We start from the raw sequence: 97,428 nt of genomic DNA, 5'->3' as shown, positions 1-97,428 counted from the left end.
GCTTACATTCAGTTACGAATGCGGCACGAATATGGTTTATGCTAGCTTGAAAGGGCTCGCCTTGAGGGCCCGTCCGACCTCTCCCATGCTGCGCTCGGGAGAGGTGGCTGGTGGAGGTGGTGACCGGTGGTGGACGCAGCGTTTCCTGTCGCCCCTTTCGGGGGCTTTGATTCTTGATTTGTTCCGTAACCCACGGCTCACGCTGTGGGCTACAGTATGCCGTCCCTGTTGGGACTTGGTGATGACTGGATAAGGCCAGCATTGCGTGCTGCGATTGCGGCGACGATGTTGTGAATGGAAGGATTGAAAAAGTTAAATTGACAATTGTAAATTTTAAAATGAATGACGGGGCGGGCGATAAGGCGGCTGAAAGGGGGCCGGTGTGCAGATGATAGACTGGAAGTCTATTCTGTGCTTGGCTTGGGGGCGTCGGCGAGTTCGAAGGCTTCGATGACGGCGCAGCCGCAGGAGTCGCTCCAGACGTTGACCGAGGTGCGGCACATGTCCAATACGCGGTCGACCGCCAAGATGATGCCTTGCATCTCTAGCGGTAATCCGACCGCGTTCAATATGATCGCCATCATTACTAACCCGGCGTGCGGGATGCCTGCCGCGCCGACACTGGCCAATAACGCCGTCAGCGCGACGACGATCTGCTCGCTCATTTCTAAATTGCGCTCAAAGTGTAACTGAGCAATGAATAACACCGCGACGGCTTCATAGAGCGCTGTGCCATCCATGTTGATCGTCGCTCCGAGCGGCAGCACAAACGATCCAGTGCGGTTGCTGATCCCGGCACGCTCTTCCACGCTCGACATCGTCAACGGCAATGTCCCATTGCTGCTGGCACTGCTAAACGCGGTCAACAACGCTGGCGACATCGCTTTGAAAAATTCAACCGGACTTCGTTTGGCAATGAATTTCAAAATCAACGGCAACGTGATCAGCGAGTGGATCGCTAACGCAACTGCCACTGCGACGACGTACCACGCCAACGCCATAAACACACTGGTTCCCTGCGTCGCGGTAACCGCGGCGATCAAAAAGAAAACGCCGAGCGGCGCGAGTTTGATGATCGCCATCGTCATCGCCATCATCACGTCAAATCCGGCCTTGGCGGCGTCGCCAATCCGCTCAGCCGTCTTGCCACCGACCGAAATGGTGAACAACGCGAACGCGATCGTGAACGCGATCACGGACAAGAAATTCGAGTCGACGACGGCGGCAAACGGGTTCTTGGGGATCATCGCCTCGAGTTGTGCGAACAACACATTGATCAGCGATTCCGCTTCGTGCGCATCAGGATGGGCGCGAGCGACGACATTATCCTTCAGGCCGGGGCGAACAACGTTGACAACCAACAGCCCGGTGGTGATCGCCAACATGCTGGTGCAGATGTAATACGTCAGCGTGCGACGAAACATTCGCCCGAGTCCTTGCGAGGACCCCAGCCCCAAGACTCCGGTCAACAGCGAGGTGATAATCAGCGGGACGGCAACCATTTGCAACATTCGCAAAAACAGTCCCCCCAGCCGCTGCAGCCATCCGCCGACCTGTTTTGCGACGCTCATGCCATACGTTTCGTAGATCGCAACGGCAGCCGGGTCGACGGCAGCGAGCGTTTCGATCGAGCGAAACACGCCTGCTTGCGGGTCTACCGGATCGACGACCCGTTTGACCTGCTCGCCCTGGTCATTGACATATTGGATCACCGTCGAGCCCGAGGTGTCGTGGATCGCGGCGGAATCGATCCCGCGAGGCAGTTCGCTGGGCGTGCCCGGTTGGCGAACGACCGTAGTCGTGCGATTCGAGGCGGTGATGTTCAACGTCACGCCCAGGATGGTGCCAAAAATCATCCCGATCAGGAGTTGCCAATGCAGAGCGAGCCGAAACATTCCAGGTTAATCCAATTCGTCAGTGGCGATGACATACGCGGTGGCATGGGTGCGGCAGGCACCTAGCGAAACATGAACTCTCTCGATCCCTCGTTGTTCGGCCCATTGGGACGCGGCACCGGAGAGCAACATGGTTGGTCCTTCGCCTACATGCACCACGATTTCGATGTCGGTCCAACGCACTCCTTGGTACCGACATCGCATCGCTTTCATCGCCGCCTCTTTCGCCGCCCAACGAGTGGCAAACAACTGAGTCGTATTTGCCGTTTGAATACAATACTCGATTTCGTTGGCACTGTAGACACGTTCAAGAAATTGTTCGCCATGCGCTTCGATCATTTTGGCGATGCGAACACATTCAACAATTTCCGTTCCGAGTCCAAGGATTGCCATGAAGGGCCGTGGGGTAAAAAGAAAAGAGGGGGGGAGAGAGGAGGAACCGCGGCTGCGAAACTATTTCGTCGTAAAGTCTAACACGCGAGCTTTATCGAGGACGGGCATCAGTATTTCGACAAACGCTTTGTGATCAGGATGCGGCAAGTACTCTTCGCGTCCCGCTTCGTCTGCGAACGTGACCATGAAGCAGTGAGTGAAGCCATCGTCGTGCTTTTCGGGACTGTTGTTGGTGCCCCATTCAAAATCGGTGATCGAATCGATCTTGTTCGGCAGCTCAGCAAACGCTTGCTCGATTTTTGCGACGTCCTCTTTGGATGCATCGTCCTTGAATTTAAAGAACACGGCGTGTTTCAGTTCGGTTTCATCGCCATCCTTGCGGTCGGCGTCCGCATCTTCGTCAGCGACGCCCCAGTAATCGATCACAAAAACGTCTTTCATGTGCGGACGCAGCGTGTCGCCAAATTCTTTGTGAGCCGGGTGTGGCAGGTATTCCGCTCGACCTGCTTCGTCGGCAAACGACAATAGGAAGCAATGAGTGAATCCATCGTCGAGTCCTTCGGGGCTGTTGTTCACACCCCAATCGAAATCGACGATCGAATCAATCTTGGACGGCAATTGCTCGAACGCTTTCGCGACCGCATCGATCTGTTCGGGCGAAGAGGATTCTTTGAACGAGAAAAAGACGGCATGTCGCAGCACGCGTGATTCCTTGGTTGATTCGGATGCATCGTTTGATTCGGATGTATCCGCAGAGGACGAAGTGGTTGGGGCGGTGGTCGTCGTGGCGGCTTCGTCAGCGGTGCAGCCCGCTACGACCGCGAGACAAGAAACGGTTAGCACGGCCAGCGATAGAAAACGGTTCGATTTTGACATGGGGGCTTAAAGTGGGAGTGAAGCACTGCGGCTCCGAAACGCAGGACTGGCGAGGTGGGGCGACCAAGACGTTCTGCGTTTCGGAGTTGCAGCACGTCTAATGACAATCGTAACGCTTCGCAGTGGCCGCTTCCATCCTTGACGAATCGGAGCTTAGGAATCAGAAAATGGGCTCACCCTCAACCTCGTTCCCTTTTCTGTACCTCCATTTGATCGAGACGCGTTCCGATGAGTCAAAGCACCAGCCAAAACAAACCCACTGCGTTTGCGGATCGTCTTGCACAGGCGGTGCGGCGAACTGGATCGGTCACCTGTGTCGGACTGGATCCTCGCTTGGAGCAATTGCCGACCTCGATCCGGCAAATCGCCGAAAGTGGGGCTGCGGATGCAAAAGCCGCGGCGTACACGCAGTTTTGCTGTGACATCATCGACGTCGTCAAAGACAAAGTCGCCTGCGTCAAACCGCAAGCCGCCTTCTTTGAACAGCTCGGACCGGCCGGCATGGTCTCGCTCGGCCAAGTCATCCGGTATGCGTCGGATGCCGGATTATTGGTGATCACCGATGGCAAGCGGAACGACATCGGCAGCACCGCGACCGCCTACGCTCAGGCCTATTTAGGGGCGGGAGACGCCAGCCCGTGGGGCAGCGATTCGTTGACCGTCAGTCCTTATTTGGGCCGCGATTCGCTCGAACCGTTCGTCGAGGTCTGTGACGAGCGGGCTGCGGGCGTGTTTGTACTGGTAAAAACATCTAACCCAGGCGGGGGGCTACTGCAGGACCGCGTGACGGACGGGCAAACCATCTACGCTCGCGTGGCCGAATTGGTCCAGGAATTGAATCAGGGGCGGACGGGCGAGAGCGGCTATGGCCCGATCGGAGCGGTGGTGGGGGCGACTTATCCCGAGCAATTGGCCGAAATGCGGGCGGCGATGCCGACTAGTTGGATCTTGATTCCGGGCTTTGGTGCCCAGGGCGGGACGGCAAAAGACGTGATTGCGGGATTCGACGACGCCGGAATGGGGGCAATCGTCAACAACTCGCGAAACTTGATTTTTGCCCATCGTCGCGACGAATATTCGCAAAAATACGGTGAATCTCGTTGGCAGGATGCCGTTTCTGCGGCCACCGACGAAATGAATGCCGTCCTGGCCACGCGAATTTCCTAGCAGGACTTTCGGAAATAAACGCGATTCGGTAAGCTTCGCGGTTCGATCAGGACCCTAAAGGAAGTGTTCGATCGAACTGTTGTTTACCAAACCACCCTACCTATCACTTGCGGATCACAAATGGGTACCAAGATTAAGACCCACAAGGGCACCAAAAAGCGATTTCGCTTGTCAGCAACTGGCAAGGCAATGCATCGCTCCTCCGGCACAAGCCACTTGGCAAAAGGCCTGACCAAAAAGCGTCGTCGTAACCTGCGTGGCACCACCTCGCTGGATAGCGTGATGGAACCGACCATTCACGCAGCTCTAAACGGCTACAGCAACTAAGCACGAAAGCACTGCCTGCTTTCACGTTCAAAAACCTCACTCCATTTTTTTAAAACCCCAAAGTCGAACCGTATCCATCTGGCTAGGCGAAACACCCGCAGCAACGAACTGACGGGGGCCTGAAGTCAGAAAGGCGACGAAAAGCTCGAACAACCTCTATCGCAACGACGATATCCTCGAGCATTCGATCCAACCATTAGGAAGTAAAAGCAATGCGTACCACCAAAGGTTCAGCACGTCGGCAATCTAAAAAGCGTCTGTTTAAACGAGCCAAAGGTTTCCGCGGCGGACGCGGTAAACTGACACGAAGCGTCAAGGAGACATTGCTTCGGGCTGGTGTGTATGCGTTCCGCGATCGTCGCGTCCGCAAGCGTGACTTTCGCCGCCTATGGATCGTTCGTATCAACGCTGCGGTTCGTCAGCACGGGATTCGCTACAGCCAATTCATCTACGGTTTGAACAAGGCCGGTATCCAATTGGATCGTAAGATGCTTTCGGAAATGGCGATCCACGACAAGGCTGGCTTCAAAGAGGTCTGCGACAAGGTCAAAGAAGTTCTCGCGGCCTAAGCCTCGGGTGTCTTTCCCTGTTTAGGGGTAAACCAATACGACCCAGAGTCGCGTTTAACGCACTCTGGGTTTATTTTTTGCTGGGTTTATTTTTTGGTAGTTCGCTGCTAACCAATGGGCCTCGTTTTCTCGCTCCTTTCCCACCCCTTTTGACTTAGTGTCCTGGCATCATGTCTCTCGATAAATTCATCAGCACGCTCGACCAACTCGAAAAAGACGCTCTCGATTCGTTCGAGAATGCTGCCGATGCTGACGCCGTAGAAGAAACCCGGGTGCGGTTTTTAGGTGCAAAAAAAGGAGCACTTAAAGACGTCCAAAAGATGATGGGCGGCATCGAACCGAGCGATCGCAAGGCTGCGGGGATGCGGCTAAACGCATTCAAGTCAAAGGTCCAGGAATCGTTCGAAGCGTCGCAATCGCGTTTGGGAGGCGGCGAAGCGTCGGGTATCGATCCGACATTCGATGCGACGCTGCCAGGAATCCGGCCCAACGTCGGGCACATCCACCCGATCACGCAAACCATCAACCACTTGATGGAGATCATGGGGCGAATGGGATTCGAGGCCGCCGAAGGGCCTGAAGTGGAAGATCCGTGGCACAATTTTGTTGCCTTGAACATTCCCGAAGATCATCCGGCACGCGACCCGCTAGACAATTTTTATCTGGCGACCGCGTCGGCCACGCAAGCCGGCAGCGAAGGATCGCAGTTGTTGCGAAGCCAAACCAGCACGGTGCAAATCCGTGTCATGGAGCAACATGAACCGCCGATCCGCGTGATCTCGCTGGGCCGTGTGTATCGACCTGATGCGCCCGACGCGACGCATTATCCGATGTTCCATCAAATGGAAGGCTTGTACGTTGACAAGCACGTCACGATGGCGAATTTGAAAACGGTGCTTCGGGTGTTTGCGACGAACTATTTAGGCGGCGACGTCCAGATTCGTTTCCGGCCTTCGTTCTTTCCGTTCACCGAGCCGAGTGTCGAAGTCGATTTCCTGTGGAATGATACCTGGATCGAATTTGGCGGTGCTGGGATGGTCGATCCCGCGGTCTTTGAAGCGGTCGGTTACGACCCAGAAAAGGTCAGCGGATTCGCATTCGGGTTGGGCGTCGAGCGGCTGTGCATGCGTCGTAACGGGATCACCGACATCCGCGACCTGTACAGTGGCGACCTGCGATTTTTACGGCAGTTTTAAGCAGGCAACTGGATTTGAGCTGCTAACGATACGACCAACGTATCGGATCTTGCCAAAGGTCCTTTCCACGATCGTCGTAGTGGATCTTGCTAAAGATCCCTTCCCGGCTAGGCCAAGCAGTCTCGCGAGTCGTTGCAAGATACGTTGGAGTCTGCAGCGTTTGCTTGAATAACCAATCGTTCGATTTCGACCGGGCGGATTGCGCTGGACCGCTATAAAGAACACCCGATCAGTGCGAAAGTAGGCGGCCTCCGGCATTACGGCGACAAGTCGCCACCGACGAAGGAGACTGCTGGTTAAGTAGCAAGCGAATAGGCCGGAGGCCGAAACATGACCTGCCGTTGGCGTGAGCCAACGGTTTAGGGGCGACCTGTCGCCGTAAGGCCGGAGGCCGACACACTGGCAGCAGGTGTGTCGCCCTCCGGCCTAGAATCCATGCTACTAACTCAGCCGCTCTGCGACCGAAGGGGCCGAAACTCTTCGCGACTTGTTGATTTAATCGAAATGCAAATCGCAACAGTGAGCCGTGGGCCGTAAGGCACCGGGTAGCGCGCGGGACCCGGCCGCTCACGCGTCGCGGCTCAGTAAATCAACAAGCCGTTCGCGAGTTTCGCTACGTGGTGTGTTTCGCTACGTGATGTCTCGCGATCGCCACGGCGGGCGCTAGACTTGCACTCGCTCGCGGTCGCGGACGCCTAGCAGGTACAACACGGCGTCGAGTCCGAGATTGGAAACCGCGTGGCCGGCTTCTTGCCGTACGATCGGTTTGGCATGAAACGCGATGCCCAACCCGGCTCGGTTCAGCATCGGCAAATCGTTCGCTCCGTCACCGACCGCGATGATTTGGCGACGGTTGATTCCTTCGCTCGAGGCGATCTGTTCGAGTAACTCGGCTTTGCGTTGTCCATTGACGATCGGATCGAGCACCTTGCCAGTCAATTTGCCGTCGATGATCTCGAGTTCGTTAGCGTGCACGTAGTTGAAACCGAGTCGATCGCGAAGCATGTTGCCAAAGTAGCTAAATCCGCCTGACAGTATCGCGGTGCGGTAGCCGAGTTCGTGTAGATTTAGCAGCAAGGCTTCGGCGCCTTCGGTCAATTTCAGTCGCTCGGCCACACGTTGGAGCGATGATTCGGGAAGCCCTTTCAGCGTCGCGACACGGCGACGCAGCGACGTGTCAAAGTCCAGTTCGCCTCGCATCGCACTTTCGGTGATCGCAGCGACCTCGTCGCCACAGCCCGCTTCTTTGGCCAATTCGTCAATCACTTCGGCTTGGATCAGCGTTGAATCCATGTCGAACGCGACCAGCCGTCGTGATCTGCGGTAGGCATCATCTTTTTGCCAAGCAATGTCGATGGCCAATTCGCGGCTGAGGTCCATGTAGAGTGCCTGCATCCGCGGTTTGTCGTGAGGCTCGCCTCGAAGCCAAAATTCGACACAGGCGCGGCGAAGGGTCTCGGGGTTTTCCAGTCGCTGAGGTCGGCCGGACAGCCGGTGAATCACATCGATATTGAGCCCTTCGTCGGTGATGATCTTGGTCACCGCCGCGATATGTGACGCTTCGATCGAGCGGGCCAGCAACGTCAGGATGTATCGTGGTTTTCCCTGGCGATCGACCCAGTTGTCGTATTCGGTGTCGTTGATGCCACGAATCTTGACGCGAAGGTCAAGCGATTCGGCCATCGCATTGATGGGCCGCTCGATTTCAATTCCGCTGGCGACGCGGATCATCATCCCCAGCAACAGCGATTGGTGGATCACCGCCTGGTTGATATCCAGCACCTCGGCACCGAGCTCGGCCAGCGTGCGGGTCAGCTCGGACGTCAATCCGACGCGGTCTTCGCCGGTGAATCGCAGTAAAAAGATGTTGCCCATTGTTGGCTCTCCAATCGGCCATTTTTCGTTTGAGCGGTTCGCCGGGCTCTGCCCGAAAAGAAAGGGGGCCCGAAAAGAAAGACGAAAGCATAGACCGATCCGGCACCTCGATGAAGGGTAGGCAAGGCGAGCGAAGTATGATCGCAAGGCACGGTATGGCTGCGAATGCGGAATGCTGTATTCGCGAATTCAGCAACGATTTTCGCACACAGCAGGGTTTCGCACACAGCAGGGTTTCGCAGAATCTGACCGATGCTTTCTCGAACCCTCCAGGCTTTCTCTCTAATACCACGCCTCTAACACCACGAGCCTCACCCAGAGCTGGCAACCGCCATCTCTGACCTCCCCCAAAGGGGAGGTGAAGCTCGCTCCAGCGCGATCTTAGCTCAGCGTGGAAGCGGCACAGCTTTGTTGCATTGGGGGGATTATCCTCACGCAGGGTCCCGCTAATGAGGATCGTCGCGGAGGCTGCGGCAAAATAACGGCGGGAATCCCGAGAAAGTCGGTAGCCAATTCGGCGTTTCTTGGGTTTAATTCAGCTGTCGCTGCGAAAAATCGTGCTTGCTTAGCTTCCCCCCCGCCCATTTGTTTGTGCACTCCATGCAACTTCCTGTCGTTTCAGATACTCCTTCTCCTTTGCAAAACCGTCCGACGGGCGACGATTCGAGCAAGCGCGGCCGCTATGCGGTCATCAGCCTCGGCTGTCCCAAGAACCTTGTTGATACCGAGCAAATGCTAGGCCGGCTGGACGAGGATGGTTACGCAATGGTCGATTCGGTCGACAATGCGGACTTTGTCGTCGTCAATACGTGCGGCTTTATCGATTCGGCTCGCGATGAGTCGCTGGGGGCGATCGACGAGATGTTGGCGCTGAAGCGACAGGGGAAAATTCGCAACGTCGTCGTCACCGGATGTTTGGCCGAGCGTCAGCAAGGAAAATTGCTCGAGGCACGACCTGAGATCGATGCGATGATCGGCGTCTTCGGCCGCAACGAGATCGTCTCGGTGATCGATCGTTTGCAGTCGGGAATCGAAGAGCAACAGAAAGTTTTCCGCCCTGCTCCGATCAACCCACTTAGCGATGCGGTGCGAAGTGCGGTCACGCCACGGCACTTTGCCTATCTGAAAATCAGCGAAGGCTGCGACCGGCTGTGTACGTTTTGTGCGATCCCGAAGATGCGGGGCAAACACTACAGCAAGCCGATGGAACAAGTCATCGACGAGGCCAAACGGCTCGGCGACAGCGGTGTCAAGGAAATCGTCGTCGTTGCTCAAGACACAACCTATTACGGCAAAGATCTTTACGGTACTCCTCGTTTGACGGAATTGTTGACCGAGTTGGACAAGATCGATTCGGTCGAGTGGATCCGGCTGATGTATTTCTATCCGATGTACATCGACGACGCGCTGATCGACACCTTGGCAGGCGCCAAGCGAGTGCTGCCGTACATCGACATGCCGCTGCAACACGCCAGCGATACGATGCTGAAACGCATGGCACGCAAGACGACTCGTTCGTTGCAAGAAGAGATTCTTGGCAAGTTGCGTTCGCGAATCGACAATTTGGTGATGCGAACGACGATGATCGCGGGATTCCCTGGCGAAACCGATGAGGATTTTGCCGAGCTGATTGATTTCGCCGAGCAACAACGATTCGAACACCTTGGCGTGTTTACCTATTCAGTCGAAGAGGACACACCAGCAGCCAAGTTGCCTAACCGTGTGCCCAAAGAAGTGGCGGAGCGTCGGCAAGGCGAGTTGATGGCGGTCCAGCAACAGATCGCATTCGAATGGGTGCAAAGTCGAATTGGCACGATCGACGATGTCATTATCGATTCACCGCTGCCGGAACAGGAAGGCGTTTGGATCGGCCGCACGCGTAGCGAAGCACCGGATATCGACGGGATCGTCTACGTATCTCCGTCGGACGACAGCGAATCGATCCAAGTTGGTGATATTAAGAAATGCGAGATCGTCGCATCGGACGGTTACGATTTGATCGCCGCATCACTCGGCGAGTAGTCCTGGGATGTTTTTCGGATCGCCGCGCAGCGATTTCATGGCTGTAGGCTCTGAGTCAATAGACCGCCACTAAGTGGATTTCACCGCGCAAGGCATTGGGCTTATGCGGGGTTCGAAAAGAGGGCCACTTCGCATTTGGGCGTGATCTGTTAGTCTTGGGACTTATTGCGGCACGATCAATGAGCACGAATTTGGCAATGACTCCAGCGACATCCACGTCGATTTACAATGTACCGAACGCGTTGACTTCTGCGCGGTTCTTGTTGGCGATTGCCGTCGTGGTGCTGATTCCGATGGGCTATTTCGCCTCCGCCATGGTGGTCTTTCTGATCGCCGCTTCGACCGATTGGATGGATGGCTACTGGGCTCGGAAATACGGGCAAGTCACGAAGTTGGGGCGTATCTTCGATCCGTTCGTGGACAAGATCATCATCTGTGGATCCTTCATCGCGTTGGTCGAACAAACGGGCTCGGGAATCGCATCGTGGATGGCGACGGTGGTGGTCGGCCGCGAATTGCTGGTGACCAGTTTGCGAGGGATCATCGAAGGGGGCGGCGGCGATTTTTCCGCGAGTTGGCTGGGTAAATGGAAGATGGTTTTGCAGTGTGCGGCGATCGTCGCGTCCCTGTTGTGCTTGATGAGCACTCCGGTGGCAGCTTGGCTTTTGACCACGGCAACGATTCTGATTTGGGCTTCGATCGCATTGACCGTCTATTCAGGTTACGACTACACGATGGCTGCCGCTCGAGTCATGCGTGGTGAGCAGGACGCCTCGTAACGGAACCACGACATGCAATTTGTTGACGCGGTGTTTGCCAGTACGATCTTGATGATCGTCGCAGGGTGCTTCTTTTTTTGGGGCAAGGCGCTGCAGCGTGTATGGCGGACCGGGCGACCGTGGACCGACGCTATTCTGCCGACTGAGGTTCGTGATCGACCCTTCTGGACCGTCGCCGATGCGATGTTGATGTTTGGTTTGAGCTTGGTATTGACGTTGTTGACGGCCAAGCTTTTTGTCGCGATGGGCCAAATTCGTCCAACCACCGAAGGGGCGCCTCCCAGTGCCGATCTGCTGTTAGCCGGATTGTCGGCCCAATCGGTGGGCGGTTTGATCGCATTCACCGGCACGCTCGGGTTTTTGCGGCTGATTCGAACCGATGCAGCAGAGCGATTGGGGCTGGTCTGGAAAGCAAGCGATGTCGTTGTCGGGTTGAAGGCGTCGCTGATGCTGATTCCTCCGACGCTACTGATTGCGCATTTTGCGTCGCTGCTTGTGGAGTACAAGCACCCCGTGTTAGACGTGATGAAACAGCAGCCGACGCCGGTCTTTTTCATCGTGTTGTTTGTGGGGACCGCGCTGGTCGCACCGTGGATCGAAGAATTCTTGTTCCGCGTGCTGTTGCAAGGTGGTTTGCAGGCGTTTGCGGATCGGCCGGTCGAGACCGATACTCAAGAGGATCCGCTCGAAGAAGATGCAGTAGAGCTGTGGCGGCCCAAGAGTTTGTGGCCGATGTTTGCCACCAGTTTGATCTTTGCACTGATGCACGGCAATCAAGGTGCTGCGGCGATACCCTTGTTCTTCTTCTCGGTCGGCCTCGGTTTCCTGTATCGCCAAACCGGACGCATTACGCCTTCGTTGATCGTGCACATCGTGTTAAATGGTTTTACGATGAGCGTCGAGATCCTGCGTTTGTGGTTCACGCAAACGCCGACGTAGTATTGTGTTTCAGCGGTTCGTTCCTTGGTCCTGACTGCACTAGTTGTGGGCCGATCTTGGGTTCCTAAGCGGCCATTCTGGAGTGCTAAGTTATAGAACCGGGTGGCGTTCCACGGTTGCTTAATTTTTCCGTTAGTTCTTCACCAACTTCGGAGACTGCTAATTTAGTGGCAAGTTAATAGGCCGGAGGCCGGGACACTGGCCGAGAGTGTGTCTCCCGCTGGGCTAAGTTTCCCCAGTTCCACTAGCCGGTGGCTCACGCCACCGGTAGAGGGTGTGTCGGCCTCCGGCCTGTAATCAATACCGAATCGATCGAACGTCGGCATTCCATGTTTGGCGGTGTGCATCGAACAACATGTTGATTTTGTGCATCGTGACGCGTGAGCGTACGGGGCCTTCCGCATTATTGTGTCACTCGCATCGTCGGCTTCTGGTCGTCTCGCATCGACGCTACCACTCGGATGCGATCACTTCGTGACCGTTGCGAGTCGACAAATCGAGATAGGTGTTGTAGTTCATGCTGTAGGTGGCGAAACGGACGCTGCCGTCGGCAAATGTCAGATAACACCCTCCGTCATGCTGGCTCCAGTAGTGTTGTAGGTGCAGGTAATATTCGTTGCGGTTGTGGTTGCCCCGCAGCAAACCCATTTTCGCTGAGATGTAATGTTCGCATTCGTTGCCGCCGCAGATCGGCCAGCCCCATCCCAGATCGTCGGGCATCGTTCGCTCGCCGAACAGGATCGTCGTGCTCGAACCATCCAGGATATCGCGAAAACGCTTTTGACTTTCGTTATAGAACATGCCATTGCCGTCACTGAATCCGGCGCCGCTGGGAATGCCGCCGCATGCCTGGTAGGTATTATTGATGTCGTCATCAAAGCTGCCGGCGTTACCGAGGTAATTGATCGGGTTCAAGACGCCACAGTCGCCCGAAAGCGGCAGCGGGCCGAGCGGACCGCTCAGCAGCGATGTGCCTGAACTTGGGTCGCTCGGGCACATCAGCATCGCGATTGGTTTGGAGGATGGGTCGTTGCCGCCGCGAGCTTGCAGGTCCTTGATATGGTCGCCGCAATGAGCTTGGGTGAAATCGATCGATTCGTAACCCGCCGATTGCTCCATGAACGGCAAGACTTGCGAGACCATTCCCCACGAGTAACCGTTGGGTCCCGAGACGATGCTGCCGGATGGGAATGTGTTGAACGCGGAATGGTAATTGTGAAGCGAAAGTGCGAACTGTTTCGAGTTATTGGAACAACTCATCCGTCGCGCTGCGGCGCGTGCCGCTTGCACCGCCGGCAACAGCAATCCGACCAAGATCCCAATGATCGCGATCACGACCAGCAGTTCGACGAGTGTAAACGCGTTTTGACGAGATCGGAAAACGGTCATGACAGTTTCGTAAAGTTGAGTTCTGTGCCGACTAGTCTTGTGTTGATAAGGCAAAGTTCTTGACGCTCTGGTCGGTTTGCGGCACCACAAATTCCAGCTCCCACGTGCGTTTGCCGCCCGTGGCGGAAGCCGATTCTCTTTTTTGACGAGCCGATGGTGATTTCGCACTCGTTCGACGTTTTGGATCAACGGTCACGGTGTCCGCAGTCGCTTCTGGGGCCTCCGCACGAGTCGGTCTGCTCTGAGTGCTAGCAACCGCGGCCGGCGAATCCAGGCTGATCACGACCTTGTGTGCTCCAGTATACGGCCCGTTGGATTGGGTAAAGCGGTATTCCGCGTCGACAATCAAAGACGTTGCGGCGGGCCCAGAAGTTCCTCGGGCAGGCAGAAAGCTGATCGATCCCGCGGGTGCGGGAGCGCCGTCGATCGTGATTCGCCCCTGTACCGCCTTTCGCGATGGTGATTCGCTGGAGCCACAGCCCGTAATCAAAATGACGGCAATGGCGAGACGGCAGAGATGCGTCCTGTGCGTAAACGGAAGATTCAACAAGGCGAGTCTCGCAGCTTTGCGGGAGGGGAAGCGGCCTGTGCCTAGCGATCGGCCGTGCCCCTGAGGGAACGATGCTGCATTGTGCGGCTGCCGCATTTCGCAGTTGCTGCATTGTACACCGCTGTGGAGCGTCGTTCATGGATCGAACCGGTCAATCCGGTGCAAAGCAGCCCGAAGCCGAGGGGGATCGACGCTACAAGTCCTTTAATCGGCGCACTGCTTCGCGGGCGCGTCTTAGGAACTCGGTTTTCGGCTCACCGGCTTCGAGAAAGATCGGCGGGCCGATCGTGATGCAGCTCAACAGCGGGACTGGCAGAAATTCCCCGCGAGGCAGGATTCGGTTGACGTTATCGATGTAGACGGGCACGAGTTCGAGATCGGGCCGCTTTTTGCCCATGTAGTACAGACCACTTTTGAAGGTGCCCATTTCATCGTCGCTCGAGGAGCGTCCGCCTTCGGGGAACACGATCAGCGAATAGACGTCGCCCATTTGGCGAAGCATCGAATCGATTGGGCTCTGATGGACCTTGATCTCTTTGCGGTCGATCAGCATCGCGTTGAACGCTTTGGCCATGTGCGGTTTGACCCAGCCGCCGGACCAATAATCCTTGGCTGCCACCGGCCGCGTGACCGCTCGCACTTCGCGCGGCAGAGCGGACCATAACACGACCGCGTCGAGATGGCTGGTGTGGTTAGCGAAATAGATGCGTTGGCAGGTGTCCGGTTGGCAGTCGACCCACCGTACCGTGAAACCACTGAACATCTTCGCTAACAGAACGATTACATGACTGGTGATTGCCATGGCAAGAAGTTTACTTGCCCAACCCGCAAACGCCCAGCGGTCAAGCAGTATTAACCTTGTCTGCCGCAGGTGTTGCGGGAACAATCGCACAGGCGTCACACGCTCGTTGGGGGCTAAGCGGCACGGTACAGGTGGTCGCGTGTCGGCGGCATACCCGAAAGCCCCTTGCTGGCTCGTTTGGTCCCGACCACTTGGTACAGTTTGATTGATCCATTGGTGAAACCACCCGAGGCGCCAGCCAGGTAGGCAACCCACAACCGATAGCGTTCAGCCCCAACCAGTTCGATCGCTTTTTCCTTGTTCGCCGATAGATTTTTACACCAGAATTTGGTGGTCAACGCGTAGTGTTCACGCCACGATTCGACATCATGAACTTCGAAGCCACTGTTTTCCATAAAGTCCGTTGTCATGCCAACGGGAGTTAGCTCGGACCCCGGGAAAATGTATTTGAGCAAAAATTTCCGCTCGGGTCGGATTTTGCGTGCTGAACGTGCCGTCGGCTTCGCTCGCCGAGCGATTGCATGGTTCAGCATGATGCCACGGTCGTGAAGCATCGAGTTAATTTTGGCAAAGTACCGCGGATAATTTGCGATGCCGATATGTTCGGACATGCCAATGCTGCTGATCTTGTCGTAGGTGCCGGTGTGATCGGCATAGTCACAGATCTCGACGCTGACTTGGTCGGTCAGTCCGAGTTGTTCGATTTTCGCTTTGGTATACGCGTATTGTTCATTGGACAACGTGATGCCATGCGACTTGGCCCCATAGTGTTTTGCCGCGTGGCAGATCAGACCACCCCAACCGCATCCGATGTCCAACATTTTGTCGCCGGGTTGCAGTCGCAGTTTTCGGCAGATCATATCCAGTTTGTCATGCTGAGCTTGATCCAGCGAGTTGTTCCAATCGCGGAAATAGCCGCAGGTGTATTGCATTTCCTTGCCAAGAAACAGCTTGTAAAACTCGTTTCCGACATCGTAGTGAAATTGAATGTAGTCGCTATTTTTGCGTTTGGCTTCGTTGCGACCGATGCTATCTTCGCTGAAACCTTGCTGCAGATCACCAATCTTGGTTTTGGCAAAGATGAAGGGCAGCGTTCGCTTCACCACCATTGTTTTGCTGATCTTTTTCAGGTGCTGGCGATTCGCACGTGTGGTCTTCAGGGCTTCTGAAAATTCGATCAGATCGCCCCCTTCAAATTCAATATGTCCGGTGGCATACAAGCGGACGAGTGTTTCCAGGGTGGGCCATCGCAGCAGCGTGCCAATTACCCCGGGCCCTGAGATCGCGATACAAAGGTCGCTGTCGACATGTTGCCCTAGCGGCACAACGTCGCCATTCCATAGCCGGACTGAGACATTCATGTCCAACGGTTCGGCCACCTCGTGGAGAATTTGTTTGATCGATTGGATTTGTGTTTCCGCCGAAAAGGGAAGTCCCATCCTTAAATTCTCCGATTGAGGTCGTGGGGTGCAAACGCGTTGTTGACAGTACCGTCTTGGCGACTTTTAGCATGCTTGGCGGAAACGAGTTAGAGCAATCGAGAATGCGCGCGGTCCAGATATCATCCCCGCGTCGCTGGCGAGTCTCCTGGTTTCCCTAATTCGCCCAAACACACTAGTGTTGAGCAGTCCGTTTTGAGCAGCCAGTTTTGAGTAAAGGGGACGTTCACTGACGTGACGACATGCGTAAACGGTGTCTAAATCCTCCTTTATTTACGGTTTCTTTACCGTGAAAGGTGATCACGCACGGCTAGCGGCGGATTGACCACCTTTGGGGGGTGGGCTATCTTGGGGTTGGCGGGGCGGCAAGCCGTTTTACATGTACTTGTGTTCCTGACGGCGGCAGCCGCAAAGTTCGGTGACATCGGTGACAAAGCGAATACGACTAGCGGCGGTGCCATCTACTTTTGGGCGTCAGTAGCGGTCTTTTCTGGCGAAGCAGCAAAAGCCGCGAGGTCCAATTTAAAGCGATTGACTCACTGCAATCCGACGGCCCTCGACTCACCGCTACAAAAGTATAGAACGATTTTTAACGCCAACGCGTTCGGCACACGATCGCGTTTGGATCTCATCATCATGATTCGATGGAGTGCGAAGGCTCCTTGTTGCAAATGACTAAGAGCGATTCGGTATCCTTAGACGTTTGCATCCTGCTGCTCGGCGTTGGATTTTCGACGATTGAGTTATTGGGCGTTTATCCCTTTGGATTTTATGCGCCGATTGTGCTGACGGTGGCCATCGCGGCGCGACGATCGACGCTTATTTTTGGGATCGCGATTTCGATCGCATTGGTGGCGATCGGATCGGCGCTAGTGATGCGGGGATTCGAGCCACGGCTCTCGGGGCCCTCGTATCTAGCGCTCGCATGCGTCGTGGTGCTGTTTCTGTTTCGCAGTTGGGATCTTGCTCGACCTGCGGAGATGCGGGACAACAAAGATGGATCACGCGATGTGAAAGATCGGGGGGCAAACGACCTCGAGCGTCCTTACCGAAATGTGGCTGTCAAAATCGGGTCGTCCAAGGCGGATCACGAGCGGATAGCGGCCGATCCGTCGACGAATGGCGAAGTAGCAAAAAATACAGTTCCCAAGCACCGCGTCGTTGACGACCCATCGCTAACCAAAGTGATTTCTAAGTCATTGTTAGAGCGAATCGTGATCGAGCGACTGAGGTGCAGCGAGCGTTTTTCGCGATCCCAGTTGACCTTGATCGAAGAAGAAATAGCCGCTGCGATGGCGCAAGATTCGCAAATGGATTGGTCGATCAACGGTCTGCCTCGCGGATCCGAGGTCGGCGAATACATCATCGACGGCTTGTTAAGCGAAGGAGGAGCGGGGCAGGTCTACCGAGCCACTCCTCTTAGCGGAGGCGACTTTGTGGCGGTCAAAGTGCTTCGCGATATCCATCTCAGCGAGCGGTTTCGTCGTGAGATGGAATTGGTCGGCAAGCTTGCCCATCCCAATATCGTGGTCGCATACGAAGTCGGCGAGCACGATGGGATGCTGTATATTGTGATGGAGCAGCTGGCCGGTCCCGATCTCAGCGTTTACGTTCGCTTAAACGGACCTTTAACATGGCAAGAATCGGTCGAGGTGATCCTGCAAGCAGCTCGGGCGCTTGAACATGCTCATCAGCGAGGCCTTGTTCATCGCGACGTGAAACCGGGGAATCTGGTACGCGACGGCGAGCAGCGGATCAAGGTGACCGACCTTGGGTTGGCGGTGTTGACTGCGGATCGCGATGTGAAAAAAGTCCAAGATTTCAAGACCGGAATCGAGATGGTCGCAGGTACGCTGGACTTCATGGCGCCCGAACAGGCGCGTTCGCTGTCGGCTGCCACCGCGTTATCGGATATCTATAGTCTCGGAGCGACGTGGTTTTATCTGTTGACCGGACGATCGCGAGTCCAGGGGGAATCGATGAACGAGAAGTTGACGAGCTTGTTGGTCGACAAAACGTTCGAGAGGCTGCCGACCGACGAATTGCCCGACGGGTTACTCGCCATTTTTGATCGAACGGTGGCATATCGACCTGAGGACCGGTACCAATCGATGTCCGAAGTGATTGCGGCACTCGAGTCGATGCGTCCGTCCGACGCCAATGCGGCTGCGAAACATGCGGTCAAAGTCTTGGTGGTCGAGGACAATCAAGACGATTTGTTTCTGACCGTGGAAATGCTGCGGCGGATGAACAAGTCGATTATCGTTTACAAGGCATTTACGCTTGAACATGCGATTCGAGAAAGTCGGTTGCACGAATCGCTCGACCTCGTGCTGTTGGATCTGCAGTTGCCCGATAGCAGTGGGGTGGAAACCGTCCGGGAATTCCGAGCGGCTGCTCCTGACATTCCGATTGTTGTTTTGACGGGGCAAGAGGATATTCAAGTGGGACGCGAATGCATCGAAGCGGGGGCGGATAACTTTGCTTCGAAAAATGACCTGAACGCGGCGTTCCTCGAGCGGTTGATCTTTATTACCCTCAGTCGCTGTGATCGTCACGAATTGCCGTAGTGAAAAGACGTGATTTAAATCGACGTGCTGCATCTGAATTGTCGAAATCGGCTCGATCCGCTATCGTTGCGATTAGCACCGCAACCGGACCGTCGTAGGAAACGCAGTGGGATTCGCAGAAGCGGCAACGTGCCGAGAGTAACCAAATTGTTGGGGCGTCAGCTCTCTGCCACCGATTCTAGTAGCGGTGCGGCGCGATAAAAAACGCCTGCGCGTCGCGGCCGCTAACTGCAATCTCTGCCGACTGCAGTGCCCGCGTTGATCGAGTGTCTCGCTAGTTGATCGATAGGAAATTGCAATGTTTGGAAAATGGGTTGAGATTGAGTTTGATTGTTTGCCACTTCGCACCGTAACGCGGATCGATGCGCCGCTGGACGCATCGCCGGTCTACGAACAATTTGTACTGCGAGTTAAAGACGCGTTGCAGCGGCACGGGGCCCACAACACTTACTACTTGCATCGTGGTATCTGCCGTTACCATTTGACCAACGATCCGCTGATTGGGATGCTCGAATTTTCCTTCGAGGGTACGGTGATGACCGGCGAGAAGGATGTGAAGACGAAAGCACTGGAGATCAGCACCGAACTGAAACGCGAAACCTGTGAATGGTTAACCGAGCCGATGGTCACCAGTTTCGCGGAAAGTGTCCAGCAGGCGTTGATGGTCGAGTTTGACCGCTATATCGCTGCGGGCGACCTGCAGAAAACCGAAGATCGGATCAAAGCGATTCAAGAACAAAATGAATCCGATGGCGGATTCATTGGGATGTACTTGTAGATTACGGGGACGTCAAATCAATTAATGTCGCCCCACCCCCCGGAGTGGATTTTGATGATCGGTTGATCCGCCACGCATAACCGAACATTCACATCGAAAAAATCACAACCCGACGCATCAGTTTTGAAGTTGCGCGGTTAGACGTTCTTCGGGCCAAAGGCCCGGCCATTTGCCAGCCGCTCTATATAAATCCGAGTAAACGGCCGGACCGTTGGCCCTACAATTCATTGGTTTTCTTGGTCCCAGCCCGTTGGGCTGGGCTAGGTAAACGTCCGGGGCTTTGCCCCTAAATACAATAGCGCAACTCCAAAACTGACGCGTCGGGTTAGGATTTGCCAGGAAAAACGACGATAGCGCAGTCTTTAAAAATCACGCGTCAGATTGGGATGGTACACGCGATTTGGCCACGTAAATCACGACGCAGCGACGTGCGAGACGGCGGCATAGCCGATCACATCGTTGTGTTTTCGGCAGTACTCGAGAATCGGCGAGTAAACGGACTTGTCGTCACTGCGGCCCGCAATCTCCAGTAACAGCGGCACGATGCGTTGTGACGGGACCGCGTCGGGAACCAGAGTGACGGCCGCCTCGATCGCTTCGGCTTGACGCCCCAATCGATCCAACAGTTCGACGTAGGTTTCGATTGCGGCGGTACCATGTACAGTTGGATCGACGCTCTTGGCTTTTCGCTCAAACACCTTTAATCCCGCTTCGACATTCTCACCAAGCAAGACTTGGTAATAGGCCGAGTAAGCGGGATAGAAATTAACAAACGGCTCTTCGCCGGGGTACTGGAATTGGTGGTCCAAACGGCGGCCATACTGTGCCAATTCCCAAGCCTTTCGCAATTGACTTGGCTCGGTCAGCACGGCTGCGATGCGAACGGTCGACGCAAGATGAGTTGTGTCTAGATGATAGCCGCCTTCGTTGAGGATCCACTTTCGTTTTTCGATCATCTCGAAAAGCGTCTCGGACTCATCCGCCGGAGCCTCGCGTCGGGCGATGTCGCCGCGTACCAACACCACCAATTCGTGATACAGATGGTCCAACAAGCATGCCGCGGCGGCACGTCGGTCGGACTTGCTTCGCTGCTGCAGTGCTTGTTCGAACAGCGTGATGCTGTTGCATGTTCCTTGATGATCAATGACCGCTTGATAGCCACGTGCGATGTCCACGCCCTCGTGCAGCAGGACTTGGATCATCGCATCGTAGTTTTCGTCCGTGACCGGAATATCAGACATCAATTTGCGAGCCAAATCCAGGTCGCCGGTGGGACGCAAATACATCCATCCCTCGGCCACCTTGCCGTCTTCGATCAACATCACGCCCGCTTCACGGCAGGCATCGAGTAGACCGGTTTCCAGCTGTCGCTCGACTTCTTCGGGGTTCGATTTTTCCGATTCACTGCTCAGCACAGGCAGGCCCAAACGGTGGCGAACCCGCATTTTGAGCGCTTCGAACAACTCCATCGGTTGTCGCTTTTCGCGAAAGTGGGCCACCATTTGCTCAATCATTTCGCCCGGGTTGGCGCGTTGTTCGTCGAGACGGCTAAAGATTTCAGAGGAGGTCATAAGGCTTGATAGGGCGGTGCGGAAGTCATGCGGCCGGAGGAGGGATAACAGGCGTTGGTCCCCGGATTCGTGCCGCATCTTAACGGATTCCTCGCCATTACGGCAGCCATTAAGGCTCGTTCACGAACACCGACGCAGCGAAAGCCGCCGCTGTAGGAAAATTCGCTGACCCGAGACCGCATTTGAGTGCCTTGGTTGTGACTCAAGTCCTGTTTTGACAACGGTTTACGATCATGCACTAGCCGCCGGCAAGAGGATGCTTCATATTGAACCTGCATTCATTTTGAATTTTGCGGGATCACCCCTTTAAGGCGAATTTGATGATACGAACCCACGACGACTCTGACCTTCCGTTGCCGGCCGATGTGATTGCCGAGCTCCGTGAAGCCAAGGAAACGCTCGAGCATCATGGGCTTGCAGACCGCTTGACCGAATTGGTGGGGACCCCGATCACCGCTTCGATCAAAATGCTGCCCAGCGTTGCGGAGGATGCGATTCACGGCGCGATCGACAAATCGCTCGCTGCGGCGATGGATGTGGCACTTCGCACGCTCGGCCATGACACCAAAGAAGGCAAACCGAAGCTGCTAACGCACAAGTTGTTAGCGGGAATTTCGGGGGCCGCAGGCGGGGCATTTGGGATGACCACCGTCGCGATCGAGTTGCCGGTTTCGACCGTCTTGATCTTGCGGAGCATCGCGGACATCGCTCGCAGCCAAGGCGAAGACTTGACCGACGTGCGCACTCGCTTGGCCTGTTTGGAAGTGTTTGCCATCGATGGCGGCGCGTCGGACGTCGATGATAAAACCGAAGTCGGCTACTTTGCGGTGCGCGCGGCGATGTCGAAACAAGTGGCCGATGCATCCAAATACGTGTTGAAGTTCGGCGTTTCGGATACCGCAGCTCCACCGTTGGTGAAATTGATGGGGATGATCGCCAAGCGTTTTGGCGTCGTCGTCAGCGAAAAGATCGCGGCACAAGCGATCCCTGTCATCGGAGCAGTTGGCGGCGCGCTGATCAACAGCTATTTCATCGACCACTATCAAGACCTCGCCCGTGCCCACTTTACCATTCGTCGACTCGAACGGGACTATGGCGAGTCCGTGATCCAGGCGGCTTATCTAAGCTTGTAAGATCTCCGATCTCGGTTGCATCTGCGACTTCGCGTCAGCGCTATTCGTCTTCGGGATCGCCGACGTCGACCTTGGACCAATCGACATGCCCCTGGTCTTCTTCGATTTCCGCGAGTGCTTTCCGAGCCTGCGGAAGGTCTTCGTGGCGAACAAGGACATCGATATGCCCCGGAGTCTCGGTGCGAAAGCCTGCGGTAAAGCCGCCGGTCGCGGTGGCTTTGATGTCGCGTGCTTGCAGCGCGGCAATGATCACAGCCGCTTCCACGTCATCCGCCACACTAACCAGCACTTCAGGATTTTGATGATCAGTCATCGAAGCAACTCCAAGGAGAGGGGGGGATCCGAAGGTTCGCAAAGTGGCCCCTTCGCCCGGAACACGACTCTGCCAAGCCACCCTTAAATTGTATCAGAGCGCAAGTGGCGCTGCCAAAGAACCGCAAGTGTGATGTCTTCGCAACCTGAAAATAGCGGTAACGCCGTGAAGCATTTCGTTGGGAAATTCGGCAAGAGCTTTGGGGTGACTCGTCAATCGAACGAAAGTCTTGACGACTTCCGCTACGGCTACACAATAAAAAAAAACTGTAGGAAAAAGTGCTTCACCACGTCGCGAATAACCGGGGGACTGGAACTCGGACAGTGCCACGTTAGAATGCCGGCATGGAAGTCATCACATTGCAATCGGGAAGCAACGGAAATTGCGTCTACGTCGAAGCGGACGGGGTCCAATTGCTATTTGATGCGGGAATTAGCGGGACGCAGGCTGAAAAACGACTCGCTGCACATGGCAAAGACATCCGCGACATCGACGCGTTGATCATCTCGCACGAACACAGCGATCACGTGCGTTGCATGGGGGTGTTTCAGCGAAAATTTGGTCTGCCGATTCATGTCTCGAAACCGACGATGCAGGCGACGCAAAAGAAAGCAAAGATCGGCCGCGTCGACGATTTGCATCATTTTGACTCGGGCAGCACGCTTGCCTTCGGCAGCGTTCGCGTCGAAACGCTGTGCACGCCGCATGACGCTTGCGACAGTGTTGCCTTTGTCGTCGATGATGGCTCGAGCCGCTTGGGAATCTTGACCGATATCGGTCATGTCGATTGTGATTTGGATGACGTCGTGGGGACGTTGGACGCGGTGATCCTGGAAAGCAATTATGATCCCGCCATGCTGCACAATGGCCCCTACCCCGAGCAACTAAAGAATCGCATTCGCGGTTCCCGTGGCCATTTGTCCAACGAAGAATGTGCCGACCTGTTGAACCGCAAAGCAAGTTCGCGTTTGCAATGGGCATGTCTCGGTCACTTGTCCGAGCATAACAACCGTCCTGATTTGGTGTTGCAAACGCATCGCAAAATGATCACGCGTGACTTGCGATTGCATGTCGCGGATCGGTATGACGCGGGTGCCGTCATGAGTATCGCAGTGACTCGGACTCAACAGACGTTTTGGGAAACCTCTACAAATCCGCTGAAGCCGCGATAACGATTTTTTTTCGCGATCTCACCGTAGTGGATCTTGCTAAAGATCCCAGTGTGGCGGGGTCTTTGGCAAGATCCGCTGCGGTTGTCCTTGGTCGCTCGTTTCGGGCGGTTGACGGCCGGCTTATTGCAACAGATTGCCGCAGCGATAGCAGTACTTGGCTTCTTTTAAATGGCTGGTGACTTCGCATACCGAACAGGGGTGTTGTTCGCGATTCTGGCTTTCGTCCGTCCTCAGTCCCACCAATTCCGCGCTGACGAAACCACTCGGTACAATAATCAAACTGTAGCCAAGCAAAATCAGTACCGCAGAAATGATTTTGCCAATCGATGTTTTGGGAACGATGTCTCCGTAACCCACCGTGGTCATCGTCACAATTGCCCAGTACATCGATTGAGGAATCGAGGTGAAGTGGCTGTCGGGATTCACGTGCGTCACTTCGTCCACGTTGAACAGCAGTGTTTCCACATGATACATCAGTGCACCGCTGATCGTGACCGCGACCAACACGACGGCGAGAAAGACAATGATCTTGTTGCGAGCACTCCAGATTGCATACGAGAGCTCGTCAGCTTCGTTCATCATCCGCCACAGTTTCAGAACGCGAAAGACGCGAAGCAGCCGGATGCTGCGGAGCGTGAGCAGCGATCGTGACGAGCTGCCGACAAAGAAAGTCAAGTAGCTGGGCACCACACTCAAGAGGTCGATGATGCCCCAGAAACTAAAGGCATAGCGAAGCGGATGTCTTGAACAAAGGAGTCGCAGGATGTATTCGATCGTAAACAGAATGGTCAGAAACCATTCCGCTGTGGTGAATGCATCCAGCAAACGTGCATAACCCGGTTCACGAAAATCGGGAACCGTTTCGAGTGCGACAAAAAGAATGCTGGCGAGAATCGCAACTAATAACCCGATGTCGAACCATCGTCCGGCTGGCGTGTCGGCTTCAAAAATGATGTCGTACATCGTTTGCCGCCACGGCGGCGAATCGGGCCGCTGGGTTTGACGGCGGCGTAGCGTTTTCAGCTGTGCGCGTTTCGCAGGTTTGGTGGTCATGGGGTCGGAGGGAGAGGTCGCCATGACTTCGTTTGATGGGGTTAAGAGAAGGAGATCGAATCTGTGCCCGTCCAGATGGGAGCTCAATCGTAGCCTAGGAATCCGCCGAACGCACGACGCGGATTACCTAGGCTACGAATACAATCTCAAAAAATTAAACTAACTCTTGTTTTCCCGGAACCGCAAATCCACGAGCAGCACCAGGACCCTTGATATCCAGATCACGAGGAACGAGATCGAGTTTCGATTCGTTGGCGACAAAGTCCCACGTTACCGCTTGCCCGGTATAAGCCGCCATGCGGCCGAGCACGGCAGTCAACGAGCTGGCGGCAGTCTCGGCAAACTCGACGATCGGTTTGCCCTGGCGAATCGAATCGATCAGATCTTTGTGTTCCTGCTTGTACGCGGCACCGATGTCGCCGGACATTTCCCAAGTTGTCTTGCCATCGCGGGTTTGGATCGAAGCCCCGCTGTTGCCACCGAGGATGGTGCAAGTTCCCTTGGTGCCGTAGATCACGTTGCTGTTGTCCGATTTGGTGTCTGGGATTTGCCGACACATGAACGACACGACGCGGTTGCCTGGGTAAACGTAGTCGACCGCGACGTTGTCCCACATTTCGCTATCGTCTGGCCGCGTAAAGCGTCCGCCACCGCCATACGCGGATTCCGGCGGCCCGCCCATGATCCAATTGATCGTGTCGATGTTGTGGACCGCTTGCTCGGCGATTTGATCGCCCGAGAGCCAAACGAAATGCATCCAGTTGTAGAGTTGGTACTCAGCGTCGCTCATCCCTTTTTTGCGTTGGCGATACCAAATGCCGTTGGAACAATAGCGTGCGGTACCGCTGATGATGTCACCAATCTCGCCTTCGTGGATCCGCTTGATCGCTTCGACGTAATTGGTTTGCCGGCGGTACTGGGTTCCCGTCACGATGGCGGTCTGATTGGCTCGCGCCTTTTTATCGGCCTCCAGACATTGACGGTAACCTGCTGGATCCACGCACGTCGGCTTTTCAGCAAAGACATGTTTACCCGCATCGACCGCGTCAAGCACATACGGAGCACGGAAGCCTGGCGGGGTCGCGAACAACACGACATCGACATCTTTGTTGTCGAGGACTCGTTTGTAGGCGTCCAAGCCGTGGTGCATCTCGCTCGGTTTTACGTCAAACTTGTCGGCATAACGTGACGCAAGTGACTTGCAGATGTTTTCGCACTTCTGTGGGACCAAATCGGCAACGGCAACCAATTTGACGTTGTCGTTGATCGACAACGAGTCGTTGATGGCTCCGCTGCCACGTCCACCCGCACCGACAAGTCCCAAACGAATCGGCTCGGGTTTGCTTTCCGCAGGCTCGCTGCCGCGAAGCACGCGTGGGGATGCAAAGGTCGTCGCCACGCCGGCTGAGATCACGCTGCCGTGCTGGATAAATTTGCGTCGCGAGGGGGGCGGGGTTTCAGCGGACGCATTGGGGGTGGGGGTGATCGGTTGGGTCATGCGAGTTTCTGGCCTCGGTGATTGAGAAAGGTGGGAAAGTCAAATCGATGAAAGGTGGGCTTAGGCGGCCGATGCGGTCCAACGCTCACAGCGAAGCTTGTCGGCCGGGCTTGTCGGCCGGGGATCGCAACGACGCATTGCCGCAGCAGACCATGAATTCCGCCTGTCCCCTAGAATTCTGTTTCCTAGGATACAGCAAACGTTATCGCGGTGGGGGATCCAGCGATGTATTCGGTATCATTGTCATCGTGGTTATAATCGTTTCGATGCGTCAACTTCCCGCGGACCTACCGAGCGGTTTGTCCGATCACCGCGCGATCCATGAGGTAAACCTCTGTAGAGGGACCGTTGTTTCTCGGCCGACCACAGGGAACCCATCCAGATGAACGTTTTTAAATCCGCAGCGTTGTTGGCGCGAACCGAATTGGCCAAGCCGGTGCGAGCAATCCGCAATCGCTTGCTTTCCCGTGAAGGCATCTCTCCGCTGTCGGTCTCGTTCTATCATCGTGTCGCCGACACGCACCCCAACGATTGGACCATCTCGCGACGAGAATTTTTGCGGCACGTTGATTACTGCCAAGGATCGTTCGATTTGATCGGCCTGGACGAACTGCAAAATCGCGTGGATGACTACTACTGTTCACGCCCCACGTTGACGTTCACGTTTGACGATGGTTACGCAGAAAACTGTGATTTCGCCCTGCCGCTATTAGCCGAACGCAATATTCCGTGTGTCTATTTTGTGGCCATTGGTCACGTTCAACAGCAACGTCCGTTTCCGCACGATGTCCAGGCTGGGGTGCCATTGCCGCCGAACACGCTGCAACAGCTTCGCGATATCTCGGACTCGGGAATCGAAATTGGATTGCACACCCGCAACCACGTTGATTTTTCGAAGGTCAGTGATCCTCGTGTCGTGCATCACGAAATCACGACCGCAAAAGACGAGCTCGAACAGTGGATCGGTCGTCCGGTTCGCTATTTTGCCGTGCCTTATGGGATGCCATCCCAGTTGACGTCGATGATGATCAACGCGGTTTATCGATGCGGCATGCGGGGGTTCTGTAGCGCCTTTGGCGCCTACAACACCGTCGGTCGTGACTCGTTCCACATTCGCCGTTTTCATGGCGATCCCTGTTTCTCGCGAATGAAGAATTGGCTCAGTTTCGATCCGCGGAAATTACGTCTCGAACCCAAAGTCGACTACAAGTTGCCGACTCGCAAACCGTCGGATCGCAAATCCGCCTCGATCGAATCATGTTCGACTCCACTCGGATCAGGCATGCCACAAATCACTATGCCCATGCCCGGCATGCACGCCGCGAGCTAAGTGTCGCGGTCGACGTCTTCGTTTTCTGCCAGTGAATTTCAAAAGAGATTCCGTGGCTGTGAAAAGTGAGTGATTGCGAATCGCAATTCGCTGCCTGTCTCACGTCGTGCTTCCAACAATCCAACCGCACTTCCCGCGAACCACCGCACCCCCGCGAAACTATGCTCAATCGGATTCAACAGATTTATCGACCCGTGCCACCCCGTCACAAAGAGGGACCGCTTCGCTGTCTGTTTGTGATCACCAGCATGCCGGTGGGAGGAGCCGAGACATTGTTGGTCAATTTGATGCGACGGATGGATCCACAAGTCATGATTCCCGAAGTCGTCTGTTTGAAAGAGGCCGGACCGCTTGGCGAACAAATCGCCAGCGAATTCAAGGTGCACACCCATCTGTTGTCAAGCAAATACGACCTGCGTGTTCTGCCGCGATTGGTCCATTTGATGTACCGCCGCTGGATCGACGTTGTCGTCACCGTAGGAGCAGGCGACAAGATGTTCTGGGGGCGCGTCGCCGCAAAAATAGCGGGCGTGCCCGTGATCGCGTCGGCACTTCATTCGACCGGATGGCCCGATGGTGTCGGTCGTCTCAATCGCAGACTGACCTGCATCACGGATGCCTTTATCGCGGTTGCCGATTCGCATGGCGAATTTTTGACGTCGTTTGAAAGGTTTCCCGCGTCCAAAGTGAACGTGATCCGCAACGGAGTGGATTGCGATCGATTCCGAGGGTCGGCCACCGCACGGCAATCGCTCCGCAATCAACTCGGCATCCCAAGCGATGCACCCGTCGTCGGCTTGGTGGCGGCGCTTCGCAGTGAAAAAAATCACGCCATGTTCTTGAAAACCGCCGCGATGATCCGCGACCAAAATCGCGATTCACGGCTCGGCGATACGCATTGGGTACTCGTCGGGGATGGCCCCGAACGGGCGGCGATTGAAATGCTGCGGGACAAATTGAACCTTGGTTCGCAAGTTCACTTGCTGGGAACCCGCCACGATACGCCCGAATTGGTGGCTGGGATGGACGTTTTTGCCTTGACCTCGCTAAACGAAGCGTCACCGGTGTCGATTCTGGAATCGCTGGCGTGCGGGGTTCCCGTCGTCGCCACCGACGTGGGGTCCATTTCCGAATCGGTGATCGAGGGAGTCACGGGGCATTTGGTGCCTTCCGAAGATGTGTCAGCGATGGCCGCCGCGGTGTCACGCCTGCTGAACGATCCTGCGGCCGCTCGTCAAATGGGCGAAAATGGACGCGATCGCGTCGTCGCAACCGGTTCGCTCGATTCGATGGTGCGGGGCTACGAGTCACTCGCAACCCGGTTGTATGACTCGAAAGTCTTACCCCACTCAAAATCGTCCTCGAGGGGGGCTGGCGTTTTGACAAAAAATCAAACATCGAAAAGCATTTCGTGCTAAAAATTAGCGCCGGGGTATGTCCGTCCCCTTTTAGAGATGTGCATCCTCTTTTTTAACGCCGCGTCGCCTTTTTAAGCTACGTTTGGGTAGATCATCCAGGACAAGCATTCAGCGTCAGTGACGCGAGGTAATTTGAGAGGCATTTTTGACGATACGGCTGCGACGGAGGTCCGCTGTAAGAGTCGCCTCAAATTGACTTAAAGTGCCGATGTTATCCATTCAGCCTAGGTTGCCGCCGCGTGCATAACTGTTACGTCTTATTCCCATCAAATGCGTGTGGAATATGGAGAGTTTCCCTTGTCTGAATGAAAAACACCGTTAATCTGACAAAGATTGGCCCTATCGTCCAACAACAAAGAATCTTGCTGCTACCCCCTCTGAGAAGTGTGTCGCGTGCGATTCTTACCCTTCCCGCGGTTGCTTTCACAGGTAGAAGTAAATGTTCCTACACCTTCAACGAATTTCTCACAGGACGATCGTTTTGGCGGCGATCAGCAGCTGTGTTTTTGCGGTATCCGCGTTCCCATGTCGCACCGCGCAATCGCAAGATTGGTCGGAAAAAGTCTTTCCCGTCAAAGCTCATGACTTCGGTGCGGTCGCCGTCGCGGCGAAGACCGAATTTCGCTTCCCGGTACACAACCCTTATTCTCAACCGCTGCACATTCAATCGGTGCGAGCGAGTTGCGGATGTACCACGCCGATCATTGAAAACCAATACGTACAACCAGGGGAAACCGGAGCGATTTTGGCGCGTTTCAATACCGGAACGTTCCGCGGCAAGAAAGGGGCAACTTTGACGGTCGTGGTCGATCAACCGTTTTATGCTGAAACCCGTTTGGTTGTGGATGGATACATCCGCAGTGATATGGTGTTTCACCCCGGTGAAATCAGTTTTGGGCGGACAACGCAGGGCGAATCGTCTGCCAAAACAACAAAAATTCTGTATGCAGGGCGTAGCGATTGGCAGGTGACCGACGTGGTCAGCAACAAACCATGGTTGTTGCCGACGTTCAAGCAGATCAGCCGCGGCAGCGGCCGAGCGGACTATGAAATCACGGTGGTCATCCAAGAAGACGCTCCGCAAGGTTTCTTTCAAGACGAATTGACGGTCGTTACCAACGATCGCTCGATGCCGCGTGTTCCGCTGCGTGTCAGTGGTCAAGTCGAGAGTTTGCTCAGTATTTCACCGCAATCGATCGCACTGGGCAGTGTAAAACCCGGCCAGGCGATTTCAAAACGATTGGTGATTCGCAGCCAAGAACCGGTGTTGATTGATTCGATCGAGTGCGAGGGGTGGGACGTCAAATTTGATCGGCCAACCGCCGAGAGCACGACGTTCTTGTTGGACGTCACGTTCACCCCGACCGAGGCGGTTGGAAACGATCGAAAGCCGGTCGTGATTTCGACTTCGGGTGCCAAATCGGTGCAAGCAAAAGCATTGCTGACAGCGGATGTTCGCTCCGAATAACGAAACCACTGATCGCACTTTGCCCACCCATCCAACGCTTCTCGAGCTTTCGAGAAGCGTTTTTTTTAGCATGTTTCGCGGGGGCATTCGGCAATCGAACGAAAGTCTTGACGACTTCCGCTACGCCCAAAATGCACAATCCCTTTAGAGAAAATGCCGCCCAGCTTTCGCTCGATCCCGTCTGCTTTGCCACTGAGCATCGGTTATCTCTGCATCTGTATCTTTAAAAGCGGGCGTTAGCAAAGTCGCTGGCAAACTTTGCCGACTGGGCAGGCTTGTCTGCGTGAGGGGGATGGATGCGTCAGGGGGGTGGCAACCAATTTGCGTGTCCTGATGTCGTCACGACCGGTATTGGTGGTCGTAATCCGTTTTAGATGCATAGAGCGACCCACCCAAATGACGATCACTTTCAACACGGAAAAGTCGTCGATTCGAAGATTCACGGCAATACAGCTCGACACGGATCGTTGCAGCTGAATTGATGTTTCTTGGTCAACAGCCTGGTTTCGCAACGCGTGGCGTTCGAGCGAGGACTTTTGAATTCATTGTTTTGGGGTAACGGACCACACGCCGATCTTCGGTTCGCACAACGGATCACGAAGGCGATGCTGGTTAGCGAAATAGTCTGACAAATTGAGGTCAACGTTTTTCGTTGTACCAGCAAGTTGATTCGGTGAAAGATATAAAAAGGAGTTTATAGATGAGAACCAATTTTATGCGGTGCGTTGCGATTGCCCTGGGCATCAGCGTTTGTAGCGTCGCGACGGCACAAAATGCTACCACGGTGGGGCAATACAGTTCGCCTTCGAAGTGGAACAATTTCAATATCGTTCCACCTCAACAACCGGCCGTGCCACAACAAGCTGCGATGCCGCAGCAAGCTGCCCCTTCACAAGCTGCCCCGTCTCAAGCGATGGTCACGCCGCGACAGGCAGTGATGCCACAACAAAGCATGCAGCCGCAAGGTTACCTGCATACCGTTTCCACGGGCGGACCCGTGAACGCACCTCAGCAAAATAATGCCGAGATTCTGCCTGCACCCAAGGGTGTCCCCACCACCGCGGCGGCTAAGAAGCCAACGCCACCGCCGGTGCAACCGCAACCGCAGCCGCAACTAAATTCACCGGGCTACCAACCGCCGCAATCCTACCCAGCGCAGCCAAACGGTTCGGTACCATACTCGACGACCGGCGCTCAACCCGGATTCGGCTGCCCACCCGGGGCGCCTCAAGGGTACTCGCATGCAGGCGTACAGCAGCCGCCGACTCAGTGGACCGCTCCCCAACCGGCTGCGGAGACGCCGCTGGTAGATGGATCGTCACCCTACACAGGACCTCAGTCGTTTTTCAACAACGGTTTCACGACCCAAGGATTTGCAGGGCAGGGATTCGCAGGGCAAAACTGTGATACCGGCGCATGTGCCACCCCAGGTACTCGACCTAATCTGGCACCTTGGTACGGTGGTTTCAATCTGCTGTTCTGGCAAATGGAAACCAATCATTCTCGTCGTCTGATCGCTTTCGACACAGGTTATGCAACGCATACCACCACCGGTGCTGTCGATCCTGAATCGACATTGGGTTATGACTTGACGTTTGGTCGATATTTGGATTGCGGCCGGTATGGACTGAGTGCCACGTACATGAACTTCGATCCGAGTCAATCGGAAACGATCGTGACCGCGGGTTCCTATTACGCTCCAATGGCCTCTTGGAACAACATCTCGATCAACCCCAATGGTGCAGGCGTCGATACGGTTTACGACTTGTATGCTAACGCTGCGGCTTATCGAGTGCGACGTGACGTGCAGATGCAAGGCATCGAAGTCAATTTGACGAGCTTTGGTTTGATGGGAGCACAACGCGCCGCAGCGATGTGCAGCCAGGGTGCTTGTGGTGGCATCGGAGCCAACTTGGGACTTGGTCTTACTAACCCATGCAACGGTTACGGTGGAGCTACCGGGCCCTTGGTCCGTGCTTGCAGCGGTCGTGTTCGGGTTCAGACCAGTCACGGTTTCCGCTGGTTCCAATTCAAAGATGAGTTCGAGTTTGCTGCGAACATCGATGGATCGGGCGGCTACCAAGCAACGGACTTGTACTACAACGTCGATGTTGAAAATAACTTGTTCGGTTACCAATACGGTTCGATGTTGACCTATTGTCTAAACGATCGATGCAACCTTGGCATCGGTGGTAAATTCGGTATCTACGGCAACCGAGCGGAAATGTCGCAGCGTATCGGAACCGCTTCGGGTTACGCTTATGAAACAACGATGCCATCGGATTTCGTCAACACCACCTCGAGTGATACAGTCTTGGCAGGTCTTGGTGAAATCGACCTCGGACTCGGTTACCGCTTGAACAATGCTTGGACCGTTCGCGGTGGCTATCGCATGCTTGGTGCCGCTGGCGTGGCAACCTCGACCGATTCGCTCGACCAAGATTACAGCTCGGTCGCGACCACCGGTGGCGTTTACGCCAACGACTCGCTGCTGCTGCACGGTGCCTACGTCGGAATGAACTTCAACTGGTAGTTTTGACGCAGCCCAATCGAATGATGTCTATCCAAGACAGCTGACCGTGACGCTTGCTCGTCCGGTCGGAACGACTCACCCTGGCGGGGAAACCGGCCAGGGTGTTTTTTTTGTTTTAGAAGTCGTTGGTTTCATGTTCGATTTCGCCCCGGATAGATGATGATTGCGATAAAGATTAGGCTGATAGGCGTTGCGTACTCGTGGAAATCTTCTCCATCAAAGTGATACCGTTTTGAGTGATTTGCCCCCCCCGACGAAACCGGAGCCTTTGATCGACCCCTCGTTTCTGTTTCGATTCGAGATTCGATTGCTGCAGGACGAGATGAAGTGGTCCAGTAAGGGGCTGACGCTTCCTGAAACGTGCCGGTTGCCATCGTTTGGCGCGTTAGGCGAGCGGCCGGTGTTTGCCGATGTGCGGATGGCGTGGAACGCGAGTGGGATTGGCTTGACCGTCAATGTCACCGGAAAACGGCAATTGCCTTGGTGTCGTGACTCGCGACTGGACGACAGCGACGGATTTCATTTTTGGATCGATACGCGGTGTAGCCCGGGGATCCACCGGGCGACCCAGTATTGCCATCGATTTCTGTGGATGCCGGCCGGTGGCGGCCCCAAGCGTGAACACCCTGTCGCTGCCTGGATTCCGATCAACCGTGCTCGCGCTAATCCCAAACCGGTCTCGCCGTCCGAGTTAAAGATCGCCGCCTATCCCCGCCACGATGGCTATCAGATGTCCGGCTTTGTGCCCGCCAGCGGATTGACGGGATTTGATCCAGCGAGCCAACCGCGAGTCAGCTTGTATTACGCGGTGGTCGACCGCGAACTTGGCTGGCAAACACTTACACTCGGCCCCGAGTACCCTGTGCTGGAAGACCCCAGCCTGTGGGGCGAAGCCGTCCTGGCATAAAAGCCACCCACCACTTCGCCACTGAACTTGTGGTCTTTTTGGCGGAGCGGCGTAAGGCCCAGCCCGGTCAAATTCGAATGTTTTCCCCGCTGCATCCGGGCGAACCCCGCGCCGCCCCGCTACCAAAGTAGACTGCACTCCACTCCGTCCCACCCTCCCTCCTTCCTTCCCGCAGGCGTCTCACCATGGCCAATTCATCGATCGAAGCCCTCCCAACTCCGCTGCTGAGTGTGGATTTACCGACGGTGCGAAAAAACTTGCAGTCAATGGCGGACTATACCGCCGATCACAACCTGAATTTGCGGCCGCACATCAAGACGCACAAATGCCGTTTGTTCTCGCAGATGCAGCTTGAATGCGGAGCGATCGGATTGACGTCCGCCAAGCCATCCGAGGCGATCGCCGCAGCAATTGATGCCGAAGATATATTGCTCGCGTATCCGTGCTTTACTCACTCGCGGATGCAGTTACTTGATTCACTGTGCCAGAACCACCGAGTGCGAATGGGGATCGACAGCCTTGAGGCAGCGGAGCGAGTTTCAAGCTATCTGCACGACCAATCCGACAGCAGCATCGGGCTGCTCGTGGATCTCGATATTGGTCATCATCGCACCGGAGTCTCGGCGGCTGAGTCGGTGGTCAGTTTGGCACGCCAGATCGAATCGCTGCCGAACGTGCGGTTTGACGGGGTGATGTTCTTTCCTGGTCACGTGGTCCCCAATCATGCAGGTGTTGAGGAAGGGATGGCGAACGTTCGTGCGAACTTGGTTTCCATTCTTGACGCGCTGCAAAATGCAGGGCTCAAGCCTGGAATTGTCTCGGGTGGTTCGACCCCGACAGCAAAACACACGCATTTGATCCCCGAAATCAGCGAGATTCGGCCCGGCACCTATATCTTTAACGATCTGAATAGTGTGCGTTGGCAGTGTGCGTCGCTCGATGATTGTGCCGCGATCGTCCATGCCACCGTGATCAGCACCGCAGTCAAAGGCAAGGCGGTCGTCGATGCAGGCAGCAAAATGTTGTCGAGCGATCTGTGTGGTGCCGATCCTCAATCCGGATTTGGATTCCTGATCGATCATCCTGGTGCCAAGGTCGCCCGGCTAAGCGAAGAACATGGTGAAATCGAATTGGGCCAGAGCGATTGGAGTCCACGGATTGGGGACCGTGTTCGTATCCTGCCAAACCACATTTGCCCCTGCGTCAATCTGCAAAATGAATTGATTCTCGTCGACGGGGAACAGCCGCCTCGGCGTTTAACAATTGACGCTCGCGGCATGGTTCACTGATTGCACCGTTGATTCGCAACCGTTCCCGCGATTCACCAATCGCTGTAGTCGATTCGGCTGCGTCGGTGTCGCTTTACAGGGGCAATCGAGTTGGCGACGAAGCTTTGTTAGCAACATTGTCGCGGAACGATTCGTTATAGTTTTTCGTGACGGATCGTTTCGCTTCACTCCACTTGTTGCCCAAGAGAATGCACTGTGTCTGACAATCGTTATTCGCTTCAAGCTTTTTTAGAAAAGACAAAAGATCGCGACTTGAACCAAGGGCTTTTTGAGCTTGAGTCCGAGCGGATGCTCGACATCAATCTGAATGGCGAAGTGTGGATCAAGATGGGGGCGATGGTTGCCTATACGGGACAAGTGAAATTCGAACGCGAAGGCGTTTTGTCTCGCGGTGTCGGCAATCTGCTGAAAAAGGCGATGTCGGGCGAGGGGACGTCGCTGACGAAGGTCTCGGGACAAGGTTCGGTATTTTGTGCCGATGCGGGTAAGAAGATCACCATCCTGCAGCTGGACAATGAAGCGGTGTCGGTCAATGGAAACGATTTGTTAGCGTTCGAAATGTCGCTGAAGTACAACATCCGGATGATGAAAAAGATGACCGCGATGTTGGCGGGCGGCTTGTTCAATATTCGGCTCGAAGGCACCGGGATGGTGGCGGTCACGACTCATTACGATCCGTTGACGTTGCCGGTGACCCCCTCGCATCCTGTGATCACCGATCCCAACGCGACCGTGTTGTGGTCAGGCAACATCGAGCCTGAATTGAAGACCGATGTCCAGTGGAAAACGTTTCTCGGTCGCGGGTCGGGCGAATCGTTGCAGCTGCGTTTCCAAGGCAACGGATTTGTGGTCGTCCAGCCGTATGAAGAAGTCTATTTTCAAAGCGGCAGCTAGAGGTTGTCGTCGATAGCGGAGGCGCCGGGCTGATTTTCCTTTTGCGTGTTCACCCGTTACCTCTCCACCGATCAAGAAGACTGCTAATTTAGCGTAGCGGAAGCCGTCAAGACTTTCGTTCCATAACGTATGCCCCCGAAACTCTTGACGAGTTTCGTTACGGGATGCTTCGCAGTGCCCAAGCGGCATCGGAATGGTGATGTCGTACTAAATCAGCCGTTTTCAAAGTGGATGGAGAGGTCGCAATAATATCAAGCAGCCGAATCTTCATCAAAAGACTAGCGGTTGTGCAGTCCCGGGCCGCTTAGACGTTTTCCACTGAAGGGACTTCAAATCCGCTGCGGTACTCGCGAGTCAACATTGCATTGGCTTCGTCATTGCCGATGAAACGCTCGGCTTCGGGATCAAACTTCAAATGAGCTCCCAGCGACATCGGAGTTTTCTCTAGATCGACACCGTTGGCCGTTAGATGCTCGACGGTTCGCTGAAGCGTTACTTGGTTGTTGTCCAAGCTCTTGATCTTAGCGAGCGCCTTGCTGATCTCGTCGGCGGAGGCATGATTTTGTTCGCCAACGTAGTACGAAATATTGCCAAGATGGCTGACGGCGGCTGACAGGTGTCCGGTCTTTGCATCGGCGTTCAACTTGGACGCGTCACGTGATTGGCAGGCGTCAATGAAGTTGGCAAAGTGAGCGTCGCCCACGTTACGCGTCTTGAATTCTTTGATCAGCTTTTTGTTCTTGTCGAACGCGGCGCAGTGATCGTAGGACGTTTGCGCGACATAGCCTTCGCTGCCGTAGAAAATCACGCCGATCTTGTTGCCTTTTCCTTTGCCAAAGAAACTTTCGATTTCATCGCCCGAGGTGGTCGAGCAATCGAGTCCGCGAGTTTCAAAGACGAGGCATTTGTCGCCGTAATCGTAGATCGAAATCTCGGTGTTTCCGGTGTCGCCGGCGTCGACATAATTAGGGTCGTTGCGTTCGGCTTGATACCCCAATCGCCCGCCATAGGTGAGCACCGAATTGGGGTGGCGATCGACACCCAATCCCCAACGTGCGATGTCGGTTTGGTGCGGGCCTTGATTCCCCAAGTCGCCGTTGCCGTAGTGACGTTGCCAATGCCAATCGTAGTGGAATTGTTTTCGCGTGACCTTCGGATCGGTGTAGCTAGCCGGTCCGCTCCACAAATCAAAGTTCACTTTTTCAGGGATTGGGTAATCGCCCAAAGCACCAATCGATTTACGCCGTTTGTAGCACAATCCACGAGCGAAGTTGACTTCTCCGATGCCACCGTCGGCAATGAACTGCACGGCGTCTTGGCAGGCACTGCTGCTGCGCGATTGAGTTCCGGTTTGGAACATCCGGCCGTATTTCTTGGCGGCGGCCACCAACGCGCGGCCTTCGTGGATATTGTGGCTGATCGGTTTCTCGATATAGACATCTTTGCCTGCTTGCATCGCCCACACGCCCATCAAGGCGTGCCAGTGATTGGGGGTGGCACAGGTCAGAATATCTAGGCCATTCATTTCCAGTGCATCACGCACGTCGGTAAAGAACTCGGGCTTGCTGCCCTGCATCTCGCTGACCCTTGCAACACGTTGCTTTCCAACACTTTCGTCAATGTCGACGATCGCGCGAATTTCGGTACGTGGGTCGTGATTGAAGCCGCGGATATGCTCGTTGCCGCGACTGTTTACTCCGACGATACAAACACCAAGTTTGTCGTTGGGGCCCGCGGCATGGGCAAACCGCTGAGTACGGGGGAGCGATGCGGCAGCGATCGTGGCTGCTGCGGCCGAACTGAACTGACGTCGAGATAGTTTTGGCATACTGAATCTTTTCCAGGTAGGAAGCAAAAAAGGTGGGACAGAGGCCTCCATTTTACCTGGAAAAAAAAGCGGGGTGGTGCGTTAAGCCACGAAAAATTGTGCTAACGAGCGGATCGTCCCCCATCGCGATTCCGTGCCGGTTGGCGTAGCGGAAGTCGTCAAGACTTTCGTCCGTCTGAAAGATTGTGCGGGGCGGGAGGACGAAGCGATCGGAGGACGAAACTTCAGTCAAGTTCCTCATGCGTGACGGATGCCCTCGCACGAAACTCTTGGCGAGTTTCGCTACGAGATGCATCACTGTGTTCGCTTGCAAGGCTTAGCGACTGGTCGCCAAGCGGTTGATCATTGAGGGATCGGTCAAACTGGGCTGCATCGGATCGGCGCCAGTCGTGCCTACCAATTCGTCCAGATAGCTACTCGATTCCGCATGGGCACGCATTTCAGACGCGTAGCCGAGTCGATCGGACAATTCCAAATCAATCATCGAATTGTTCTGTTTGGAATGCTCAATCATCGCTTCGAGTCGCTCTTCGAAAGCCTTCCAATGATCGATGTCACGAATCTGTTTCTTCTTCAAACGAGCGGCGTACCAGTCGCTTTTCAGCAACGATTCTCGTGTAAACAATTCACGGATTTCTGGATCGGCCGCGGTTTTTCCCTCGTGCTCGCCGTAGGCCATGATATTCAAAATCGCTTGCAGCGGAGGACATGCCAACTCGTAGCCGCCGTCTTCCATGTAGGCCAACGCGACACGTTTCTGAGCCTCGGTGATGTGCATGATACCGTCGACATACGATTCGAGGTCTTGCAGTTCCGGTTGCAGGATCTCGGGGGTAAAGACCTTTGACGGGTTGTCAAACACGCGAGCCAAATAGGTGCGAACGAACCGCGTCGTGATGCGGTAGCCCAACCGGCTGGCAGGAACACGCAAATCGCCATGGTCGAAATCTTCGACCTTCTCGAGCATCTTGTTGCGAATCATCTCGGCTGGATCACGTTCTTCGGGACCGAGTCGACACCACACTTCGGGAATCAACAGCGAAATGTCGTGGCCGACTTCGAAACGAGGTCCGACGTGCCCTGCCGCCGTGCTGAACCCGCCCAGTCCGGTCAAAATCAGTGACACAACCGTCGAGTTTAAATCGACCGAAGGCATCAGCGCGTTAAACGGCCCTTTGGTCAAAGCCCCTTCGCTACCCGCCCCCGTGGTGCTGGGGCTTTTGCCGGTCAACGAACAAACGTAGTCCATCAACAACTCAGGCAACTCTTGGTAGTGCAGCGGCGAGTAGACGGCGAGCGACCGGAATCCAGCCTTCAAGTCTGGCGGATTGTTGCGACGTCCCGAAAGCACGGCCCCAACAGGAGCATGGATCGGAGCATCTTCGGCCAGCCCGCGATGCAATTGCATGCCCCGCATCGCGACGTAGGTGTCACGCGAATTGACCATGTCAGGACGGTCTTGCAGGTAACGCGGGTTCTTGGTCGGTGCTCCGTTGACGATTCGTGGGTTCGCCGTGCTGACGACGTAACCCTCCTTGGCTTTGGCGGCTTTCGCCAGCATGGAAGCCATGGGACCGGTGAATTTGTCAAATTCGATTGCGTCTTCGACGATTTCGCGTGCTTGTGCGGTCGTTAACGGTTCGAAATTACTGATGAAACTGCCAGGACGTGACAAATCAAGCTCGGTTTGTTTATCCAAACCACGATGCACCGCGTCATCGGGACGCTGGAACAATCGGTATTCACAATTCTCGACGAACTTGTAACTGCCCGCTGGAGTTACCGCTTTGCCAACGTCACCCAATACGTCAGCCGGCACGACCACACTGGCGCTGATATCGTCTTCACGCTGCACCTTGTCGGCTGCGATGAAGTCTTGTCGCAATTTGAAGGTACGCCAACGGTTGTTGTCCCAGCCGACTCGCAAATAGGTGCCGACTAATGAACGGTCGCCGATCTTCAGTTCATGGCCTGCGGAGCCGTTGACGATATCCACACCAAAATGCTCGTGCCAATTCTCTTCCATTCCCGAGCGAATGAAACGTTTGATGATCAACGCCATCGAGTAGACGTGTTCAGGAATCTCACGCAGCCACTTGTTGTAATCGTCGTTGTAATCTGGTGAAGGCGTTAGCAACTGAATCACACTGCCGAGACTACGATTTGGATCGAGCACAGGGCGACTTGGTTTTTCGGTATAGTCCGTCCGCCCGGTGTATTCTTTGGACCAGCGGTCGTGATAGGTCCGCGAAAAAATCTCGTCGAGTTTCGCAAAGTCTTTTTCACGGTCGGTGACGAAGATCGGGCCGTACAACATATAGTCGCGAAGACTCTTGCTGATTTCGCTCTTTCCGCCGCCGCTAACCGTGCACGGTTTGTGACAGAAAATACCTTCGCCGACCGATCCGACCAAACGCCACGAGGGCGCGTTGGGGTGTTTTTCGAGTCGGATTTTGTAGCCACTTGGTGCGATATAGACATTGGCCGGTGAGAGCGGAATCCGCTCGACCTTGCCGTCGTTGGTCCATGTGACACAGCGTTCGATCAGCGTGACTTTGGCATTTTCGGGAATGTAGACGACGCTGGGATCGTATCGGTCGATGCCATATCCCTCGGGTTTGACGTCGATGAACGACGGGTATTCACTCGCCACATCCGAGAACCGGCGGCCGTTATAGCGGCGACTGTTGACTTGGAATTCGTCGCCGAGCGAATACGAGGCAAACGCCAACGCGCCACCCGAATGCTCTTCTTCGCATCCACCCATCAAGTTAGTGGCGTAGCTAAGTTGCGTTTTGACTTCCTTTTTACAGTAGCCGTAATAGTTATCGGCGATCAGCGTGACAATCACGCCCGACTCGTCACGGCACGTAAGTTTGAACGCGCCCCCGTCGTTGTATTTTTCTTCGGGGTCTTTCCAGCACATCGAATCGCGACGTTGGCGTTCGTTCGCATCGTCGTAATGCGGCAAACCAAGTTCTTTCTTGGTCATGCTGGTCAAATGCGTTGCCAGGATCACACATCCGGTATGGCCGCTCCAGTGCAATACGTCGAGTCCCGCGTCATTTCGGCTGCTGAGCGGGTCGCCAGCGTTTCCAAAAATCGTTTCCACAAAATCGAGGTTACTGATCAGTGAACCCGGAGCAAAGAAACGGGTCTCCATCGTTTTCTGGGCACCGAATCCAGGGACCTCGGGGCACACAATCGGACGAAGCAGCAGCGAAACCCAGGTCAACGAGGGATTCGACGAGGTGGATGTGTAAGGCAGCGACATCATGTCGTCTGGCGGCGTCATCGCGGCGCGGAACAATTTGACAAACACGCTTTTGGGGACGACCCGTTTGTCGCTCGGGATCGGTAATCCACCCTCGACGACATGGAACGTGCCTGCCGTCGTCCGCCGATCGGCGCGAGGATTGTTTAACACGCCGTTGAAGCAGCGATACGAGCTGACGAGCTCATTTTGGAATTCGTGTCCGCCCGCAGGCAGACTCAACTCGCGGGCCATGCCGTGACGATCGAGCGTCAAGGTGCGGCCAGGCAACCGCAACGGGTCGCCGTCGGTGACGTCAGCGAAATACTCATTGAGAAAGTTTTCGATTCGCGAATCGACCGGCGCACGATACTCCGACAACAATCGATTCTTTTCTCGCAGACTCTCTAGAATCCCAGCCGAGAAAGTCGTCATCGATTGGTCTTGCTCGCTGTCGGGCGGCATCAGACCCGCGGACGCAAGTTGCAGCGTGATGTAGTTGCGTAAGTTTTCTTTTGCCGCCGGGGTGTTCGAGAGGTCTCGGTCCCACCCCAAAGCTCGTTGAAGTTCTTCCTTTTCGGACTCGCCACACTGCAAGGTGGGGATTTGTGATGACAACATTGCCTAACTCCTGAGCTTAGGGGATTTGAATTCCGCCTTTTGAATTCATACGGTCATTGTGCGGCATCGTCAATGAAAACGTCGCAGAGGTTGTTATACACCACACAGCCATTTCACGAACAGCGTGCAGACAGCCGGTTAGGTTCAGACAAAAAAGAAACCCTGTTCGGTGCGGAGCACCGAACAGGGTTTCAGGTTCAATTCATTATCTAACCAATCAACGATCCGTCGATTCGGATTAGTACTCGTCTCGGCTTAGTACTCGTCGTTCTCTTCGGCTTCGCGAGCATAGGTGAAGTCGGTTCGCTCGTCGACCGATTCATAGAATCCCTGAATCACGTCGTTCGTCGATCCACCGCCCGCGAGCATCGCCATCATGCGATCGCGTGGGTTTTGGAAAAGAACTTTCAGTTCATCCAAGCTCGGTTGGAAATTGGTTGGTTTGACCACGTAGACGACGCTCTCGGGCATGTTCATTGCAACCGCGTACTCATTCACTTCGGAATTGAACACAGCTTTCATGAATTCTTCGCCCACCGAGTTCAATTCGGGGACGTTACCAATGGACGCACCTTGGAATCCAAACGAATCGAGCCAGCTGAAGGGGCCGAGACCCGATTTGACTTCGTCTTTGTTTTCCTCGGGGACGAGTTCGCTCAGTTCGGCTCCGCTCTTGTTCGCTTTAGCAGCAAGTTCGGCTGCGGCATCCATCGCCAATTTGCGAGCTTCGCTCAACCGAACCGCAGCGATCACTTCATCCCGAACCTCTTCGAGTTTCGGGGTGTACGCCTTTTGTTCGTCGATCTTCCACGAAATGTAGGTCTTGCCACCACGGTCATCGACGGTGCGAAGCGGCGAGTAGAGCACTTGTCGAGGCATGACTCCGATCTGCGTTTGTCCGCCGTACATGAACGTGGTAAATGCAGGACCGCGACGCATTTGCTCGGTGCCAACTTCGACCGTTTGTGCGATCGGTTCGGCCTGGATCGAAAACTCGGTGTACGGGCCGATCTTTTGATAGCGGAATCCGAATTTCTCGCCCATCTTCTTCAAATCAAATGGCTTGAGCTCTTCGACTTCGAGTCCGTTCTTCTTGTCGCTGCTGTAAATGGCATGCTGATTGAAGTAGCGTCGCATCTGCGAGAACATCTCCGCAGTCGCTTTGCCCATTCGCTGTTCGGCGATCGGTCGTGCCAACGAGTCGGCAATCTGTTCGCGAACCGCTTCGAACGACTCGGTTTCAGGTTTTTTCGGTTCAGGCTTCTTGGGTTCGGGTTTGGTTTCTTCGGCAGCCGGTTTTTCGTCTTTCGTTTCGTCCGACTTCTCTGCCGCTGCCTCTTCTTTCATTTCCGGCTTGTCATTGTCCGCAGCTTTGGCATCGTCCGCAGCTTTGTCATCGGCTTTGGGGGCGTCGGATTTTTCTTTCTCCGAATCCTTCGCAGCCTCTTCGCTTACTGCTTCCGCTGCCGCGTCGGTTTCACCTTCGTCGCTGGTGTCTTGGAAGGCGACCAAGCGGATGCCGTTGTCGGCGGTCATTGATTTGCCGTGACTCGATGTCTTTTCAGATTCTTCGCTTGCTTCGTCACTCGACTCTTTGACTTCGGCTTCGGGAGCTTCGGCTTCAGGTTGATCGCTGGTCGCATCGGTTTCCGCTTCGGGTTTAGCTTCTTCCTTGACCTCTGCTTCCTTTTCTTTTGCGTCTTCCTTCTTAACTTCTTCCTTCTTCGTGTCGTCGGCAGGTTTTGATTCTTCCTTTTCCGCCAATTCCTTTTCTTGTTTCTCTGCCGCTGGTTTTTCTTCCTTCGGCTCGTCCGCTTTCTTTTCGTCGCTAGGCGTTTCAGTGGCCGGTTCGGTTTCCATCACTTCGGTTTCGACGAGTTCGGTTTCGAGTCCGTCGGCCAGCTCGGATTCGTCGCTCGCAGCTTGTTCAGCCGCAGGGTCTTCGGGCAACTGGAAATCGCCGCCAGCGAGTCGACGCTCGTACTCGGCACGCAGTTCCTCTTCACTGAATTTGACCGCTTCTTCGTCGATGAACGACTGCAGATCGGCGACCAGGTATTCAAATTGGGCGGTGTATTGACGATGGAAGGCGGGGGCGGGCGATTGATCGTTCGGATCGGTGTCCTTGCCCTCTTCGTACATCGCTTTGATTGCCGATTCGCTGGGTTTAGGATCGGTTTTGCTGACGAAACTCTCGACGGGAATGCCATAGGCGGTGGCGGTCGCTTCGCGGTTGAGCTTCAGAAAGTTGGTCCACTCTTCGGCGGGCGTCATGATCGGCATTTGCCCGGCCGCAACGACGGCGAAGCCCGCTCGGTTGAACAAATCGGCCAACAAGTGGCTGCGGAGTTGTTCGTACAAATGGACTCGGCCCATTTGGTTGCGAGTGCTTTCCATCAGCATCGCGTCGATCTGTTTGTCGGTAAAACGATCGTCGACAAACAGATTCAACCAAGCTCCGATGGCCGCATCGTCGAGCTCGAAACCCGCTTTGTTGGCTTCCGAGGCGAATTGCATCGTTTTCAGCGACAGCTGTTCGCTGGGCACCTCGCTGATTCCGATCGACGCGACGCGGTTGTTCTGATCGTCGTAGCGGAAGCCTGGGGTTTTAGGCGATCCACCCGCTGCAACCGTTTTTTCCGCTAGCTCACGCAAAAACCGCACTGTCGATTGGTGATTTTGCGTCATGTACGAAATGCGATTCTGAGAAATTTCGATTCCGTCAAAACTGGCAAGCTTCGCGTCTCCCCCACCTCCCGTATTTTGACGCAAATAGGTGTCCAGTGCGGGGAGCACGACAAACGAGAACATCGCCAACATGATCAAAAAGACCATCATTGGTTTGAGGTTCTTGCGAAAGATTTCGAACGGACTGTTGTTCATAGCAGACTCTTTCTGGCTTCTTTTTCTGGCGAGGACGCAAAGCACGGAGTTTTTCAGTGCTTTGGGGGATTGTCCGATGGGGTTTTCCGTAAATTTTCTAAAAAAATCGCTCGGTCGATGACTACAAATTTATCGCAATCGCATCCGGAGTGATCTTGACAACAAGCCGCGATCGACCAACTCTCTGTCAGAAGCAATGGCTCATGACCAAGCGTGCCAACCGAGATGCAAAGCGTATCGCCCCTCAATTTAGAGGGTCAAGCCGAGTATCGCATTCGCATCCATGGCGTACTGTGTATTTGCGTACTGTGTTGTTGTACTGACTTTCGGTCCATTTCGTCTAACCCTAACCACGTCGTTTTTTTGTATGGCTAAAAGCACGGGCAAAAGTTTGGTGATCGTCGAATCACCAGCCAAAGCACGCACGATCTCGAAATACTTGGGCAAAGGCTATCAGGTCGAGGCAAGTATTGGGCATATCCGGGACCTTCCGGGTGGCGCCAAAGAGATGCCGGAAAAGTACAAAAAAGAACCTTGGGCCTACCTGGGGGTGAATACCGAGAACGATTTCGAGCCGATCTACATCGTTCCCGATGACAAAAAAAAGCAAGTCAGCAAGTTAAAAGCGGCTCTTAAAGATGCCGACAGCCTCTATCTCGCGACGGACGAAGACCGCGAAGGAGAAGCGATCAGTTGGCATCTTTACGAGATTCTGAAGCCGAAAGTTCCCGTCCATCGGCTGGTTTTTCACGAGATCACCAAGGATGCGATCCAAAAAGCGATCGAGAATCCGCGCGAGATCGATGGCGGATTGGTCGACGCCCAAGAAACCCGCCGCATCTTGGACCGTTTGTACGGTTACGACGTTTCGCAGCTGCTTTGGAAAAAAGTCGGCCGCGGGTTGAGTGCTGGTCGCGTGCAAAGTGTTGCCGTTCGCTTGATCGTGCAGCGCGAACGCGAGCGGATTGCCTTTGTCGATTCGACGTACTGGGATCTCGAAGCGACGTTTGACACCGCCTCGAAAGAGTCGTTTAACGCAACGTTGGCGACCGTTGATGGCCGAAAAATTCCCTCGGGCAAAGATTTTGACTCCGAAAACGGCAAGCTGAAAAATCCCGACTTGCTGCAGATGAACGAGGCCGAAGCAACGGCGCTGGCCGAGCGGCTTCGCAGTGCCGAATTCAAAGTCACCAAGGTCGAAGTCAAACCGTTCACCGAACGTCCCAAAGCACCGTTTACCACCAGTACGCTGCAGCAGGAAGCCAACCGCAAGATGGGCTTCACCGCTCGGCGGACCATGCAGGCGGCTCAGCGGTTGTACGAAAACGGTTACATCACTTACATGCGTACCGATAGCACAACGCTCAGCAAGGAAGCGATTGATGCGTCGCGTAACTTGGTGCGTAGTGAGTACGGCGATTCGTTCTTGCACCCCAGCGTCCGTGTTTACGCCAACAAAGTGAAAAACGCGCAGGAGGCTCACGAAGCGATCCGTCCTGCGGGTACCCCGTTCCGGCTGCCCGAAGCGGTTCGCGGCGAGCTCGATTCGGACCAATTCCGCATTTTTGAACTGATTTGGAAACGGACCATCGCGTGCCAGATGGCGGACGCCAAGAAACAACGCATCGGCGTAACGATCGAAGGGGGCGGAGCGACCTTTACCGCCAGCGGAACGAGCATCCTGTTCGAAGGTTTTTTGCGTGCCTACGTCGAAGGCAGCGATGATCCGGAAGCAGAATTGGCGAACAAAGAACGTTTGCTACCGGCGTTGTCCGAGCAAGACCGGTTGGACGCAGCGAATTTGGATCCAAAGAGTCACACGACGCAACCACCGGCTCGATTCAGCGAAGCTTCGTTGACGCGTACGCTCGAAGAGAAAGGGATTGGTCGTCCGAGTACGTTTGCGTCGATTATCGACACGATCCAGAAACGCGATTACGTCTACAAAAAGGGCAACGCGTTGGTCCCAAGCTGGACCGCGTTCAGCGTGATTCGTCTGCTGGAAACGCATTTCGGCGCGTTGGTGGATTATGAATTCACTGCCCAAATGGAAGATTTTCTTGATACGATCAGTCGCAAAGAGGCCGAGCGGCTCGAGTATTTGAAGAGTTTCTATTTTGGCGACACTGAAAATCCTGCGACGGAAGATCACAAAGCGATCGGGCTGAAAAAACGACTTGAAGAGAAGGTCGAAGAAATCGATCCTCGCGTCACGGCCATGTTTTCGATGGGCACGCCCACCGAGGGCGAGCATCGCGAAGAGGTCTTTGTCCGCGTCGGCAAGTACGGCCCGTTTTTGGAACAAGGCGAACGCCGTGGCTCGATTCCCGACGGTTTGGCACCCGATGAAATCGATTTGCCAAAAGCACTCGAACTGCTTGAACAAAGTCAGGTCGAAGACGAACCGATCGGAATTCACCCCGAAACTGGCAAGCCAATCTACGTCAAAGTCGGCCGCTTTGGTGCTTACATCCAACTCGGTGAAAACGACGACGAAGAGAAACGCAATCAATCGTTATTGAAGGGGATGGAGGTCGCCGACTTGACGCTCGAAATGGCGTGCAAGTTATTGACGTTGCCAAGAACGCTGGGCAATAACCCCGAAAATGACGCACCGATCCAAGCGTTTGATGGGCGGTACGGGCCGTATATCAAGTGTGAAAAAGACACGCGTTCGCTGCCCGCCGGTGTGTCGCCGCTAGAGGTCACGCTCGAGGAAGCGATCGCGCTGCTGAAACAACCCAAAACTCGCGGCCGCGCTGCCCCCAAAGAACCGATCAAAAAGTTCGAGAAACCGTCACCGATCACCGAAGGCGAAGTCAAGATTCTCGAAGGTCGCTTTGGGCCTTACGTGACCGATGGCGAAACCAATGCCTCGCTACGCAAGGGAATGGACGCGGCCGAAATGACTTTCGAAGCTGCTTTGGACTTGTTGGCCGAACGTGCCGCCAAGGGGCCGACGAAAAAGAAAAAGAAGGCCAGCAAGAAGAAGGGGGCTACGAAAAAGAAAGCCGCCAAGAAGAAGACGACCAAGAAAAAGGCCGCTAAAAAGACGGCGAAAAAGAAGGGCGTCGTCAAGAAGAAAGCGTAACTGCGCCAGAGCGTCACACCCGGTCGTGGCGAAACACGTCAAGAGTTTCGTCGGTCCTGCATTCACAACCAACCACCATGCCGCCGAGTCTCTTGGCGGCATTTTTTGTGGTTCCATCGAATGCAATCTCGAGCGCACCTCGGCACGTTACTTGCGAATCACAGGCCGCGCGGCCTGCCAATGCTGAAGCAGCATTTCGGGCCAATACAGCGCCGGCAAAACGAATGCGAAATGTGGCGTTCGAGGTGACACGACTAAGGGCATCAAGCCGTCGCTTAACATCCAGTTGGGAAGATGATGGCGAACAAAATAAACGGTAGATATCATGCACGGTTTTGCGGAAATCGCTGGTGGAACCGGCAGACCAAAAACGCGGATGTATTCGTCGGTCAAGTAGTTCGCAATCGGAGCGAGCGCTGGAGCTGCGGGGCGTGTGCCCTTGAGCGATCCGAGTCCCGCAGCGACTTGACCGAGTTCTTCCGGCGTGATGTTGGGCGGATTCAACGCGTAGACCATTTCGCCGGGAAGGTCTCTTTTGCCCGGTTGGAATAATTGATTGTTGGCCTGGATCAGGTGGCCCCAGACGATCACCCCGTCACGAAAAACCGATTCTTGAGCAGCCAGAGGTTGGCACAGCTTATCCGCGGAGCTGAGTAGCCGTGTCAAAAACGAAAATTTGACACGCAGATAAGCTTTCTCGTCGTCGCTGAACGTCCTCGGCGCATTTCCGAACCGCTGGCGGGTTTCATTCAACATGCCTGGCCATGTTGTTTGAGGTTGCACCGCAGCGGCGGGTGATGATGGTGGCTGTGGAGTGTTTGTCGCTCGCGGCCGCGGTTCAGTTGCGTCGCTGGCACCTGCGGCTTCGCTTGGCGACTGCTTAGCCAAGCGAAGCTTCTTGCTGCACTTGGGGCACTGCACGATCTCGGCCGAATCTATTTTGACCGACAAGATGGTTCCACAGGGACATTTGACACGGCGCATTAAGGTACACTCACAACGTAAAAGCGACGGGGATTTCAGTTGCAACGCGAAGGATAGAATCAGCATAACGTGCCGACTCTGTTCGCTGGGTTTGCAATGTCCGCGTCTGCGTTTTTTTTCTTCCGCTCAATCGCAAACGCCGCCGAGATCGAGTCCGCTTTTCATCGTGGGGACGACACACTCGATGACTCGGTTTCCGCCAACCTGTAACTCAAAGAAGCAAAACAAACGTGACGCCAAAGCCAGATCGCACTCATATTGTGACCGAGTATGCAAAGCTTGCATCGGAATACGATTCGCGATGGTCGTCCTATATCCGGATGACGACCGATGCGACCTTGGCTCGGATGCCGAGTGAGCTCGGCGATGTTTTGGATGTGGGCTGCGGTACCGGTGCGATTTTGTCTCGCTTGGTCGATCAGTTCCCTGCGTCAAAGTTGACGGGAGTCGATGCATCGTCGGAGATGCTTCAGATTGCGAAAAATCGGTTGCCCCCGCAGGTTGAACTGCGAACAGGCTGGGCTGAGGAGTTGGCGTTTGAGCATTCCAGCTTTGATACCGTCGTATGCTGCAACGTGTTTCATTTTATTCGGCATCCTGATCAAGCGTTGCAGGAAATGTTGCGGGTTTTGCGCCCAGGCGGCGTGATCATCATCACGGATTGGTGCGACGACTATCTGACCTGCAAACTTTGTGACATTTATCTTCGCTGGTCTGATCCGTCCCATTTTCGCATGTATGGCGTCTCGGAATTTCAGCAATTGATCGAGGAAGCTGGGGCGAGTCAGGTTCAGATCCAGCGCTACAAGGTCACGTGGTTATGGGGGCTGATGACAGCGTCCGCCACCAAACCGTCCGTTGCTGCGGGTGGGGAAGCTTCCTCAGCGTCCTGATTCGCTCGCCGGCGTCGAATCTGGCGGGATCTGCGGCCCCCTAGGACTGGACGTTTGCAGTAGAGTTATTACGCTCATGACTGCGGTGCCCCCCTTTCTATCTGCGGCCGCATCAAACTCACGCTTGGTTGTCAATGCGATCGTGTTACGCCCTTTTATCCATCAACGTTTGCGGCCCGCATTGCGAAACCCGGCAACGTTTGCATCGCTGAGCACGGTGGGATTGTTTGGGGCAAGCTTGGTACTGAAACTGGTCAGCAATTTGGTACTTTCGCGGTTGGTCTTGCCCGACGTGTTCGGGTTGATGGCGTTGGTGTCAATCGCCGTGATGGGTTTGACGCTGTTGTCGGATGTTGGACTCGCCCCGGCGGTGGTCCAACATCGCAAGGGAAGCGATCCTGATTTTTTGTGTACCGCGTGGACGGTGCAGGTCGTCCGCGGTTTGGGGATTTGGGTTGCCTGCTGGATCGCGGCACCTTTGGTGTCCAACTTCTACAGTGAACCGATCTTGTTCGTGCTGATTCCGATCGTCGGTTTCACGGCGGCGATCGAAGGCTTTGCGTCGACCGGGATCATGACGGTTCAGCGCCGATTGAAACCGACCGCGATGATTGCCTACAACGTACTGAGCCAATTGATCGGAACGATTGTGACCTGCATCATCGCTTTTTTTTACCCGACGATCTGGGCGTTGGTTGCCGGAGCATTGGCGGCGTCGACGACCCGCATGACCAGCAGTTTTTTATTGCCCAGTGAGATGCGTCATCGTTTCCGCTGGAACCCCGAGTTTGCTCGTGATTTGTTTCATTTTGGGAAATGGATTTTTGTCAGCACCGCAGCGACGTTCTTTGCTATGCAAGTGGACCGAATGGTGTTGGGGCGAATCGGCAGCCTCGAAACGCTCGGCCTGTACACGTTGGCGACCACGATTGCGATGTTACCAGTACTGTTGATTACGCACATCGGCGACTATGTCATGTTTCCGCTGTTGGCTCGGTCGGCGCGCGAGACACCCGAGAAACTTGCCGCCGAAGTTGCACCGGTTCGCGGCCGGATGCTCGGATTTGGTTTGATCATGAACGTTGGTGTTTTTGCCATCGCGCCGATCTTCTTTGGACGGTTGTATGGCGCCCAATACGCGGACGCCGGACGATTGTGTCAATGGATGGTTTTTGCCGGCTGGGGAAGCGTCGTCTCTGGATTGGCCGTGCAGACGCTCAAGGCGATCGGCGATGTCAAGTCGATGGCGACAGGGAAAATGATTCGCTTTTTTATGACGATTCCGTGTACGCTAATTGGCTTTACCCAATTCGGACTCGAAGGGTTTATCGTTGGTTACACGCTGGGGATTGTTCCCGAGCATTTATGGAATGGTTACAGGCTTTGGAGCACCAAGTTGTTCTTTCCGCTGCAAGATCTGGCATACACGTTGGCATTCACTGCCGCAATCATCGTGCTGCATCTGTTTGGAACCACGATCGTGTCGGCGGCGGCACTGGTTTGTCTGGTCAGCGGAATCACATTGGCCACTGTCTATTGGATGGAAAGCAAAGTACGCGGCGAGTTGGCGACGCAATCGACGTAACCACCACGCCAGCTCGGTTTGGGAACCGCTCACGAATTTTCTAAAACGAATTGACAAAATGTCTTCGCCGAAACCGATTCGAATCGCCAATGTATCGGGGAATCCCAACCTTGATTGGTGTTGGATCCGCGACCTGATCGATCGTGATTTTGTCATTGGGGATCGGCCGTTGCGATGGTCCAATTTTTCGCTCTCGGCGAAGCAGCAATTTGCGAATCCAAGAGCGGTCAAGCTGGCACGTCGATTTCCTGGACTCGCGCGCTGCGCGGGCGCGGCAGCGTTCGCGGCGGCGGCTGAACAAACGCCGTTTGATCTGATTGTTTCACATGGGCCTTGGGTCACTTCGTGGGTCGAGTACGCGATGCGTGTCCGCCGCACGAATCGGACCGCCAGACATTTTGGTTTTTCGTTTAACTTCACGGATCTACCGACCGGCCTGCGTTATCAACTAATGGCTCGCAGTTTCAGACAAGTTGATTTACTGACCGTTTTTACCGAAGCCGAATTGGACCTTTATCAAGAATATTTCAGACTCGATCGACAGACGTTCCTGCGCGCCCCATGGGGTGTCGCTGCCCCGCTGCGTTCGCCGCCGCCGCGTTTGATCGAAGGCGAATATTTCGCGGCGTTGGGGGGCGAGGCTCGTGATTACGAAACGTTGTGCGAGGCGGCGCGGCGTTGTCCCGATACAAAGTTTGTCGTGATTGCACGCCCCAAGAATTTCCAAAATGTCGATCCTCCGGCGAATTTATCGGTGCATTTCAATTTGCCGTACGCCGAGGCTTGGGGAATTCTCTGGCACGCCGTCGCTTCAATCATCTCGCTTCGCAGTCGTGATACCCCCTGTGGGCTGGTCACGTTGATTGGGACGATGCATCTAGGCAAAGCACAAATCGTGACCCATTCGGTGGGCGTGGCGGAATATGTGCGGGACGGAGAGTCGGGGATTCTGGTAGCGCCGCGCGATCCGCAAGCGATGGTCGAGGCGATTTGCCGGTTGCGTGATAACCCCGAATTGCGATGTCGGCTGGGGAGTCAGGCTCGCATCCAAGCCACCGCAAATTACAACGAAGCGGCGACCGTCGAGTTTTTCAAAGATCGGTTGCAGGAATGGTTCGGCAAGCCGGACTGAGCGGATCCCGTCCGCGTGACCGCAGAATGCCGCTGCCAGATGTGTTTTGCTGGTTTTGCGGTCGATCCTGCAACTCGGGGGGCAATTCAGGACGCGTCTGCCACTTTTGGGAGGCAAAAATGCAGCGCTCTCGCCTTGACGTGGATTGCACGCTAAAATCCCACACTTCGAACTTAAATCGACAAAACCTAACCATTAACTGATTGCTGGAGTACCCCCGAATGCCATCTGGTATTGAACGCGTCCGAGAGATCCGTCGACTTCGTAAACGTCGTAAAAAGACCCGTAACTTGCTCGACCGAGCCAAGAAGGGAACGATGGAAAAAGCGGAAGTGATTCGCAAGCTTCGTCTGCTCACGCCTGGCGCCGACGTGATCATCGAGCGTGAAGGCCTGAAGGGCTAAACCGTTCCCGTTTGGAACGAGATCGATTTTTTTTTCTTTCCCCTTTGCCACCGCCACGTCAGCTGGCAAAGGGCTCGGCACCTGCGGGGATATTCGTCTGCGGATATTCCCCTGCGTTTATCGCGCGCCGTAGCGAAACTCGCCAAGAGTTTCGTGCCCCCCGTCCTCGTGCCCCCCGACTTCGTGCACCCCGTCATCGGATGACGACATCCCGTTACGATGTCCTCGAATAACGTGGATTTAACGGGAAGGGGAGCGATTCGAGTCTGCGTGTTTTTGCTCCGGTCCCGCTTGCCTGGACGAAGTAGGCAACGGAACGCTACCAATCCGATGTTCTCACCAACGCAGCAATGCGGTTCCCCACGCCAATCCGGCGCCAAAACCGCATAGCAGGACTAATTCGCCACGTTGGATTCGGCCCGCTTGCACCGCTTCATCGAGTGCCAACGGGATACTGGCTGCTGATGTATTTCCGTAGCGATCGAGATTGACGAACACGTCTTTGGGGGCGATGTCCAAATCGGCGACTGCCGAGTCGATGATTCGTTGGTTGGCTTGGTGCAGGACGACAAGCGACAATTGGTCCGACGTCACGCCGGCGTGCTGCAGCACCTGTTTTGCACTTTCGTCAAACACGCGAACGGCCCACTTGAACACGCCTCGGCCGTCCATTGTCATGTATTGGGCACCTTCGGCGAACGCCTCGGGGGTCAAGGCACGGCGGGTGCCTCCGGCTGGAATGCACAGCATCGCACCGCCACATCCTTCGCTGCCGAGTTGGTACGACAGCAGCCCCTGTTCGTGCAGTCGGTGAGCCGAATCGGCCTCATCCGATGCGTCGCTTGTTTCGGCCGGGGTCATGATGACAGCGCCAGCCCCATCGCCGAATAAGGGATAGGTTTTTACATCTTCGGGGTTCACCGTACGGCTCATCATGTCGGCGCCCACGACCAAAACACGGCGGCTATTGCCCATGCCAATGAATTGAGCCGCGGTGATCATGGCGTACGTAAATCCCGCACACGCCGCGTTAACATCCATGGCTGGAGCGACCGAACCGAGCATGCGTTGCAATTGACACGCGGTCGATGGAGTGGGGTAATCGGGAGTCATCGTGGCGACGATGATCAGATCAATCTCGCTAGCGTCCATGTTCGCGGCACTCAAACAACGTAGGGCTGCTTGGTAGCACATGTCGCTGGTGGCTTGATCCTCCGCCGCACGACGACGTTCGCGGATTCCCGTTCGCCGCACGATCCATTCGCTATCGCACCCCAAAGCCGCAAGATCCTCGTTGGTAACGATTTGCTCGGGGACGTAGGAACCCGTCGCAGCGACACGAACGCCCGCCACTTTTCCCATCCGGCCCCGATAATTCCGTTCGGTGCTCGGGATTGTCCCGGCCGCTGGCTCGGATGCACATCGAGCGCCGGAGCACGGCTTATCCGCGTCCGCCGTGCTGGTGGGGTTCGAGGATTCACAGGTGGCTTGGTTTTCGTTCGCAGAACGATCGGGCGAGTTCGACTGGGTCATTGCAGCTTGATAAGAGTGAGGAAGCTCGCAAAATGGAGAGCGATGAGGTTAAAATAGAGAGTCAGGTGCTCGCAGGGCGATACCAATCGCTTGCTCCAAAGAGGCGGACCAAATATAGCTTTTTGTGCCCTATCGCGTTAGACGTGCACCCATTTGCAGAATGTCGGCAAATTTCCGTTAGGGGCCACCTTGGGGGTGAATCCCGTCGCGTCATCGAGGATCGCAAGTAAATTGCCGCAAATTCTGGCTCGTAACGTCATCCATCCGAACTCACGATCGGGCCGCACCGCCATCAGGACGCGGGGGCGAATCGCGATCCTGGTAGCGATCGCCATCGTAGCGGTCGCTACTGCGATTGCCGTCTGGATCGGTTTTGCGAATCACCCGAAAAAACAAATGTTTCGAGTCAGCGGTTTTTCGATGGCGCCGACGCTCTATGGTGATTACCAGTTGATGAGCTGCCCCCGGTGCAGGACGCGGACAAAAGTGGCCGCACAGTCGGCTGCGACACTGGCCGCGTCGGCTCGCACGGCTGAGTGCTGGCACTGTGGAGCAAAATTCCCGTGCGACAGCGATGGGATCGATCCCCGGGTGATCGAAGGAGACTTGGTCGAAGTCACTGCACTCCAGCCCACTGCAATCCAGCCTGAGGGCGGCAACCAGCTTCGGATTGGTGACATCGTTGCCGTCCAGGTGGATGGACGAATGCGAGTGAAGCGGATCCTCGGTTTGCCTGGCGATGTGGTCTCGCTCCAACAGCGACGTTTGTTGGTCAATGGCAAGCGGCTCGAAATGATTCTCGCCGAGGCTGGGGGGACTCGCAAACCGGCCTTCGTCGATGTGGATATCGATCAACATCGATCTGATTCACGCTGGGTTCGTGCCAGCGAGCCACGCGATTCCGATTGGCTGGTTTATCATCACCAATCGGTATACGAACATTTGCGACCGAGCGAGATCTACGACGACTACCCATGCAACGTCGACGTGATTCGGCCGCTCGATCCCGTCGACCAATTGGCCGTGACACTCTCGCTTGCCGCCGCCGCAAGAGTCGATGTCGCATTCTATTCCATCGCGGGGACTCGTCTTGCAACACGGCACCTCGTTGCAAACGAACCGCTGACGATCTCGGTGGGGCACGCAGAGTTAGCGGATTCGATTTCACTAACTCCGCAAACGCCGATTGCGATACGAGTTCGCGACGAGCTGGGCCAAGACGAGCTGGGCCAACGCGTGAGGTTGAACGATTTGTGCGTTCGCAGATCGGTTGAATATCGCTTGCGGCGTCGTGATTCCGACGCGATGTATCCGTTGACGTTAAAACAGAATGAGTGTTTTATCGTCGGTGATAACGTTCCTATTTCGGTGGACAGTCGCGAGTTTGGACCGCTGTCGATGAACAATGTCGTCGGCTTCGCACGCCGTTTGACACCGCAGTAGTGCGGCCATTGCCATCGACTCAGGTAATCAACGGGTGGCGTTTTTTTACGAAACGGCGCGAGGCGAAAACGCTAACAGACGTCGATCGAATCGGGGGCTGAGGCCACTTGGCACAGAAGCTGCAACGAGAATAGGGGGCACCGGCAATCGGTGCCAATTTGACGGACCTGGGGGCGCTGGTATGCCTTGGTCTGTAAGCTCATGGGATGAGCTATGTTTTTGGTGGAAAAGACGCACCTACCGCCTGATAGGTTGAGAATATGTTTGTTCGGCTGCTTGCTGCTTTTATTATTATCCCGCTGGTAGAGCTCTATTTGTTGCTGCAATTGGCAGACGCTACCAGCGGATTGACGGCGTTTGCAGTCGTGATTGCAACCGGAGTGCTCGGATCATTCCTGGCGCGTCGCGAAGGTGCCAATGCATGGTTTCGTTTCCAAAAAGCCCTCGCCGAAGGTCGGATGCCGAGTCGCGAAATTCAAGATGGATTGATGATCGTGTTCGCCGCTGCGATGTTGCTGACCCCAGGGCTGTTGACCGATGCGTTGGGGTTCACTTTGTTGGTCCCCGCCGGCCGGGCTTTGGTTCGCCGCTATGTAATGAGCCGCTATATTGGTTCGGTGCATGTTCATGTCGCGGGACAACAGGATGCTGGTGGGTTTTCGCCGGACGACCCCGATATCGATTCGCCTGTCTACACCACACGCAAACCGAGTTCGGCCAAGACGATTGATGCGACCTCGTATCACAAGACCCATGAATAAGTGAAGCTGAGAAACATGCAGCAGCCGATCATTGGATACCACCGCGATGACGTAGAGCACTGGGTGGCCGAGCTCGATTGCGGGCACAATCAACACGTGCGTCATGATCCGCCCTGGATGAATCGCCCATGGGTAACGACCGCCGCTGGCCGCGAGTCTCGGTTGGGAGTGATGTTGGAATGCAAAAAGTGTGATGAGGGGGCGGCCCGCGACAACCCGTAGGCGAGATCGAGTTCTTCTCGCGGAGCGGTGCGAGCCCAGTGCCGTTTACGTTGGCACCAAATGGGTGCCGCTACCCAATGCTATTTCGAGTGGCACTGCGCGGTCGGCCAGATGACGATGCGGCGTTACCGCCACGCCAAGGGAGTCACAGCGAACATCAGCCGTTCCCGGGTTCGCCCCTCGCTAGCCGATCCCACGGCCGGATGGTCCAATGTGAACTCGATTCCTCTGCCTCGTTCCTTTCAAACATCCGATACGTCGATGGTTCACGATCCCACGGTGCTCGCCAGCGTCCAGTCCATCCATGAGGCCGAAACGCGAATTCGCAGTAATGTGCGTCACACCCCGCTGTTGCCAAGTGCTCGTTTGTCGCTTGCGTTCGATGCCAATATCTTGCTGAAACGCGAAGATTTGCAGGACGTTCGTAGCTACAAAATTCGTGGCGCGTATAACCGGATGACCCAATTGACGCCCGCACAACGCGACGCCGGTGTCGTCTGTGCTTCGGCCGGCAACCATGCGCAAGGGTTTGCCTATGCCTGTAACGCGATGCAGATCCACGGTCGCATCTACATGCCCGCAGTGACGCCAAAGCAAAAAGTCGACAAGGTTCGCATGTTTGGCAAACAGCATGTTGATGTGTTTTTGGTAGGCGACACGTTTGATGATGCGGCGGCGGAAGCTCACAAGGCCACGGCCGACGGTTTGACCTACGTGCCTCCGTTTGACGATCCCGCGATCGTGGCAGGCCAAGGCACAGTGGGGCTCGAGATTCTCGAGGACTACACCAACCCAATCGACTATGTCTTGGTCGCCGTGGGCGGTGGCGGTTTGATCTCGGGCTTGGGAAGTTACTTTCACCACAAGTCACCGGCGACCAAGATCATTGGAGTCGAACCGTCGGGCGCGCCAGCGATGTACGAAAGTTTGCGTCAGGGAAAAGTCGTCACGCTCGAAAAAATTGACAACTTCGTCGATGGTGCCGCCGTCAAACGAGTTGGCGATTTGAATTTCGCTATCGCTGGCCAAGTCGTCGACCGGATGCTGCTGGTTCCCGAAGGCAAAGTGTGTAGCGAGATGTTACGTCTGTACAACGACGAGGGCCTGGTCGTCGAACCAGCCGGGGCACTTGCCATTGCGGCGCTCGAGCAGATGAAGGACGAGATCCAAGGCAAGACCGTGGTTTGCGTCGTTAGCGGAAGCAACAACGACATCAACCGCACCGAAGAGATTCGTGACCGCGCGCTATTGTACGAAGGGCTTCAGCATTACTTCATCATCAAATTTCCTCAGCGCGCCGGTGCACTGCGTGACTTTCTCAACAACGTGCTCGGGCCGACCGACGACATCACACACTTCGAATACACCAAGAAACATAATCGCGAAACCGGCCCCGCGCTGGTCGGATTGCAGATCGCCAAAGCCGATGACTACGCCGGACTGATCGAACGAATGAACGCCAGCCACATTGAATACCAAGTCGTTAACGAACAGCGAATGCTATTCGAACTGCTGGTCTAAATGTGGGATAGGCTTCCAGCCTGTCATCCAGCAGTCGCATCACATCTGTGAATTTTTTGCGTCGCAGAATTCGTCAAGACTTTCGTGCGATTGACGACTGATCCCTCAAAACTCACTCGCGAGTTTCGCTACGAAAACCTTCACACTACCAACTCGGCTGGACTGTTGCGATTCTTCCATAGATACAAAATTCGCATCGACGTAGCAGGATGGATTCCATCTCCGTCGCCCAGAATGCGAAACAGTGATTTTTCGGGTGACGCTAAGATCAATTGCACCAAGCCTTCGACCTGACGTTGGTTAAGGCGAATGTCGCTGGGGTCATCCAGGATCGATTCCCATTCCAGCCGGTCGATCTTGTTAATCAGTTTGGCTTGCTGCTCGAGTTGTTCTTTCAAATCGTCTCCGTCATCGTCGCTTTCCCAGACGTATTTGATGAATCCCGATACCGAAGCGCTGCGATTCGCCTGGCTGCGTTGTTTCAGTTCACGCGTGACCGATTCAAACAATTCGGGTTCGGCGGCATGACCGTAGGGGATCGCCTTTTCAACCGCTGCCGCCATGTCGCTTGGCGTTAGTAGTTCGTTGCCAGCGTTGAGTGCCATGACTTCCAATTGAATCAAAAATCGCATTTCCGCATCCAAACCGACTTTCAACAAACCGCTGATCGATGCTTCGATTCCATTGACCTGCGAACCCAGGTCATCGCACAGATACTCAATCGCTCGGCTGTGTTTGATTCGGCCGATGCCGCTAACAAACCAGAATGCCGAACTGATGACCGAGACAATGATAAAGCCGAGATAGCCGACGGTGTGTGTCCACTGGACCGCAAAAATACCCACCAACGCACCAAGGATCAACGTCAGCAGTCGAAATTGCTCACCTGCTAAGTTGAAACGGTAGTAATGCCCCAATTCGTGCCCCATCACCGCCTGGACTTCGTCGCCCCGCAGTTTGTGCAAGACTTGGCGATGGAGATAGATTCCATTGAGTCCACCGAAAATGCGTCCTAATCGCATCGCCCCGGCGCTCAATGATTTGTCGCTGGTCACGTAAACCGGCAACCGCTCGTCGGGCAGTTTTAGTCGCTGCAGTGTTTCGCGATAAAGCGTTTGTAGTTTGTATTTGTCAAGTTCGCCGAAACGTGTCGTTTCCTTGATGTCCTCGATCCGCTTCTTTTTTTGACCCCAAGTCTGTGCCAATTCCATTGCAAAAGGACCGAGGACGACCAGACAAGCGGTGACCGATACGATCGGGGCAAACACGACTTGATCCCACCGAATCAACGCAGCCAGTGCGATGATGCCGATCACGTGCACGGTGATCCATAGCCATGTGAATTGGTTGGCGCGACGCAGTTGCTCGAGCAAGGCTTCACGATCGGGTACCGCTTGTAAGTTCATCAGAATGCTGCGTCAATCAAAGTGGTTAAGATTCCGCCGGTTGGTTTACCACGCGTCTGAAAGTAAACGTCGCCGGGGCCTGTGTAGCGATTGATCAAACCTTCGCCCGACATCAACGAGTCTTTCAGCGACTCGGACGCTTTGACTAGCTTGTAAGTCACCGTGTCTGAAAAAGCGACCATAAAACGATTGTCGACATACAAGGTCTCGTCCGCTTCGAGTTTGCGATGTTCGATCGCACCAAACGTTTGGCAGAATACATTGCCCCGTCCCGTGGCATGCATCAAAAACAACCCCTTCTTGCTCATCAATCCTTTGAGTCCGCCGTACTTGATCCGCACATGAGTCGAACCGACGTTGGCCAAGTACGAGCCGCGAGTCAGAAAGTAGCCGGAATCGGGTTGCAGGTCCAAGACAACGATGTCGCCATAGCTTTCCGGAGCAAGCACGACGGTTTGCTCGTCGGACTTTGCCCGGAACTCGGCAGTAAAGAAACTCTCGCCCCCGAGCATGCTTTTTACCCCGCCAAACCAAGATCCAAATAGCGATTGACGGGGGCGAGGTTTTGCGGGCGTTGCTGCGGCGTCGCCGACGGCAGCGTCGTTGGCCGATTCAGATTCATCATCGGAATCCAAACGACCAACGTGGGCCGAGATCGAAATCCCCGCTGACATGGTGAGCATGCTGTTCGGCTGCGCAACCACGTACTCGTGCTGCGCCAGCGAGAACTCGAGGGTTGAAAAAACAGGAGCGTGGTTAACGCGGAAATCCATAGATTTTTGTAGAGCGATCTGAACGCTCGTGTTTCAGAGGCTTCAACAAGACATGGAAAGATGCATGAGTGCTAGTGGCCATAAACTGCGTCTGATCGAGTGGGCCGACGGCGCTAGCCGCGGGCTACATGAAATCAGCGAATAAAGGCCGAGCGATTAACGACTTACGGCTAGCAGCGTACGGCGAATTCAAAAGTCGTCGGCGGTATCGGTCGCGTACTTATTGCGTAGCAGATAACCGACGAACGCAATCACACCAAGGATTCCAAGGAAGATGAACAACGCGACCATCCGCGACACACCCAAGATATCCGAGATGCCGGTAATGCAAATATCATAGATCACGATGCGGATAAACCAGCCTACAAGTCGACCAATCCCACCACCACGACGCGCCAATAAAGACGAAGGAAGAGAAAGCACTAGAACACCCTGCTCACAATGGAGACCAATAAACGAAGCTTTGGATCGACGTTTTGACCACCAGAGCGAAGCAGAGCTTTAATGCGCCAAATCGTTTCACACAACGATGGGACTGGTATAAGAGGAATCAGGCCCCCTGTCAATGTTTTTCGGGGCCACCCAGCGGAGGAGAGTGCAATCCTCGTCCATTAACCCGCAGAATGCGAATAATTCTTCTAAAAAGCCATTGACCGACCGCTAACATCTTCCTGTGCAAAGGACGCACTCTGCTAGCCGGCAGCAGACCCTGCACGATGCGATACGGATTGCACCGATGAGCGATCCGTATGCCTCTGTTTCTTTCTGAATCCAACTCGATTCGTGTTGCGACAGTGTTGTCGCGCTGACCTCGCTGCCTTTGGCTCGGGTGCATTTGTTCGCGATTTCGCGTTGGATCGAAACCAAAAACAAATCAAAGAGAATCGTAAGATGAGAAATTTCGTTGCAATGGTTGCCGTCGTAGCTGTGATGACCGTCCCAAGTTTTAGTTTTGCCAAAGAAGCTGACGCTTCGTCCGGTAAGACAATCGTCGATATCGCTGCGGGCAATGAGGACTTTAGTACGCTTGTTGCTGCCGTGAAAGCGGCGGGATTGGTGGAGACACTCAGCAGCAAAGGTCCCTTCACTGTGTTCGCACCGACCAACGATGCGTTCAACAAACTGCCTAAGGGGACGGTCGAATCGCTGCTGAAGCCAGAGAACAAAGACAAGCTGATTTCGATTTTGAAATATCATGTCGTATCGGGCAAAGTGATGGCGGCAGACGTCGTCAAGTTGGACGAAGCCAAAACCGTCCAAGGACAAGCAGTCAAAATCAGCACTGGCAGCGATGGCGTGACGGTGAACAAGTCGAAGGTCGTCAAAACCGATATCGAAGCATCTAACGGAGTGATCCACGTGATCGATTCAGTCTTGTTGCCTTCGGACAAGTAATCGACTCGTCGCGTTCTCGACAGATCCAACCGTGCTGCCTCGGTCGTCCCGCTAAGAAGGGGATTACCGAGGCTTTTTTGGGTCAGCGTGTCGATCGCAGCGAAACTCGCCAAGCGTTGCGGGCGGCGGCAAGAATCGACAAGCTTCCTTGAGACTTTGGTAACTCGGGATGTGAAATAGCGTTATTCACACCGCCCTTACTTTGACAGTGAGGGGTTTTCTCGCTACTCTAGCGTCACACGCTCCTATTGCCATAATTGTCTATGTCACGTTCCGCTCTCTTGCTGTTTGCCCTGATTCTGTCGGCTGGCGCCGTTGCGTCGTCGTCAGCACAAGGAAGCTGTGGCGATTGGTTGGCACATTCGGACGATACGGTTTTGGGCGACACGCCGCAGACGATGGCTGCGCCGCACACCGACACCGACATCGACGATGGAACGTCCTGGCAAGTGACGGACGAATCGCACGCACGCGATTCGCAACCACGTCCTTGTCGCGGTCTGCATTGTGACCAGGCTCCCTTGGCACCGCTGCCGCTACCCGCATCGCCGATCAACGACCAGCGACTTCCCGATCTCGCTTGCTTGGTGGTTTTGTCGTCTGCAAACGAGTTCGAAATCACTCGTGGTGTCGCGGAGTCCAAGTTTGGACTGCCCGCTGGAAACCAGCTCACGATCGATCGTCCTCCTAAAGTCTAGCCTCAAAGAGTTTCTTACTCACATCTTTGATGTTTGTTCGGTATGCCTGTCTGTTGGCATGCTTGTCGAGCAGACGGTTTCGTCGCATCGACGATGTCCTGATTCCGGGCGATCGTGCGCGAAATGACTTAGTTCAAAGCAGGTAGGGGAATCGCGTTTGCGAACCCGATGGCATGCATTAGGGCTGGCGGAACGGTGCCAGCCGTCCGGTTGCTGCGTTTGAATCGTTCGAACCAGACCCCGTCGCTTGCGAGTGCAGTGCACGAGCCTCGGACACTCACGCGTCACCGCTCACTTAATCAACTGCCCGATCACGCCAGCCTGCTGAATGTGTTCATCCCGCGGGATGATCAGTTGGATGTTACGATTCAGCAAATCCATCAAGTGAAAAATATATGTCTAGTGCCACTGTGAGCAGCGGCTCAGCTGCGGCTGTTAAAAAGAAAAAGTATGTGCGCGCTGTCGGGCCGCGACTTCGCAAGCTGCTGTATGTCGTCTTTGCCCTGGTCGCACTGCTGTACGCGAATTCGGGCTACCTTTCGCTGATTACCTTCCTGGAGTGGAAAAACAGCGAAACGTATCAAGATTATTACTACCAATACATGTTCCTCGCCCATCTGGTGATGGGGTTGCTTTTGATTGTTCCGCTGGTCGTGTTTGGGTTGGTTCACATGTGGAACACCCGCACGCGGCGCAACCGCCGGGCGCTGCGGATCGGGTACGCGTTGTTTGCCACCAGCATTCTGATTCTTGTTAGCGGAATTTTGCTGATGCGAGTGAGCGGGTTTGATTTGAAACAGCCTCTCGCTCGCAGCACCGTGTACTGGTTGCATGTCGCCTGTCCCTTGATCGTGATTTGGTTGTATTGGCTGCATCGCTTGGTGGGGCCAAAGATCAAATGGCGAGTCGGACTGGGGTTTGCCGCAGCCGCGGCGGCTTCCATCCTGGCTCTCGCGATCGCTCAAATGCAAGATCCGCGAAACTGGAATGCCGAAGGTCCGAGTTCGGGAGCACAATATTTTGAGCCCTCGTTGGCACGCACGGCGAGTGGCAACTTTATTCCTGCGGACACGATGATGCAGGACGAGTACTGTCTGAAATGCCACGAAGATGTGCATAAGGCGTGGAGCGACAGCGTCCACAAGTTCAGCTCGTTCAATAATCCGCCCTATTTGGCCAGCGTCACGGGAACCCGCGCGCTGTCGATGCAGCGTGATGGTTCGGTTCAAGCGTCGCGGTGGTGTGCCGGTTGCCACGACCCGGTCCCGTTCTTCTCAGGCGCATTCGACGATCCCAACTTTGACATGCTCGGACACACGACATCGCAAGCAGGGATCACCTGTACGGTCTGCCACGCGATTACGCACGTTAATAGCGTCAAAGGCAATGCCGACTATACGATCGAAGAACCGCTGCACTATCCGTTTGCGTTCAGCGACAATGCGATGCTGCAGTGGGTGAACAACCAATTAGTCAAAGCAAAGCCGTCGTTTCACAAAAAGACATTTTTGAAACCGTTTCACAAAACGGCCGAGTTCTGCTCGACGTGTCACAAGGTGCATTTGCCGCTCGCGCTGAACCACTACAAAGACTTTCTTCGCGGACAAAACCATTACGATTCGTACTTGTTCAGCGGTGTTTCCGGACACGGTGCCCGCAGTTTTTACTACCCTCCCAAAGCGCAGCACAATTGCAACGAATGCCACATGCCGCGAGTCGCGTCCGGCGACTTTGGCGCTCAAGTCGATCCGGCGACCGGAGAGCTGAGTGTTCACGACCACATGTTCCCCTCGGCCAACACCGGGATCGCGTGGCTTCGCGGCGCCGAGGATGTGATCGAGGCTCATCGCGAATTCTTGCAAGACAATGTCCGTGTTGACTTGTTCGGGATTCGCGAGGACGGTGAGATCGATGGCAAGCTGACCGCTCCGCTTCGCCCCAACGTGCCGACACTAAAACCAGGCGAAACCTATCTGCTCGATGCTGTCGTGCGAACGCTGAAACTCGGACACTTGTTCACTCAAGGAACGGTGGATTCGAACGAAGTTTGGCTTGAGGTCACCGTCACCAGTGGCGATCGTGTGATCGGTCGCAGCGGCGCGGTGAATGCGGACAAGTTCAACGAAGTCGATCCGTGGGCCCATTTCTTGAACGTCTTTATGCTCGACAAAGATGGCAATCGAATCGACCGCCGTAATGCGGAAGACATTTTTACGCCGCTGTACAATCACCAAATTCCACCTGGCGCCGGACAAACAGTGCATTACGAGCTAGCACTTCCCGACGATCTTGACGCGCCCGTGACGGTCGAAGTGAAGGTTCAGTACCGCAAATTTGACCAACGCTACATGAACATCGTGGCGATCGAAAACGAGAAACTGGGCCAGATCATTCGCGGTCACAAGCCGGGAGAAGAGTACCGTAACGAGTTGCCGATCGTGACGATGGCGACCGATTCGATCACCTTTCCGGTCGCAGGCGTCGAGGTCGCGGTCACAAATCCGAAACGTGATATCCCCGAGTGGCAGCGTTGGAATGATTATGGAATCGGACTGCTGCTGAAGGGCAAGGCGGAATTGCGGCAAGCCGAAGAGGCGTTCAAGGAAGTGGAAAAACTCGATCGCTACGATGGGCCACTCAATTTGGCTCGCGTGCTAAACACCGAAGGACGTTTGGATGAAGCGGTCCAGGCACTGAACCGTGCGAACCAGTACGCGGATCAGCCCGACTTTCCTCGTTGGACTTGGGCTTGGCTGTCAGGCGAAATCAATGCACAACAAGGTCGGCTGGAAGAGGCGGCGCAAAACCTTCGTAGCGTGCTCGAAGACAATACCGAGGAAATGCAGCGACGTGGATTCGATTTCAGTTTGGATATCGAAGTCATCAATCTGCTCGGGCAAACGTTGTTTGATCTCAGCAAGGTTCGCGAACGCCAAGGGCGACAGGAGGAATCGCAGCAGTATGTCAACGAAGCGATTCAGCAATTCAAGACGACACTCGAGATCGATCCCGAAAATGTATCGGCGCATCACAATTTGCAGCAGTTATACGAAAAGATCGGCGACGAAACGCTGTCGGAAAAACACAGCAAACTGCATCTGCGATACAAACCTGACGACAATGCTCAAAGCCGAGCGATTCGATTGGCACGTGAAAAGTACCCTGCCGCCAACCATGCTGCCGAAGCGGTAGTGAAGTATTCGCTAACGCGGTCCACGGAATAATCGTCGTTGATCGCTCCGCGAGCTTACGTCGACACTGAAATAAAGTTTTGATCGCGGGGCGACGTCAAATCAATTACTAACACATTCGTCGGTAGTGGATCTTGTCAAAGATCCCACATGAAGGATCTTTAGCAAGATCCACTACGCCAGTGATTGATCGCATCGAGATGCGATCAATGTCTAAAACAACCCAACCTAGACTAAATATGAATAAGAAAAATTTGGAACGCAATACTTCGGAAAGCCAGGACGAGAGCGAACATCTTGATGACGCGGCGATCGGGCACGCGTTTCGCATTTCGCTCGTCGCGATCGCCGTGTTGATCGTCGTCGGCGGCATTGCCGTTTATCTGTTTTCGCGTCCAGAACCGGCGCCGGAGGTGCGCGAGACAAAACTGGCTCCGGTGAAAATTCGCGAAGTTTCGCCTGTGGAAATTCCCAAAGTCATCTTTACCGATGTCACTGACGAAGTCGGTATCGATTTTGTCCACAACAACGGAGCGACGGGCGACAAGCTGCTTCCCGAGACGATGGGAGGCGGCTGTGCGGTGCTCGATTTTGATAACGACGGCGATCAAGACATCTTGTTCGTCAATTCAAAAAACTGGGACTGGGATCTCGAAGGCGGCAAAGCGGACCAGGATACTCCGAGCACGATGGCCCTGTACCGCAACGACGGTGGCCGCTTTACCAATGTCACTGCGGGTTCGGGGTTGGACGTTTCCGCATACGGAATGGGAGCCGCTGTGGGGGACTATGACAATGATGGAAATGTCGACGTCTTTATCACGGCGCTGGGAAACAATCGATTGTTTCGCAATCGGGGTGAGGGCAAGTTCGAAGAGGTGACTGAAGCCGCAGGCGTCGGTGGTGACGATGACCGCTGGAGCACTGGGGCTGGCTGGTTTGACTATGACAACGATGGCGACTTGGATTTGTTCGTCGCCAATTATGTCCAGTGGACTCGCCAATACGATCAAGCCCAGAATTTTCAACTGGTCGGTGGCGGACGTGCCTATGGCCGCCCTCAGAATTTTGAAGGCTCCTTTCCGTATTTGTACCGTAATGAAGGCGACGGCAAATTTACCGATGTCTCCGCCGACGCGGGCGTTCAGGTGCGAAATCCTGCCACGGGCGTTCAGTTGGCAAAATCGCTCGGAGTTGCCATCTGTGACCTCGACGAAAACGGCACGCTCGATCTGATCGTTTCCAACGACACGGTACAGAACCTGTTGTTCCGCAACACTGGCGATGGCAAATTTCAAGAGTTTGGGGTGTTGTCGGGAATCGCGTTCGATTCGGGCGGCAACGCACGCGGGGCGATGGGAATCGACGTCACGCCGCTGCGTAAAGGCAAAGCGATGGCGGTGGCGATTGGAAACTTTTCCAACGAGATGGCCGCGTTGTATGTTTCTAAACGAGGTCGGATGCAATTTTTTGACGAAGCCATCTCCACCGGGCTTGGCCCCAGCACGCGATTGGAACTGACCTTTGGAATCTTCTACTTTGATTATGACTTGGATGGCCGCTTGGATCTGTTTTGTGCCAACGGACACTTGGAAGAAGACATCAACCGGGTGCAACCGAGCCAGCATTACGAACAACCGCCACAACTGTTTTGGAATGCAGGTTCGACTCAAGGGACCGAGTTTGTCAAAGTCGATGCCGCGCACTGTGGCGAGGATTTGCTGAGACCAATGGTCGGACGCGGAGCCGCGTATCTCGATTTTGATGACGACGGCGATTTGGATGTTTTGGTGACGGCAACCGGGCGTAAACCACGGCTGCTGAGAAACGATCTTGATCTAAAGCATCACTACGTTCGTTTTCGTCTCGAAGGCGACGGAGTGAAATCCAACCGCGACGCGATCGGCGCTTGGGTCGAATTGACCGTCGGCGACGAAGTGTTTCGCAAACAAGTGATGCCGACACGCAGCTATCTGTCGCAAGTCGAATTGCCGGTCACGTTCGGATTGGCCGATGCCGAAACGATCGACAATGTGACGATCCAGTGGCCGGATGGAGAAAAGCAAGATTTAGGAACGGTCGACATCGATCAAACGCATGTGGTGCGTCAAACCAAATAAGTCGACTTGTTCCGCAGGCCGCGATCCTAAGGAACGAGGGTTACTGCTTTTTCTTTTTGCCGTGAGACTTTTTTTCGTTACTGCCTCGTTTGGTGATCGAGATGACATCGGAGCCCGCCAGCATGATGCGGCGGCCATCTTCGGTCTTGATCGCCAATTGTTGCGACAGGATGTCTTGGCCTAACACGGTGGCACTGCCGTCACGCGTCAAAATTTGGCTGCCCACCGGCGGCAGCTCTGCGGCCAATTCTTCGTACGTGTCAAACTCGTATCGAAGACAGCATTTCAACCGACCACAGCGGCCTGAGATTTTTGTTGGGTCCAGCGTCGCTTTTTGTAGCTTCGCCATCCGCATCGATACCGGTGGCATCTTGCTGAGATGGTTGGCGCAACAAATGGGTTGTCCGCAATCGCCGTAATCGGCCAACAGTTTCGCTTCGTCGCGAACTCCGATTTGCCGCATCTCGATCCGCGTTTGGAAATGGCCTGCCAAATCGCGAACGAGTTGACGGAAATCGATCCGCTGTTCGGCCAAATAGTAAACCACCATCCGTTCGCCGCCCAAAATCCGTTCGGCGTCGACGACATCCATTTGCAGATTCAAACGGTTCGCCAGCTTCTGGCAGATTTCGATGTCTTCGTGACCCTTCGATTCAAGATGCTTCCACTGGTTTTGATCATCCGCTGTTAACGCACGCACGATCGACCCTTCGGTCGGTTCGGCAATGTGATCCACCGCCGCCGGCGTGGCCTCGCAAAGAACGGTGCCGATCTCGGTGCCTCGCGAGGTCCGGACCACCACCTGGTCGCCATAGCGGAACGACTGCTTTGCTCGCATCACCCCGAGAATACGCATCGAACCACAGCGGACAACGTATTCGAGTCGTTCGGAGGTTGCGTTGGGTGGGGTTTCGATATCGGTGGGAACGTTAGACATAATAAGAGAAATTTGAGCGTGTAAAACGCATATTGGACAAGATGAGAAGAGCGGCAGAGTTTAGTCGCCATGGTTTGATTGTAGCCGAAGCAAGTGCCGTGGCAGTTGATTTTTCGGCGAAGTACGATGGTAACGAAACCGTGGCTTGCGCCAAAACAGCTAACTAAACCAACTGTCTCGGAGTTGGTGGAGAGGTTACAGGAACCTGGCGTCACTGCACCGCCATTACAATACCAAACATTTAGCAGCACGAGGCTACCCGCGAGCGGATCAAAATCGAACGCATTGCTGCAATCGATTCACCCGCGTCGCTTTAATACACTTCGTGGACCGAAAGTCTTGGCGACTTTCGCTACCTACTTCTTCTCAGCAGGTTTGCTTTCCTCGGGCTTCTTTTCTTCGGGTTTCTCCGCTTCAGGCTTCTTCGCTTCGGGCTTCTTCGCCTCTGGCTTGTCGTCTTTCTTTACTTCCGGCTTCTTGTCTGCGGGTTTCTTGTCCTCTGCTTTTTTAGCAGCAGGCTTTTTGTCAGCAGGTTTCTTCTCTTCAGCTTTCTTTTCTGCCTTAGGTTTCTCGGCCTTCTTCTCTTCTTTGGCCATTTCCTTCTTTTCCTCAGGCTTGGCTTCTTCCTCGGCTTTCACCTCTTCCTCAGGCTTCTTGTCGACGACCGGTGGCAGTGGTTTGTTCCAGGAATCGGATTCTTTGACCACGACGATACCGTCTTTGCGAGTTCCGACCATCAGCGTTTTGTCGTCGTGGAAACACAACGCCCACGCACCACTCTTCGCCGGACTGACGTCGGATCCGACATCGTTCTTTTCGTTTTGCATTGGGAAATACAGTTTGCCGCCGAGGTCCGCTGCGGCCAGTTTGCCATTTTTCGAGACCACAAATTCGGTGATCCAGTCTCCGGCTCGCGTTAAACGCGTCGGCTTGGCATCCGCTTTGGCTTCGCACTGATACAAATTACGATCGCCACTTCCGATCAACAGATTGCTGCCTGCGTAGACCACGCTCCATGCCGGTTGATCGCTGACTTTGATTTTGCCGCTGGCCGTCAACTCAGGCCACTGGATCAAATGCACTTCGCCGCCACCATCGGCCGCTGCGATCTGTTTTCCGTCTGCCGAAAACGCCAGTGCGGTAACCGCTTGTCCGCCCAACTCGAGTGTCTTGGTGACCTTGTTTTCCGCCAGATCCCAAACCATCACCTTGCCAGCCTCGTTGCCCGCAACAATCGTTTTGTCGTCCGGAGCAAATGTCAACGATTGACACCATCGCTCGAGTGCTTTCTCGTGCGTTTTAGCTTCATTGGATTCGACATCATAAATCACCAAGTTGCCACGGTAATCGACGCTCGCGATCGTTTTTCCGTCCGCGGTGGCGTCGACACACCATACGGCCGCCGGGTGGCTGTACAGATCTGTCAGCGTTGTCGGATCCGCGACCGAGAAGGTTTTTACTTGGGCTTCACGCAGCAGCAGTCCGTCGGCGGTCGCCGCGACATAAGTGTCACCCGAGAGCGGGGCAATTGATGTCACCCATAACGCAGGAGCGTCGTTCTTGGCGTCATTTTTCTTGTCCGCTTTGTCTTCTGCGTTGCCAAGCGTGACGCCCAGGGCAACAAAAAGTGTCGTGAGACAAACCAAGTCAACAAATCGTTTGTTCATCGAATTCGCTCGTGGTAGGTAGGTGGGGGAGGAGTGAGAGGGGGGACAAATCGTGTTTTGAATCAGGGAAGTCCGGATCGTCAACGGCGGCCGAGATTCAGTCCGCTTTATCGGGAACCTTTTCCAGGATGTCCAGCAACACTTGGTCGGGTTGGACCCCTTCGGCTTGCGCTTCAAAGTTCAGCAGCACGCGGTGCCGCATTGCCGGCAAGTAGACACGGCGGATGTCTTCGAAACTGACGTTGTATCGGCCATCCAATAACGCACGGACTTTTGATGCGAGTGCCAATGTTTGGGCACCCCGAGGGCTGCTGCCCCAGCGGATGTAGTCGTTGGTCGCCTTGACGCTGTGAGCTCCATCGGGATGCGTCGCCAATGTCAAACGCACCAAGTAATCTTGCACGTGAGGCGCCAAAATCACCTCGCGGACCAGCGTTTGCCACTTCATGATCTCGGCACCATCCATCACCTTTTCAATTTCCGTTTTCACACGGCGAGTGGTGCGATCGACGATCTCGTTCAAATCTTCGCGGGAACTGTAACCGACCACCAATTTGAATAAGAAACGGTCCATTTGGGCTTCCGGCAACGGGTAGGTGCCCTCTTGTTCAATCGGGTTTTGTGTCGCCAGGACGAAGAAGGGTTTATCGAGCGTGAACCGCTGGCCCGCCGCCGTGACGGTTCCCTCTTGCATCGTTTCGAGCATCGCCGACTGCGTTTTCGGCGTCGCGCGGTTGATTTCGTCTGCCAACAAGATTTGCGTGAACACGGGACCACGTTGGAACTCGAACTGACGTCGTCCGTGCTCGTCCTCGTTGATCATGTTCGTGCCCAAGATATCCGCGGGCATCAAGTCAGGCGTGAATTGGATACGGTTGAAATTCAGCTCGAGGACTTCGGCAAGCGTTCGCACCAACATCGTTTTACCGAGACCGGGAACGCCTTCGAGCAGACAGTGACCGCCACATAACATCGCTGTCAACACGCCATGAACGATGTCGTCGTGACCGACGATCACGCGGCCAATCATGTCACGCACAGCCCCGTAACGACTACGAAACTCATCCGCTTGGCTCTGCATCGACTCGACAGTGGTGCTCATGTTGCATTTGGCAAAGAGTGGAGAAACGAAATGACCGGACGCTCGGTGCCCGATTCTAACGAAATTCCACGCCGCGTGGGGTGACACACCCCTGCATTTTTGTCAGACCCAAAATGTGGGACTGACTTCCAGCCAATCAACAAACCCGATTCCCAAAACGCCTCAATCGCACGCTCTATCGTGAATCACGTTTGGGGCGGCTTAACTGAACCAAATTGTTCTCCGTCTTGGTCGCGGGATTTTTGGGGCAATTGCCACAGCCCACCGAGTCCTCCGGATTGCGGCTGAGCCCTTTGCGGACCGTCGCGACCATCCCCCGCAATAACCACAACGCAGCTGCGATGACAATGCAGATCGAAATTACGGTTTGCCAATCGATCACGGTGCCAAGTTCTCCTAGAAGAATCGTGTGCCGACTTGATACGTGACCAATGCGCCAAGGTAGGCCAACACGGTCATGTATGAAAAACTGAGCACGGGCCAGAACCACGAATTGGTTTCTCGTTTGATCACCAACAGCGTGCTGACGCACTGAGCACACAGTGCAAAGAACACCATGATCGATAACGCCACCGGTATCGTGAACACGGGACTGCCGTCGGGCCACTTCGACGCTCGCAGCGCCGCCATCAAACCGTCATCCTCTTCATCGACGTCGCCGCCGAGGCTGTAGATCGTTCCCAAGGTCGCGATGATCACCTCGCGTGCCGGGAAACTGGCGACCGCTCCGACACCAATTCGCCAATCCCATCCAAGTGGCTTGACCACAGGTGCGATCACATGCCCGATTTGCCCGAGCGCACTGTTCTCCAGCAGCGTCGCACTCAAGACGCGGTGCTCGGCTTCGAGCGTTTCAATCTGAGCGGCGATCTCGTCAAGCTCAGGCGTCTCTGCCACGATTTCATCCTCTGCCGCTGATTCGCTCGCTGCGACTTGAATCGATTCGAGTCGCTCGAGCTCACGTTGGATTTCAAATTGTCGCGAATGGTCTCCGGGCCAAAAACCAGCAAACCAAATCACAATCGACGCCGCAAAAATCATCGTGCCCGCACGGACCACAAACGCTTTGCTCGCTTCCCAAACGCGAGAAAACAGCACGCTCGCCGAAGGAACTTTGTATTCCGGCAACTCCAACACAAACGGCGCCACCTCGCCTCGCAGTAGCGTCCGTTTCAGTATCCATGCAATGGGAATCGCGACTACGACCCCCACTAAATACATGGCCATCAACACCAACGCCTGCGTCGACAGCAACCCGCCCACGTAGCTGGCACTTGGAATAAATGCTCCGATCAACAACAGATAAACGGGCAATCGAGCACTGCAGCTCATTAGCGGCGCGACCATGATCGTGGCAAATCGGTCGCGGCGGTTTTCGATCACGCGAGTCGCCATCACGCCGGGCACCGCACATGCAAACGAACTCATCATCGGCAAAAACGACTTGCCGCTCAGCCCAAACATCGTCATCACGCGGTCGACCAAAAAGGCGGCCCGGGCCATGTAGCCACAGTCTTCCAACAGTGCCAAGAAGAAGAACAGCAGTGCGATCTGCGGCAGAAAAATCAATACGCCACCGACGCCCGCGATCACGCCGTCCACCAACAAGCTTCGCAGCATTCCCGGTGGCACAATGGCGGTGACCCAATCCGATACAAGTCCGGTGCCGTATTCGATCGCATCCATCGGATACGACGAAAACGAATAGATGCACTGGAAGATCAGGAACATCATCGCAAAGAAGCAAACCAATCCAACCACACGATGCGTTAACACGGCATCTAACAGATCGGTTGCGTTGCGTGGTTTGCCAAGTTTGGTCGAGACGACATTTTGCAGACTGCGTGCGGCCCACGAATAGCGTGCACTGCACTCCATGTCGATCGCATCGCCCACCTTGTCGGCCAACTTTTCTCGTGCCGCACTGATCGCTGGCAAAACGGCGGCACCCAGGCGGCGGACCGCTCGTCGTTCCGCTTCACCACCGCGATCCAACAACATCCGTTCGATCAAATATTGGTCGGGAAGAACCGCTTCGGTCGCCGCGCGGTGCGAGAGTGATTCCGTCGTGCAGGCTCGCGCGACTAACTCGCTTCGCAATTCGCTGCAAACCTCGTAAAACTCGCTGGGCAGCGGACGGTCACGCTGCTTCAGGTGAACGGATTCGGAATCCGCTTGCTCGAGTTCTGTGCGAATCGCCGACTTCAATTCGTCGATTCCTGTCCTTCGCGATGCACTGGTGCAAACGACCGGAACGCCCAGATTCTTGGACAATTGGTCGACATCGATCACAAAGCCACGTGCGTCGGCCGTGTCGATCATGTTCAACGCGATGATCGTCGGTTTGCCAAGCTCGAGCACTTGGCTGACCAAGAACAAATTTCGTTGCAGCACAGTTGCGTTGACCACGCAAACAATCACATCGATCGGCGATTCCGATTCGACATCGCCTGTCAAAACCTCGACCGCCACCAATTCGTCCGGTGAACGTGGGGCCAGGCTGTAGGTGCCCGGCAGGTCAACCAAATCGATGACTCGGTGGTCGCCAGCGTCGGTGGGGCCGCCCAGGTTGCAGCGTCCGATCTTCTTTTCAATCGTGACGCCCGCGTAGTTGCCCGTGCGGACATTCATTCCCGCCAGTGCATTGAACAGCGTGCTCTTGCCCGTGTTGGGGTTGCCAACAAGCGCCACGCGGGAGGTTACTTTTGCAGTCGTCTTTCCCGCCGAGGGCAAGGTGCGATTGGCGGAACTCGCCATTGATTTAATCTATGTCCTAGGAAGGTCGTGCCAGAGGAAAGGAACGCTCTGACAAGAGGAAGGGGGAGAGGGCGTGTCGATCAGGACACGGATCGTCGCATCCGGATTGATTTCTTGCATGCGGATGGGAGCAAAACGAATTCGGTCGTTACGAGACCAACGCGGGTTCCGCGATCGGTTCGATCAAGACACGACGTGCTTCGCCACAACGGACCGCAATCCGGCTGCCCTGGACCGAGCACTTCAACGGATCGCCCAACGGCGCCGAGCGTAGAAATTGTACCGATTGACCTGGGACAAAGCCCATTTCTCGCAAACGTGATGCAATACCATCAAATCCGTCAATGCGGACAATTTTGGCCATTTGCCCCGGTTGCAGCTGATCAAGTGTCGTCACAGTCACGCCTTTTCCTTTTATTGAGAATCAGTCTCAGTAAGGCTGATTGTGAACATCTCGCGGTCTGTTGTCAAGACAGCCAGAGCATTCAGCGTTGGGGCGTCCCGGAACTACGATAGCAAAAGTCGTCGACAAATTTCGTGGTAACGGAGAAGCGGAAGTCACGCGAGAGTTTCGGATCGTTTGGTAAATTCAATGAAAGTCTTGACGGCTCCCGCTACGATCCCCCCAAATTTCTTGCACTGACAAACGGCTCGCTGCCTTAGGGCCGGGATTCCGCAGCCTGCGATTACTGCTGCCAATCCGCTGTGGAAGCGAAGAATCCGCCCGGAATTGTCTCAATGCCCTACGTTTCCTCGCTCCGGGGCACTACAACCAACGTAATCACGTTTCGGATCGTACGATCTTCGGATCTCTCATTCTTCCTTGTTCCTAACTCGCTCGTCACTCATGTCCGACCTCGACATTCTTTTTGAAGACAACCATTTGCTGGTCATCAACAAACCAGCTGAACTGATCACGATGGGAGCGGAAACAGGTCCCACGCTGCACATCCACGCCACCGAATACCTGCGTAAACGTTACAACAAGCCAGGCCGTGCGTATCTAGGGATCGTCAGCCGATTGGATTCGATGACCAGCGGCGTGATCGTGATGGCGAAAACCAGCAAGGCGGCATCGCGGTTGACGCCCCAGTTTTCGGGTCAAGGCAAAGATCTCGCCTCGAAAACCTACCTCGCCGTGCTCGAGGGATGTTTGGACGCCGAGTATGGCGAGCTGGTCGATCATGTTGCCAAAAACGATTCGGCTCGTCGCATGGAAATTGTGCCGAAACAGCGTGATGGGGCTCAGCTCGCTCGGCTGCGTTACGTCTGTCTCGCCGCGACGCCGGATGCATCGCTGGTCGCGGTGCGATTGTTGACCGGACGCAAACATCAAATTCGGCTGCAATTCGCTCATCTCGGTTTCCCCGTTTGGGGCGACCGGAAATATGACGCCAGCAACCCGTTCGAATCGGGGATCGCGCTGCATAGCTGGAAACTTGAAATCACCCATCCCACCCTCCGCGAGCGTGTCGGCTGGTCCGCGCCGTTGCCCGAATCGTGGCAGAAATTTGGTAAGCTAATTCCATCGCGACGAAATCTCGTACTAGACAAATCGATGGAAGCGAAACTAGGAACGCCCGAACAGCGGTAAGTAAAGTTGCCATCGATGAAGCGGAACTCGTCAAGAGTTTCGGTCGGTTCCGGGGGGCTAACGCTTCCCGGGAAAACTGGCAAAACACGAAGCCGGTGAAGCGTCCTTTTTTGCAGAGCGAAAGCCGACGGTGCGGCGGGGCAGCTTGAAGTGAATAGGCGAAAGCGGTAGTCATGACCAAAAAGAAGTCGTCAAAATCCAAACTCACCGCCAAGCCACGACTCTGGCCAGCAATGATCATCTCCGGAGGCCAAACTGGGGTGGATCGAGCCGGGTTGGACGTTGCGATCGCGTTGGGAATTGGTCATGGCGGTTGGTGTCCGGCAGGCCGCTTGTCCGAAGACGGCAGTATCCCCAGTCGCTACGAGTTGCAAGAGATGCCATCGAGCGACTATCCGGCGCGCACCGAGCAAAACGTGATCGACAGCGACGCGACCTTAATTTTGTACGAAAAGAAACTTGGCAGCGGCACGCGACTGACACGGCGGATTTGCGATCGGCTTGGCAAAGCGTATTTGTTGGCGCGGTTACCGGTTGACCAGCCCGCGATGATTGCCAGCTGGCTTGCCAAGCAAAAGCCAGCAACACTGAACATCGCCGGGCCACGTGAAAGCTCGTCCCCCGGCATCTACGAACGTTCGTTTGCTTTTCTGATCGACGTCTTCAATGAACATCCCTGACATCGTCCTGCAACTCAAACCGCTTGTCGACACAGGATTATGTGTGCTGATTTGGTTGGTCCAGTGGATCATTTATCCTTCGTTTGAATTCTGTGATCTCGATCGATTCCAATCGTGGCACCGACGCTACACCCAACTGATCTCGTTCTTTGTGATCCCGCTGATGTTCGTACAAGTCGGGCTGCATGGTTGGGCGATCGTTTCGAATCCCAGTTTCGCGGACGGGTTCGCGATCCTCTGCATCGCCATCGCCTGGGTTTCCACGTTCATGCTTAGTGTTCCCTGTCACAACCGCTTGCAGCGACACGGCTACGATGTTGTCACGATTCGCCGTTTGGTCCACACCAATTGGATTCGCACCGTCGCCTGGACTGCCGTCCTTGCGAGTGACCTTTTCTCGTAGCTAAGAAACGCAAATGCCGTAATCTGCCGCGTACAAATGCTTCACGGCATTGCTCTACTTCGCGATACGATTTCGCAATCCTATTTCGCGATCCTATTTTGCTATGCAAAACAGATGTTCTTCACCACGGATGAACATTTCGTTGTCCACGATCGCGGGGGTGGCATCGACTGTCTCGCCCATCGAACTCGTGGCAACCACCTTTAGCGTCGGCGAGTCTTCGATCACCACGACCGACCCATTGCGGTCGAACAAATAGACGTAGCCTCCCGCGGCGATCGGGGATGCATAGATGTTCTGCAGGCCTGGCAATCGCTGCGTGCTGTAAAACAGTTTCCCCGTCTTGGCGTCGGCGCACGACAACAATCCCGATTTGCCTTTGTAGAAATAAATGCGGCCGGATGACAGCAACGGCGAAGCGATATCAGGCGTGTCGCGATCCAAGTGCCACACCACGTTGCGGGTTCCTTCGATGTCGCCGCGGCCGTCCAGCTCGAATGCGCCCAAGAACGCGCCGCGAAATCCGCTGCCGATGTAAACGATTCCATCGGCGTACACGGGACTCGCTGCGGGACGCTGGGTTTGCCCCGCGCACCACCACAACTCTTTGCCAGTTTCCAAATCATAGCTGCGAGCCGAATTCTCACCGTTCATGATCACTTGTTTTTTGCCATCCGACGGAACCACAAGCGGCGTTGCCCAGCCGGTGGGTTCATCGCGATCGGTTTTCCAGATCGTCTTTCCCGTTCGCTTGTCCAGCGCGTACAGCGCCGAGTCGCCTTCGTGGTCCCAAGGCAACAAGATCATCTCGCCTTCGATCGTGGGCGAGCTGCCTTCGCCAAACGAATTCCGCGTTCGCATGTTGCCAAAATCATCTCGCTTCCACACCAGCTTGCCGTCCATCGTGTAGCAGTACAGACCGCGCGAACCAAAGTGCGCGTACACGTGTTCGCCGTCGGTACAGGGCGACGCGGATGCAAAACTGTTGGTCGCATGCGTCGGCTCATGAGGCGTTGACGTGGTGGCGACCGCGTCCCAAACCAAGTTGCCGGTCCCGCGATCAAAACACAGCACCTTGAAACTCAGACGAGGCAGTCCGCCTGAGCGATTCGCATTGCTCGCCGGTTCGCTGGTGACGACAAAGACACGGTCCTCCCACACCACCGGCGAACCCGAGCTGCGACCTGGAATTTTGACTTTCCATTTCACGTTTTTGCGGCTATCGAATTCAACCGGCGGATTGGCATCCGGAGCGACTCCGTTACCCGTCGGCCCACGCCAATGAGCCCAGTTGTCGGCACGGACGTCAGCGGTCATCCACTGTGAAAGACACAAGAAACACGCCAGTGTGGCAAACCAAACAGGACGATTCATAAAAATTCCACTTCGCATAATAAGGGGGCAGTTGACGTCGTGATTTAGTGACGCAGCGATCTCGACATCGGAGGAACGGCGGGCGGCGATCGAATTAGGGCCGCGATCGAATTTGGGGAAGGCAGGCCGGCATTTTACAGTACACTACGGCCAAGGTCATCAAGGTCCTTTGGCTCTGCCGATTCTCATTTCGCTTCGCTTTTTACCGATTCAACGTCATTTATGCCTGCTCTCGAAACGCGACCCGCAAAGGACTCGGAACCACGCTGCTATCGCTGTTTTCGGCCTGCAGAGGCCTGTTTTTGTGATGCGATCCCCGCGGTCGACAACCAAACCGACGTACTGATTCTGCAGCATCGTCGCGAGCGTTTTCATCCTTTCAATACTGCTCGCATCGTCAATCAATCGCTTCGCCGTTGTGATTTGATGACCGAGCACAACGTCGACCTCAACCGGCGGTTCGATTCACTGCCGCTGTCCGATCGCGTCGGTGTGCTATACCCCGGCAACGATGCGAAATTGTTAAGTGAACTTTCGCCTGCTGAACGTCCCGAACAATTAATCGTGATCGACGGCACGTGGCACCACGCCAAAACGTTGATGCGGGATATCCCTCGGCTGCAAACATTGCCGCGTTACCGATTGGCACCGGAAACCCCAGGCCGCTATCGAATCCGCCGCGAGCCGAATGAACATGCGCTTTCGACACTCGAAGCCACCGTGTCGGCACTGCGCGCGATCGAGCCCGAGACCGAGGGGCTTGATCGGCTGCTTGGCGCGTTCGAGCGGATGGTCGACGACCAACTCAATCACACACCGTCGGCCACCAATTGGCGAGCCAACCAATCACGGCGTCGCGGTTCGGCTAACGTGCCACGCGTTCTGACACGCGAGCTCGAGAACGTCGTCGTCGCGTATGGCGAACAAGAGAAGGGAGAGCGGCTCGATCGCGGAGCACGCCGAGGGGTGCGGAATCGTTTCCGCGCCAAACCGATCCTATGGACCGCCGAGCGACTGGTCAGCGGCGAGCGATTTGAGTGCGCGATCCAAACCGACTCAGGGCTCGAGAGTGACTTTCTGGATCGTTTGCAGTTGAGCGAGCATGACTTTGCCGATGCCGTCTCGGTCGAAAGCTTTCGCGAGCGGTGGCGAGCGTTCTTGCGTCCGACCGACCACGTTGCCGTCTATCATTCGAACACCGCAAAGTTATTGAGGAATGTCGATGCCGAGTTTTCGGACACCTTGATCCTAAAGTCGATTCACATGAAGTCGCACACCAAATCCGATTCGCTCGAGTCGTTTTTGGTCGACCAAGCGATCGAGGCACAAGTGGACGGCAGTTCACGAGCATCGCTACGGCTCGCCAACGCGGTCGCCTTCGCCAAGCACCTCAGCCAACACGAAGTCGCCCCGCAACCTTAGCGGCAACGCACGCGCAATCACGAAGGGGTAGCACGCGAACACAAATCCGTGGTTCGGTCGCAGTTACGAAAATCGCGAAGCGATGGCACGTGATAGCCACGGACGTCAGTCCGTGATTATTCCGAAACCATTCTAGGCCAGTCGCAACGCGACGACAGGCGTTTTTATCCAACGATTTCCTGTTCGAAGACGTAGCGTGGATCAAATTCGATTTCATGTTTCTTGAGCATTGCTAGGTACTCATCGCGGAAGGTCCGTTTGCGATGATGTTCCCGTTGACCCGCAATGTACGCCTTGACTTCATTCGCCATCGATTGACTGACTGAGAATGCACCGTAACCAAGTTGCCATTGGAATTTGTTTTCCAACCATTTTTGCTCGTTGATCCACTTCGATGAGTTTGCTTTTAGCAATTGAATGGTCGCAGCGATTGCAAACGTGGGATGGATCTTAAGCAACAAATGAACGTGATCTTCAATTCCGCCCGACTTCAGTAGTACGGCTTTGTGGTCTTTTATTGTTCCTCCGATGTAAGCGAAGAGGTCGTCTAACCAATCTGAGTGAAGAAGTGGCTTACGATATTTGGTTGAAAAAACGACATGCACAAGAATACCGTGGTGAGATGACATCGTCCGTTCTCCTGTCGTTGGATTACGACAATTTGTGTTGTAGGGCTTTTTCCCGAAATGTAGTCTGGGACTATTGTCTATCCTCGCGTTGCGACTGCTTGATTGCAAATCGCAGGGCGAGGGCAAGTTACGACGTCGCGTGCTATCATTAGTTGGCCACCAATCGGACAACCGGGGGCAAGTCATCATGCCGTCGCTTCGCGACTCGGCAAATTGAGTGCAACGTTTTTCCCCGGACCGACGTCCGGGGCTACAGCCTGTCGTCGCGTTGCGACTTGCAGACAACAAAATCGCGAAGCGATGGCATGTGAAAGCCACGGACGCAAGTCCGTGGTCAGCAAACGGCCGATTCAATCCAGTCGCGACGCGACGACAGGTGTGCCTTTCGAGGTCCGCGGGCAACGACCCCACGTATCGGCAAACCATGCGATTCGTCACTTCAACGGAGACTGCATTTCTGTGCGATCTCATGCCGTCGCTTCGCGACTCGGCAAATTGAGTGCAACGTTTTTCCCCGGACTGACGTCCGGGGCTACAGCCTGTCGTCGCGTTGCGACTCGCAGACGACATAGTCGCGAAGCGATTGCAGGCGAGAACCACCGACTTCAGTCCGTGGTTCGCTGCGATTTTTGGGGGGGCTCGCGGGGATATTGCCTTCTAACCAAGCTCAAACCGAACCATTTGTCTTAAATAAGGCGCGGGGATGATCGCCCGTTCACTGTTTGGGGGGCTGAGCGAGGCGTACTAGGAGCCATGGGGGGATCTAGCTACGCTATCGCTCTGAAATTCGTTCCCAGCGTCTCCTATCGTGGTGTTGCATGAAGACTGTGAGCTATTTTGCGGGCGTGCTGTGTTGCTTCCTGGTGGCTGCCAGCTCGTTGCCAGCCGAACATAATGCGGCAGCGAAGAAAACACCCCACATCCTTGCTTCTGAAGATCGCAACATGCTCCGTAAACATTTGGACGAAAGCGTGCTGCGTGGCGAAGTTCCCGGTGGCGCCTTGTTGCTCGTGCACGAGGGCGAGACGGTTTTCAAAGACGGATTCGGGTTTCGCCATATTAAACACGGCAAACCCTTTACTGCGGACACTCCGTTTCACGTCGCTTCGATTTCTAAACCGATCATCGCCACGCTCGTCGTCAAGCTTGCCGCCGAGCGGCGATTGGATTTGGACCGCCCGATCGATGCATATCTGCATGAAATGAGTGACCTGGTGCTCGAGTCCGGCGAGCGTCCCGTAACCATACCGACGCTGCGTCAATGTCTCAGTCACACCGCTGGCTTTCGCTCGGACTATGACGAGGGCGGACGTCCCTGGCTGCGACTCCGGGGTCAAGGGATGACGCTGGCCGATGCCGTCACCGAGGAAGCCAAGATACCGATGCCGATCCATCCCGGTACCGAATTTGCCTACAGCGGAATTGGATACGATATTGCAGGCCGGATCGTCGAGGTGTCGACCGGCAGCTCACTCGAAACCGCGATTCAAACGGAGTTGTTCGAGCCGCTGGGGATGACGCAGACCACTTATTATCCCGACGAAGAGACCGCCGAACAGATGGCCGATTTTTATTGGCTGTGGCGGTCGGACGGAAAGTTTCGCCGCAAGTTGCCTCCGCCGCCCATTCCAGCGGGGAAATACAAGTCCGTCGGTGGCGGGATTGTTTCGACACTCGACGATCTGAGCAAGTTCATGTTGTTGCATCAGAACCATGGGGTGCATGATGGCAAAACGTTCATTCCGCGTGATGCGATCGAACAGATGTACCGCGGCGATCGGCCGGGCAAGTTCTATGGACTTGGCTTTATGCTCAAATCCAATGGCAAAGATGGACTGGCCAACCAGATTTCGCATTCGGGATCGAGCGGGACTCTGATGTGGCTGGACCGACAACGGCAGAGTATCGGCGTGTTGGCGACTCAGCATCGTTTCAGCGATGGAAAGAAAATGCCCGAGTCGCAAAAGCGAATCGCCGCCGATGCACCCACATGGCAAGCGACCACCAAAAAAGAGGTTTTGGACCCGCTGATGGATCGACTGCAAAAGTCGAACCAGCGTCTAGTGGGTGCGCCGCAAAGAAAACCGTAACAGACGCGAGTGTCCCTCACTCCGCGCAAAGCAGCGCACTCGCGAGATCGCGTCTGATCTCTTAATCAAAATCATCCTTTTGATCTTAATCCCGCCCGCGTCGTCAAACGGTGGGCAAAATCCTGGGCTGCTAAAACTTCGGTGTTAATATCGGGGGTTCACGGTGATTGTCTCCGGCGTATGTGGATGTCACCTCCCCACCGACGAAGGAGTGTGTTGGTTTGGTAACATTGATTACAGGCCGGAGGCCGACACACCCTCTGCCGGCGGCGTGAGCCGCCGGCGACCGGAGGCGGGGAAACATAGCCCAGCGGGCGGCACACTCTCGGTCAGTGTGCCGGCCTCCGGCCTTACAACGACAGGTCGCTCTTAAACCGTTGGCTCACGCCAACGGCAGGACATGTTTCGGCCTCCGGCCTATGCGATTGCTACGAAAACAGCCGTCTGCGAAGTTGATGGAGAGGTGGCAGAAACCATCCCGACCGAAAGTCACCGCAGACGCAATGTTTTAGCTGTCGAGCCGCACCCCAACCAGAACGACGTGGCTGAAACATTAGCATTCGATCGCGATACCAACCAATTTCAACTCTCCACCGAATCATCCAGCTCTATCATTACGAATCATTGCTGCGTCAGTTGCCCGCTCAAGTTTCGGGCACGCAATGTGCTCAAAAGGGCAACGCTGTGAAGAATTTAGAGACGGCAAATTACGGCAATTGCGTTCCGTAGCTATGCTCGCCAGAGCGTGGATGGTTGCCGGCCAATAAGAATCACCACCTACTGGCGAAGGTCGCTACGAGAAAATGCTTCACAGCGTTGTCAAAAGGGGCTCAATGCGAAGCCGATTCGCCCCCCCCAAAAAAAAACAATCCAGAACATTCGAGGTCGACGATGAACATTGAACTGAACGATCGGGTGGTCGTGATCACCGGTGGTAGTGAAGGTATCGGTAAGGGAATTGCGGTCGAGGTTGCCAAGTGCGGCGCAAAAGTAGCCGTGATCGCTCGAGACGAAGATGAGTTACAGGACGTGGTCGATGTGATCGAGTCCGACGGTGGAACGGCAATTTGGGCAACAGCCGATGTGACGAATTCATCGGAAATGAAAACGGCTATCGAAAAGATCGTGAACCACTTTGGAAGACTTGACGGATTGGTTGCCAATGCAGGCACCAACGGAAAATGGGCGCCAATCGATGAGCTAACACCCGAGGAGTGGCGAAGCACGATTGACGTCAATCTGACCGGCACGTATCTCGCGGTTCATCATTGTGTTCCCCACCTGCGGCGGCAAGGCAGCGGCAGCATCGTTATCATGTCATCAATCAATGGCACCCGTACGTTCAGCAATGAAGGGGCGTCGGCGTACGCGGCGAGCAAGGCGGGACAGTTTGCACTCGCCAAAATGCTGGCACTGGAATTGGCGCCGGCAAAAATTCGGGTCAATGTGATCTGTCCGGGAGCGATTGAATCGGAGATCCATGATAAAACAGAACGCCAACATTTGGAGAAAATCGAAACCCCCGTCGAGTTTCCTGAAGGCAACATTCCGCTGACGGGCGGCGAGTTCGGCACGCCAAAGCAGGTCGCTTACCTCACCACGTTTCTACTGAGCAATCTCTCCGATCACATCACCGGCACGCCCGTATGGATTGACGGAGGCCAATCATTAATCGTTTAAATAAGTAGGCATACATGAACCCATTTCCACTGCAAACGAAGCGTCTCGAGCTGATTCTCGCGTCAGTCGAAGAGACGTTGGCGAAGATCGATGCAATGTCGCCTGCGGACAAACAGCAATTCCCAAAACGAATGCGTCGACGCGTGTTTTAACAAAATGTGGTTTCCAACGTGTCATCGAGGTCATGGACCCCGACGACGGCTTGGTTTGGAGATGGGAGAAACACGCAAACACAGTTCAATTCCAACCGAACTTGACCCCATCAAGTTTGGCTGGTTTCGAATCGCATGCCATTTGACGATCGTATTAGAGATGGCGAGTGCATTGCTTGGCAGTTAAGCTGATTTGTTCATCCACTGAACCTCTCCGGTCCACTCGGATATCGATCGCATCAAGGAGTGCGTCCATGCAGCATTACGACTTCGTTGATGATGACGGCCTTTCGTCTTTGAGGCTGCTGCAACGCAATCCACTGGATCGGCTGCAACCGCTAATCGGACTTCGTGTTCATGTCCGTTGCTCTGACTGCGTCGCCGGGCTGGATGTCGACGCCGAGTCTTGGGGCGGATTTACTCGATTGTTCACGCATCACTACGATGAATGCCAATCGGCCGCATGGATCGCGCCCGCAGGAGAATGGAAGCTATCTGTCGAGCGGGATGATCATGATTTTTTTACAATCACGTCCGAACTCGATTCGCTGCTTGACCACCACCGCTGGCGACTGCTGACTCAGTTCACAATGTCGGCGGACCGATTTCAGGTGACTTCCGCCGAGATTTTGGCATTCATTGGGACTTGTCGGTGAGAACGTCGATTTAATTACTGCGGCGTTGGTGAAGTAGCCTAGGCTTCCAGCCTGGGAACCACTGCAAACCCAGACTGGAAGCCTAGGCTACGTTAAATTCCATGTCCTTCAGTAATTCAATCGACGTCCCTTTGCACTTGGCACTGCGACCTTAGCGAGTCCAGATGATGTTGACACTGCCGGTGTGAAACGCTTGCCGCTCGTTGATCTGCAGGTCGTAGTTAGCGGCCACAGTCGTGTTGCGATATCGGTACGCGTTACCGCCGAAACCCACGAGAGCCCAGTCGCGGCCTAAGTCCAGACCATCGAGGGCAAAACTTGTTCCGTTGAAGCTGCCCGTGACCGAGGTCGCAGGATCAAGAAACTCGTGCATCCAGTGAACGCGAGTGGTCGGCTGCCAGATCCAAGCCGACTTCATTAAACTCCGCTGAGATCCGTAGCAATGAGCTCCCAGGACGCTGCGAAATGAAAACGCATCGATGTCATCGACCGTGACACCTCCCGTCCCCGTCTCGGTGAAATCGTCCTGGTGCACCCAAATGTGTTGCAGGCTACTGGTGGGCTGGATCGTCAATGACTGCCACGATCGTGTCCAGCCACGTTCTAGAAAGACGCCGGTCTGGACGCCGCCGAATTCACCTTCGACACCTCCAGAACGCAATGTTTCGTGATCGTTGTAGCCCGCGTTGCCGGCCAAGATATAGTAGTTGCCTTGGTCGTCTTGCCGATGTAGGAAGACGCCGGCCTGGATCCCATTGATGTCCGCGCGAGTGCCGTCATCAGAGCGAATCGCCTGATAGCCATAGTTGCCAAACAATCCGCACAACGTTTGCGAATCGACGCGTCGGAACACTCCGAACTGCGTCCCACCAGCGGCGTAGTCGAAACCGGCCGCCATCCCGCGTCCGTCGGCCTGTCCCCCAATGCCGTAGCCCTCGATCCAACCACTTGTTTTGCCGTTGCTTCGGTTGCCACGTGCGTGTTGCGACGTATCACCTGAGAAGCGGGAATGCCCCGCGGGCCCTAGCATCTCCGCATCGACGTAGCTGACCAACTGTAAATCATCCGTTTGATGCGGGGCGTCTAAGGCGACGAATTGGATGCCGCCGCTGTTTAGGACGCCCGGAGCGTTAACGATGTTGTGAATTTGATTTCGCAGCAATTGGAACTGGAAACCACCGGTCTGAATCAAGACATGTGTGGTGTTGCCGAGCAGATTCGCTAAGGATGATTCAGCGGAAACGGATCCAGGGGCCGGCGTCGGGTCAGGCGTTGGTAACACCAAGTGCAGCGTCGATTCTTTCTGAATGTTGTAGTCGGAAAGCGTGCGACCATCTTCGAGTTGTTTACCCGCAAAAATCAGTCGTTGCTGGTCCGGGGGGATGCCAGCTCGATCTTGGATCTTTTGTTTCACATTTTCGATGCTGTCCGATGCTTCGACGTCTAGCGTGATGGTTTTTCCGGCAAGCGTCTTGACGAAGATCTGCATCGCCGAAGCCTCCGACGCCATGGTCGCACCAACAAAGATGAGCAAGCCAAGGAAAAACTGTCGGGGGATTTGATGGCCCATTGATAGTGAGAGCTCGAAATTGCGGGGTTACGATTGCGGACGCGGACGACGGAGACAGGGGCCACAATTCATCGGGCCGTCAGCAAAGCCAATATAAATAGCTTTGTCACAAGTCTCACAATCCGAAGAATCGGCTCCATCGGACTTTCCCTTCCGATGGCGGCGAAAATGGAAAATAGTCCTGTCCCCTTTGTGGTGAAACGTGCGTAGTCAACTTGACTTCATTCAGTGAATCAAGATAAAGGGTTGTCGCAGCAATGGTCTCCTTCAATGACATCCTCTTTCCGATCGCCGCATGCTGATTCACTATCGCGTTTTATCGTTGTTCCTTCCCGTTTTGGGGATTTTGATCGGCTGTTCGTCATCGTCGGTCACGGAGCATCGAATCGAGACCGAGGACATTCAAACGCGTCTTCTGCATGCCGGATTTAGCGAATCAGAAAGTGATGAGTCTCTCGGCACTGGGATCATCGATTATCGGCGGACGATGGATGACGGTGTCGTGATTCGAGCGACATGGTGTTCGGCCTGGGCAAAGGTAACGGTCTTGGCACCGCAATCCGCTGTCCGAGACGTCGATCGTATTGAGCAAGCGATCCGGCACGCGGAAGAAACCGTCGACTTGATCGTCGCCGAGCCAAACGCGCTTTCCGGTTTGTACTCCGATGAACACCTGGTCCGGGTCAACAGCGGCATCAATCGGACTGAACACAGGATCGTAGCGGGTGTGTGGTCGATCCAGGCGGTTCGTTATTTATCGGTAGCAAAAAACGCCGGGCTTGCGACCTTGGCGTCGTTCACGTTGCAAAGATCAGCCGAGTCACTTCCTTAGACTAACCCCCCACAATCGATCACGATTGAATTTCGATAATCGCGAAGTGATGACAAGTGCTAGCCACGGACGGCAGTCCATGGTTTCGAAGTTTTAGAATAAAGCCCGATCGAGACACAGTAGAATCGCCAAACGATGCGAGGTGATTATCGCGGACATCAGTCCGCGCTTCTTTTGATGCTCTACTGACAGATTCAAACTGAATGGCAACCAAATTGCCTGATGACAATATCGATAAAGAGCCCGCGTTACGGAAGACGCAGTGCTCGTTGCGGTTTCTATTCCAAACGACAACGTAGTGTGGTCTCCTGATTTTTTGGGGAGTGCTTACCGAAAGTTGCCAGAGGAGCTTGGTAGAGCAAGATGGGATCTTTGGGGGCCTCTTGGCGACGATCAACGAACCGTGGACCTTGTAAAAGCGATCCGATAACCAAGTTTTGGATTTGTCTAACGGCAATGGGACCCTCTTGGGCCGTGGCATCACCAGAACGACTCGTCAGCATTTACTCGGCAACACTGGCGGTGGTACATTCTTACAATCTTAATCCGTGTCCCTCGAAGGAAAAATGCCATGGCGTCTAATCGAATCTCGACAATTATTGCGTTCTCAACTGCAGTTCTTGGTTTGCTGGCATTGGCTGCTCCGCTGTCCGGCGAGGTGACGGAAGAGATTACTCCGCCGACTCATGTTTGTGCGAATGCACTTGAGCTTGAAGAATACCTGTTTGAGTCCAAACCGCTTGGCGTGGCTCGAACTGAGATCGAACAATATTTTCCTCGCAACGAATGCTTGGGAACGGTGCGTATGGTAGGTGATTCCGGACATAGCTGCATCGAATATCATTTTCCGCTTCCCGATGACGACAAGACACTCGTTCTTACCTTTGCGAGTCGAAAGCGCGATGGACTGTCCGTGCTCGCTGGGTTTTGGACCAAAAACAGCGACGGTTAACCACCGGCTGTACGGCGAGCAATAGCGTTGCTCATTCACGCTGCTCGTGCTCGTCATCGAATCAATTCATCGGTGATTGAACCCACTTTCGATCCGGTCATCGCTCGGTCGTCTCAGCTCAACCAGACCGTAGAAATCGAGTGCGAATACCGCGAGGATGAGACGAGTACAAGTGCGAAGATCGCAGGATGCCAGCGCCAAGTATGACACTTCGCTGCAACCGGGCGAGGCCCCGCGTCGCTCCTAAAATAGATAGTATGGGGCTGACGGTTCCAGGTCGATTGGCACGCTAGAGACTGGTCGGTCGCTGTGGGGGCAACTGCCGCTGCCGATCGACGAATTGCGAACCTCCTCAGTAAAGTCATTAGTGTGCGATTAGCGAAGATGAGTGTTCTCTCCGACAGGAACACTGATTGCCACTAATCAACCGAAATGTCTTCGCGGCGTTGTCAATGCCCACACTCCGGCACCATCACTGTGCCAGCCGATGATCGCCGGTTTGTGGCCAGCAACGTTTTCCTACGGAACCCAAATACGTGACCAGCAACCAGCGTGCTTCCAGCAATGTCCGACAGTGACCAGCGCCTCATCGCCGTTTTTCACGTTGATCCGTTTACCGGGATTCTGTTTGAGCCCACGCCTCCTTTTGCTCATTACAATACGGTTCCGAATCGAAATTGCGTCCACTTCGATTCAGCGGCCGACGCGATCAAGTATTGCCAGAACACAATCGCTTCACATCCACATGTCCAGTGCGTCGTCAATGGTCTACCGACCGGCACGCAATGTGAGTTCATAGACGCCGCGTGGCTCGAGGCAGAGTCGAATCGCCGGAAGGTACAGAACACACTGCTTGCTAACGAAATGGCACGCCGTCATCGCAGAGATCGCTTGTGGATCATGGGTTTCGTCGTCACGATTTTGTTGGGTGCCGTGCTGTATGTGCTTGCCCGATTTTGGCGGGTGAGCTAGCAATCAACGGTCCATTACCGGCTGCCCGTTCGACAACGTGAAGCACAACCGTAGCCTTCCAGAAATCGCCGACGCGGATTCGTAGTCCGGAAGTGCGGATGTGAGGCAGAAAGATTGTTGCGACAGAAAGACGAAAAACCGAGAATGTCGCCTGCATCATCTACCTACCTCCATTTTCCTATCCCAATCTTTTCATCGGGGATGCAAGAACATGCTGGCGATCAGCTTCACATCGCATGAACCTCATGAGCGTTCATTGGCGTGATTCGCGGGCCAATTCTTAGAAGCATCTCGCAGCGGAATTCGTCTAGACTTTCGTCCGACAGCGAACCCCATAAAAGCCCCCGAAACTCTTGACGAGTTCCGCTACAAAATCCTTCACAGCGTCGGCCAAACCGGCGATCACAGCAAAAATACTTGGATCGGCCATCCTGAGAGGATTTGGTGAGCCAATGGGCTGTGCACAATTGGACAAGGATCAAAGAGGGTGACACCATTCGAGAAATCGGTGGCAATCCGTGAACACAAAGCGTATCCTTACATCCGAGCGCCACCGTATTGTTCGCCCAGTGCATTCAAAAGCGATTTCCTAAGGGTCAGTTTTGCGTTCGTGCCAAGTGACCTCAGACGTTCTGCACCAAGATAGAGGAAAGAGTATGCGTCTATGGACTACGGTATTGTTGGCTGTTTGTATCGGAATCCCTCTTGAAGCCGCCGATACCGCTGCCGACGTTCAACCTTTGCCGAATTCTGAATTCATGGAGCTTCTCGCGAAGAGGCAAATTGAACTGGACCCTGACCAGACCAAAACGCTCCTGCAATTTCTGACGGATGCAAAGAAAGCGGATGAATTTGTAGCCACGCTGAAAGACGAGGCGAGCCATTCGTTGATCGCGGTTCTGCCGCATATCGTTAACAAAGACGGCTGCCAACCGGTGCTTGCCAGTCTGAAAGAGCATCCAGACGTCTTGCTGCGATTTGTTGCGAATTGTGGTTTGGCTGGAAGTGGTGACTCGGACGCTTCCGAAGTCGTCCATGCCCTGCTGCACGACCAACGCCTGAATGCATTGGACCAGCGACTCCTGAAGACCTGGGCACTCGGTGCCGGAATCAATCCAGCCAAAGATGATTCGAGGTCGATTCTGCAACATCTCATGAACCTAATGAGTAAGACGCACAAGCTTAAGGTCGGCGACGAATGTCCAAGCTTCGCTGCAACAACGCAATCGGGAGTTGAGTTGAACTTCAAGTCACTCAAGGGAAAGGTCATCGTGATGCATTTTTGGTCTTCGAGCTGCGCGCCGTGCCTTGCTGAAATGCCACAACTTATCGAGACATTGTCGAAGCTCTCACTGGACGAAGCGGTGGTTGTGTTCGTCAGTCTCGACGAAGATAAAAAGATATTTGAGGCGTCGTTGGAAAAATATGGAATTCCGTTTCACAACGTCTGCGACAAAGCTGGGTGGGGCGGGCCACTGGCCCGAAGCTTCGGCGTCAACCAGCTTCCGTTTGACATCGTCATTGATGCCAACGGTAAAGTGTTATCGCACTCAATCTCGCAGCTTTCTGAGCTCACAAAGTAGGGCGTAAGGAAACGGTGTCGTACACCGATTTACTGTTCCGAAGCGATTTCGATTCCATCGTTGACGAACCACGCGCGAAGGGTGTCTTGGGGCTTTGTCATTGATCCAGCCCGAAGGGGCGCATGCTTCCAAAACGCCGATGTCCGACTTGGATTTTTTTGTTTTAGAATTGAAGAAGCAGGCAAACGAGTTGAAATTGCCTAGGTGGAATGCGAGAATATTTGTGAGTATTTTGCTCGTTGTGTTTGGTGGATGGAGTGAATGTGACCGGCAGCCGCATGCTGCCGAGATCACGGGCCCGAGTCGCCAGTTATCTTGAACGAATGGCTCCCACCCATCAAACCTCGGACTTACATGGATTCGTTGTCCGACCGAGAACACTTCATTCGGCCTGTAACTCGAACGTCAGAAAGGGCAACCATGAACACTATTCGCGACATTTCACTTCTCCATGCGGTCATGGTCATTGGTGCGATTCTCGTTGTTGTCGGATGGACCGTCGATTACTTCTCATCTGGCGACCCTCACTTCTGGGACTCCCTCGGTTTTGTGACGATTGCCGCGGCTGTCGTCGCCATGCTCTACCGGAGGTGGCGTGCATCGTCTGATCGCAGATCTGCGTCCCCCGTTACTGTTCGCTGAATGTTTGGTTCTTCAATACCTAGCAAAGACGGATACCGATTGCGTGCACGCTGAGCGGTGCTGCAGACCAACTCCGCTTTCCAATCACGTTGCTCGTTGGCGTCATTTGTTCGCCGCCGCTCGCTGAATAATACGCTTGGTCTCTGCCCAGCTCCATTCGGCTGTTCCCCGCTCGTCTGTCCTTCTGTTTTTCACGGCCTGATCGCACAGCGTTGCTGGTGCCGGATTCGCAATGATCCGTGTTCCCGTCATGCTGGATAACTCCTTGCGACCCAGCAAACACGGATCGTTACAAGGTCCTAATTTGCTCCGGCAATCGCTTCTTAGTTTCTAACCCGTTATTGTCTAACCTTTACTCGGCGGCGTCCGACGGTGTCATGATGGCAGGAAGCCGGAAATTGATTCTCTCTGGCGACAGCCGACGGTGCGACAGAAAGGTTGCGAAGACGGCGAGTTGAGTGCCTTCATCTATCTGCCTTCATCTTTTTGTCAACGATGTTTTCGTCTGTGTTTAATCATTAGCGAAGGTCTCGTTCTATTCGTGCTGTCGCGCGGACTGGATCGCGATTCAAGAGTGCGAAGTGATGCTAGGCAAAGCAATATCGGCTGGGAGCCGAATTCGTCCGTGACGCCCTGTATCAATCAAGTTGACGGCTCGGAGACAATTCGCTGATCGATTCCACTGTCAGCCATTGGATAAGGATCAAAAAGGGTGACACCGTTTGAGAAATCGGTGGCAAACCGTGAACACAAAGCGTATCCTAGCATCCGAGCGACACCGCTCCACTCGCCCAGAACCGCCGCGCCGAGTTTATTGAAGTGCAGTCGCTCGCGGCGGCCACGCGATCCCTACCGTTTCCGGACAGGAGAGACCCGAAACATGCAAATCCGACTTGCCTATCTGATTGGGTTGTCGTTCGTCTGCGGTTGCTTTCTATCGCAACCTTCACCGTCTGCATTCGTCCCCCCTCGTGCCAGCATTGAAATCTTCGCAACATCGCCAAACGCGGGCCCAAACACGAAGCCTGCTACCGATCCTTCGTCCGGAGCGACCATCCATCTCGTCACTCCGCCCGTGGTGACAAATGCGGATATATCGGGCGTCGCCCAATCCGACATGACGGTCGAGACCGTTGGAGACGCCGCAGCCTCATCGACGGTCCCGACCTTGGAAATCAAGCTAAACCCAACGGGGGCTCCCAAGATGCTTGCCGCAACTACCAATCCTGCATCGCCATCGATTGCGGTTGTGGTTAACGGCACTGTCTTGTCGGTTCCGAACATCTTTGCGCCGATAAATGGATCGTTTCGTATCACCGGCGACCATACGAACCCCACATTCATCAATGCGATCGCTGCTGTCACGGGCAAGACGAATTGACCGAATGCAGCGGACGCGGAATCCTCGGGTGCAACGAAGTTGTCCGTTTGAGCAATAGTGGCACCACCACGACTTTCCTGCCGACTCGCGAAACCACACCGTTGTCCGACTGAAATGAAACTTGACACCGTTGTTTTCTCGATCGGACCGCCAAACGAGTTCTATGACAACTCCGTGGACATACAAATCAACGGCGTTAACCTTCTCGACATGGTACGCAATTACGAAAACACGATCGCCCACGGTGACGATCGTGACATCGTCTGTGCGCAGCCGAACGCCAGAGGTCCTAATCGTTGCCTGTCCGATTGCCACGCTTCATGTTGGCTGTGTGATCGTATCCACGATGGCACCCAACGCGGGGCGAACCCTCACGACAAAGTCACTCGTGTGCGATGAGCGAAGATGAGTGGCAAATTGGTGCCACCCACCAATCTCGCAATGAAAATTGGCAGAATGATTGACGGGCAAAATGATTAGAAACCAAACGATCTCGATCTTGGAAATCATTTTGCCAAATAATCATTCTGCCGAACAACCGCTTAAGAATGTAGGCAGATGTCTTTCGGTATATTTATTGTTTTGAAGCTAGGGGCAAAATTGATGCATCCTCCAATCTCAGCTTTTGGAAAGACGGATGCCGATGTCCTGGACGCAAGTAATTGGCGATATATCGAGGCGAAGTATTCAGAGGCAGCGGAAAGCCCAAAGCTGAAGAAAGGCAATTCCGTCTTAGACAACAATTTTGTCGACCAAACGGGAAGTGCTATTCTCGCCAAGATCTTGAAGGCTAACGAAGAGGGCTATAAATTTGCGCTTCGCGCGCCAAACGCCACCGCAACGAAGGCGACGCTGATCAATTGGGTAAACAATCTAAAAAAATCAAATCAAGATCTAGCTGGAGTCATTGAGCAAGCGATAAATTTTGGATCATTCAAAGACGTGCCTCGACAGCTCGAAAGCTAGATCGATTGTTCGACAACAGGAGAGCAGATGTTTGTAAGAGTTATCCCATCGAAAGAGAGGTTCAACGCTTGCCGCTTGATACTGCCGAAACGGGGCTTACTGAGCGAGAATGCTTTGGACACCATCGCCAATGAGTCTCACGCTGTTAATCGGTTGAAAGAACGAGGCAATACGTTACCATTGAGTGTTTTTTTTCGACCAAATCACTCAATAATTGGATTCGGCGAAGGCAATCATTACACCGGATTCAGTTTGATCAAAGAGCAGGTGGTATCAGACCAGTACCGGCCAACCATCAAGTCATTATTCCAGCTGGAGGGGCTGTCTGTTAGCTTGAACGCCCAGGTTGGCGAAGTTGACGTTAAGCTACGTAAAGACTGGCGAGATTTTGTTGCATGCACGTTTTGGGCGGCAACTGGAAATTTTGAGTCTCGTTGCTAACAGATTTCACGGCATTTCCCGAGTCGTAAACAGGAACTCCTCGCAGCAATGCTATCTGGTAAAGAGTCGCTGTCTCAGATGGCTACCTACAAGTCTAAACTAGATTGCGGTTCGAATCTCACGATGCAGCCGTACAGCGATTCCGAGGCACTTACAGTTATGTATTCAATGAGAACCTGGAGAGATGAGCAGGGCAGACAGCCAACATTCAATCTCTTGCATGAAGCAATGTTGTCAATCGACGGCGAGGCTCCTGCGGAACTTATGGTTTCTGGTCTCGCAAGCAATTACGACGTTGCATATAAACGCACTAGCGCGCTTGGCAACGACTGGACGCTTAACGTGACGAGCGGATACGCCGACGGATTTAATCCGCTCACGGATGGTGCGACTGGAAATATCTATCCGCTCTTGTGGTGGCAAGCGGAAGAGACTGACGACCCGCGTGAGGGCATCGCACTGAATCTGTGCAAGGGTGAGTCGGGAGACACACTCGAGCTCTGCGGTTTTTGTGAGCGAGCCGAAATCCAATCGCTTCTTCAGCGTATTCGAGAAGGCTCGAGTAATTTGAGAGGGGCAGAGATCCAAGAGTGGTGTGAGGATCCATCCACTCGCTGGACCTAGGAACAGGTGGCTTCCCAATCCGTGTGTCAACCAAAAGGACTGGGAATGACTTCATAGTCGACGCTTACTGATAGCCCTGGCGCACCGGGATGTTCCAGTCCGCTGATCTTTTGCATCGCTTCGGTAGGCGGGACCGCACAAGCTACGGTGATGGTCACGTCGTTGGGGTCGCATTCGGGGTGATCATCCTTGAGTTGCCCCACAATGTATCTGAAATAGTTTTGTAGCTTCTTTTGAAAAGCCTCGAACCGAGCGGTATCGTCAAGCGACCCATCGTCAACGATGATCAATTTCAGCCCACCCTCGCTCGCCCGAGCGATCATGTCAATTGTGTTTTCGTCGGCAATCGTCATCGATGTTTATTCCGTTTCAGAGAGGGAGAGATGTCGGACACTTGTATCTAATCTGGAGTGTATCCGCGATGCGAGCACTTGAGGCATCGCGGTTCCGCAAGTAGCGTTCGAGAATCTTGGCGGTCCCCGCAGCATTTGCGTGTAACGTCCCGCCCGGGCAAGATTCTACACGTGCAGCATCGGGATTGCAAAAGAACATCCACGAAATTATTTCAGCATCAATTGTCGAACAAGCGTTCGCCAGCGGAACCTGCTGCAGTTTTTGGCTCGGTGATTCATGAGAAGAAGTCGTTTATCGCGTGCAATCTATAGAGAAAAGTTTTGTCTGTCACCACTCCGGGCGGTTCGTTCACCGGTTTCGTCGATCCACGGCCCAACGATCCTTTTCTCGACCCGCCAAATTATCATGCAACTCGCGACCGAACGTTGATCTATAACGGGTGTAATTACAGCGAAGCGATCTACGGTGAGATCTACATCAACGCCCGAATGGTTCGTGAGATCTTGCTCGTTCAAGACGCGGTGCATGGTGTTGAAAACACCCCGTCACCGATAACGCAATCGGTGGCGTTCCGGACGCAGCAAGTTCATGCGTCGGTGTGGATTGCCGGGATCGACGAATCAACCAACGAGTTTATTGTCAGCGCTAATTTGCATACCGTTGTTGATCTACGCAATTCGGCGGTCGAGACATCATCGCGAGCTGCAAGTTTGTGGGCGGGCAGCGGCCAAACGAACGACCAATACGGCCCGCAAACCGCGATCGATGCGGGCGACTTTTCGTATGTCACCACGGCTTCGTCGGGAACAAAATGGGGGCCTTGCAAAAAGCGTCCCTCCGGTCCCGTGATGTGGTTGGTCAGCGGTCATCCAGCGCTCGCAGAGATTGGCAACCGAGTCACGTCGCCCATTTTGACCCAGTGGCAAAAGCGGATCCCAATTTTTGACGACACTCCGCCGACAATCACGTTTGGTCCGGACGACTTGATTGGCGATGATCTAGCCACGACGTTCTATCGCTTGACGTCGATCGAATCCTCGTGGGGTGGCGGCGTGCACACCGTCCGCCATCACGCCGCCGCCTTCAGCAAAAGCGATTTTGAATTGGTCGTTGGAGCGTCCTGAGCCAGCAATCATTTTGATGATTCTCTGACGAACAAGATTGATGCTAGCACGCTTAAGTTTCAAGTAGCGGGAATTCCCCCTCGCCAGAGTCATGCTCTAAGCGAGAATAAGCTTGACGCTAGCCCAGCGGTGGGGGAGAATGACGCGACGGACAGCCCGCTCCGAAGAGGGGGCACTGCGTGAGAATAAGTCGAACAAGCCGTGAGAACACCCCAAAACGACTTATTCTCACCCTGTCCTCCCGTAGAAACATAAGTTCTGTTGATTAAGTTTCATTCCAACCTTCACTCAATCACGGGAAGGTGTTCGTAGTTCGATGGGTCGACCTTCAAAGAATCGCGGATTCTCCCCAATCGTTATCGGTGAGAGCAGATTTCAATGGCGATTCGACGGGAAGCTACACGTACTTGCAGATGCTGACACGAGCAGTCGCGGACAGCGTCTTGTTGTTGACTGGGGATGGACTGACTGGTGCGAACCTGAGTACCAATCTCACAAAGTGCGAGGTCCGGATACCGTTACGCCGTCTTTCGTGCGCACGGCAATAGAGTTCGCGTTACACTCAGGTTGGACACCCAACGCACCGGCATCGAACTTAGTGCTCGATTTGACAGACGGCGTGTTTAGCGTTCAATCAAAGACAACAGAACCATGCGATGAACGTGCGGACTGGCAAGGTCTTGAAGACTTGCGGGTGTGAATCCCGCCTGAGTAACTGTTAGCCACAGGCTCAGTATCGAGTTTTGCAGCCAACCTATAAGCATCATGAGCTGAAGTGGTTGGTTGAAGCGTAAACAGAGAGGTAGTGAGGGTGAAAGGTATCGACTGGCTGTCGAACCCTGAACGAGATTGAGCTCCGAAATCATGGTTTCCTGTTGGATACTGCCCATGGTGTGTGCACGCCCGAAGGCGAAACTCGCGGTCGCGTCTTGGCGAGCGACAACGAGAGTCCCGGAGTCGAA

78 protein-coding genes are annotated in these 97,428 nt (G+C 54.6%); 49 read left to right on the top strand and 29 right to left on the bottom strand.

What is annotated here, in order from left to right; translation table 11 throughout:
- Positions 1–404: 404 nt before the first annotated feature.
- From ABD971_RS05725 to ABD971_RS05715, 3 genes are read right to left on the bottom strand one after another with little or no spacing between them, the layout of a single operon-like run.
- Positions 405–1,895, bottom strand: a complete 1,491-nt coding sequence (locus ABD971_RS05725; protein WP_345320272.1) for a dicarboxylate/amino acid:cation symporter — start codon at positions 1,893–1,895, stop codon at positions 405–407.
- Between the two features lie 6 nt (positions 1,896–1,901).
- Positions 1,902–2,288, bottom strand: a complete 387-nt coding sequence (gene acpS / locus ABD971_RS05720; RefSeq protein WP_008689740.1) for a holo-ACP synthase — start codon at positions 2,286–2,288, stop codon at positions 1,902–1,904.
- A gap of 60 nt (positions 2,289–2,348) precedes the next feature.
- Entirely contained in the window at positions 2,349–3,164 is an 816-nt protein-coding gene (locus ABD971_RS05715) for a Dabb family protein (RefSeq protein WP_345320267.1), read from the bottom strand.
- A gap of 228 nt (positions 3,165–3,392) precedes the next feature.
- Here ABD971_RS05715 and pyrF point away from each other — a divergent pair, with 228 nt between their 5' ends.
- From pyrF to pheS, 4 genes are all read left to right on the top strand, one after another.
- Positions 3,393–4,331, top strand: coding sequence for an orotidine-5'-phosphate decarboxylase (gene pyrF / locus ABD971_RS05710; protein ID WP_345320265.1), 939 nt, complete (start codon positions 3,393–3,395; stop codon positions 4,329–4,331).
- Positions 4,332–4,451: 120 nt separating this feature from the next.
- Positions 4,452–4,658 (top strand): 50S ribosomal protein L35, encoded by a 207-nt coding sequence (rpmI, locus tag ABD971_RS05705; RefSeq protein WP_339946387.1) that lies wholly within the window; start codon positions 4,452–4,454, stop codon positions 4,656–4,658.
- 212 nt (positions 4,659–4,870) lie between these two features.
- Positions 4,871–5,227 (top strand): 50S ribosomal protein L20, encoded by a 357-nt coding sequence (gene rplT / locus ABD971_RS05700; RefSeq protein ID WP_008704621.1) that lies wholly within the window; start codon positions 4,871–4,873, stop codon positions 5,225–5,227.
- A gap of 170 nt (positions 5,228–5,397) precedes the next feature.
- Positions 5,398–6,423 (top strand): phenylalanine--tRNA ligase subunit alpha, encoded by a 1,026-nt coding sequence (pheS, locus tag ABD971_RS05695; RefSeq protein WP_345320257.1) that lies wholly within the window; start codon positions 5,398–5,400, stop codon positions 6,421–6,423.
- Positions 6,424–7,086: 663 nt separating this feature from the next.
- On the opposite strand, the gene serB is transcribed toward pheS, so the two are convergent.
- On the bottom strand, positions 7,087–8,298 hold the full coding sequence (serB, locus tag ABD971_RS05690; protein ID WP_339943730.1) for a phosphoserine phosphatase SerB: 1,212 nt from the start codon (positions 8,296–8,298) through the stop codon (positions 7,087–7,089).
- Between the two features lie 600 nt (positions 8,299–8,898).
- Here serB and rimO point away from each other — a divergent pair.
- The 3 genes from rimO (at position 8,899) to ABD971_RS05675 (ending at position 12,038) form a co-directional block, all read left to right on the top strand.
- Entirely contained in the window at positions 8,899–10,320 is a 1,422-nt protein-coding gene (gene rimO, locus ABD971_RS05685; protein ID WP_339943731.1) for a 30S ribosomal protein S12 methylthiotransferase RimO, read from the top strand.
- A 179-nt stretch (positions 10,321–10,499) separates the two neighbouring features.
- Positions 10,500–11,099, top strand: coding sequence for a CDP-diacylglycerol--glycerol-3-phosphate 3-phosphatidyltransferase (gene pgsA, locus ABD971_RS05680; RefSeq protein WP_339943733.1), 600 nt, complete (start codon positions 10,500–10,502; stop codon positions 11,097–11,099).
- A 12-nt stretch (positions 11,100–11,111) separates the two neighbouring features.
- Complete coding sequence (locus ABD971_RS05675) at positions 11,112–12,038, top strand: CPBP family intramembrane glutamic endopeptidase (protein ID WP_345320254.1); 927 nt, start codon at positions 11,112–11,114, stop codon at positions 12,036–12,038.
- Positions 12,039–12,488: 450 nt separating this feature from the next.
- On the opposite strand, the gene ABD971_RS05670 is transcribed toward ABD971_RS05675, so the two are convergent.
- From ABD971_RS05670 to ABD971_RS05660, 3 genes are all read right to left on the bottom strand, one after another.
- Positions 12,489–13,427 (bottom strand): DUF1559 family PulG-like putative transporter, encoded by a 939-nt coding sequence (locus ABD971_RS05670; protein WP_339943736.1) that lies wholly within the window; start codon positions 13,425–13,427, stop codon positions 12,489–12,491.
- A gap of 743 nt (positions 13,428–14,170) precedes the next feature.
- Positions 14,171–14,779: a lysophospholipid acyltransferase family protein gene (locus ABD971_RS05665; RefSeq protein ID WP_345320251.1), complete on the bottom strand. Its 609-nt coding sequence runs from the start codon at positions 14,777–14,779 to the stop codon at positions 14,171–14,173.
- Between the two features lie 113 nt (positions 14,780–14,892).
- Entirely contained in the window at positions 14,893–16,218 is a 1,326-nt protein-coding gene (locus tag ABD971_RS05660; RefSeq protein WP_345320249.1) for a class I SAM-dependent methyltransferase, read from the bottom strand.
- Between the two features lie 671 nt (positions 16,219–16,889).
- On the opposite strand from ABD971_RS05660, the gene ABD971_RS05655 reads away from it, so the two are divergent.
- Both ABD971_RS05655 and ABD971_RS05650 read left to right on the top strand, forming a co-directional pair.
- The gene (locus ABD971_RS05655) at positions 16,890–18,788 is read left to right on the top strand and encodes a protein kinase domain-containing protein (RefSeq protein ID WP_345320247.1); all 1,899 of its coding nucleotides are present in this window, start codon (positions 16,890–16,892) and stop codon (positions 18,786–18,788) included.
- Between the two features lie 298 nt (positions 18,789–19,086).
- Positions 19,087–19,566, top strand: coding sequence for a hypothetical protein (locus ABD971_RS05650; protein WP_345320245.1), 480 nt, complete (start codon positions 19,087–19,089; stop codon positions 19,564–19,566).
- Positions 19,567–19,979: 413 nt separating this feature from the next.
- Here ABD971_RS05650 and ABD971_RS05645 read toward each other — a convergent pair whose 3' ends face one another.
- Positions 19,980–21,137, bottom strand: a complete 1,158-nt coding sequence (locus ABD971_RS05645; protein ID WP_345320243.1) for a hypothetical protein — start codon at positions 21,135–21,137, stop codon at positions 19,980–19,982.
- A gap of 320 nt (positions 21,138–21,457) precedes the next feature.
- Between ABD971_RS05645 and ABD971_RS05640 the strand changes: the two genes are divergently transcribed.
- Complete coding sequence (locus tag ABD971_RS05640) at positions 21,458–22,270, top strand: EcsC family protein (RefSeq protein ID WP_345320241.1); 813 nt, start codon at positions 21,458–21,460, stop codon at positions 22,268–22,270.
- Between the two features lie 40 nt (positions 22,271–22,310).
- Here ABD971_RS05640 and ABD971_RS05635 read toward each other — a convergent pair whose 3' ends face one another.
- Positions 22,311–22,583 carry a hypothetical protein gene (locus ABD971_RS05635; protein WP_339943751.1) on the bottom strand — a complete coding sequence of 91 codons (273 nt, stop codon included), beginning with the start codon at positions 22,581–22,583 and terminating at the stop codon, positions 22,311–22,313.
- Positions 22,584–22,927: 344 nt separating this feature from the next.
- Here ABD971_RS05635 and ABD971_RS05630 point away from each other — a divergent pair, with 344 nt between their 5' ends.
- Positions 22,928–23,755, top strand: a complete 828-nt coding sequence (locus ABD971_RS05630; RefSeq protein ID WP_339943753.1) for an MBL fold metallo-hydrolase — start codon at positions 22,928–22,930, stop codon at positions 23,753–23,755.
- A gap of 120 nt (positions 23,756–23,875) precedes the next feature.
- Here the strand turns inward: ABD971_RS05630 and ABD971_RS05625 are convergent, their stop codons facing one another.
- Positions 23,876–24,832, bottom strand: a complete 957-nt coding sequence (locus tag ABD971_RS05625) for an ion transporter (protein WP_339943755.1) — start codon at positions 24,830–24,832, stop codon at positions 23,876–23,878.
- 130 nt (positions 24,833–24,962) lie between these two features.
- Positions 24,963–26,306 carry a Gfo/Idh/MocA family protein gene (locus ABD971_RS05620; RefSeq protein WP_339943757.1) on the bottom strand — a complete coding sequence of 448 codons (1,344 nt, stop codon included), beginning with the start codon at positions 26,304–26,306 and terminating at the stop codon, positions 24,963–24,965.
- Positions 26,307–26,688: 382 nt separating this feature from the next.
- Between ABD971_RS05620 and ABD971_RS05615 the strand changes: the two genes are divergently transcribed.
- The 7 genes from ABD971_RS05615 to ABD971_RS05585 all read left to right on the top strand — a co-directional run bounded on the left by ABD971_RS05615 (position 26,689) and on the right by ABD971_RS05585 (position 36,145).
- The gene (locus tag ABD971_RS05615; protein WP_339943759.1) at positions 26,689–27,636 is read left to right on the top strand and encodes a polysaccharide deacetylase family protein; all 948 of its coding nucleotides are present in this window, start codon (positions 26,689–26,691) and stop codon (positions 27,634–27,636) included.
- Between the two features lie 230 nt (positions 27,637–27,866).
- Complete coding sequence (locus ABD971_RS05610) at positions 27,867–29,054, top strand: glycosyltransferase (RefSeq protein WP_345320276.1); 1,188 nt, start codon at positions 27,867–27,869, stop codon at positions 29,052–29,054.
- Between the two features lie 439 nt (positions 29,055–29,493).
- Positions 29,494–30,522: a DUF1573 domain-containing protein gene (locus ABD971_RS05605; protein WP_345320236.1), complete on the top strand. Its 1,029-nt coding sequence runs from the start codon at positions 29,494–29,496 to the stop codon at positions 30,520–30,522.
- Positions 30,523–31,222: 700 nt separating this feature from the next.
- Positions 31,223–33,055, top strand: a complete 1,833-nt coding sequence (locus ABD971_RS05600; RefSeq protein ID WP_339943763.1) for a BBP7 family outer membrane beta-barrel protein — start codon at positions 31,223–31,225, stop codon at positions 33,053–33,055.
- A 232-nt stretch (positions 33,056–33,287) separates the two neighbouring features.
- Entirely contained in the window at positions 33,288–33,962 is a 675-nt protein-coding gene (locus ABD971_RS05595) for a DOMON domain-containing protein (RefSeq protein ID WP_345320234.1), read from the top strand.
- A 185-nt stretch (positions 33,963–34,147) separates the two neighbouring features.
- Complete coding sequence (locus ABD971_RS05590) at positions 34,148–35,251, top strand: alanine racemase (RefSeq protein WP_345320232.1); 1,104 nt, start codon at positions 34,148–34,150, stop codon at positions 35,249–35,251.
- 195 nt (positions 35,252–35,446) lie between these two features.
- The gene (locus tag ABD971_RS05585; protein WP_339943768.1) at positions 35,447–36,145 is read left to right on the top strand and encodes an AIM24 family protein; all 699 of its coding nucleotides are present in this window, start codon (positions 35,447–35,449) and stop codon (positions 36,143–36,145) included.
- 304 nt (positions 36,146–36,449) lie between these two features.
- Here the strand turns inward: ABD971_RS05585 and ABD971_RS05580 are convergent, their stop codons facing one another.
- From ABD971_RS05580 to ABD971_RS05570, 3 genes are all read right to left on the bottom strand, one after another.
- Positions 36,450–37,973, bottom strand: coding sequence for a Gfo/Idh/MocA family protein (locus ABD971_RS05580; RefSeq protein WP_345320230.1), 1,524 nt, complete (start codon positions 37,971–37,973; stop codon positions 36,450–36,452).
- A gap of 316 nt (positions 37,974–38,289) precedes the next feature.
- Positions 38,290–41,847: a PPi-type phosphoenolpyruvate carboxykinase family protein gene (locus ABD971_RS05575; RefSeq protein ID WP_345320228.1), complete on the bottom strand. Its 3,558-nt coding sequence runs from the start codon at positions 41,845–41,847 to the stop codon at positions 38,290–38,292.
- Between the two features lie 255 nt (positions 41,848–42,102).
- Positions 42,103–44,730, bottom strand: coding sequence for a hypothetical protein (locus tag ABD971_RS05570; protein WP_345320226.1), 2,628 nt, complete (start codon positions 44,728–44,730; stop codon positions 42,103–42,105).
- Between the two features lie 367 nt (positions 44,731–45,097).
- Between ABD971_RS05570 and topA the strand changes: the two genes are divergently transcribed.
- Positions 45,098–47,821 (top strand): type I DNA topoisomerase, encoded by a 2,724-nt coding sequence (gene topA, locus ABD971_RS05565; RefSeq protein WP_345320224.1) that lies wholly within the window; start codon positions 45,098–45,100, stop codon positions 47,819–47,821.
- 147 nt (positions 47,822–47,968) lie between these two features.
- On the opposite strand, the gene ABD971_RS05560 is transcribed toward topA, so the two are convergent.
- The gene (locus ABD971_RS05560) at positions 47,969–48,772 is read right to left on the bottom strand and encodes a hypothetical protein (protein ID WP_345320222.1); all 804 of its coding nucleotides are present in this window, start codon (positions 48,770–48,772) and stop codon (positions 47,969–47,971) included.
- A 263-nt stretch (positions 48,773–49,035) separates the two neighbouring features.
- Between ABD971_RS05560 and ABD971_RS05555 the strand changes: the two genes are divergently transcribed.
- From ABD971_RS05555 to ABD971_RS05540, 4 genes are all read left to right on the top strand, one after another.
- Entirely contained in the window at positions 49,036–49,698 is a 663-nt protein-coding gene (locus tag ABD971_RS05555) for a class I SAM-dependent methyltransferase (protein WP_345320220.1), read from the top strand.
- A 76-nt stretch (positions 49,699–49,774) separates the two neighbouring features.
- Positions 49,775–51,283 (top strand): oligosaccharide flippase family protein, encoded by a 1,509-nt coding sequence (locus ABD971_RS05550; protein ID WP_345320218.1) that lies wholly within the window; start codon positions 49,775–49,777, stop codon positions 51,281–51,283.
- Positions 51,284–51,341: 58 nt separating this feature from the next.
- A complete protein-coding gene (locus tag ABD971_RS05545) occupies positions 51,342–52,415 on the top strand; it encodes a glycosyltransferase family 4 protein (RefSeq protein WP_345320216.1) in 1,074 nt (357 codons plus the stop codon).
- 221 nt (positions 52,416–52,636) lie between these two features.
- Positions 52,637–52,819 (top strand): DUF6800 family protein, encoded by a 183-nt coding sequence (locus tag ABD971_RS05540; protein ID WP_339943787.1) that lies wholly within the window; start codon positions 52,637–52,639, stop codon positions 52,817–52,819.
- Positions 52,820–53,155: 336 nt separating this feature from the next.
- Here ABD971_RS05540 and ABD971_RS05535 read toward each other — a convergent pair whose 3' ends face one another.
- On the bottom strand, positions 53,156–54,352 hold the full coding sequence (locus ABD971_RS05535; protein ID WP_339943789.1) for a beta-ketoacyl-ACP synthase III: 1,197 nt from the start codon (positions 54,350–54,352) through the stop codon (positions 53,156–53,158).
- Positions 54,353–54,748: 396 nt separating this feature from the next.
- Here ABD971_RS05535 and ABD971_RS05530 point away from each other — a divergent pair, with 396 nt between their 5' ends.
- From ABD971_RS05530 to ilvA, 4 genes are all read left to right on the top strand, one after another.
- A complete protein-coding gene (locus tag ABD971_RS05530) occupies positions 54,749–55,795 on the top strand; it encodes a S26 family signal peptidase (RefSeq protein ID WP_345320213.1) in 1,047 nt (348 codons plus the stop codon).
- Positions 55,796–56,055: 260 nt separating this feature from the next.
- Positions 56,056–56,556 carry an FxsA family protein gene (locus ABD971_RS05525; RefSeq protein WP_345320211.1) on the top strand — a complete coding sequence of 167 codons (501 nt, stop codon included), beginning with the start codon at positions 56,056–56,058 and terminating at the stop codon, positions 56,554–56,556.
- Positions 56,557–56,778, top strand: coding sequence for a DUF3565 domain-containing protein (locus tag ABD971_RS05520; RefSeq protein ID WP_425571261.1), 222 nt, complete (start codon positions 56,557–56,559; stop codon positions 56,776–56,778).
- 60 nt (positions 56,779–56,838) lie between these two features.
- A complete protein-coding gene (ilvA, locus tag ABD971_RS05515; RefSeq protein WP_345320209.1) occupies positions 56,839–58,299 on the top strand; it encodes a threonine ammonia-lyase in 1,461 nt (486 codons plus the stop codon).
- A 140-nt stretch (positions 58,300–58,439) separates the two neighbouring features.
- Here ilvA and ABD971_RS05510 read toward each other — a convergent pair whose 3' ends face one another.
- The 3 genes from ABD971_RS05510 to ABD971_RS05500 form a co-directional block, all read right to left on the bottom strand.
- The gene (locus ABD971_RS05510; RefSeq protein WP_345320207.1) at positions 58,440–59,705 is read right to left on the bottom strand and encodes a M48 family metalloprotease; all 1,266 of its coding nucleotides are present in this window, start codon (positions 59,703–59,705) and stop codon (positions 58,440–58,442) included.
- Positions 59,705–60,478 (bottom strand): TIGR00266 family protein, encoded by a 774-nt coding sequence (locus ABD971_RS05505; protein ID WP_345320205.1) that lies wholly within the window; start codon positions 60,476–60,478, stop codon positions 59,705–59,707. Before ABD971_RS05505 ends, ABD971_RS05510 begins: the two co-directional genes overlap by 1 nt.
- Positions 60,479–60,667: 189 nt before the next feature.
- The gene (locus tag ABD971_RS05500; protein ID WP_339943801.1) at positions 60,668–60,901 is read right to left on the bottom strand and encodes a hypothetical protein; all 234 of its coding nucleotides are present in this window, start codon (positions 60,899–60,901) and stop codon (positions 60,668–60,670) included.
- A gap of 468 nt (positions 60,902–61,369) precedes the next feature.
- Between ABD971_RS05500 and ABD971_RS05495 the strand changes: the two genes are divergently transcribed.
- The 4 genes from ABD971_RS05495 (at position 61,370) to ABD971_RS05480 (ending at position 67,882) form a co-directional block, all read left to right on the top strand.
- Entirely contained in the window at positions 61,370–61,873 is a 504-nt protein-coding gene (locus ABD971_RS05495; RefSeq protein WP_345320203.1) for a fasciclin domain-containing protein, read from the top strand.
- 263 nt (positions 61,874–62,136) lie between these two features.
- Positions 62,137–62,571, top strand: a complete 435-nt coding sequence (locus ABD971_RS05490) for a hypothetical protein (RefSeq protein WP_345320201.1) — start codon at positions 62,137–62,139, stop codon at positions 62,569–62,571.
- A 395-nt stretch (positions 62,572–62,966) separates the two neighbouring features.
- Entirely contained in the window at positions 62,967–65,795 is a 2,829-nt protein-coding gene (locus tag ABD971_RS05485) for a tetratricopeptide repeat protein (RefSeq protein WP_345320199.1), read from the top strand.
- A gap of 206 nt (positions 65,796–66,001) precedes the next feature.
- Positions 66,002–67,882 carry a CRTAC1 family protein gene (locus ABD971_RS05480; protein ID WP_345320197.1) on the top strand — a complete coding sequence of 627 codons (1,881 nt, stop codon included), beginning with the start codon at positions 66,002–66,004 and terminating at the stop codon, positions 67,880–67,882.
- Positions 67,883–67,922: 40 nt separating this feature from the next.
- Here the strand turns inward: ABD971_RS05480 and ABD971_RS05475 are convergent, their stop codons facing one another.
- The 6 genes from ABD971_RS05475 to ABD971_RS05450 all read right to left on the bottom strand — a co-directional run bounded on the left by ABD971_RS05475 (position 67,923) and on the right by ABD971_RS05450 (position 74,748).
- Positions 67,923–68,819, bottom strand: coding sequence for a PSP1 domain-containing protein (locus ABD971_RS05475; RefSeq protein WP_345320195.1), 897 nt, complete (start codon positions 68,817–68,819; stop codon positions 67,923–67,925).
- A gap of 356 nt (positions 68,820–69,175) precedes the next feature.
- Complete coding sequence (locus ABD971_RS05470; RefSeq protein ID WP_345320193.1) at positions 69,176–70,486, bottom strand: WD40 repeat domain-containing protein; 1,311 nt, start codon at positions 70,484–70,486, stop codon at positions 69,176–69,178.
- Between the two features lie 97 nt (positions 70,487–70,583).
- Positions 70,584–71,588: an AAA family ATPase gene (locus ABD971_RS05465; RefSeq protein WP_339943811.1), complete on the bottom strand. Its 1,005-nt coding sequence runs from the start codon at positions 71,586–71,588 to the stop codon at positions 70,584–70,586.
- A gap of 175 nt (positions 71,589–71,763) precedes the next feature.
- Complete coding sequence (locus tag ABD971_RS05460) at positions 71,764–71,970, bottom strand: hypothetical protein (protein WP_339943813.1); 207 nt, start codon at positions 71,968–71,970, stop codon at positions 71,764–71,766.
- A gap of 14 nt (positions 71,971–71,984) precedes the next feature.
- Entirely contained in the window at positions 71,985–74,345 is a 2,361-nt protein-coding gene (gene feoB, locus ABD971_RS05455) for a ferrous iron transport protein B (RefSeq protein ID WP_345320190.1), read from the bottom strand.
- A 148-nt stretch (positions 74,346–74,493) separates the two neighbouring features.
- Positions 74,494–74,748, bottom strand: a complete 255-nt coding sequence (locus ABD971_RS05450) for a FeoA family protein (protein ID WP_345320188.1) — start codon at positions 74,746–74,748, stop codon at positions 74,494–74,496.
- Positions 74,749–75,192: 444 nt separating this feature from the next.
- On the opposite strand from ABD971_RS05450, the gene ABD971_RS05445 reads away from it, so the two are divergent.
- The 3 genes from ABD971_RS05445 (at position 75,193) to ABD971_RS05435 (ending at position 77,022) form a co-directional block, all read left to right on the top strand.
- On the top strand, positions 75,193–75,939 hold the full coding sequence (locus tag ABD971_RS05445; RefSeq protein WP_339943819.1) for an RluA family pseudouridine synthase: 747 nt from the start codon (positions 75,193–75,195) through the stop codon (positions 75,937–75,939).
- 173 nt (positions 75,940–76,112) lie between these two features.
- Complete coding sequence (locus tag ABD971_RS05440) at positions 76,113–76,619, top strand: putative molybdenum carrier protein (RefSeq protein ID WP_345320183.1); 507 nt, start codon at positions 76,113–76,115, stop codon at positions 76,617–76,619.
- Positions 76,606–77,022 carry a hypothetical protein gene (locus tag ABD971_RS05435; protein ID WP_345320181.1) on the top strand — a complete coding sequence of 139 codons (417 nt, stop codon included), beginning with the start codon at positions 76,606–76,608 and terminating at the stop codon, positions 77,020–77,022. The genes ABD971_RS05440 and ABD971_RS05435 overlap by 14 nt, the downstream gene beginning before the upstream one ends.
- 93 nt (positions 77,023–77,115) lie before the next feature.
- Here ABD971_RS05435 and ABD971_RS05430 read toward each other — a convergent pair whose 3' ends face one another.
- Positions 77,116–78,396: an outer membrane protein assembly factor BamB family protein gene (locus ABD971_RS05430; RefSeq protein ID WP_345320179.1), complete on the bottom strand. Its 1,281-nt coding sequence runs from the start codon at positions 78,394–78,396 to the stop codon at positions 77,116–77,118.
- Positions 78,397–78,618: 222 nt separating this feature from the next.
- Between ABD971_RS05430 and ABD971_RS05425 the strand changes: the two genes are divergently transcribed.
- Positions 78,619–79,818, top strand: coding sequence for a tRNA-uridine aminocarboxypropyltransferase (locus tag ABD971_RS05425; protein ID WP_345320177.1), 1,200 nt, complete (start codon positions 78,619–78,621; stop codon positions 79,816–79,818).
- Positions 79,819–79,982: 164 nt separating this feature from the next.
- Here ABD971_RS05425 and tnpA read toward each other — a convergent pair whose 3' ends face one another.
- Positions 79,983–80,447, bottom strand: coding sequence for an IS200/IS605 family transposase (tnpA, locus tag ABD971_RS05420; RefSeq protein ID WP_345320175.1), 465 nt, complete (start codon positions 80,445–80,447; stop codon positions 79,983–79,985).
- Positions 80,448–81,265: 818 nt separating this feature from the next.
- Here tnpA and ABD971_RS05415 point away from each other — a divergent pair.
- The 4 genes from ABD971_RS05415 (at position 81,266) to ABD971_RS05400 (ending at position 85,025) form a co-directional block, all read left to right on the top strand.
- Entirely contained in the window at positions 81,266–82,537 is a 1,272-nt protein-coding gene (locus ABD971_RS05415) for a serine hydrolase domain-containing protein (protein ID WP_345320173.1), read from the top strand.
- An 891-nt stretch (positions 82,538–83,428) separates the two neighbouring features.
- Complete coding sequence (locus ABD971_RS05410; RefSeq protein ID WP_345320171.1) at positions 83,429–84,217, top strand: SDR family oxidoreductase; 789 nt, start codon at positions 83,429–83,431, stop codon at positions 84,215–84,217.
- Between the two features lie 14 nt (positions 84,218–84,231).
- Positions 84,232–84,369, top strand: coding sequence for a hypothetical protein (locus ABD971_RS05405; protein WP_345320169.1), 138 nt, complete (start codon positions 84,232–84,234; stop codon positions 84,367–84,369).
- A gap of 254 nt (positions 84,370–84,623) precedes the next feature.
- A complete protein-coding gene (locus ABD971_RS05400; RefSeq protein ID WP_345320167.1) occupies positions 84,624–85,025 on the top strand; it encodes a hypothetical protein in 402 nt (133 codons plus the stop codon).
- Between the two features lie 151 nt (positions 85,026–85,176).
- On the opposite strand, the gene ABD971_RS05395 is transcribed toward ABD971_RS05400, so the two are convergent.
- A complete protein-coding gene (locus ABD971_RS05395; protein ID WP_345320165.1) occupies positions 85,177–86,514 on the bottom strand; it encodes an autotransporter domain-containing protein in 1,338 nt (445 codons plus the stop codon).
- Between the two features lie 376 nt (positions 86,515–86,890).
- Here ABD971_RS05395 and ABD971_RS05390 point away from each other — a divergent pair, with 376 nt between their 5' ends.
- From ABD971_RS05390 to ABD971_RS05350, 9 genes are all read left to right on the top strand, one after another.
- Positions 86,891–87,427, top strand: coding sequence for a hypothetical protein (locus ABD971_RS05390; protein ID WP_345320163.1), 537 nt, complete (start codon positions 86,891–86,893; stop codon positions 87,425–87,427).
- 571 nt (positions 87,428–87,998) lie between these two features.
- Positions 87,999–88,379 (top strand): hypothetical protein, encoded by a 381-nt coding sequence (locus tag ABD971_RS05385; RefSeq protein ID WP_345320161.1) that lies wholly within the window; start codon positions 87,999–88,001, stop codon positions 88,377–88,379.
- A 564-nt stretch (positions 88,380–88,943) separates the two neighbouring features.
- The gene (locus ABD971_RS05380; RefSeq protein ID WP_345320159.1) at positions 88,944–89,351 is read left to right on the top strand and encodes a hypothetical protein; all 408 of its coding nucleotides are present in this window, start codon (positions 88,944–88,946) and stop codon (positions 89,349–89,351) included.
- A gap of 656 nt (positions 89,352–90,007) precedes the next feature.
- Complete coding sequence (locus ABD971_RS05375) at positions 90,008–90,934, top strand: TlpA family protein disulfide reductase (protein WP_345320157.1); 927 nt, start codon at positions 90,008–90,010, stop codon at positions 90,932–90,934.
- 1,522 nt (positions 90,935–92,456) lie between these two features.
- Entirely contained in the window at positions 92,457–92,957 is a 501-nt protein-coding gene (locus ABD971_RS05370; protein ID WP_345320155.1) for a SecDF P1 head subdomain-containing protein, read from the top strand.
- Between the two features lie 114 nt (positions 92,958–93,071).
- Positions 93,072–93,356, top strand: coding sequence for a hypothetical protein (locus ABD971_RS05365; RefSeq protein WP_345320153.1), 285 nt, complete (start codon positions 93,072–93,074; stop codon positions 93,354–93,356).
- 159 nt (positions 93,357–93,515) lie between these two features.
- A complete protein-coding gene (locus tag ABD971_RS05360; protein ID WP_345320151.1) occupies positions 93,516–93,923 on the top strand; it encodes a hypothetical protein in 408 nt (135 codons plus the stop codon).
- 114 nt (positions 93,924–94,037) lie between these two features.
- Complete coding sequence (locus tag ABD971_RS05355) at positions 94,038–94,364, top strand: hypothetical protein (RefSeq protein WP_345320149.1); 327 nt, start codon at positions 94,038–94,040, stop codon at positions 94,362–94,364.
- A gap of 228 nt (positions 94,365–94,592) precedes the next feature.
- Complete coding sequence (locus tag ABD971_RS05350; RefSeq protein WP_345320147.1) at positions 94,593–94,988, top strand: hypothetical protein; 396 nt, start codon at positions 94,593–94,595, stop codon at positions 94,986–94,988.
- 26 nt (positions 94,989–95,014) lie between these two features.
- Here the strand turns inward: ABD971_RS05350 and ABD971_RS05345 are convergent, their stop codons facing one another.
- Positions 95,015–95,341, bottom strand: coding sequence for a DUF6572 domain-containing protein (locus tag ABD971_RS05345; protein WP_345320145.1), 327 nt, complete (start codon positions 95,339–95,341; stop codon positions 95,015–95,017).
- 321 nt (positions 95,342–95,662) lie between these two features.
- On the opposite strand from ABD971_RS05345, the gene ABD971_RS05340 reads away from it, so the two are divergent.
- Positions 95,663–96,466, top strand: coding sequence for a hypothetical protein (locus tag ABD971_RS05340; protein WP_345320143.1), 804 nt, complete (start codon positions 95,663–95,665; stop codon positions 96,464–96,466).
- The last annotated feature ends 962 nt before the right edge of the window (positions 96,467–97,428 follow it).

Source organism: Novipirellula rosea (assembly GCF_039541335.1).
Taxonomy (GTDB): domain Bacteria; phylum Planctomycetota; class Planctomycetia; order Pirellulales; family Pirellulaceae; genus Novipirellula; species Novipirellula rosea.
The sequence above is the reverse complement of the archived record's forward strand: the minus strand, read 5'-3'. Positions and strand labels throughout refer to the sequence as shown.

What these genes read in the sequence shown, in the direction of transcription:
- ABD971_RS05725 (WP_345320272.1), bottom strand. Translation starts at nt 1,895, where the DNA reads ATGTTTCGGCTCGCTCTGCATTGGCAACTCCTGATCGGGATGATTTTT.
- acpS (WP_008689740.1), bottom strand. Translation starts at nt 2,288, where the DNA reads ATGGCAATCCTTGGACTCGGAACGGAAATTGTTGAATGTGTTCGCATC.
- ABD971_RS05715 (WP_345320267.1), bottom strand. Translation starts at nt 3,164, where the DNA reads ATGTCAAAATCGAACCGTTTTCTATCGCTGGCCGTGCTAACCGTTTCT.
- pyrF (WP_345320265.1), top strand. Translation starts at nt 3,393, where the DNA reads ATGAGTCAAAGCACCAGCCAAAACAAACCCACTGCGTTTGCGGATCGT.
- rpmI (WP_339946387.1), top strand. Translation starts at nt 4,452, where the DNA reads ATGGGTACCAAGATTAAGACCCACAAGGGCACCAAAAAGCGATTTCGC.
- rplT (WP_008704621.1), top strand. Translation starts at nt 4,871, where the DNA reads ATGCGTACCACCAAAGGTTCAGCACGTCGGCAATCTAAAAAGCGTCTG.
- pheS (WP_345320257.1), top strand. Translation starts at nt 5,398, where the DNA reads ATGTCTCTCGATAAATTCATCAGCACGCTCGACCAACTCGAAAAAGAC.
- serB (WP_339943730.1), bottom strand. Translation starts at nt 8,298, where the DNA reads ATGGGCAACATCTTTTTACTGCGATTCACCGGCGAAGACCGCGTCGGA.
- rimO (WP_339943731.1), top strand. Translation starts at nt 8,899, where the DNA reads ATGCAACTTCCTGTCGTTTCAGATACTCCTTCTCCTTTGCAAAACCGT.
- pgsA (WP_339943733.1), top strand. Translation starts at nt 10,500, where the DNA reads ATGAGCACGAATTTGGCAATGACTCCAGCGACATCCACGTCGATTTAC.
- ABD971_RS05675 (WP_345320254.1), top strand. Translation starts at nt 11,112, where the DNA reads ATGCAATTTGTTGACGCGGTGTTTGCCAGTACGATCTTGATGATCGTC.
- ABD971_RS05670 (WP_339943736.1), bottom strand. Translation starts at nt 13,427, where the DNA reads ATGACCGTTTTCCGATCTCGTCAAAACGCGTTTACACTCGTCGAACTG.
- ABD971_RS05665 (WP_345320251.1), bottom strand. Translation starts at nt 14,779, where the DNA reads ATGGCAATCACCAGTCATGTAATCGTTCTGTTAGCGAAGATGTTCAGT.
- ABD971_RS05660 (WP_345320249.1), bottom strand. Translation starts at nt 16,218, where the DNA reads ATGGGACTTCCCTTTTCGGCGGAAACACAAATCCAATCGATCAAACAA.
- ABD971_RS05655 (WP_345320247.1), top strand. Translation starts at nt 16,890, where the DNA reads ATGACTAAGAGCGATTCGGTATCCTTAGACGTTTGCATCCTGCTGCTC.
- ABD971_RS05650 (WP_345320245.1), top strand. Translation starts at nt 19,087, where the DNA reads ATGTTTGGAAAATGGGTTGAGATTGAGTTTGATTGTTTGCCACTTCGC.
- ABD971_RS05645 (WP_345320243.1), bottom strand. Translation starts at nt 21,137, where the DNA reads ATGACCTCCTCTGAAATCTTTAGCCGTCTCGACGAACAACGCGCCAAC.
- ABD971_RS05640 (WP_345320241.1), top strand. Translation starts at nt 21,458, where the DNA reads ATGATACGAACCCACGACGACTCTGACCTTCCGTTGCCGGCCGATGTG.
- ABD971_RS05635 (WP_339943751.1), bottom strand. Translation starts at nt 22,583, where the DNA reads ATGACTGATCATCAAAATCCTGAAGTGCTGGTTAGTGTGGCGGATGAC.
- ABD971_RS05630 (WP_339943753.1), top strand. Translation starts at nt 22,928, where the DNA reads ATGGAAGTCATCACATTGCAATCGGGAAGCAACGGAAATTGCGTCTAC.
- ABD971_RS05625 (WP_339943755.1), bottom strand. Translation starts at nt 24,832, where the DNA reads ATGGCGACCTCTCCCTCCGACCCCATGACCACCAAACCTGCGAAACGC.
- ABD971_RS05620 (WP_339943757.1), bottom strand. Translation starts at nt 26,306, where the DNA reads ATGACCCAACCGATCACCCCCACCCCCAATGCGTCCGCTGAAACCCCG.
- ABD971_RS05615 (WP_339943759.1), top strand. Translation starts at nt 26,689, where the DNA reads ATGAACGTTTTTAAATCCGCAGCGTTGTTGGCGCGAACCGAATTGGCC.
- ABD971_RS05605 (WP_345320236.1), top strand. Translation starts at nt 29,494, where the DNA reads ATGTTCCTACACCTTCAACGAATTTCTCACAGGACGATCGTTTTGGCG.
- ABD971_RS05600 (WP_339943763.1), top strand. Translation starts at nt 31,223, where the DNA reads ATGAGAACCAATTTTATGCGGTGCGTTGCGATTGCCCTGGGCATCAGC.
- ABD971_RS05590 (WP_345320232.1), top strand. Translation starts at nt 34,148, where the DNA reads ATGGCCAATTCATCGATCGAAGCCCTCCCAACTCCGCTGCTGAGTGTG.
- ABD971_RS05580 (WP_345320230.1), bottom strand. Translation starts at nt 37,973, where the DNA reads ATGCCAAAACTATCTCGACGTCAGTTCAGTTCGGCCGCAGCAGCCACG.
- ABD971_RS05575 (WP_345320228.1), bottom strand. Translation starts at nt 41,847, where the DNA reads ATGTTGTCATCACAAATCCCCACCTTGCAGTGTGGCGAGTCCGAAAAG.
- ABD971_RS05570 (WP_345320226.1), bottom strand. Translation starts at nt 44,730, where the DNA reads ATGAACAACAGTCCGTTCGAAATCTTTCGCAAGAACCTCAAACCAATG.
- topA (WP_345320224.1), top strand. Translation starts at nt 45,098, where the DNA reads ATGGCTAAAAGCACGGGCAAAAGTTTGGTGATCGTCGAATCACCAGCC.
- ABD971_RS05550 (WP_345320218.1), top strand. Translation starts at nt 49,775, where the DNA reads ATGACTGCGGTGCCCCCCTTTCTATCTGCGGCCGCATCAAACTCACGC.
- ABD971_RS05545 (WP_345320216.1), top strand. Translation starts at nt 51,342, where the DNA reads ATGTCTTCGCCGAAACCGATTCGAATCGCCAATGTATCGGGGAATCCC.
- ABD971_RS05540 (WP_339943787.1), top strand. Translation starts at nt 52,637, where the DNA reads ATGCCATCTGGTATTGAACGCGTCCGAGAGATCCGTCGACTTCGTAAA.
- ABD971_RS05535 (WP_339943789.1), bottom strand. Translation starts at nt 54,352, where the DNA reads ATGACCCAGTCGAACTCGCCCGATCGTTCTGCGAACGAAAACCAAGCC.
- ABD971_RS05530 (WP_345320213.1), top strand. Translation starts at nt 54,749, where the DNA reads ATGTTTCGAGTCAGCGGTTTTTCGATGGCGCCGACGCTCTATGGTGAT.
- ABD971_RS05525 (WP_345320211.1), top strand. Translation starts at nt 56,056, where the DNA reads ATGTTTGTTCGGCTGCTTGCTGCTTTTATTATTATCCCGCTGGTAGAG.
- ilvA (WP_345320209.1), top strand. Translation starts at nt 56,839, where the DNA reads ATGGGTGCCGCTACCCAATGCTATTTCGAGTGGCACTGCGCGGTCGGC.
- ABD971_RS05510 (WP_345320207.1), bottom strand. Translation starts at nt 59,705, where the DNA reads ATGAACTTACAAGCGGTACCCGATCGTGAAGCCTTGCTCGAGCAACTG.
- ABD971_RS05505 (WP_345320205.1), bottom strand. Translation starts at nt 60,478, where the DNA reads ATGGATTTCCGCGTTAACCACGCTCCTGTTTTTTCAACCCTCGAGTTC.
- ABD971_RS05495 (WP_345320203.1), top strand. Translation starts at nt 61,370, where the DNA reads ATGAGAAATTTCGTTGCAATGGTTGCCGTCGTAGCTGTGATGACCGTC.
- ABD971_RS05490 (WP_345320201.1), top strand. Translation starts at nt 62,137, where the DNA reads ATGTCACGTTCCGCTCTCTTGCTGTTTGCCCTGATTCTGTCGGCTGGC.
- ABD971_RS05485 (WP_345320199.1), top strand. Translation starts at nt 62,967, where the DNA reads ATGTCTAGTGCCACTGTGAGCAGCGGCTCAGCTGCGGCTGTTAAAAAG.
- ABD971_RS05480 (WP_345320197.1), top strand. Translation starts at nt 66,002, where the DNA reads ATGAATAAGAAAAATTTGGAACGCAATACTTCGGAAAGCCAGGACGAG.
- ABD971_RS05475 (WP_345320195.1), bottom strand. Translation starts at nt 68,819, where the DNA reads ATGTCTAACGTTCCCACCGATATCGAAACCCCACCCAACGCAACCTCC.
- ABD971_RS05470 (WP_345320193.1), bottom strand. Translation starts at nt 70,486, where the DNA reads ATGAACAAACGATTTGTTGACTTGGTTTGTCTCACGACACTTTTTGTT.
- ABD971_RS05465 (WP_339943811.1), bottom strand. Translation starts at nt 71,588, where the DNA reads ATGAGCACCACTGTCGAGTCGATGCAGAGCCAAGCGGATGAGTTTCGT.
- feoB (WP_345320190.1), bottom strand. Translation starts at nt 74,345, where the DNA reads ATGGCGAGTTCCGCCAATCGCACCTTGCCCTCGGCGGGAAAGACGACT.
- ABD971_RS05445 (WP_339943819.1), top strand. Translation starts at nt 75,193, where the DNA reads ATGTCCGACCTCGACATTCTTTTTGAAGACAACCATTTGCTGGTCATC.
- ABD971_RS05440 (WP_345320183.1), top strand. Translation starts at nt 76,113, where the DNA reads ATGACCAAAAAGAAGTCGTCAAAATCCAAACTCACCGCCAAGCCACGA.
- ABD971_RS05435 (WP_345320181.1), top strand. Translation starts at nt 76,606, where the DNA reads ATGAACATCCCTGACATCGTCCTGCAACTCAAACCGCTTGTCGACACA.
- ABD971_RS05430 (WP_345320179.1), bottom strand. Translation starts at nt 78,396, where the DNA reads ATGAATCGTCCTGTTTGGTTTGCCACACTGGCGTGTTTCTTGTGTCTT.
- ABD971_RS05425 (WP_345320177.1), top strand. Translation starts at nt 78,619, where the DNA reads ATGCCTGCTCTCGAAACGCGACCCGCAAAGGACTCGGAACCACGCTGC.
- tnpA (WP_345320175.1), bottom strand. Translation starts at nt 80,447, where the DNA reads ATGTCATCTCACCACGGTATTCTTGTGCATGTCGTTTTTTCAACCAAA.
- ABD971_RS05415 (WP_345320173.1), top strand. Translation starts at nt 81,266, where the DNA reads ATGAAGACTGTGAGCTATTTTGCGGGCGTGCTGTGTTGCTTCCTGGTG.
- ABD971_RS05410 (WP_345320171.1), top strand. Translation starts at nt 83,429, where the DNA reads ATGAACATTGAACTGAACGATCGGGTGGTCGTGATCACCGGTGGTAGT.
- ABD971_RS05405 (WP_345320169.1), top strand. Translation starts at nt 84,232, where the DNA reads ATGAACCCATTTCCACTGCAAACGAAGCGTCTCGAGCTGATTCTCGCG.
- ABD971_RS05400 (WP_345320167.1), top strand. Translation starts at nt 84,624, where the DNA reads ATGCAGCATTACGACTTCGTTGATGATGACGGCCTTTCGTCTTTGAGG.
- ABD971_RS05395 (WP_345320165.1), bottom strand. Translation starts at nt 86,514, where the DNA reads ATGCAGATCTTCGTCAAGACGCTTGCCGGAAAAACCATCACGCTAGAC.
- ABD971_RS05390 (WP_345320163.1), top strand. Translation starts at nt 86,891, where the DNA reads ATGCTGATTCACTATCGCGTTTTATCGTTGTTCCTTCCCGTTTTGGGG.
- ABD971_RS05385 (WP_345320161.1), top strand. Translation starts at nt 87,999, where the DNA reads ATGGCGTCTAATCGAATCTCGACAATTATTGCGTTCTCAACTGCAGTT.
- ABD971_RS05380 (WP_345320159.1), top strand. Translation starts at nt 88,944, where the DNA reads ATGTCCGACAGTGACCAGCGCCTCATCGCCGTTTTTCACGTTGATCCG.
- ABD971_RS05375 (WP_345320157.1), top strand. Translation starts at nt 90,008, where the DNA reads ATGCGTCTATGGACTACGGTATTGTTGGCTGTTTGTATCGGAATCCCT.
- ABD971_RS05370 (WP_345320155.1), top strand. Translation starts at nt 92,457, where the DNA reads ATGCAAATCCGACTTGCCTATCTGATTGGGTTGTCGTTCGTCTGCGGT.
- ABD971_RS05365 (WP_345320153.1), top strand. Translation starts at nt 93,072, where the DNA reads ATGAAACTTGACACCGTTGTTTTCTCGATCGGACCGCCAAACGAGTTC.
- ABD971_RS05360 (WP_345320151.1), top strand. Translation starts at nt 93,516, where the DNA reads ATGTCTTTCGGTATATTTATTGTTTTGAAGCTAGGGGCAAAATTGATG.
- ABD971_RS05350 (WP_345320147.1), top strand. Translation starts at nt 94,593, where the DNA reads ATGTTGTCAATCGACGGCGAGGCTCCTGCGGAACTTATGGTTTCTGGT.
- ABD971_RS05345 (WP_345320145.1), bottom strand. Translation starts at nt 95,341, where the DNA reads ATGACGATTGCCGACGAAAACACAATTGACATGATCGCTCGGGCGAGC.